The following is a 113,964-nucleotide window of genomic DNA, read 5'->3' on the forward strand; positions in this document are numbered from 1 at the left end:
GCGTTGCTCTGTGGATCCCGGCCAAAACCATGCCGGGACGACGACGGTGGGGCGACAACGCGGCTGGAAGTCTCTAATCGGTCGGGCGGACCAGCGTTGTCGTGCCGCCTGAAGATCCGGAGTTCTGGCGGGGTAGGCCGGTGCCGGGGGTGGTGGGCGCGCCGGGGTCGGTCGCGTCGGGGGCGACCGTGGTGCCCAGGAGGGGGCCGAGGATGCGGGGTAGGTCCGCGGGGAAGGGGATCTGGGATAGGCCCGGGTCGGGGCGCAGGGGTGGCTGCTGGACCGTGGTGCCGGTGGGGGATTGGATGCTGCCGGGGGTGGCGGGCTGGCCATTGCTGGTGGCCGGCGGGACGGTGCCCTGAGCGGGGCTGCGGCTGGGGACCGCGGGGGTGGTGATGCCGCCGCCGGAGGGCGGGACGGTGACCGGGGGCGGGGTGGTCATGGGCTGCTGGTTGGTGCTGGGGGAGTAGTTGGTGCCCTGCGGTTCGGGGACCAGCTCCTTGACGCCGTAGCCGATGATGAGGCCCACCACCACGATGGCTCCGGCGAGGGTGCCCGCCAGTTTGGTGAAGGTGCCGACGGGAGCGTCCGAGCCGAGGCTGATCACGGGGAACGCGGTGGTCGCCTGCGAATCGGCAACCAGGGCAGCGCCTTTCGCGATGGCGGCTTCGGGCTCGGGGACGGTGAGGACCGGCACGTCGAGCTGGCGTTCCAGGGCGGCCAGCACCATCGGGGTGTTGGCGCCGCCGCCGATCAGCGCGACGGCCTCCGGGAACTTGGGTGCGCGGGCGAACACGCCGCGCGCGAACACGGCCAGTTCGCGCACCAGATCCGAGACCAGCTCCTCGAAATCGACGCGGGTGAGCTTGATGGCCTGCCCGGCCACATGGTCGATGGTGACGGCCGGTGCGATGGACAGGTGTTCCTTCGCCGCGCGGCTGCGGTTGAGCAGCATGCCCCGGTTGGGGCGGGTGCCACGGCGGGCCATATGGCAGTCCAGCAGGTGCTGCAGGATGAGTTCGTCGATGGCGTTGCCGCTGATGGCCGTGGTGCGCTCCGAACGCAGCACGGTGTCGTCGGCGTGGTCGGCGACGGTGACGGTGGTGCCGGTGGCGCCGAGATCGAGCACGGCGACCGTGTCGTAGCGGTCCAGCAGGCCGGTGTGCCGCAGGAACGCGAGCGCCGCGGTGCTTTCCGGGATGAGTTGCACGGCTCGCCGTTGCCGCCCGATAGCGGAACGGATGATCTGGGCCTGTTCCCGGTCTCGATAGGCGACGGCGATGTCACCCGGCGCGGCGGCTTCGGTGTCCTGCTGGACGAGCGGCGTGATGTGGTGGCCGCCGTGCACGATGTCGCGGGGGATCTGGGTGGTCATCAACTCGATGGAGGAGGCCACCAGGTCGCCGAGATCGGAATGGGCCGTGTCGGCGGTGACGACACGGTAGTCGAAGTTCTGAGCTCCGTTGGGCGCGGTGGCGACAGTCGCCGAGCACACCACCTCGTTCCCGGCGGAGATGCCGAGGGATGTTCGCATGTTCACCTCCCTTCGAGCGGATGGTCCTGGTGTAACCGACCATCTCGAACGGACTGCGGAACCGACCTGTGGGTGCGGGACGATTCCGAGCTACGGATCAGGCCGGGCCCTCGTCCGATGGGGCGGCGGAACCAGCCAGCGATCACTTGCGGTCTTGCTCTCGTCTCTGCGCTGCGCGGCGAGCCGTGCAGTGGGGTGAAGCACTGTTCTTCGAAGCTCTGTGTAACTTTCGATGGCGCGCGTGATGGATCCGATGTGATGCCGTCGCGCGGCCGTCGTCAATGGTGTCACATTCCGTTATCCGAACGTTACAGATTTTCTTTTTTCTTTGGAAGCCCTCAGATTCTCCGGCCGTTCCTCTCGGCGAGTCGCACTGCGCATCGGTGTCACCGTCGCTGCCTGGACGTATGACAAGGACTGGACGGTTCGGATGGCAGAGCCCAGCCTTGAGCGCTGGCACTCCCGTGTATAGAGTGCTAGTTGGCACTGGATGTGTGCTCAGGTGCCAGCAAACGACTACTGGGCAGGAGTCCCGGCACCCGCGACGACGGGGCGACGCACAGTGGGCTGCACGACCGAAACCGTGAGCCCGGGGAACAGCCCCGGGCGCGAAGAATCCCCTGAAAGTGGAGGGCTCAACGTGGCGAGCGTGAACATCAAGCCGCTCGAGGACAAGATCCTCGTCCAGGCCAACGAGGCCGAGACGACGACCGCCTCCGGCCTGGTCATCCCCGACACGGCGAAGGAGAAGCCCCAGGAGGGCACCGTCATCGCCGTCGGCCCCGGCCGCTGGGACGAAGACGGCGAGAAGCGGATCCCGCTGGACGTCAAGGAAGGCGACGTCGTCATCTACAGCAAGTACGGCGGCACCGAGATCAAGTACGACGGCTCCGAGTACCTGATCCTCTCGGCCCGCGACCTGCTGGCTGTCGTCACCAAGTAAGGGACGCACCAACTCTCCGGGGCCTCGCAGGGGCTTCGCCCCCGAACCCCGGATCTCCGCCCCGGCGTCCGCTGGTCATACGGCCAACCGACCCGGGGCGGAGTGCGTTCTCCCCCAACTCGTTTCAGGAGTAGGTACACACACATGGCAAAGCAGATCGAGTTCGACGAGAAGGCTCGCCGGGCCATGGAGCGCGGCGTCGACAAGCTCGCCGACGCCGTCAAGGTCACCCTGGGCCCGCGCGGCCGGCACGTGGTGCTGGCCAAGGCATTCGGCGGCCCGACCGTCACCAACGACGGTGTCACCATCGCGCGCGACATCGACCTCGAGGACCCGTTCGAGAACCTGGGCGCGCAGCTGGTCAAGAGCGTCGCCACCAAGACCAACGACGTCGCGGGTGACGGCACCACCACCGCCACCGTGCTGGCGCAGGCCCTCATCAAGAACGGCCTGAAGAACATTGCCGCGGGCGCGAACCCGATGGTGCTGGGCAAGGGCATGGGCAAGGCCGCCGACGCGGTCGCCGCCGCCCTGGCCGCCGCCGCGACCCCGGTGTCCGGTGAGAAGTCCATCGCGCAGGTCGCCACCGTGTCCTCGCGTGACGAGGAGATCGGCGAGCTGGTCGGCAAGGCCCTCACCACCGTCGGCAAGGACGGCGTGGTCACCATCGAGGAGTCCTCCACGCTGCAGACCGAACTCGCGATCACCGAGGGTGTGCAGTTCGACAAGGGCTACCTGTCGCCGTACTTCGTCACCGATCCCGAGGCGCAGCAGGCCGTCCTGGAGGACGCCTACATCCTGCTGAACCGCGAGAAGATCAGCTCCCTGCCGGACCTGCTGCCGCTGCTGGAGAAGATCGCCGAGTCGGGCAAGCCGGTCGTCATCATCGCCGAGGACGTCGAGGGCGAGGCGCTGTCCACCCTCGTGGTCAACGCGATCCGCAAGACCCTCAAGGCCGTCGCCGTGAAGGCCCCGTTCTTCGGTGACCGCCGCAAGGCGTTCCTGGACGATCTGGCCATCGTCACCGGCGGCACCGTGGTCAACCCGGACCTGGGCATCACGCTGCGTGAGGCGGGCCTCGAGGTGCTGGGCAAGGCCCGTCGCGTCGTGGTCACCAAGGACGAGACCACCATCGTCGAGGGCGCTGGCACCCAGGACGCCATCGACGCGCGGGTTGCCCAGCTGCGCAAGGAGATCGAGAACACCGACTCCGACTGGGACCGCGAGAAGCTGGAAGAGCGGCTGGCCAAGCTGGCCGGCGGCGTCGCGGTGATCAAGGTCGGCGCGGCCACCGAGACCGAGCTCAAGGAGCGCAAGTACCGCGTCGAGGACGCGGTCTCCTCCGCCAAGGCCGCGGTCGCCGAGGGCATCGTCCCCGGCGGTGGCACCGCCCTGGTGCAGGCCGCCGCCAAGCTGGTCGAGCTGCGCGAGTCGCTGTCCGGCGACGAGGCGGTCGGCGTCGAGGTCGTGCGTCAGGCCCTGCTGGCCCCGCTGTTCTGGATCGCCACCAACGCCGGCGTCGACGGCGCCGTCGTGGTCTCCAAGGTCACCGAGGGCAAGGAAGGCTTCAACGCCGCCACCCTCACCTACGGCGACCTGGTCACCGAGGGCGTCATCGACCCCGTCAAGGTGACCCGCTCCGCGGTCGAGAACGCCACCTCCGTGGCCCGCATGGTCCTCACCACCGAGTCCGCCATCGTGGACAAGCCGGCCGAGGAAGCAGCCGACCACGGCCACCACGGGCACGCGCACTGAGTTGATTGTCGCGGGGGCCCAGGCCCCCGGACCCCCGGGTTGGGGCCCGCCCCACACCCCGGTCCACTGTGGGACGGGCTGCCCGGTTCTGGCCATGCGCTGAGACAGCGGGCGCGTCCCGCTGAGTGAACAAGGCCCCCGAACGGAATTCCGTTCGGGGGCCTTGACAGTTATCGGGGATCAGCGCGGTGGGGCGATGCGCGTGGGTGCGATCACCGTGGATCCCGGGGGCAGTGGCGCTACGTCGGGCGGGTTCGGTGTCGCAACTACGACTCCGGCCAGGATGAGCACCAGGGCGGCGAGTCCACCGAGCATCACGCGGACGACCGCGAAGGGGCGGATCATGCCGCAGACTCCGCGCGCCACACCCTGTCGATGTGTTTCGGCAGGTCCCGAATGTGCGATCGGGCCGGAGCGGGGAACCGGCGGGCCCGGCAGGATGGCGGCATGATGCCTCCGCGTTGCTTCGTCTGTGGGGTCGACTATCGGTCCATCGAGCAGAACCCCGAACTCGCAACAGGTTTCACGCTGATCTACTTCGGCCTGAATCGGCGGGAGGAAGCGGCGCAGGAGGAACTGAACCGGAAGGGATGGGTGGGGCATCCGGACAACGCGGTCTGGTTCTGCGATCGGCACGCCGAGTTGGGGGAGTCGCGCAAGCACCTGCATTGGCGAGCTGCCCGGGTAGCGATCAGGGCGGCGGCGACGTGGCGCAAATGAGCGAAAGATCTTGATAATCCGGGCGTTTGGCCCAATTGGGTCGGAACCAACTGGGCGGGCGCCCGGATTCGCGGAGCTGCGAAAGGCGCTCAGTCGTGAACGGGGAGACTGCGGCCGTTCGCGGGGCGGTAGTGGCTGTGGTGGATCGTGGTTGCCGGCGCCGGGTCGGTGGCAATGGCGGCGAGGAGGCGGTCGCGGAGCGCGGGTGGTGGCTCGGTGGCCACCACGGACGCTGCGAGGGCGAGAGCTTCTCGGGTTTGCTGCACTTCCTGGGTGAAGTCCGCGCGCAGTACCGGGTCGTCGGTATCCAGGATGTCCTGCACTGCGCGCTGATCTTCGTCGCCGATCGATCCGAGCGCGACAGTGTGCGCGAGATCGATCTGGCTTTCGTTCATCTCACGTCACTCCCAAACTTTTCTTGAGTCGTGTCAATCCGTCTCGTATACGAGACTTAACGGTAGGTAACCCTACGCCCAGATATGCCGCTACCTCGGCATATGTCCGCCCACCGAAGTAGGCGAGGGAGATGGCTTCCCGTTGCGTCTCGGTCAATGTTGCCAGGCCCTGCAGGACAGCCTGCTGTTCCAGCCGCCGTCCCACTTCTTCGGTCACTTCATCGAATTCGTTACCGAGTGTGCTTGTGCCATAAGCGACCTCACGCTGGGCATGTGCCTGTTCGGCGCGCACGCGATCGACCGCGCGCCGGTGCGCGAGCGTCATCAACCACGTGACCGCCGACCCCTTGGCGGGGTCGAAATTGGCTGCCGTGCGCCAGATCTGGAGATAGACCTCCTGCGTGGTCTCCTCCGCATAGCCTGGATCGTGTAGCACGCGTAGGACCAGGCCGAACACTCGCGCCGAGGTGCGGTCGTACAGCTCGGCGAATGCCTGCTGGTCGGCCTGCCCACAACGTTCGAGAAGTGCGGCGAGTTCGAGACTTTCGGCTGCGCGCGCCGTTACCGCAGAGTCCACGCTCGGTCTTCCGACCCGCTCGCCCCTCGAACTCTGGAACGAGTCGCCCTCTGCGGCCGGCGGACGCGTCGTCACAACGCTCCGTTCTGTGTCATCGGCCACGAGGGTAGCGTGCCGCTATAACCTCCTTTCCGGTGGGGGTATCGGCAAAGCGACTGTCGCGCAGTGGTTTTCCGATTTGTACCGAATCTCCGCAACGCGTCTTGTGAGACACGCCGTACGCCAGTCCATCGCAACCGGTTCCCGTCGGGCAGTGGCCGGTTGTTTGCTAGAGATTCGGCACGCCCCGCCACGCGGATGGGAAAATTTACGAACCCGGGCTCCCGGGCGTCTCAGCGTCCCCGCTGGTACACACCCGTCACGGAGGTACGGGAAGTCGATCTAGGCGACCACGCGCCGACGATTCCGGCGGGCGTGCATCTCCCGCTCGGTTTCCGACATACCGCCCCAAATGCCGTACGGCTCACTGACCTTCAGTGCGTGCGACCGGCACTGCAGCAGCACCGGGCAGGCCCGGCAGATCTCCTTGGCGCGCAACTCGCGCTGGGACCGCGCCCGGCCCCGCTCGCCATCCGGATGGAAAAAGACCGACGAGTCCTGTCCGCGGCAGGACCCGCGCATCTGCCAGTCCCAGACGTCGGCGTTGGGACCGGGGAGGTGGGTCGGCATAGGCATGGTGAACTCCTGGTGGTGCGAGCTCGTCGGCATTGTCGAGCGGTGCTGGTGGCAATCAGTGGGCCGCATCGCCTGTCGGCGATCGCACTTCGCCGCCGCCGAATTTCGATCAGCGCCGACGATGGCGATGTCGTACGTTAGGACGGACAACGAAATCGAGTCAATAGTTCGATCCGCTGCGATCGGAATAGCAGTGCATTTGAGAATTAACATTCTCGCTATTTACAAATCGGACAGTCTGTGGTGATACTGATCGGTTGCCCAGGAGCCTCGAGTCGTCGAGATCGCCGCTGTGACTTGTCAAAATTCCTGGTAGGAAAGCCTTTTCGTGGACGAATGTGTGCTATCCGAGCTATGCCCGACTGTCGATCGGCGTGATCTCAGCCATTGCGCCCGATGCGGTGAGTGCGGTAGAAGTGGCCGGATCAAGGCGTCCAGGTTAATAGCGCGAAACGCCATACGAATTTCTTACGGGCGTGCTGGGCGATAGCGAGGACAGATTTACCGAGTGGAAACACAAAGGCACTATCGAATGCTGAAAGATAGCTGCCGATCTATGCTATGGCGGCCGAAGTCGGCGCTCCCGAACCTGGTTAGAGTGCGTCGGTGCCTGTGCCCGTTGTGAACTCCGTACTCGCCGAGACAGCCTTCGGTGCCACGCCCGCCACCGCTGCTGCCGGATTGCCCGCAGCCACCTCCGCGCCCGAATCCTGGCTCCGCGCCGTCGCTCTGGCCGGTGTCGGGCACTACGCCGCCGGGCGCGCCGAACTCCGCCGCGCCGGACGCGCCACGACCGATCCGGTCCTCCGTTCGTTCATCTTCAGCACCGAAGGTTCACTGCTGCGCCAGCTCGGCTGGCACGCGCACGCCGCTGTCGCGGATGGGCGCGCCGCCGCCCTGGTGCTCCCACCCGATTCCGTGCCGGCCGATCCGCTCGCGCCGCCCGAGGAGGAAAGAGCGCGCGCCCGCGCCGTTTGCGATGCGTTGACCGGCCTCGCCGCGGACGCTCTCGGCACCGCCCGTCCAGCCCTCTCCGCCCGGCTGCTGACCCGTTGCCGAACTCATTTCGACACCCTGCTTTCCGAGGACTCGTCCGGCTGGCGTCAGCGCATCCGGCTGCACTGGGTTTCGGCCGAGACCGCGCTGTCCGCCCCCGGCGCCGGCCTCATCGCACCCCCCGCGCACCCGGCCGCCGAGCAGTCCCCCGAACCGCCCCTACGCGACCCCGCCCTCGCGCACGCCGAAGCCGCCCTCGCGCTGGCCGAGCAGTCCCCATCCGTCCGCCATCAGGTGAAATCCCGGCTTCTGGTGGCCGCCGCCGCAGCCGCGACCGGCGATCTCGACCGCTCCCGCATCCTCGCCGCCGAGGTCGCCGACCAGTGCCGCGAGCACGAGCTGCTGCCCCTGCGCTGGGCCTGCGCCATGCTGCGTTCCGGCGTCGATCCGGCTTCCGGAGGCGCCGCCGAGGCCGCCGAATGCGCCGGTTTGCTGGCCGCTCGCGGCGGGCGATTGCGTTCCGTCACCGACACTCTCGGCACCCCGTGACCACTTCCCAAAGGTGACCCCGTAAAGGGTGGCGTCGATGCGACAGCCGCTATTGTTGGACCGTTCCGCCCCTCCGCGGAAGCACCGGCCCGCCCGGCCGATGTGCCACTCGTAACGCCAGGAACAGCTCTGACGATGAACAACACGGGTGAGGAGTTGGACCCCGCAGTCGTCGCTGCCGCCGCGCAGGGCGACCGGGCTGCTCTAGCCCAGGTACTGGAGAGCATCCGCCCACTGGTGGTGCGGTATTGCCGCGCGCGCATCGGGTCGGCCGAAAGAGGCCAGCTCTCCGCGGACGACGTGGCGCAGGAGGTTTGTCTGGCCGTCATGACAGCCCTGCCGCGGTATCAGGATCAGGGCCGACCATTCATGGCCTTCGTCTACGGCATCGCCTCGCACAAAGTCGCCGACGCCCATAGAAATTCCGCCCGTAACAAGGCGGACGCCATGGCCGAAGTACCGGATGTCATATCCACCGACCAGGGGCCGGAGCAGCGAGCTCTCGAATCCGAAACCAGTCGCCAGATGAACGCATTGCTGGCGACGTTGCCGGAGAAGCATCGAGAAATCCTGATCCTCCGCCTGGTCATGGGTCTGTCAGCTGAAGAAACCGCAGTCGCCGTGGGCAGTACGGCGGGTGCTATACGAGTCGCCCAGCACCGGGCACTCGCGAAACTCAAGTCTCAAGTGGCGAGGGCAGGTGAAATGTATGGCTAGGGATGGCGAGCGCGGTCGGGGCGACTGGAAGGCGCGATCTGGATCGCACAACAGCGGTCCCTACGCCGAGGCGTCGGGTGACACCGGGCCGGTGGACATTACGGCGGTTCGTCGTGATGACGCTCTGATCGAGGCCATCTCCGGCGACGGTCCCGTGCAGACGGGCACAGCGGAGGAGTATCAGCTCGCGGCATTGCTGGCGAACTGGCGGGCGGAGATCCATGCCGAGCCGATGCCGGCCGGACCGGACCTGGATGCCGTTGTCGCAGCGGTCAATCAGGAGATCGGCGCCCGGCAGGCGCGGATCAGCAGTGCGCATTCGGGTGGGCGACTACGGCTCCTCCGTGCCGTTACCGGTGCGGCGGCCGCGATCGCACTGATCGTCGGCGGGCTGACGGCCTTCTCCTACGGCGCGGGCCCCGGCGATCCGCTGTGGGGGCTCAAGGAGGTCGTGTTCAGCGAGCAGGCCCAGAGCACCGTGGTGAAGCTGGCCGACGACGATCTGGCGCAGGCGCAGACCTACATCCAGCAGGGGCAGCCGGAGCTGGCCGCACCGTACATGGAGCGGGCCGCGAGCAATGTCGATCAGGTCAACGACAACGGCAAGCGCGATGATCTGCTGGACCGCTGGAAGGATTTGCTGGCGCAGTTGCCGCCGGCTGTCCAGGCGACGGTGACCAATCCGAGCCAGCCGGTCACCACCCCCGCTGCGACCACCGGCCCGAAGGACACCGCTGGTACGACCGTCCCGAATCAGGGTGGTGGCACCACGACCTCGGTCGATCCGCGCATCCTCGGCGATCCCACCGATCCGAACACCGACGGCACGACTCCGGGCGGAAGCACGGGCGGCGTGACCACGCTGCCGGTGACGCCGCCCGTGGTCACCACGCCGCCGGTCGAACCCTCCGATCCGGCCACTCCGCCTACCGGCGGGCCGATCTCGACCGCGCCGAACACCGGAGCGCAGACGGGGGCACCGGAAGTCACGGTGCCTCCGGGTGGCGTCGTCCCCACGGTGGACAAGCCCGTGACGATCGTGCCGACGCAGAACTCGCTTCCCACAGGCGGATTCGTGCCGCCGACCGTGCCGAATCTCGGTGGCACCCCGTGAGCCGGCGGAAACCGACCTAGACCGATCGCCCGACGGCGGTCGGCTTTCTTTGTGCAGCAACAGCATCGGGCCTGCGTTCCGGAAGGGAATGCGGGCCCGATGCTTTGAAGCTCAGTTCTCCGGACTCAGATGTCGAATCCGTCGAACCCGTCGCCGTGCAGCGCCTCGTTCATCGAAGCGTCCGCATAACCGCGGCAGTAGTCCCACGTGACGTAGGCCTCCGGGGTCGGATCGTAGGCGGGTTCGTGCGGGCGTACCGTGCCGTCCACCAGGAGTTGGAGGAGGTTGGCGCGCAACATATCCCAATCGTGGTAATGATCCTGTCGGCAGTCCTCGCAGCTGACCACGAGACCGCGGATGCCGCGGTGGGCCAGCAGTGCCTCGTACACCGCGAGGTCGGCGAGATCCTCCTCGACCGCTAGGCGCTCGTGAGGATCCAGCGGTTCCCCCGGCTCGATGGCATCGAGCGCGGCCGACGGGTCGGAGGGGTCTCCGGCGAATGGATCCGGCGGCAAGCCAGGTGGTAGATGGTCACGCACAGGTCCACGGTACGCAGAGATACCCCCTCCGCGCCAGCGCTGCGGCCCATTTGCCCTTGTTTCGCTGAAGTCTTGGCGCACGGCGCGTGTCGCGGGCGTCGCGCGGTGTGTCCAGGGGGACTGCACGGCCTCGTCGTTACCGGGAACACAGCGTCCGGGCGTGGCTGCGAGCTGGAATTGTGCGCCCGATACCATGGTTGACCAAAGGCCGGGTAGCAAATTCCGGTACTTGTCATTCCATCAGTCGTTCACCGGTTCCGGTCCGGTGGATGGTGCCGAGGTCCAGGAGGGGTCGTACCGATGAGCAGTCCCGTTACGGGCGAACGAAACGCCGGCCGCCCCCACACGGGTGGAGACGATCCGAACAAGATCGCAATGCTCGGCCTCACCTTCGACGATGTGCTGCTGCTGCCGGCCGCCTCGGATCTGATTCCGAGTTCGGTCGACACGTCCAGCCGTCTGACTCGTGACATCACGCTGCGCACCCCGCTGGTGAGCTCCGCGATGGACACCGTCACCGAGGCGCGCATGGCCATCGCCATGGCGCGCGCGGGCGGTATGGGTGTGCTGCATCGCAATCTGTCGGTGGCCGATCAGGCCGCGCAGGCCGAGACGGTGAAGCGGTCCGAGGCCGGGATGGTGACCGATCCGGTCACCTGTCGCCCGACCGACACGCTCGCCGAAGTCGACGCCATGTGCGCGCGCTACCGCATCTCCGGTCTGCCGGTGGTGGACGAGACCGGTGCGCTGGTGGGCATCATCACCAATCGCGATATGCGGTTCGAGGTCGACCAGAACCGTCCGGTCGCCGAGATCATGACCAAGGCTCCGCTGATCACCGCGCAGGAGGGCGTCACGGCCGAGGCCGCGCTCGGGCTGCTGCGCCGGCACAAGATCGAGAAGCTGCCGATCGTGGACGGCAGTGGCCGGCTGCGCGGGCTGATCACGGTCAAGGACTTCGTCAAGACCGAGCAGTACCCGAACGCCACCAAGGACCGTGACGGCCGCCTGCTGGTCGGCGCTGCCGTGGGTGTCGGCGAGGACGCCTGGGTGCGCGCCATGACCCTCGCGGATGTCGGCGTGGACGTGCTGATCGTGGATACCGCGCACGGGCATCAGGCCGGTGTGCTGCAGATGGTGTCGAAGATCAAGGCCGAGGTCGGCGACCGCGTGCAGATCGTGGGCGGCAATATCGCCACCCGTGCCGGTGCGGCCGCGCTCGTCGAGGCCGGTGCGGACGCGGTGAAGGTGGGTGTGGGCCCCGGCTCCATCTGCACCACCCGCGTGGTCGCCGGTGTCGGCGCGCCGCAGATCACCGCCATCCTCGAGGCCAATGCCGCCTGCGCGCCGCACGGCGTGCCGGTCATCGCCGACGGTGGCGTGCAGTACTCCGGTGATATCGCCAAGGCCATCGCGGCCGGCGCCTCCACCGTCATGCTGGGGTCGCTGCTGGCCGGCACCGCCGAGTCGCCGGGTGAGCTGATCCTGGTGGGCGGCAAGCAGTTCAAGAGCTACCGCGGCATGGGCTCGCTGGGCGCCATGCAGGGGCGCGGCGAGGCCAAGTCCTACTCCAAGGACCGCTACTTCCAGGACGACGTGCTGTCGGAGAAGAAGCTGGTGCCCGAGGGCATCGAGGGCCGGGTGCCGTTCCGCGGCCCGCTGGATCAGGTCATCCACCAGCTGGTGGGCGGTCTGCGCGCGGCCATGGGCTACACCGGTTCGCAGAACATTCCGCACCTGCAGCAGGCGCAGTTCACCCAGATCACGGCGGCGGGCCTGAAGGAGTCGCACCCGCACGACATCACCATGACCGTCGAGGCTCCCAACTACACCACCCGTTCGTAGCTCTGCCGAACCGGTTCGCGGGGGAAGTTGCCGCGGACCGGTTTGTCATGTGTGGCAACGGAACCCAGAGAGGAACTAGAAGCGATGCGCGACCTCGTCGAGATCGGCATGGGGCGGACCGCCCGGCGCACCTACGAACTGGACGATATCGACATCGTTCCGTCGCGGCGGACGCGTTCGTCGAAGCAGGTTTCGGTGGGCTGGCAGCTCGACGCGTACCGCTTCGAGATCCCGTTCCTGGCGCATCCGACCGACGCGCTGGTGTCGCCGCGCTTCGCCATCGAACTGGGCAAGGCCGGCGGTCTGGGTGTCATCAACGGTGAGGGGCTGTGGGCCCGGCACGCCGATGTCGACTCCAAGATCCAGCGGTTGATCGAGGTCGCGGAGAAGGAAGGCACCGAGGCCGCGGTCGCGCAGCTGCAGGAGTTGCACGCCGCGCCGATGCAGCCGGAGCTGCTGGCCGCCGCGGTCGGCGAGGTGCGCGCGGCCGGTGTCACCACCGCAGTGCGCGTGAGCCCGCAGAACGCGCGTGCGCTCACCCCGGCGCTGGTGCAGGCCGGGATCGACCTGCTGGTCGTGCACGGCACCATCATCTCCGCCGAGCATGTCGGTGACGGTGAGCCGTTGAACCTCAAGACCTTCATCGCCGAACTGGATGTGCCGGTGGTCGCGGGCGGCGTGAGCGATCACCGCACCGCGCTGCACCTCATGCGCACCGGTGCGGCCGGTGTCATCGTCGGCTACGGCTCCATGCAGGGCGCCACCACCACCGGTGAGGTGCTCGGCATCGGCGTGCCCATGGCCACCGCCATCGCCGACGCCGCCGCCGCGCGCCGCGACTACCTGGACGAGACCGGCGGCCGCTACGTGCACGTCATCGCCGACGGCGACATCCTGACCTCCGGTCACGTCGCCAAGGCCATCGCCTGCGGTGCGGACGCGGTGATGCTGGGCGTGCCGTTGACGCTGGCCACCGAGGCGCCGGGGCAGGGCTGGTACTGGCCGTCGGCCGCCGCGCATCCGTCGGTGCCGCGTGGCGCGGTGCTGCCGTTCGCCATCGACGAGGAGCGGGTGTCGCTGGACCAGGTGCTCAACGGCCCGTCCAACGATCCGTTCGGTTCGCTGAATCTGGTTGGCGGCCTGCGTCGTTCGATGGCCAAGACCGGCTACTGCGACCTCAAGGAATTCCAGAAGGTCGGCCTCAACGTTCGGGGCTGAGCATCCCGCCCCTTCGTCATCCCGGCGCGCTTTTTGGCCGGGATCCACACTGTCCGTAGATGATTCGCGGGTGTGGATCCCGGCCAAAAGCATGCCGGGATGACGATGGGGGCATGCCGGGATGGCCGGTGGGCTTGTCGCGATACGAGCGCTTGTTGTTTCGGCCCGTTGCTCGGTCAGTGGTCGGGGTTCACGGCGATTTCGCCCGTGCGCACCGGAATTTCGCCGGTGCGGAAGCGGGATGGGGTGAGGGAGCGCGAGATCGTGTGCTCGCGCAGGAATTCGCGGATAGCCGTGTTGACGGTGACGGGGTGGGTCATGTTCGCGGTCTGCCGTGCGCCTTCGATCTCCAGGTAGCGGGCGCTGGGCAGGCGGTCGGCCAGTTCGCGGGCGTGGGCGCGTGGGATGCCGCTGCGCGTGGGATGGATGACCAGTGTGGGACAGGTGATTTCGGCTAGTCGGTCGAGAATGGAGTCGCGGCCGAGCAGGCAGCCGGCGGCCACCTCGGTGGCGTGCGGGTCGCGGGCGAGCCAGCGTTTCACCCAGACGGCGCGATACCAGTCGTCTTCGCCGATGAGCCAGTGCGCGAGGTGTTCGGCGAGCGCCTGGCGCGGGCCCTTCTCGTGCCATTTGTCCAGGAAGCGACGGGCATTGGCGAGTTCCTGCCGCGTCGGGGAGTGCGCCTCGGTGCTGATGAGGATGAGCGCGGCGACGCGTTCGGGGGCCAGCAGCGCGGTGCGCAGCGCGATGTACCCGCCCTGCGAAATCCCGCCCACCACCGCCCGTTCCACGCCGAGCTGATCCAGCACGGTCAGGGCGTCGCGGGCGCAGGTCCAGTAGGTGAACGGGAGGCCCTTGTCGCGTGTGCGGCCGTGCCCGCGCGCGTCCCAGGACACGAACCGGAACTCCGGTGTCAGCGCCGCCGTCTGCGACGCGAACATCGTTCGGTCCATGAGGAATTCGTGCCCGAGCAGCACTACCGAACCGTTGCCCCCGCTGTCCTCGTAATGGATTTCGGCATCGATCGCGCGGGCGAATGGCACGGGTAGAGAATAGCCACGGCAACCGACAATTCGGCGGGCTTTTCCGGCCACCGCCACAACCTGTGCCGGGTGGCCTCCGGCGACAGGCCGAAGGGCCTCGCCGCAGCGGGCGACAGGCTCTATCGCCGTGTGCGTCCGTCCACTACGGTGTCGCCTGGGCTGTGCGCCGAACATGTGCCGCGCGAGCGGGTTTCGGACGGACCGAGCGGGCCCGCCGGTGCGTGATTCGCGCGGTGCGGCCTGGCTCCTCGCATGAGCCCGCCCGGCGGGCGCGATGCCCGCGGCCGCAGCGGAAGTGCACAGGTCACGCGTCTGCCGATGGTGGCACGCGAGGTCGGCCGGTGCAGTGGAAGCCCGGGGAATCCGCTCGGCTGGGGTGGGGCGCGTGCGGCAGGTGTTCCCCGGAGGCGCTGTGGTGTATGTCGCTCTTTAGACTGTTCAGGTGGCAGAAACCCAGCGACCAGTCCTTGTAGTCGACTTCGGTGCGCAGTATGCGCAGCTGATCGCGCGCCGGGTGCGCGAGGCCAGCGTCTACTCCGAGGTGGTCCCGCACACCATCACGGTCGAGGAGATCGCGGAGAAACAGCCGCTCGCGGTGATCCTTTCGGGTGGCCCGTCCAGCGTGTACGCCGAGGGCGCGCCGCAGTTGGACGCGCGGCTGTTCGATCTGGATCTGCCGGTCTTCGGCATCTGCTACGGCTTCCAGGCCATGGCGCAGGCACTCGGCGGCACCGTCTCGCACACCGGGACCCGCGAGTACGGCCGCACCGATCTGAGTGTGGACGGCGGTGTGCTGCACGGCGGTCTGCCGACCCGGCAGCCGGTGTGGATGAGCCACGGTGACGCGGTCACCGACGCGCCCGCCGGTTTCGAGGTCACCGCGACCTCCGCGGGCGCTCCGGTCGCCGCGTTCGAGGATCGCGCCCGCAAGCTCGCCGGCGTCCAGTACCACCCCGAGGTGCTGCATTCGCCGCACGGCCAGCAGGTGCTGAGCCGCTTCCTGCACGAGATGGCCGGCATTCCCGGGCAGTGGACGCCCGCCAATATCGCCGACGCCCTGATCAATCAGGTCAAGGAGCAAGTCGGCGACGGCCACGCGATTTGCGGTCTGTCCGGCGGTGTCGACTCCGCGGTGGCCGCGGCCCTGGTGCAGCGTGCCATCGGTGACCGTCTCACCTGTGTGTTCGTCGATCACGGTCTGCTGCGCGCGGGTGAGCGCGAGCAGGTGCAGCGCGATTTCGTCGCCTCGACCGGCGCCAAGCTGGTGACCGTGGACGCGGTCGACAAGTTCCTGGGCGAGCTGAAGGGCGTGACCGACCCCGAGGAGAAGCGCAAGATCATCGGCCGGGAGTTCATCCGCTCCTTCGAGGACGCGGTCGCTCAGGTCGTCGGTGAGCAGGGCGAGAGCAAGGTCGAATACCTGGTGCAGGGCACCCTGTACCCGGATGTCGTCGAATCCGGCGGCGGCGCGGGCACCGCCAATATCAAGTCGCACCACAATGTCGGCGGCCTCCCCGACGACCTCGAGTTCTCCCTCGTCGAACCGCTGCGCCTGCTCTTCAAGGACGAGGTCCGCGCGGTCGGCCGCGAGCTCGGCCTGCCCGAGGAAATCGTTGCGCGCCAGCCCTTCCCGGGCCCCGGCCTCGCCATCCGCATCATCGGCGAGGTCACCCACGACCGCCTCGAACTGCTCCGTCAGGCCGACGCCATCGCCCGCGAGGAGCTCACCGCCGCCGGCCTGGACAAGTCGATCTGGCAGTGCCCGGTGGTCCTGCTCGCGGACGTCCGCAGCGTCGGCGTCCAGGGCGACGGCCGCACCTACGGCCACCCCATCGTCCTGCGCCCGGTGTCCTCGGAGGACGCCATGACCGCGGACTGGACCCGCCTGCCCTACGAAGTCCTGGAACGCATTTCGACCCGCATCACCAACGAGGTGGCGGAGGTCAACCGCGTGGTCCTCGACGTGACGAGCAAGCCGCCGGGCACTATCGAATGGGAGTGAGCGCCGGCCGCTGACGCGTAAGACGAAGGGCCCCTGATCCATTCGGATCGGGGGCCCTTCGCGTCAGCCGCACGGTGACCCGTCCGCTGTCGCACCTGGAGGGGAGCGGACATGTGAAGGGCCCGGATCCGCTGGGATCCGGGCCCTTCCGTTCGGTCTCCCCGTGCCGGAGGCCGAACCGTTCTGGGGGACAGGGTTATTCGTCGTGGCGTTTGCGGGGCGAGAGGACCAGGATTACGCCGACCACGATGGCGGCGATCACCACCACCCAGCCGAGGGACAGGCCGCCGGAGACGGACCAGGAGTTGGGGCCGATGAAGGCCCAGACGCTCACCGCTACGGCCAGGACTCCGGCCAAGAGGAGCGAGAACGAGGGGCGGCGGGTCTTCTTGTCAGCCACGGGTCACCTCCACATCTCCCATTCGGACATTGATGATCAGGTTGAGGACGGGACCGGAGTCCGGGCCCGACATGCCGCTCTGGCAATTCGAATCACCCATGCGCACATTGCAGGTCGTGTTCACGCGCAGGTTCGGCGGCAGGATCACCTTGGCTTCGCCGGCGCCCACCGTGACGGTGGTGGTGCGGTCCTCGGTGAGCTTCAGCGCGCTCAGGTCGAGGGTGGCCGAACCCATGTTCACCTTGTAGGCGGGGCGCAGGTCGGCGGCGGTGGTGGCGGTCCAGGACTGGTCGCCCATGGTGGTCTCGTCCCATTCGATGGGCCCGATGAGCGAGGCCAGGATGACGAACCCGGCGAGGGGAGCCAGGAGCACCATCAGCCCGTGGCCGCGGCGCAGGAAGGCCCCGAGGACCAGGCCGATGCCGACCACCGCCAGCGCGGCGGCGGCGATGCGACCCGGGGTCATCCAGTCGGAGCCGGAGGCGGCCACCGAGCCGGCCGCCGCGGCCGCCAGCAGGGCCAGGCCGAGCACCACGGGGGTGAAGCGGGAGCGGGGTTTGCGCGGGGGAGCCTGCACCGGAAGTTGCGCTGTCGCAGTGGGATCGGGGAGATCCCAGGCGAGCGGGGCCACGCCGAGCGGATCCCAGCCGGGCGGGGTGGGGCCGAATTCGGGGGAGATCGGGGCGGGGGCGTAGCCGGTGTACGGGCGCTCCGCGACCGGAGGAATGGGATGCAGGACAGGCGATCTGCCGTCATCCCGCGGCTTCTTGAGCAGATCCGGCGCGGGGTTGCCGTCATCAGGGCCGGTGTCGTCCGAACCTTCGTCACCCGACGAGTCCTTGTGCAGGACTTCGGTTTCGGTGTTGTCGGCGGCCGGTTCCGCATCGGCCTTCCGGAGGACGACCGTCGCCGCGTCGGCATCCGGTCCCTCCGCCTTGTTCGGAACCGCCTCGACCGCAGTGGATTCCGTGCGCAGCACCGCGGTGCCGGGGCCCTGTGCATCATCGCCCTGCGTCTGCGTCTGCGCCTGCCGCCGATCCGGGTCCGGCTCATATTGGTCGGGCAGTTTCGTATACGGCCCATAGGTTTCGAACGGCGTAGTGCTCCCGGGGGCCATGGTCCCCGGATATCCGGTCCAGTAGGGCGAATTCGCGCTCGGGAACCCGCCGGCCAGCGCCGGATCATCGGCTATCCACTCCAGATATCCGACCGGCGGCCGCGGTTGCCGCTGGTGCAGCAGCCACCACCCCGCCAGCATGAGCGCGAAGCTGATCAGCCCCGATCCGCCCAGCCCGGCCCCCACCGGCCCGACCGTGGTGACCGCGATGCCCAGCGCGACGAGCAGCACCACGGTCTTCGACGACGACTGCGAACTCTGCCCCTTCCCGAACAGCGACTCGGCAGCGGACGTCTGATCCCCCGACTGCGGCAGCAACAGCCACCCCAGCAGGTACAGCACGATCCCGGCCCCACCGAACAGCGCCGACACCACGAACGCGACCCGCACCACCACCGGATCCACGTTGTACCGCCGCCCGAACCCGGCCGCCACCCCCGCGACCGGCCCGTGCTGCGGCAGTCGCACCGGCCGCGTCGCCCACAAATCATGAATCTGATCGCTGAAGCTGCCGCCCGGTTTGGCGCTGCTGGACCAGTCGCTCGCTGAATTCATGCATCCATCGTCCTGCCGCCCCGCCCCCGATCGCATCGGGGATCACCCTGAATCGCCACCTGAAACTCGAGGCGTGAGTGCGGCCCGAGACAGCCGTGAAGCCGAATTGCCGCGCAGGCGAGCAATTTCCAGCGAGTCAGTCGCAAGGCGGGTCGTAGTCCAGGTCCGGGAGGTAGCGCCGCCACAGTTCCGGCGTCCATGGGTTCCCAGTAGCGGTGCAGATGCGGTCGATCATGTGCTGTTCGTCCAGATCCCAGAACCGCAACGCGCCGTTCGAACCGTTCCCCACCACGAATCGGCCGTCTGGATGGAAGCGAGCGTCCCAGGGTTCTTTGCCGACATCCATCAGGGGTCCACCCATTCGGCGGGGATCGGCAGGATCGGTGTAATCCCACAGTTGTGGCGCGCCGTCGACGCTGGCGGTAAGCATGGTGCGGCCGTCGGGGGTGAAGTCGACCGTCCATGTGGTTGAGGTGTGGACGGCGAACGCATCGGCCAACGGCTGCGGCCGGGCTGGATCGCTGATATCCCAGCTTTGCAGTTTTTCGGCGGCCGTTATAACCATGACACGTTGGTCGGGGCTGAAGTGAGCAACGCCCTCATGATGCCGAAATGCTTCACCCAGCGCGGTGGGGTTGGCCGGGTTGCTGATATCCCACCTGGTGACGATGAGTTCACCATTACTGGCTAGATCGCGCTGCTGGGCGATCAATGTCTGGCCCGCTATGTCGATGGATACCCACGAGTAGCGGGGATCGACCGGCACAGTGGTGAGGAGTACCGGCCGCATCGGGTCCGCGAGACTCCAGATCTGCAGGGCCCCACTCTCGTCGATGCGCGCCATCGAACTCCAGTCGCCGATGGGATACGGCGGACTGGAATCCTGCGGCGGCAGCGACCAGTCGCCCCGGGACCGGATCCGGGTGGGGTCGGACAGATCCAATACCGATGTTTTGACGGTTCGAGCGGTCGACACAAGCAGGGTGCGCCCATCGGGGGCGAGCGACATCGAGTAGTAGTCCGCCGGCATCCGGTATTCGCCGACACGAGTGGGGCGTTGTCGAGTACTGATGTCCCACACGATGATCCGTCCGTCGGCCGATCCGGTCACCATCCGGTCTCCGGTGGCATCGAACTGCGGCGTCGTCAGGTAGCCGCTGTGTCCCGTCAAGACGGACGGTGGGAGCGACCAGACGACAAGCTTGCCGCTCGAGTCCCTGGCGTACAGGGTGCGCCCGTCCGGCGAAAAACCGAGGTCGCTCGCGGAGCTGGAACACAGATAGGTGCTGTTGTCGGGATATCGGCAACTCCCCGAGTCGAATACGAGCTGGTCGGTGACCAGGACCGGATCGGCGGGCTCGGTCACATTCCACAGCGCCGTGCGGGAACCGGACGAGACGACCAGGGTGGTGCCGTCCGGGCTGAACGTCAGTGCGGGAACATCGCCGTCCTCCGCTTTCAGAGGCGTGCCCAGGGGGCTCACATGTGCGCGATCGGCGACATCCCACAGTTCTACCGTGGCCCTGGAGCCGATGAACTGGCGCGAGATCTGGACTTCGTTGCTTATTGCCAGCAGGGTGCCGCTCGGATTGAAGACCATGTCACCGATGGCGGTCTGGTCCGCGACGAGGCGCTCGGTCAGTTTGATCGGTGCGGCACGATTGCGGATATCCCACAGCTGGATCGTTTTCACTGTCACATCGGTGCCCGGGCTGCTGATGATGGCCAGCAGACTACCGTCGGGGCTGGCTTCGAAGCGGCTGACGACCACCCCGGATTCATCCGGGCGGGTGTCGTCGAACAGCCGATGGGATGGTCCGCGCACCGGCACGGAGGGATTGCTCAGGTCCCACAGTGTGAATTGTGTGGTGCTCAAGACCGCCAGGTCGTTTCCGACGAACACCGGTTCGTTCATGGTCTTCGCGGACAATCCGGGTAGTCGTGCGGTTTCACGCGGTGCCGATGGATCTCGAACATCCCACAGCCTGATGTCCTCGCTGTATCCCGCTGTCACCATTCGGGATCCGTCCGCGCTGAAACCGGCCATCCGCACGCCATCGATCTGTGTGCCCAGCTGGCGAGGATGCCGAGCGTCTTGGACGTCCCACAGCCGAAGCGCGTCGTCGAAGCCGATGGCGGCGAGAACTCCGTCCGCCCGATAAGCCACGCCGGAAATGTCGGCGGGCTGCCCGAGTATCGGCTGCATGAGCGGCACATTCTGGGTTTGCAGGATTCGGGCCCGCACCTCGGAATCGTTCGGGCGCAGGCGTTCCGCTATCAGATACAGCTGCGCGGCCCGTGATTGGTCGGTGGCGGCCAACCGATCCGCCTCGGCCAGTACCGTGGTGAAATTCTTGTCGTCGCGGCGTTGCTGGGCCAGTTGGGTCTGGGTGTAAGTGGCGAAACCCAGGACCAGCAGCACCACACCGAGTGCCGCCAGCACCGCTCTGGTGCGGGAGGAGCGGCGGCGGATCCTGTTGCGCGCCAGGCCCGAAGCGGTGAGGAATTCGCGTGCCAGCGGACTGGCCGGCGGCGGATCCACATTGTCGAGGGCGTTCTGCAGGCGGGTGCCGTGGTACAGCAGGGATGAATCACGATCCTGCGCAGCCCATTCCGATGCATCGGCGTCCAGCCGCTGACGGACCAGATAGCCGACGCGGTCCTCGTCGATCCAGCCGTGCAGGCGGGGCCAGGCGCTCAGCACGATTTCGTGGGTGAGGCCGACGGTGTCCGCGTCTAGGGTGATCAGGCGGGTGCGGGAGAGCAATTCCAGTGCGGCGGCGGCGTCTTCGGGGTCCGGTGCGCGGTGGAGGAGTTCCCGGCGTGGGGCGGTGCGGCGGGTATCGCGGGAATCCTGGCCTACGGCAACGAGTCCCAGCAGGATCGCCTTGGCGGCATGCTGCTGGGCGGGAGCGAGTTCGTTCCAAGCCTGTTCGGCCGTCTCGGCGACCGAGCCGACCACGCCGCCCGCCTTGCGATATCCGGCGATGGTGAGGCGGCGGCCTTCCCGGTGCTGCCAGGTGGCGGCCATGACGTGGGAGAGCAGGGGCAGGGCGCCGGGGTCGTAGGTGCGGGAGGGGCGATCGCCGACACCGCACAGTTCGGTGACGACGAGTTCTTCCAAACCGGGCTCGAGTTCCAGCCCGGCGCTGCGGGCGGGGCCTGTGATCGCCTGGGCCAGTTCGTCTATGCGCATGGGGCCGAGCAGGAAGCTGCGGTGTTCCAAGGCTTCCTGAAGTGCGGGGTGGGCCAGGCAGTGGGCGTAGAAGTCGGCGCGGATCGCGATCACCACCGCGAGAGGGTCGACGGGGCGGGTGGCGCAGACGTGCAGGAGGTCGAGGACCTGCTCGCGTTCGGCCTCGTCGGCGCAGAGGGTGAACAGTTCTTCGAACTGGTCGATGACCAGCATGCGTCGGGGGCGGCCGGGCTCGGTCTCCGGCTCCGCCGGTGCGGGAGTTGCCGAGTCCGGTGGTGTCGCGGCATGTAGGAGGGCCGGCAGTGGATGCGGGCCGGGGGTCAGGGAGACGACCTCCCAATCCGGTAGAGCGGGAACGAGTCCGGCGGCCAGCAGCGAGGATTTTCCGGCTCCGGAGGCGCCCACCACGGCGATGATTCCGGTGGCCTCGCGAACCAGGGCGGTGAGATCGGCGGCGGCGCGGGTGCGGCCGAAGAACAGGTCGCGGTTCTCGCGTCGGTAGGAGTTCAAGCCCAGGTATGGGCAGGCCGCTTCGTCCTCTTCCTCGGGGTTCCACGTGGTGGCGGCGTGCCAGAGGCGTTGCCACTCTTTGGGTTCCGCCAGGTGGCGGGGGAGCGGGGTGTCTTGTTTGCGGGCCAGGTCGATGAGCGTCAGGACGACCGGGAGCAGGGATTCGAAGCGGGCGGGGACATTTCGGCCCGCCTTCCAGTCGCTGATGCGCTGGGCGGAGGCGCCGGTGGGGCGGTTGCCGGAGGCGGCGCGCATACGGGTTTCGGCCGCGGTGGCGACGCGGCGCAGGGTCGGATTGCCCGCCGCCGCATAGAGTTCTGTGAAGCGCTGGGCGAAAAGGCCCCGGGGCGAGCGGGACTGGCGATCGGCGGTTTCCCTCACCGACGACGGTTCGATATTCGGTTGGTCCCCCACGAGCATGAGGTCGAACTGTAGTCGTCTGGGACGCCGAATGCCGAAGTGGCGGCGCACTATTGCGCCGCCACCAGGCATCGAGGCTGCTCGCCGGTTACAGGACGAAGGGGTCGCCCATGACCCATTCGGCTGCGTCCGCCTCGGGGGAGGTGGCCTCGATGATCGTGTACGCCTGGACGGTGAGGGGGCCGGCGCAGTTGTTCACGGTCAGGCGGTAGTCGTTCTCGGTGATGTAGGCGGTGCCGCCGGCGGGGATGTCCTTGGTGCCGCGGGTCACCTGGGCGATTTCGCCGGGGGCCAGGCCCAGGGTCATGCCGATGCTCGCGCCGATCGACGGTGAGATGTCGACGCTGGCGGTCGGGGTGACCATGGTGGCTCCGGCGGAGACGCCGATGGTGGAGCCGAGATCGATGCCGGCATTGGCCGAGATGGTGAAGCTGACGTCCATATCCACGGCGCAGGCGAAGAAGTAGCCGGATTCGATGGTGCCGGTGCCATCGCCGTCGATCCGGCCGTAGGAGGTGTTGTCCAGGTACACCTCTCGGCTGGTGGGCATGAAGTTGAGCGGGGTCACCGCGCGGGCCGCGTTGTTGTAGTGGCCGACGGTGACCGACATGCCGTTGGGGGCGACAGTGGTCTTCTCGTGCGGGGCGAGCGGGCCGGCGAGCGACTGTGCGGCCAGTGGTCCCCCGAGGGCGAGTCCGACAGCGGTCATGGCGGCGGCGACGGCGGTCTTGATGTTCATGGTGGTTCCTCCCCGAACCTTGTTCCGACTGATCCGGATGCCGTGGTGGCTTCCGGGGGACCGTCTCCGGTGGGAGTCGATGTCCTGCTCAAAAGGTATGGAGCGGGGTGGGGTGCGGCCGAGCGCCTCGACCTCGAGCAGGCGGTGAAATCGCTGGTAGGGACGGGTGCGACCGGTTATCCGGTCCGGCCAGGACGGTTCGGCTCCGGCGGACGCGGCCATCCGGTCCGGCTGAGAACCTGGTCCCGCCGAAGCTGAGAATCGTCCGGCACCGAATCTGAGAGTCCGCCATCCGGCCTGGTGGCGGCCGGTTTTCCGTCCGGACCGGACAAGCCGGGCGCTCAGGGACGGAATGGGGGTCTTACCTGATGCCGACTGTCGGAGCGGCATGCCACTATCGAAGGCATGTACCCGTCCGTGCCCTCATTCGACTCCGGTCGCGGGGTGACCGCGCTGCCGCAGCCGCCGAAGTTGACGCGGCGTTCCGGCGGACGGGTCGTGGGCGGTGTGGCGGGCGGGCTCGCCGATCATCTCGGGGTCGATGTGCTGAAGGTGCGCATCGCGTTCGTGCTGCTGTCGGCGCTGTTCGGGGCGGGGACCGTCGCGTACGGGCTGCTGTGGATCTTCACGCCGGGCGGCGGGGACGCGGTGAAGCCGTCGGCGGCGGAGCGGCGGCAGGCCATCGGATTGGCTCTGCTGGGTCTGGCTTCCACGGTCGCCATGGCGTGGCTGTTCAACGGGACGGCCGCGCATGTGGTGGGTCCGATCATCGTGGTGGCCATCGGTGCGGCGCTGGTGTGGCGCGAATTCGACGCGGAGGGGCCGAAATCCGTCTTCGGGCTGCCCGCCAAACCGAATGTGGTCACCTGGGCGCGGATCGTCGGCGGTGTGACGCTGATCGTGTTCGGCCTGGGCGTGGTGGTGCTGGCGCGGATCGATCTGAGCTCGCTGGGGTCCTCGCTGCTGGCGGTGGCGGTGACCTTGATCGGCGCCGGGCTGCTCACCGTGCCGCTGTGGTTGCGCATGGTGCGGGCGCTGAATGCGGAGCGGGCGGCGGTGATTCGCAATGAGGAGCGCGAGGAGATCGCCTCGCACCTGCACGATTCCGTGCTCCAGACCCTCGCGTTGATCCAGCGGCAGGCGAACGATCCGCAAGAGGTGGTGCGGCTGGCGCGCAGTCAGGAGCGCGAGCTACGCAAGTGGCTGTTCGACGATGCCGGGCCCGCGCATTCGAGTCTGGCCGCGGCCCTGCGCACCATCGCCGGTGAGGTGGAGGATCAGCACGGGGTGAAGGTCACGCCGGTGACCGTCGGCGATGTGACCATGGATCTCAACGACAGCGGAACCGGCCTGCCGAAGGAACATTTCACCGCGCTGCTCGGCGCCACCCGCGAGGCGCTGGTGAATGCCGCCAAGCATGCGGGGGTGCCGTCCATCGATCTGTTCGCGGAGGTGGAGCCGCATCAGGTGAGCATCTTCGTGCGTGACCGCGGCAAGGGTTTCGATCCGGACGCGGTGGATTCGGATCGGCAGGGGCTGGCGAAATCCATTCACGCGCGCATCGAACGACGCGGCGGCACAGTGGAAATCAAGTCCGCGCCCGGCCGCGGCACCGAGGTGCGCATCTATCTGCCGCGCCAGGACGGGGCGGAGGACCGGCTGGTCGTGCAGCAGGATGTCACCGAACCTGCGGGGTCGGACACCGCGCAACTGTGAGACGGGTGCGGCAAGCTGTAGTCGGGGATGTCCGTGTCAGGTGAGGAGATTAGGTGAGCGTCCGGGTCTTTCTGGTCGACGATCATGCCGTGTTCCGGTCCGGGGTGCGGGCGGAGCTGAGCCGGGAAACCGATATGGAAGTGGTCGGCGAGGCGGGCGGCGTGGGGGAGGCCGTCGCCGGGATCAAGGCGACGCGACCGGATGTGGTGCTGCTCGACGTGCACATGCCCGATGGCGGCGGCGTCGCGGTGCTGCAGGGCATCGACGAGGGCCCGGTGTGCTTGGCGCTCAGCGTGTCCGACGCGGCCGAGGATGTGATCGCGGTGATTCGCGCGGGTGCGCGCGGCTATGTCACCAAGACCATTTCGGGACCCGAACTCGCGGACGGCATTCGGCGCGTCGCGTCCGGGGACGCCGTGTTCAGTCCGCGCCTGGCGGGTTTCGTGCTCGACTCCTTCACCGGCAAGTCGCAGGTTCCCGAACCTCCGCTGGACCCCGAACTCGACTCACTGACCCCGCGTGAGCTGGAAGTCCTGCGGCTGCTGGCGCGCGGCTACACCTACCGTGAGATCGCCGAAACCCTGTTCATCTCGGTGAAAACCGTGGAGACGCACTCGTCCAACGTGCTGCGTAAAACCCAGCAGTCCAATCGAAACGCCTTGACCCGCTGGGCACATCGCCGCCGCATCGACTGAAGTTCTTACAGCGCGACGAGCAGCACGATAATGATCAGCAGCCCGATGAGCAGGCCGATCGCCACCGCGATGGGCCCGGCATTGGGGCCCAGGTTCGCGAAATCGAATCCCTTCGACTTCGGTTGCGCCGCAGCCGGAGTCTGCGCGGCGGCCCGCTGCGGCCGGGGCAGGGGGCTGGAGTGCGGGCTGCGTAATCCGGCGGCGGAGTTGCGCGCCGCCCATGCCGGAATCGTCCCGTCCTCGGTGCGCACCGGCGCGCCGAGAATATAGGGCGCGGTCCCGGGACCGAATGCGGCGGTGAGGATCTCATTGCGCGCCTCGGTCATGGTGGGCCGGCGTTGCGGGGCCGGTTCCATCATGTGCAGCAGGGCGGCGGTGAGCGGCCCGGTGCGCTCCGGCGGAATGATCTGCGCCATGGCGGCCCGCTCGACGATCACATTGCTGTCCTCGTCGAAGCCGTACGGCGGCTGCCCCTCGATGGCGGTGTACAGGGTTGCGCCGAGCGAGAATACGTCGCTGGCGGCGGTCGGCCGCTGCCCGCGCGCCACCTCCGGCGGCAGGTAGGCGGGGGTGCCGGTGATGACGTCGCCGGGTTCGTCGGTGTCGCCGGCGCCGCTGGAGATGCCGAAGTCGCTGAGCTTCACCATGCCCACCTCGTCACCGCGATCGGCGACGAGGATATTGCCGGGCTTGATGTCGCGGTGCACGATGCCGGCGGCGTGCGCGGCGGCCAGCGCGTCGGCGACCTGCGCGCCGATCTGCGCGACCTCGATCGGCGAGAGCGTGTCGGTGAGCGAAAGCGCCTTGGCCACACTGCGGGACGGCAGGTACTCCATGACGAGCCAGGGTTCCCCGGCCTCGAGTTCGACGTCGTAGACGGCGATGGCGTGCTCGTGCGAGAGCTTGGCGGCGACGCGGCCCTCGTGCATGATGCGCCGTCGCACCTCGGTCGCTTCCTCCTCGCTCAGGTCGGCGAGGGAGAGCACCTGCTTGATGGCGACATCGCGGTTCAGCAGCCGGTCGTGCGCGAGCCACACCGCGCCCATGCCGCCGCCGCCGAGCTTGGACTGGAGACGGTAGCGGCCGGCGACCAGGTAATCGGGGCCGACGATGGGACGGGCGCGTTCGGTCACGTCGTGCAGGGTAGCGGAAAACCATCCTGACTGGCCTGGTTCGAAACCGGAGGTTTGCGGCCACCTTCCGGCAATCGACCGAATTGCCCTGTCGCCGAGCGGGATAGCGGGTTGTCGAAGGTTGCCGCGCCGATCTTGGTGTCTGTTGTGAATTGTCCGGACTTGTCGACTTCGCCCGGGTTTTCCGGAGCCCTGGAAATCCTGATCATGTGACGCACAGCGTGTCCGACCGTATGCCCTTGACGTGCGCCTGGGCTCGAGTTCTACTGAGCATGAATCGAACGTATATTCGATTCGGGTAGGTAGCTGAATCGGTGCTGAGTAGCCTCGGGCCGCTTCGGCGGAGTCCATCCATTGGTGGGAGAGGTGGTCGATAGATGGGTTCGGCAGCGGAAGAGAAGCAGCGAAAACTGACGGAACTGCGGCGGCGCATGGCCGCGGTGCCGGCGCGCGGTGGGGAAGCCGCGGCGCGGGTACCGGCGGCCGAAGAGTTTCACCGGGAGGCCCTGCCGGTGCCGCCCGCCCTGGCCGGCCTGCTGCCCGACGGCGGTTTGGCGAAAGGTTCGGTGGTCGCCTACAACGGCGCGCACTCCCTGCTCTCGGGTCTGCTGGCCGCGGTCACCGGCGCGGGCGGTCATGCCGCCGTGGTCGGGCTGCCGCGGCTGGGCTTGCTGGCCGCGGCCGAAATGGGTGCGCGACTGGACCGTCTGGCCGTTGTCTCGGACCCCGGCTCCGATCCCCTGGAGATAGCGTCGGTCCTGCTGGAAGGTCTCGACCTGGTGGTGCTCGGCCTGAACGGACTCTCCGTCCCGCAATCGCGCACCCGAGTTCTCGCCGCGCGGGCCCGCAGCAAGAATTCCACCCTCCTGGTCACCGGCGGGAACTGGTCAGGCCCCGCCCTGCACATCGACACCCGCGTCACGGGCTACAGCGGTCTGGGTCGCGGCTGCGGCCGCCTGCGCACGGTCCGCCTGGACGTCCGGGTCCGCGGCCGCTCCGCCCAGCCTCGCCTCGGCCACCTCGCCCTGAGCCCCCAGGACGGAAAGGTCGAGTGGGTCACCGCCGACCAGCCCGCGGCCGAGCCCCTGCGGCCCGTCCGCCATGCGGTCTCCTGATCTGGAGACATCCCCCGGGGCCGCGCTGACGGGCAGCCGGCCACCAGCAGGCGGCGACGGTCCCCGTCCTCGGCTGGCTGATGGACGGGACGCCCGCTGTCGCCCTGGCGAGCGAAGGCGCGGCTCCGCCGCGTCGTGTGATCGTTCGCCCGGCGACCACGGCACACGAATCATCCAGTGCCCCTCTGCTATCCGGCGGGCGGAGGTGCCTCTGTTCCGCTATGGACGGTGGCGCCTCCGCGGCCCGGCGGACGGATGATCTTCCGCGGTCCGGCAATCGGGGCGGGCGATGCAGGCGTAAGTAGTAGCGGCGTCGACGTCGCGCAATGTTCACCCCGACGTCGACATCGGTAGCGGCGCGAGCGGAGGCGGTTGTGGGTAACGGCACCGTGGGCGTGGACAACGGTGGCGCGGGCGAGACCGGCGCCGTGCTGCGATGGCCGCTGTGAACTGCGGCGCAAGGGTTTTCGGTGTCGGGTGGTGCGGGAGCGCCGTAGTGGTGAGGTGTGTGTGAAGGCGCGGTCGCGGGTGCTGGTGGTGTGGTGCCCGGATTGGCCCGCGGTGGCGGCGGCCATCGAGGCGGGGGTGGCGGTGACGCGGGCGGTGGCGGTGCTGGCGAACAATCGGGTGGTGGCGTGTTCGGCGGTGGCTCGGGCGGAGGGGATCCAGCGCGGGCTGCGGAAGCGGGAGGCGCAGGGGAGGTGCCCGGATCTGATTGTGGTGCAGGAGGATAAGGAGCGGGACGCACGGTTTTTCGAAGCCGTGGTGACGGCGGTGGATGCCACGGTGCCGGGGGTGGAGGTGTTGCGGCCGGGGTTGGTGGCGGTCGCGGCGCGCGGGGCGGCACGGTTCTTCGGGTCGGAAGAGGCTGCGGCGGAACAGCTTGTGGACGCGGTGGCGGCGGCCGGGGCGGAATGTCAGATCGGGATCGCCGACGAATTGTCGACGGCGGTGTTCGCGGCGCGGCGGGCCACCATTGTGCCGCCCGGGAAAGGGGCGGAATTTCTTGCGCCGCTGCCGGTTTCCGAGCTGGCGGTGGAACCGGCGCTGGCCGCTCCGGAGCGGGCGGACCTGGTGGATCTGCTGCGCCGCTTGGGATTGCGGCGGATCGGTGATTTCGCGGCGCTCACCCCGGCGGAGGTGTCCTCGCGGTTCGGGCAGGACGCCATCATCGCGCACCGATGTGCCCGCGCGCTGCCGGAGCGCCCGGCCTCCGCGCGCGTGCCCCCGGCCGAACTGGCGGTGGAGTACCGCTGCGATCCGCCGATCGACCGCGTGGACGCCGCCGCTTTCGCCGGACGCATGCTCGCCACCCGCCTGCACGCGACCCTGTCGGCGGCCTCGGTCGCCTGTACCCGCCTGGAAATCCACGCCGAAACCGAAGCGGGCGAACATTTCTCCCGAGTCTGGCGCTGCGCCGAACCCCTCACCCCGGACAGCACCGCCGACCGGATCCGCTGGCAACTCGACGGCTGGCTCACCCGCCGCGCCCTGAACCGCCGCGCGGCACAACGACCACCGGCGTCTCGAAACACCCGGCGCAGCAAGGACTTCGACACAGACCACCTGGACCCGGACCACTTCGGCGACGAGAACCCCGGCTCCCCGATCACCGTATTGCGTTTGGAGCCACTCGAGGTCGTCTCGGCCGGAGCCCTGCAACTGGGCCTCTGGGGCGGTGTCGGCGAGGAAGAGGAACGTGCCCGCCGCGTCCTGCTCCGGGTCCAGGGCCTGCTCGGCGGCGACGCCGTGCGCATGGGCGTCCTGAGCGGCGGCCGCGGCCCCGCCGAACGCGTCACCATGGTCCCGCTCGGCGACGAACCCGTCCCCGCCGCCGACCCCGCCCAGCCCTGGCCCGGCCGCCTCCCCGAACCCGCCCCCACGGTCCTGCTCCCGAACCGCCCCGACGTGCGACTCGAGGCCGCCGACGGCACCCCCGTCTGGATCGACGACCGCGGCCTGTTCACCGCCGACCCGGCCCACCTGCACTGGGGCAGCCGCAGCTGGAAACTGATCGGCTGGGCCGGTCCCTGGCTACTGGACGACGCCTGGTGGACCCCCCAATGCCGGCACGGTTTCCTCGCCCGCGCCCAGGTCCAGATCGACGAGGACGGCCGCGTCCTGCTCCTCCGCGGCCACAACCGGACCTGGCAGGTCGAGGGCCTCTACGAGTAGCCCGGGATTATGGCGATGCGCACATTCGCGGGCGGCGGGTTCGGGCGGGTCCGTACCCTGGTTGATCGTGGAGACGGTCACCCGGGTCGAGTTCGACGACGTGCTGATCGCCTATCGGGATTCGGGGGCGGCGGCCGGTCATGGTGGTCCGCCGGTGGTGCTCGTGCACGGGATGGGCGGGGACGGGCATACCTGGGATCGGTTCGCGGCGCAGTTGGTGCGGCGGGGCCGGCGGGTGATCGTTCCGGATCTGCGCGGTCACGGGCGCAGCGCGCATACCGATTCGTATCTTTTTTCCGAGTTCGGCGCGGACGTGCTGCGGTTGTGTGAGCGGCTCGGGTTGGAGTCGGTGGATCTGGTGGGGCATTCGCTGGGTGGGTATGCGGTGTCGTGGGTGGCCATGCAGCGGCCCGAGATCGTGCGGCGGCTGGTGATCGAGGAGCAGCCGTTGCCGCTGCGATCCGGCGACGAACAGGTGACATTGACCCGGCGTTTGCCGTCGGTCCCGGAGCTCTGGCACGCGACCACCAGCCTGCTGCGGCATCCGCGGGCGGTGCTGGCGTTCGATCGGTCCATGACGGGGACAGCGTTGGAACAGTTCCGCAAACCGTATCCGGAATGGTGGGAGGGGCTGGCCGAGATCACCGCGCCCACCCTGTTCCTGCGCGGCGGCCCCGGCGGCATGGTCGATCCCGGCAAACTGGATCAGATGCGGGCGACCATGTCCGACTGTTCGGTCCGCGCCTTCACCTGCGGGCACAGCATCCACCGTGATCGCTACCGCGAATTCGAGTCCGCGGTGCTGCCCTTCCTCGGGCACTGATTCCCCCGCAACCACCGGATCAAGGCCACGGATTCGAGGGTCTCATCGCAGGTATTTACAGTTGAGGGGTGTCCGGAGTCGAGCGTCCCACGCTGTTCTTTCCCGACGAGCAATCGTTCCGGGACTGGCTGGCGGCCAATCATGCGGCCGTGGACGGCATCTGGGTGAAATTCGCCAAGAAGGGCACCGGATACCTGTCGCTCGACTATGACGGCGCGCTCCGGCAGGCGCTGTGCTTCGGCTGGATCGACGGGCAGTCGCGGCGGCTGAACGAAGAGTTCTACCTCCAGGGCTTCACACCCCGGCGGCGGCGCAGCCCGTGGTCGCAGCGGAATGTGGGTCTGGTCGCGGAGCTCATCGCGCAGGGGCTCATGCATCCGGCCGGGCAGGCCGAGATCGACCGCGCCAAGGAGGACGGGCGCTGGGACAACGCCTACGGCCGGGACCTCCCGCAGGACTTCCTGGACGCGCTGGCCCGCAATCCCGAAGCGGCCGCGTTCTTCGAAACCCTTCCGGCGCAATCGCGTATCGCCGTCGGCTACCACCTGGGCAGCGCGGCCCGCCCCGAAACCCGAGAGCGACGCTTGCAACAGTTGATCCAGAAGCTCATCGACGGGCAGCCGCTGTGACCGATTTCGCGGGCCTGCTGTGTTCGGCTGCCTCCCAGGACATTCCACTACCCGGCAGTGCCACGCACATCACCGGCTGGCTGTGCGTGGAGCAGCCGGGCGCGTGGGGCCGCGATGTCATCGGCGACGAGGTGCTCGGCCCGGAGATCACCGCCGAACTGGCCGCCCGCACCAAGGCCGCGCACGTCCGCCCCACCCTCATCCGCCGCCCCGGCCGCAATGAATTCACCGGCGTCCGAACGGTTCTCCTCGCCCGCACCAGCGCCGAGGACACCTGGTGCGAACGCTTCGAGATCACCGACCTGAAGCAGCTGCTCGACCTCGACCTGCACCTGATCAACGGCCCGGCTCCGGGAATCGGTGCGCGCGTGACGGATCCGCTCACCCTGGTCTGCGCCCACGGCAAACGCGACCAGTGCTGCGCCCTGCTCGGCCGTCCCATCGCCGCCCGCCTGGCCGCCGCATACCCCGACCAGGTCTGGGAGTGCTCCCACACCGGCGGCCACCGCTTCGCCCCCGCCATGGTCCTGCTGCCGAGCGGCCTCACCTACGGCCGCGTGGACGCCGACGCCGCGCTCACCGCCGTCGCAGCCGCCCGCCGCGGCCACATCTCCCTCGACGGCCTGCGCGGCCACAGCTTCCACACCCCGGTGGAACAGGTCGCGGAACTCGCTGTCGCCCAACGCCTCATCGACGAGAACTACACGCTCCGGGACCAGCCCGAAGCCGACGCGCTACCCGGTGATACGGCCGGTCTGCCCGGCCAGGTCCGCACCGCCGACACCTGCGTGGCCCTCGGTGATCTCACCGTGGCGCCCGCCGAGGTGGATCCCGCGACCTCGCATGATCCAGCCATGTTCGCGGGCGCGGCCCTGGTGACCCATCGCGACGGCCGCCGCTGGCTGGTGACCACCCACACCGTCGCCCACGCGCCGCGCCAGGCCAGCTGTGGTGCGGGCCCCAAGCCCGCCACCGCGATCGTGGTCGGCGAAGTACGCCTGCTGCCTTGACTGTCCGATCCGCGCCGCTGCGGGTGTGGATCCCGGCCAAAAGCGCGCCGGGATGACGGGGTTGCGGCTTCACGCCTCGAACGTCAGTAATCGCCGGATTCGAGAGCCGCGAGCTTTCGTTCGAGGACCGCGCGCTCACGGGCATTGCCGCACAATTTCGCCGCCCGCTCGAATTCGGTGCGCGCCTCGATGTTTCGGCCGAGCCGAGCGAGCAGCTCGCCGCGCACACCCGGCAGCAGCTGCGATGTGGACAGGGTTCCCGCCGCCGCCAGTTCGTCGACGATCGGCAGTGCCGCCGCGGGCCCGCGGGCCATGGAAACCGCTACGGCACGGTTCAATTCGACGACCGGTGACGGCGCCAGTCGGCCCAAGGCCTCGTACAGCAGCACAATGCGCTCCCAGTCCGTCGCTTCGACAGATGCTGCGACGGCATGACATTCGGCGATCGCGGCCTGTAAACCGTAGGCGCCCAGCCCGCGTCCGACGCGTGCCGCATGCTCCAGCGCCGCCCGTCCCCGGCGAATGGCGGCGCGATCCCAGCGTCGCCGGTCCTGATCTTCCAGGAGTACGGGCTCCCCGTCCGGTCCGGTGCGGGCGGGGAATCGGGCTGCCGTGAGCTCCAATAACGCCAGCAGGCCGGATACTTCGGGTTCGTCGGGCACGAGTCGCGCCAGCACCCGCGCCAGCCGCACCGCCTCACCCGCCAGGTCGAATCGGATCAGGTCGGTGCCGGAGCTGGCCGTGGAGCCCTCGGTGAAGATCACGTAGATGACGCTGAGCACCGACCCCAGCCGCGCCGTGCGTTCTCCGGCGGGCGGCACCTCGAAGGAGACCCGCGCCGCCGCGAGGGTTTTCTTCGCCCGGGTGATCCGCGCCTGCACGGTCGCGGTCGGCGCCAGGAAGGCGCGGGCGATCTCGTCGCTGGTGAGGCCGCCGACCACGCGCAGGGTGAGCGCCACCCGCGCCTCACGCGCCAGCACGGGATGGCATGCGGTGAACATGAGCGCGAGGATGTCGTCGTCGATGCGGTCCGGATCCCACAGCAGCCCCGCGTCTTCCGATTCCTCGGGAACACCGCCCGCGGCCATGCCGCCCTCACCCAGCTCCCGGGCGAAGGCGGCATACCGTGCGTCGAGCGCGGACCGCCGCCGGAACAGGTCGATGGCCCGTCGTCGCGCGACCGTGAGCAGCCAGCCTGCCGGATGCCGCGGCACTCCGTCGCGTGGCCAGGTCACCAGCGCCTCGGCGAGTGCCTCCTGTGCGAGATCCTCGGCCAGCGCGAATTCCCCGGTATACCGCGCCAGCGCACCGACGATCCGCGCGGATTCGATGCGCCAGACGGCCGCCACGGCTTCGCGCCCGGTGGTGGGTACCGCATCGCCGGCGTCTGCCACCGCTGCCTGCTCGGCGTGCCCGGCGGCTGCCGCGTCATCGCCGACAGTTGCCTCACGGTCGGCCGCGCTCATTGCTCAGAGCTGCCCGGTGGCTTCGCGCCAGGCCCTCTCCATCTGAATCCATTTGTTGTCCTGTGGGAATTCGTCGATGGTGGGCACGCGCCGAATCTCGATCTTGAACCCTTTGCCGTCGCCGATGATGGGCATCCGCTTGGCCCACGCGACCGCCTCCTCCTGCGAGGCCACATTGAGCAGGTAGAAGCCGCCGAACAACTCCTTGGTCTCCCCGTACGGCCCGTCGGTGACCACCGGCGGCTCCGAGGAGTAGTCCACCACTACCCCTTCGGAGGCGTCGGCGAGTCCTTCGGCCGCGAGCAGCACGCCGGCGCGAATCAGTTCGTCGTTGAATTTGCCCATGGTGTTCAAGAGTTCGTCGAAGTCGACCTTCTCCATGTCCGCGTACGCCTCGTCGGTAGCACGCATGATCAGCATGTACTTCATGGTTCTCCTCCTGGGTCGACGGGTCCTGCTCTGGACCCTGCCACCCATAGGTCGAACGGGGAAGAGTCGATATCGACAGGGTTGCTGTGTGACCTGCCGGATGTAACGACCGCTTCTCGATCGACGACATTCCCACCGAATCACGGCCTGTCGGGGGGCCTGTCCGCCCACGCGACGAACAGGAATGGGGATCAGGACAATGGCTCTTCGCAATGTGCTGACGCGCGCCCGCCTCGGCTCACCCTTGGTTGCCGGTCCGGCAGCTCTGGGTGTGGTGGCGATCGTGGGCGCGACGCTCATATTGACGACCTCCGAGCAGAAGCCGCAGACCGCCGACCCGCTGCTGGTCTCGTCGGTGACCGAATGCCACGACATGGTGACCATCTCGATTGCCGGGCGCAATGACGCCCCGCAGCAGGGATCGGTGAAGATGCTCGTCGACGCGAACGGCAACGAACTGCCCGCCGCGCTGACCGACGACTATCAGAGCCGCTGGCTCGACCCGATCGCCAACGCACCCAAGGACGATGTCGCCGACGGCTCGTACTCCGCGGTCTACATCTCCTACCCGGCGAACATGAGCACCTACGAGGATGCGGTGAACACCGGCGTCACCAACACCAAAGAGGTGATGCGGCAGATCTCGCAGGCTTGCCCGGATACCCGGTTCTCGATTGTCGGCTACAGCGAGGGCGCGGATGTGGCGCGGCGTGTGGCCATGGGCATCGGCAACGACTCGGCCTCGGATGGTTACGAGGTGACCGATCCGAAGAACGTGGTCGGCGTCGTCATTCTCGCGGACGCGGGACGCGGTGCGGGCGAAGGCCCGTTCGTCGGCGCGACCGACCCCAATCACCCGGACGGTTACGGCTCCAACTATGGCGGCACGGGTGCTTCCGGTCAGGGCGCGCTGCCCGGCACCGGCGGCGACTTCGGTGCGCTGAACGGCAAGGTGGCGTCCTTCTGCTCCGACGGCGATCTGACCTGCAGTGCGCCCAAGAACATTTCGCTGCTGAACCTGGCGGCGAATGTGGGCCGGCAGATCAATGTCGACGCTCTGCAGAACGAAGGGCTCACTCCCGCAACGGGTCAGGATGTGGCGACCGTGCTCGCCAAGACCGGTTTCTCGGCCTTCGAATACATTTCGAACAACCCGGGCTGGTGGACCAGCAACGAGACATTCCTCGATGTGCTGCTGAAGGTTTCGGATCCCTCCTACAAGCCGGGGCAGCCGGCCAAGGAGGTCTCCAACGCGAGTTCCATTTCCACCAACGAGATGTCGCCGCTGGCCTACCTGCCGCAGAAGGTGTTCAACGAGATCGTGGGTCTGATCATGACCAATACCAACACGATTCCGGTGATCATGAGCGACCCGTACCAGCAGACCCTGGGTGAGGGCACCGGCCACCACTTCGACTACTGGAACGACGCGGATCCGGCCAGCGGCAAGAACCAGTCCTCGGCCGAATACGCCGCCGCCTGGCTGACCCACCTGGCCAAGCAGGCGCAGGCCGGCGAACCGGTCGACACCAAGGCGCAGCCGCAGCAGGCGGACTACGACACCGCCCGCAAGGTCGCCGAAACCCCGCGCGTCGAACGTCTTTCGGCCCCGGAGACCACCACGGTGAAGGCCACCGCCAAGACGACCGTGAAGGCCACCACCACAACCGGCGGCAAGACGACCACCACCACCGGTGGTTCGACGACGACGGCCCCGGGCACAACGACCACCGCGCCGAAGTCCGAGACCTCGACGACCACCACCACAACAGGTGGATCGACCACGGTCGCCCCGACCACCGCCCCCAAGACCGAGAACCCGGTGGCCGTGGCCCCGACGACGGTGGCTCCGACAACGGTTGCTCCGACGACCGACCCGCGTACCCAGGTCGCCGCACCCGAGGCGACGATCCCGGCGATCACCACCACACCGCCGACCACCACGACGACAACCACGACCCCCGCCAACTGACCCCGGGTAGATCGAACCCCCAGAAGCGCAATGCTTCTGGGGGTTCGGCGTATTCGGCCAGGGGTGCTCCCGCACGGGCCAGAGGGCACTCCTGCTCTCGGGGGGGCCGAGGCGTCGCCCTCGTGCTGCTGGGAGTTCGGGGGCGAAGCCCCTGAGAGCCCACCCGAGAGTGGGTCTACCAGTGCGTTCCGGGCACCAGTCGCGCCGCCCGGCGCAACACCGTGCCGGTGGCGCGCACGGCGGGCAGGGTCGGCCGCCGCCGACGCTGCGGCACAACGATTTCCAGGTCGGTGGTTGCCGGCTCGGTCACCTTCTCGCCCTTGGCGGCGGGTGAATCGCCGATGGCCCGGTAGTACCGGTGCAGCACCCGCTCCTTGATGCCGGGCGCGACGAGGTTGCCGTATTCGGCGAGAGTGCCCAGGGGAACGTCGATTCGGCGCGGCCGCTCACTGAGCGCGCGCACGATGAGCGCCGCCGCCCACTCCGCGGATTGGGTGGGCGTGCCCTGATCGCCGCTGGGCGTGATCATGGGCGTGCGCACCAGCGGCATGTGGATGGTGGTGAAAGTGATGTTGTCGGACCGCATTTCGGCCGCCGTCACCTCCGCGAACTTGTCCAGCGCCGCCTTGCTGGCCAGGTAGGCGGCGAAGCGCGGCGTCGCCACCTGCACGCCCGCGCTCGAAATGTTCACGATGTGACCGTCTTTGCGCTCACGCATCTGCGGCAGCAGCGCGAGTGTCATGCGCACCGCGCCGAAGTAGTTGACGGCCATGGTGCGTTCGAAGTCGTGCATGCGGTCGGTGGAGCGGTGCACGGCGCGGCGGATGGAGCGGCCGGCATTGTTGACCAGCATGTCCACGTGGCCGTGCTCGTCGAGAATGATGGTGATGGCGCGGTCCACGGATTCGGCGTCGGTGACATCGCACTGGTAGCCGAACGCCTTGCCGCCCTTGGCGGTGATCTCCTCGACCACCGCGTCGAGTTCGTCGCCGCGGCGGGCGAGCAGGATCACCGTGCCGCCCTTGTCGGCGACGGCCAGGGCGGCGGAGCGCCCGATGCCGGAGGACGCTCCGGTGATGACGATGTGCTTGCCGGTGAGGTCCCGGCGGGCACGTCGACGGGCCAGGTAGCCGTCGCCGTTGAGGGCGTTCTCGCTCATCGCTGCTCCTTGCGCAGATCGGGGATGCCTAGAACTTACTCCAAAGTAAGTTCCGGGGCCAGGATTTCCCTCCGCCGCATGGCCGAGGTCGAGTCAATACAAACCGTTCGGTACGAGCCCGTGTATCGTTCCACGCTATCGAATGTGTGTTCGATTCGTGTCGGTGCGAGGAGGTACGGTGGGCTGGGGCCAGGGTCCGCCCTCATGGGCGGAAATGGAGCGCGTGCTGTCCGGAAGGCCGGGCCGCGTCGAGCCCGAGCACCCCGGCGACGGCAGCGACAGCCCGGCATGGTCCCGCACCCGCGGCGAATATCGCGCGGCACCCGTCGAGCGGCCCGCCGGTCCGGTCGTGCCGTATGCCGAACTCCACGCCCACTCCGCCTACAGCTTCCTCGACGGCGCGAGCCAGCCGGAGGAGATGGTGGAGGAGGCCGTGCGACTCGGCCTCGAAGCCCTCGCCATCACCGATCACGACGGCTTCTACGGCGTCGTCCGCTTCGCCGAAGCCGCGCGCGAATGGGGAATGCCGACCATCTTCGGAGCCGAGCTGTCCCTCGGCACCGCCGCCCGCGCCGGAAAACATCTGGTGCGGCGCGGTGCGGCCCGACCCCCCGGCGGTTCCGGGACGCCGCCGGAGCGGCGCAATGGATCGCGACGCCAGGACGAGCCCGTACGCATGGCGGGACGCCGGGGAGCCGCGCCCATGGGCGGCGCGTGGCCCAGCGAACCCGATTCCGGGTGGGGCGATTCCGCCCCGCGCACCGGCGCACCGGATCCCGTCGGCCCGCATCTGCTGGTGCTGGCGCGCGGACAGGAGGGGTATCGACGGTTGTCGCGGGAGATGGCGGCGGCGCACATGGTGGCGGGCGAGAAGGGGATTCTGCGCTACGACCTGGACCGGCTCACCGAGGCGGCGGGCGGACACTGGCACATTCTCACCGGATGCCGGAAAGGGCATGTGCGGCAAGCACTTCAGCAGGGCGACGCGGCGGCGGAGGCAGCGCTGCGGGAGCTGGTGGAACGGTTCGGCAGGGACCATGTGAGTGTCGAGCTGACCCACCACGGCATTCCCGAGGACGATGAGCGCAATGCCCGGCTGGTGGCACTGGCCGATCGCCTCGGTTTGCCCGTACTCGCCACCACCGGAGCGCATTTCGCGGCCCCGCCGCAGCGGAGAAGGGCCATGGCGCTGGCGGCCATCCGGGCGCGCAGCAGCCTGGACGACATGGCGGGCTGGCTCGCTCCGACCGGCGGCGCGCACCTGCGCTCCGGGGCGGAGATGGCGCGACTGTTCGCCGCCTGCCCGGAGGCGGTGGCGAATGCCGTTGCGCTGGCCCGGGATTGCGCGTTCGATCTGCGTTTGATCGCACCGCGGCTGCCGCCGTTCGATGTGCCGGACGGGCATGACGAGAACTCGTGGCTGCGGGAACTCACCTATCAGGGCGCGGCGCGGCGTTACGGCCCGCGCGCCGGGAATCCGAAAGCCTACGACCAGCTCGAGCATGAGCTGCGGGTGATCGAGAAGCTCGGCTTTCCGGGCTACTTCCTGGTGGTGCACGACATCGTCAGCTTCTGCCGAGACAACGACATCCTCTGTCAGGGAAGGGGTTCCGCCGCCAATTCGGCGGTCTGCTACGCCATCGGCATCACCAATGTGGATCCGGTGGCAAACAAGCTGCTGTTCGAACGCTTCCTGTCGCCGGAGCGGGACGGGCCGCCCGATATCGACGTGGATATCGAATCGGATCGGCGCGAGGAGGCCATCCAGCACGTCTACGCCAAGTACGGCCGCCAGTACGCGGCGCAGGTGGCCAATGTGATCACCTATCGCGGTCGTTCCTCGGTGCGCGATGCCGCACGCGCGCTCGGTTTCTCGACCGGGCAGCAAGACGCCTGGAGCAAGCAGACGACCTCGTGGCATTTCACAGTGGGGGGCCCGAGGGACAATACCGGGGGTGGAAATGCCGGCATGGTGAGCCGCTGGACCGGCGTGACAGAGGAGAAGCACACCGACATCCCCCGCGAGGTCCTCGCGCTGGCCGGTGAATTGGAGGGCCTGCCAAGGCATCTCGGCATTCACTCCGGCGGCATGGTGATCTGCGATCGCCCCATCGCCGATGTGTGCCCGACGGAATGGGCGCGCATGCCGGGCCGCAGTGTCCTGCAATGGGACAAGGACGATTGCGCCTCAGCGGGTTTGGTGAAATTCGATCTGCTCGGCCTGGGCATGCTGTCCGCCCTGCACTACATGATCGATCTGGTGCGCGAGCACAAGGGTGAGACGGTGGAGCTGCACCAACTGGATCTGAGCGAGCAGGCCGTCTACGACATGCTGTGCCGCGCCGACTCGGTCGGCGTCTTCCAGGTGGAATCGCGCGCCCAGATGGCGACCCTGCCGCGCTTGAAACCGCGCAACTTCTACGACCTGGTGGTGGAGGTCGCACTCATTCGCCCCGGACCCATTCAGGGCGGTTCCGTGCACCCCTACATCCGTCGCCGCAATGGCAAGGAGAAGGCGGTGTACGACCATCCGGCACTGGAGAATTCGCTGGAGCGCACGCTCGGCGTGCCGCTGTTCCAGGAGCAGCTCATGCAGATGGCCGTGGACGTCGCGGGTTTCACCCCCGCCGAGGCCGATCAGCTGCGCCGCGCCATGGGTTCCAAACGCTCACCGGAGAAGATGAACCGGCTGCGCGAACGCTTCTACACCGGCATGCGGGAGCTGCACGGCATTACCGGCGAGGTGGCCGACCGCATCTACGAGAAGGTGTACGCCTTCGCGAATTTCGGCTTCCCGGAGAGTCATTCGCAGAGTTTCGCGTCCATCGTCTTCTACTCGTCCTGGTTCAAGCTGCATCATCCGGCGGCGTTCTGCGCGGGTCTGCTGCGCGCTCAGCCGATGGGTTTCTACTCGCCGCAGTCGCTGGTGGCCGATGCCCGGCGGCACGGGGTGGCGGTGCACGGGCCGGATATCAATCACTCGCTGGCCGAGGCGACCCTGGAGGCGCGCGGCACCCAGATCCGGCTGGGTCTGGCCTCCATCCGCCAGCTCGGCACCGACCTGGCCGAAAGGATCGTCGCCGCAAGGGAATCCGGTCCGTACACCTCGTTCGTGGACCTCACCGGCCGCGTGGAGCTCACCGTCCCGCAGGCCGAGGCCCTCGCCACGGCGGGCGCGCTCGGCAGTCTCGGCATCACCCGCCGCCAGGCGCTGTGGGCCGCCGGGGCCGCCGCGGCCGAACGCCACGACCGCATTCCCGGCACCGGCGCGGCCACCGCCGCACCCGCCCTGCCCGGCATGAGCGATCTGGAACTGGCTGCCGCCGACGTCTGGGCGACCGGCATCTCACCCGACAGCTACCCGACCGAATTCCTGCGCGACCGCCTCGACGCCCTGGGTGTCGTGCCCGCCTCCGGGCTGCTCGACATCCCTGACGGCACAAGGGTTCTGGTCGGCGGCGCGGTCACCCACCGGCAGCGCCCCGCTACCGCCGCGGGCGTCACCTTCCTGAATCTGGAGGACGAGACCGGCATGGTCAATGTGGTCTGCTCGGTGGGCCTGTGGGCGCGCTATCGCCGCCTGGCCCAATCCGCGCCCGCTCTGCTCATTCGCGGCAGGGTCCAGAACGCCGAGGGCGCGGTCACCGTGGTGGCCGATCACCTGCAGCGCCTGGATCTCCGGATCACCGCACGCTCCCGCGATTTCCGCTGACAGCGAACGCATGTCACGATCGCGCCCGCCATGTCGTCCTCCTGATGTCGCACATCCACGAGAGCGGAGCACAGCATGTCCATCGAACTGATCAACCCGGCCGAACTGCACGACCCGACCGGCTTCGGCTACAGCCACATTGCCCGCGTCCGCGGCGAATTGGTGTTCATTGCGGGCCAGTACGATTCCGACGAGAACGGCAACACCACCACCGGCGACTTCGCCGAACAGGTCGACCGCGCCTTCGCCAATCTCGGGAAGGCTTTGCGCACGGTGGGTCTGGACTACGCCGACGTGGCGCAGCTGCGCACCCACATCGTCGACCACAACCTGGACAAGCTCGCGATCCTCGGCAAGAAGATCGCCGAGATCTGGGGTGATCAGCCGCCGGCGCAAACCCTCTCCGGCGTAGCCGCCCTGGCCCTGCCCACCATGCTGTTCGAGGTGGACGCGGTAGCCGTGCAGTCCTGAATCAGTCGGCTATCTCGAACCGTTTGAAGCGGGAAGTGGCTCCCGCGGTGAGGGTTACGGCGGATTTCGGCACGCCGTAATGCTGGGCCAGCAGCTCACAGGCCGCCTTGTTGGCCTTGCCCTCCACCGCGGGCGCCCGCACATACAGCACCAGCGTGCCGTCGTCGCCGGTCTCCACCAGCGGCCCCTTCTTGCTACCGGGCTTGATCGTCGCCCGCACCACGCTCGCCATCAGACCGCCCCCGGAAAGCCCAACTGCCGCCAGGCTTCGTACACGGCGACAGCGGCGGCATTGGACAGGTTCATCGACCGCCGCCCCGGAATCATCGGAATCCGCACCTGCTCGGTGATCCGCGCATCCGCGAGCACTTCCTCGGGCAGCCCGGTGGGCTCGGGCCCGAACAGCAGCACATCCCCCTCGCGATAGGCGATCTCCGTGTTGTGCGTCGTCGCGGTGGCCGTGAACGCGAACACCCGCTCCGGTTGCAACGCCTTCCATGCCGCATCCAGGCTCTCGTGCACGGTCACCGAGGCAAGGTCGTGATAATCCAGCCCTGCCCGCTTGAGCTTGGGTTCGGACAGGTCGAACCCGAGCGGCTCGATCAGGTGCAAATGACATCCGGTCCCGGCCGCCAAGCGAATGGCGTTTCCCGTATTGGGCGGGATACGCGGCTCATAGAACATCAGCTGTAGCACAACAGGAAGTACCCTCTCATGAGCTTATAGTCGGTCACCGGTCTGCCGGTGAGTGTGAACGTACCCCGGCCTGTGTCGGTCATCGTGACCGACGAACATTCGATTTCCCCGATGTCGAGCAAGAGGCGGGGAATACCGATTGTTTCAGAGGATCTACAGCTTCCCCGGGTGGCGTCCTGGAAGCCAAGGACCACGGCGACTGCGACATCGGAGGGGACTACGCGGAGCCGCGGTTGGGAGCGCAGCGGTACGGAACCACCTCGCAGGCGAACCGGCTGGCGCCTGCCAGCTCAATCGAGCTCTACCTGCAAGTATGTCTCGCTGTTCGCGTTGAAGGTTGACAAGGCGAAACGCCTTGAGCCAAGCTGACTGCAGCGCCATAGCTGTGCCGCTCTCCCGCTCTATCGGGAAATCAACCTCCTACCAAGCGAATTCGTTCGCTGATTTCAGCGTCTGCGAAGTCGCTCGACCCCTCTTCTAAGGGCGGCGTACCAGAGGTAGCAAGGGGGTGCACCCGCGCTTGAACGCGGAACTGACCTGAGCGATACCAGAACTGCGGCAACCAAATCCCGCAGCTACGTGCACTCCTTCCCGGCCAAGGTGACCGCGCCGGTTTGTTCGACCCCGAGCCCAGCAGGGCCGGGGTCTTTTTCGTATCCGTTTACCTGAAGGCCCGATATCCCATGCCCGAGAAGGAAATCGACGAACCCGCCCACCTCGACAACCCGGTCTCCCGTCGCCCGCACGAAGTGGACCGGTCGTGACCTCACCCGCTCTCGATACCGCCTGGCAACCGAACTGGCTGGCCAGCTTGACCCCCGCCATTGCAGGTACCGCCCGCTCTACCCGCAACACCTCTGATCGAGCCACGCGAGTGATGACGATCAACGTGCGCAATGAGGACGAAGCGACTCGCACGTTCGCACGAATAAGGTCCGTCCAAGACATGACCTCGCGCACGAGCGCGCCGACATCGTCACTGCAAGAAGTATCCGCGCCCCTGCCACTCCATCCGCGAGACCCCGGGCCGAGGGCACAGGAGAGGATCGAACAGCTCGCCAACGATCCAGTGCCCCAACCGAAGTCGGATACCCCCGGCTCAGTGCAACCCGCAACACCGCCGCAGTCGACTCTTCCCGGCGGCCAGTCGGCGCCGACGAATCTGAACAACGCGGACAGGGTCGATCCCAGCATCGCGGTCAACTTCCCAGGCCTCATCAACCCTGATGGGACTGTCCGGACCCCCGAGCAGGGCTACACCGTCGACGTACCACCACCCCCTTTCCTGGGCACCGAGGACATCCAGCAATGGCCCGCCCCCGGGGAAAGCAAAACCCTTCCCTCCGGCGCGACCGTCACCGGCGACCAGGCCACCGGCACGGGCTCGATCGAGATCGACGGCACCACCTACCCCGGCAACGTAGTCGCCACGACAACGGTCGTCATCCTGCCGGGCCAACTGCAGCCATTCACCGCAGTCGACACCAAAATCACTGTCGCCCAGCCCCACCCCCGCCTCGGAGGCACGGGCTGGACAGCCACACTCGGCGACAACAACCAGCCGATCCGCATCGACATCGCCAACCCCACCACGGGCATGACCAGCGTCGCCATGACCAGCGCCGGACTGCGGATCACCAACACCTCCGGCATGACCATGACGGTCAACACCCAAGGCCAGCCCGATGGCCCGTTCGAGAACTACGCCACCGGCGAACGCGGCGTCGCCGAACCCCTACCCGGTGGCGGATACCGCGCCAAATTCCACAACGGCGCGGTCACCGAATACGACGCCGACGGCAACGTGCTCAGCCACACACCGGCACCCGACACCAGCTCGCCAGACGACGGATGGGTGTCGCGCCTGAACGATCTCCGCCTGGCCGCCGGTCAGAAGATCACCGACGGTATCGCCAGGGTGCTCGGCGGATTCGGGCACTCCTTCGGCCAGGGCGCCTACACCCTGGGGTCAGTCGGATACGGCGGTCCGAACACACCGCAGGGTATGGCTTTCGCGCAAGTTGCCGCCGCGGACGCCGCCAGAGACCCGAGCACAGAATGGAAGAACTGGCTCGGCAAACTCAGCATCAAAGGCACCACCAGCGCAGCAGGACACCTGCTGGTCGGCCTGTTCGCGATGACCGATATCGGCGCCGTCATCAACGCAGCCGGCGAGGTGCTCGGATTCCATCCCAACCTGCCCGACTTCGACAACACCATCGCCGAGTCGGCGTTTCAGAACGCTCAGGCCGCCAAAGCCGAGTTCGACAAAGGAAACCCGGTCGGCGGCTGGAACCACGTCGGCATGGCCACCGGGCTACTCCCCGACTTCCGTGACCCGAACTCCGTCCTGCTCTGGGGCGCGCTGTTCGGGACCCGCCTACCCGGCGGCAAGGGCGACCTCGGCACACCCGGCGCATCAGTTCCCGCACCCGTGAAGCCGGTCCCGAAACCGACCGAGGCATTCGGCCTCACGAAACCGAACAGCTCCCCTGCAACCTCGGTAATGCCGATCAAGGACGTGCTGGCCTCCCAACCGGGCCTGACCAAATTCGACCTCGGGAAAAGTACTGCACAGCAAGGCTTGGAACTGAGCCAGCTGCAACAACGCATGGCAGAAATCCGAGAAGCGGGGAAGAACGTAGTTGCGGGAGTTGAACAACACGTCCAACTACAAGCCGAGATCTCACGGCAAAACGCCATACCTGCCAGGGCGCATAGCGGCACCGGGGAAAGCTCACCGACCTTCGGTGGTGGGAGCCCTGATTCGCCGACAGGCTCTGGATCGTGGAACGCCGCTGACCGAACTTCTGGGCCTTCCGGTCACGCCGACACGTCCGCATCCAGTCGCGACACCAGCCACGGCCCCGGCGCTGCAGATCGCGATTCACGCTCACCCCTGAACCTGCCCGGAGTGCAGAAGGCATTCGAGGATCTGCCCGGCTTCCAAAGTACAGGCACTGGCGGTAAAACTATCGGGTTCGTGTTGGACGACGATGGTAACCGTATTCCATTACCATTCGAGAATCCCTATGAACCCTTGTGGAGCGGCGCGGAAGAGCCCTACAAGCAGGCTGCCGAAATGGTCAAGGGTACGCCGGCCTGGCCCTATGCGCATGGCAGCCCTGGATGGGCATACGACGTTGAAATGAAGGCAATTGTGATCGCGAGACAACTAGGAATCAAGAATCCAATTATTGTCATCAATCACAGCGGCGGGCCTTGTCCGGGATGCCTCAGGACGCTACCGTTTCTGCCAGACCCAAACGGTACGATCACTATCGTTTGGCCAGGCGGCAAGGCAACCTATAATGGTTCTGAAATACCCAAATTTTCAGAAGGGGAACGATGAAGATAGATATTGTAGCTCAGTATCTACCTGAGCACGGGATGAATCCCATCCGTCCTTCCTCCGGAGAGGATCTGGCCAAACTCGTAGACGAGATGGCAGACCTGGAGGATCCGAGCTACAGCTACCTATCAATATTTGCCAGCGGCCCAGATGGATACGATATCGCAAGTGTCGGCGTTGGAGTCCAGCCCGGTGGCACCACTTGTGGCATCAGCTTTGTAGGCCACAATGGCGCCTTCTTCAGCAAAGGATCGAACGAGGTCAACGAACCTATTGTTTACCTAAATTTCGGAAACGCAATACGCTTTCCGGACGATTCGAATATTACCAAATCGGATCTGAAGAACGCCCTAGTTCAGCTCTATGATCGCGATGGTGCGATGCCTGACAGTATAGAGTGGCAAGATTGGTATGAAATCGAACCCGAATAGAGTTCAACATCCAGCACCGTGACACTGACGCAGACCGGTCTCTCCTTGTCTGGGGACCGGGTCTGCGCTGGCACCAAGCATCAACATTCAATCGTGAGGATTCCACCCAGCACCAAGATTTCCCCAAACTCTCGGGACGCCACATGCGACTTTCCTTACGACCACGCGGGTCACGCACGGACATCGACTGCTCCTACTTGATCCCTGAACCAGGTCTCCGCGTTGAGATCTATGTCCCACCTGCGCATTGACTGGAGCTCTCGATCAGCGGGTTCGGGGTTCGAGTCCGATGGGGACGCAACGATGAAGCCATGGCCAGAAATTGCGTGGTAGCTAGGCTTCGTCGGCCGTGGCGGGTGGCACTTCCGGCAGCGGTGGCAAAGTGCGCCGTGCGTAGGTCTCTTCCGATTGGACCGTGATCACATCCATCTGTTCGACCAGCACACCGGGTATCCGGCCGTCTTCGAAGTGCTCGGGGCCGGGGACGATGACGGCATCGGCATCCAGTCGAGTGGCCTGCGCTCTCAGCCGGGCGAGCGGTGGTCGCCCGAACTTGGGGTCATAGATCACCATATCGGCGAAGTCGTACCCGAGACGCTCCGCGAGCCGCCGTATCCGACTCTGATCCCACAGCAACCCCAACCCCGAGACATCGGTGCGAACATACCCCAATGCCGTTGGCTTCCAACGCATATCCGCTCCTCGCCGTTCCTCGTCGTCCTGATCTCCAGGCATGAAGCACTCCAGATAGACCCCGCCGCCGTCGTCGTCTTCGTAGGCATCGGCCTCCAAAATGCCGCCGGGAAACTCCACAAGCCGTCTGCGCCAAGTCATCTCGACCCCTGCCTGTGTGGTGGGAGGGCGGCTCGGGGCCAGTACGACTGGCTGGCCACGAACGCCTGACCTGACGCTAAGAGTCGGGGCAAGCTGAACGCCACATGCTTGCAGCAATTTGCGAGTTCAGGTCGGTTCAGCGGTGGAACCGGGTAGACCAGAGGACCATCGGAGATAGAGGGCGCAAATTCCTGCATACTGCTGGACGAGAGGATTGATCATGTTGTTGCGATTGCTGGGCAAGAACGGTTCCCAGGGTGGCGGCTGCCCGTCGCTGTCGGTCTCCGACTGCGGTACCTACGTCGTGCAGGGATGGGTAACAGACATCCCTGGTGTGGTCGAAATACCTCACGTGCTGCTCGGATTCGCCGAGCCGGATACGTTCGTCGGCGCTCGGATGGAGGACACGGGCAGAGGAACGTTCACTTTGTCGGGCCGACCGATCACCGAGCCGGATACGTTGGCGCAGTTGGATCTAGCCGAGGACGAGACGGCTATCGAGGTTCCGAAGAACGAGAGGGCGTTTTACGGTGCTGCTCTTGCAGGGTGAGGAGTTCGACAACCTTCTTCGTGCTTGCCAGCGGGAAGCGTTTCACCTGGAGGTGCAGGACACTTACGAAACATCGGAAGAGTTCGAGCCGTTTGAGCGGTTCAAGGCAGGCGAACCTGACGACTACGCGTGGATGAAGCCGTGGACGGCTCTCATTCGTGAGGTCGCCGAGCGGGGTGTTCACGTTCGGCGTGCACGTGTGATCACGGTGCCGCATGCGCCTTATACAGACTGGGGGCTGATCGTCTCCCGTGTGAACATCGCGGCGGGAGAAGACATCCGGTACCTGCCACGGCATTTGATAGATCAGGGTCGGCTGACTGCTGACGACTGGTGGTTGTTCGATGGTGAGTCAGTAGCCTTCACGGTGTTCGAGCCCTCCGGCCAGTGGGCAGGCGGGGCTCTGACCAAAGATCGGAGAATCGTGGACTACTGCCGAGAAGTTAGAGATCGCGTGTGGTCGGCTGCCGTTCCACACGCCGATTACGTGGCGCTCGATACCAAGTGACCAGTGCCGCAAACGAACAAAGGGAAGCTCTCGGACTCAGACTCCGGGAGCTTCGCCGCGACGCAGGTCTGACTGGTCGCAAGCTGGCCGAGCTGGCGCGCTGGCACGAGTCGAAAGTCTCGCGAATCGAGTACGGCAAACAAACTCCCTCGGAGCTGGATCTCCGGGCGTGGTGCACGCACACCAACAGCGTTGATCAACTCCCGGATCTGATTGCGACGCTGCGGAACATCCAGGCTGCCTATCTGGAGTGGCGGCGGATTCTCGGCACCGGCACGCGGCGTAGACAGCGGGTCTCGGTCAAGCTGGAAGCGGAATCCAGCTCGATGCGCTGGTATGAGCCGGCAGTGGTTCCGGGGCTGCTCCAAACGCCCGAGTATGCAGAGGGCATTCTCCGGAAGGTCATTGGCTTCTACGGGATTCCGGATGATCTGGACGAAGGCGTTGCGTCCCGGATCGAACGCCAGCAGGTCTTGTATCGGGGAAACCATCGGTTCTCGTTCGTCATCGGTGAGCAAGTGTTGAGAACCACGGTTGGCGACAACTCGGTGATGCTGGGGCAGCTTGACCGCCTGCTGACGGCGATGACCTTGCCGCGGGTTCTGCTCGGGATCATTCCGGAGCGCACAGTGTACGAAGCTCCGTCCGCGAACGGGTTCATCATGTTCGACAATCGACTCGTTCATGTCGAGACACTCAGCGCCGAGCTGACAATCACCCAGCCGCGAGAGATCGTCCTGTACAGCAAAGCATTCGACCGACTAGCCGCCCAGGCTGTCCGTGGTGAGCCGGCACGTCGTCTGATCATGTCCGAACTCGACAAACGGCGATAAGCCACGAATGCGGGCATCTCATGCGGGTGACTGTGGTCGGGCTCGCTATGGCCGTTAAGCTCGGGATCGTGTCTGCCGCCCATGCCGCTCCCGAGAGTCGGAGCAGTCGTTTCGGTGCGTTCGTTCGCGACAATCTGCCGATCCTGTTGGTGGGGGCCGTGCTGGTGGTGGCGGTGGTGTTTTTGGCGTGGGATCGGTGGCGGCGGGGGACGTATGTGATCGGCGGGGCGACGTTGCTGGCGGCGGCGCTGCGCATGATGTTGCCGACCGAGCGGGCCGGGTTGCTGGCTGTGCGCAGCAAGCGGTTCGACGTGGCCTGGATGGCCGTGCTGGGCGGGGCGACCATTGCGGTGGCCGCCACCATCAGCACGCTGGGCGTCACCTAGCGCGCGGTGTCGTCACTTGGTGACGAGACGCCGTCCGAGTTCGCGGCGCAGCACCTCTTGTGAGGGGAGTCGGTCCAGTACCCGCAGGATGGCGGGGCGTAGTTCACGCTGTTCCTCGTCGGAGAGCAATTCGACGAGATCGCGGAGATCCATGTCATCGAAGGGCGCTGTCATGTATCACACTTTACGGCCGCAGCGGTTCTGCGTCTCGGAATCCGGGGGCAGGTAACCGAGGTGTCACTCGGGCGAAACCAACAGTGCGTCAGGATAATTCGTGTGAAACAGGTGCGACTCAGGCGACCGCTCGGTATCTACGGACCGAACGGCCGGCCGCGCCGCCGCGCCACGATGCGGTTGTCGCTCCGGTAACCCGGTTCAGCGCCGGGCCGCACGCGCGGTCCGGGCCAGATCCATGGTCTCCACCATCAGCTTGCCCACCGCCTCGGTCTCGGTGAGGAACCCGTCGTGCCCGTCCCGGGACCGCACGATCTCCAGCCCCTTACAGCCGGGCAGCAGATCCGCCAGCTCCTGCTGCGTGCGCAGCGGATACAGCCGATCCGAATCCACGCCGCCCACCACGCACGGCACCAGCGTCGAGGCCAGCGCGGCCTCGATGCCGCCGCGCCCGCGGCCCACGTCGTGCCGGTTCATGGCCTCGGTGAGCAGCACGTAGGTGGCCGGATCGAAGCGCGAGATGAGCTTGTCGGCCTGGTACTCCAGGTAGCTCTGCACCGCGTAACGCCCACCGTCCCAAGGGTTCTCATCCCCCTGGGCGTGGTTCTCGAAGCGATGGTCGAGCTCGCCCTCGGTGCGGTAGGTCAGGTGCGCGATGCGCCGCGCCAGGCCCATGCCGGTCATCGGGGCGCGATCACTGCCGTGATAGTTGCCGCCCTGCCAGTCCGGATCGGCCTTGATGACGGCGATCTGCGTTGTCTGCGTGCCGATCTGGTCGGCCGTGGCGCGCGCGCCGACGGCCAGCACGAGTGCCGCGCCGACCCGCTCGGGCGCGCCGACCATCCATTCGAGCACCCGCATGCCGCCCATGGACCCGCCGACCACCGCGGCCAGCCGGTCGATGCCGAGCAGGTCGAACAGCTTCTGCTCGGCGTGCACCTGATCCCGGATGGTGATCTCGGGAAACCGTGCGCCCCAAGGCTTTCCGTCTGCCGCCAGCGAGGACGGCCCGGTGCTGCCCTTGCAACCGCCGAGCACATTGGTGGCGATGACACACCATTCGCGGGTGTCGATCGCCGCACCCGGCCCGACCACGCCGTCCCACCAGCCGGCCTGCGCGTGATGCACGTCGGCGGGACCCACCACATGCGAGTCGCCGGTCAGCGCGTGCTCGATGAGCACCACGTTGTCCGCGTTCGCCGAGAGTTCGCCCCACCGCTGTACGGCCAGGGTGACGTCGGGGATGACCGACCCGTTCTCGAGCTCCACATCCCCGATAGCGATGCTGCCGAGCGTGCCGTCCGCCGGCGGAAGCAGGACTTCCGCCGCCGGCCGGGAGGTGCTCGATTCGATGCTCACGGTCAAGATGCCGCCGCCGTCAGTCCGGCGCGCAGATCCGCCAGGATGTCGTCGATGCCCTCGATACCCACGGCCAAACGCACGAGACCAGGCGTGACGCCGGAAGCGAGCTGCTCGGCGGGCGTCAGCTGCGCGTGCGTGGTGGAGGCCGGGTGGATGACGAGCGAGCGCACATCCCCGATGTTAGCGACATGGCTGTGCAGGACCAGCGCGTCCACGAACTTCTTGCCCGCGTCCACGCCGCCGGCCAGTTCGAAGGACACGATCGCGCCCACACCCTTGGGTGCCAGCTGTTTGCCGCGTGCGTGCCAGGGGGAGTCGGAAAGGCCCGCGTAGTAGACCTTCTCGACGCCGGGCTGCTGCGTCAGGAACTCCGCGACCGCCTGGGCATTGGCGACATGCCGCTCGACCCGCAGGCTCAGCGTCTCGATGCCCTGCGCGATCAGGAAGGCGTTGAACGGCGCGACGGCCGCGCCGAGGTCACGCAGCAACTGCACGCGCGCCTTCAGCGCGAATGCCGGCGCGCCGAGTTCGGCGAATACCACACCGTGGTAGCTGGGATCGGGCGTGGTGAAACCGGGGAAGCGGGAATTGCCCTCGGCGTCCTCGACCGTCCAGTCGAAGGTGCCGCCGTCCACGATCACTCCGGCCACGGCCGAACCGTGCCCGCCCAGGTACTTGGTGGCCGAGTGCACCACGATGTCGGCGCCGTGCTGCAGCGGCTGGATCAGATACGGCGTCGCGACCGTGTTGTCCACGATCAACGGCACGCCCGCCGCGTGCGCGACCTCGGCGATGCCCGGGATGTCCAGAATCGAGCTGCTCGGGTTCGCGACGGTCTCGCCGTAGAAAGCCTTGGTGTTCGGGCGCACCGCGGCCTTCCACTGCTCCAGATCGTCCGGATCCTCGACGAAGCTGACCTCGATGCCCAGTTTGGGCAGCGAGTAGTGCAGCAGGTTGTAGGTGCCGCCGTACAGGTGCGGGCTGGCCACGATGTGATCCCCGGCCTGCGCCAGGTTCAGGATCGCGTAGGTTTCCGCCGCCTGCCCGGAGGCCAGCAGCAGGGCCGCCACACCGCCTTCGAGGGCGGCGATGCGCTGTTCCACCACGTCCTGGGTCGGGTTCATGATGCGGGTGTAGATATTGCCCGGCTCGGCGAGCCCGAACAGCGCGGCGGCGTGGTCGGTGTCGCGGAAGGCATACGAGGTGGTCTGGTAGATCGGCAGTGCGCGGGCCCCGGTGGCCGCATCGGGCGCTTGCCCGGCGTGGATCTGCCTGGTCTCGAAGGACCAGTCGGCCGGATTCGTGGGCGCGGTCGAGTCACTCATGTGCTGCTCCAGGAAAACAAGGTCGCCGAATGGCGGAAGTCTGACGTTATCGGAAAGCGAATAGGCTTCGACAACAACACATTTCGGTGACCTCCTACGGTGCGCTTGCGCTCGGCCCTCGAGCGCCCGGTCCTCACCCGGAGCACCCCACCGCAGCTGGAGGGTTGCCGATCAGCTAGCCGGGGCTTGACGCTGATGCTCTTGACCTGTTGCGAGATTCTAACGGGCGGAAGGCCCGGATTCCGAAGTGGGGCCGGACACACTGGGCGCGGCGCAGGTCCGCACGAATTCGTGGTAGGCGTCGACCACGGCGTCGGCCATGCCGCGCGCCGAGGTGGTGAGGCATTCCGGGGTCTGGTCCTCGCATTCCGTGCCGACTCGCATGATGGTGTGCCAGGTGCTGACCACCAGGCGCACGGGCAGCGAGTCGACGGCCGCGCCCAGGCGTTCGGCCACGGCCGCGGTGACCTGTTCGGTCTTGTGCTCGGCGGCGTCGAGGCTGTACGCGCGCACGGCGGCGCTGCCGCGAATGATGCGCTGCATTTGCTGGAACCAGCGGAACGGCAGCGGTTCGTCGCGTTCGATGACGCCGTCGATGACGGCGAGGAAGGCGTTCATCAGCGCCTGGAGTTCATTCCCGGTGACGGGTTCGGCGCGCAAGTGGTCGGCAAGCGCGGTGCCCCATTCTGCGATGGGGGCGATGACGATGTCTTCCTTGCTCGCGAAGTAGCGATTGATCGTGCGGGGCGAGACATCGGCGGCGTCGGCGATCTGCTCGACGGTGGTGGCGTCGAAGCCGTGGGCGTCGCAGAGCTCCAGCGCCACATCGATGATGCGCGCGCGGGTCTGCTGCTTCTTGCGTTCGCGCAGCCCCGGCCTGGGGCGTTCCAGCAGATCGGCGTGCGTCGACTCGGGCATGGCCACAGTGTATCGACCAGCGGGTATTTCACGACGCCATCCGACAACTGTCGCAGTCGGACATTTTTCTCTTGACGCCATTTGTCGGGTGATGCCACGATGGTCGGGTTGTTCCAGGCATCCTGAGGAGACGGCATGACATCCGGGACGGTGACGCGCACACCCGACGAAATACCTACCGACACAAGCACTTCCAAGCGATGGTGGGCGCTGGGGGTGATCGCTCTGGCGCAGCTGATGGTGGTGCTGGACGCCACCATCGTCACGATCTCGCTGCCCTACGCCCAGGCCGATCTGAAGATCAGCGAAGGCGACAAGCAGTGGGTGCTGACCGCCTACACGCTGATCTTCGGCGGCCTGCTGCTGCTCGGCGGACGGCTCGCCGACTACCTCGGACGCCGCCGCATCTTCCTGATCGGGCTGATCGGCTTCGCCGCGGCCTCCGCGCTGGCCGGGCTCGCGCAGAACGCCGGGCAATTGTTCGCCGGGCGCGGACTGCAGGGCGCGTTCGGTGCGCTGCTGGCTCCGGCGGCGCTGTCGCTGGTGTCGGTGACGTTCACCGAGGCCAAGGAACGCGCCAAGGCGTTCGGCGTCTTCGCGGGCGTGTCCGCGGGCGGCGCGGCCATCGGGCTCATCGCGGGCGGCGCGCTCACCGAATACGCCGACTGGCGCTGGTGCCTGCTGGTGAACACGCCCGTCGCGCTGCTGGCCTTCGTGGGTGCGCTGGCCGTCGTCATCAAGGATGTGCCCGCGCCGCGCACCGGCGGCTACGACCTGCCCGGGGCGATCACCGCCACGCTCGGATTGGTATCCGTCGTCTACGGATTCAGCCGGGCGGCGGAGGCCGGCTGGGGTGCGGGCAGCACGCTGGCCCTGCTCATCGCCGGCGCCGCGCTGTTGATCGCCTTCGTGGTGATCGAGAGCCGGTCCTCGAATCCGCTACTGCCGCTGCGTATTCCGGGTGAGATCAATCGAGGCGGGTCGTTCCTGGTGGCCTTGCTGACGCCGATCGCCATGTTCGCCATGTTCCTGAACCTGACCTACTACCTGCAGGCCACGCTCGGATATTCGGCGCTGAAAGCGGGAGTCGCGTTCCTGCCCTTCCCGATCGGCATCGTGATCGCGGCCGGTGTCACCAGTGCGCTGCTGCCCAGGATCGGTCCGCGGCCGATCATGCTCACCGGTGCGGTCCTGGGCATGGCGGGGCTGCTCTACCTGGCACAACTCGAGTTCGGTGACACCTACGGGGTGAGCGTGCTGCCCGCCATGGTGCTCATCGCACTCGGCATGGGCGCGATCTTCGTGGCCATGCAGACCACCGCGCTGCACCAGGTCGACGACGAGGACTCCGGCGTGGCCAGCGCCCTGCTGAATGCCGCCCAGCAGGTCGGCGGCTCCATCGGCACGGCTCTGCTCACGACCATCTCGGTGCAGGTCGCGGAACGTTTCGCCACCGACAACGCGGGCATGGACAACCTCATGGCTCGCGCCGCCATCCACAGTTACGACGTGTCCTTCTACATCGGTGCGGGGTTCTTCCTGCTCGCGATTCCCATCATCGCCTTCATGATTCGCGACAAGCCGGCCAATCTGCTGGAAGGTCCTGTGCACGTGGGCGTCTGATCGTCCGCCCTGCCCGCGCACCGTCACCGGTGCGCGGGCGTCCGCGTGTCCGCAAGTGAACGGCAAGTCCGGGGCAATGGGCCGCGCCCATCGTGGTCCGGTGACAACGACTGCGACACCGCCGATTCCGTCTCTCCTCCGCGATCGAGTGCAACGCGGCTACCTGCTCGTGGCCGGTGGCGTGCTCTGGTCGATCGGCAATGCCCTGCACCCGCTGCGACATTCGGAGCAAGCCGAACAGGCGGCGACCTGGATCGCCGCCCACCTGACCTTCTCCATCGGGTCGGTGCTGATCGCGGCAGGGCTGCCCGCCGTATTCGCCGCGCTCCTCGACACAACCGGAACCGGTTGGGCGGCAAAGGCGCTCGTCTGGGCGAAGGCCATGCTGTTCCTGGGTTTCGCGGTGACCGTGCCGGTGGGGGCCTACCACGAGATGTTCGTCGCCCGGCAGCTCGGGCATCACGAGCAGCACGAGATCGAAGCGGCGGCCGCGCCGCTGGTGAACACGCTGGCCGCGTCCCTGCTGATCGGTCTGATCCTGCTGGCTGTCGTGTCGATCGCCCGCCCGCACGTGCTGCTGGGCAGGCTCGGGGGCGTGCTGATGCTGGCCGCCGTGATCGCCATGGGTGCGGCGCCGGGATTGCCCGGGGCGGAAGGCATCTGGATCATTCCCGGCACCATTGTGGTCGGCGCGGTGCTGGGCGTGGCGGGGTGGCGTGGCACCAGAGTCGGCCGGGGCGCGACGACGGTCGCCTGAGGGGGGACGCACGCTGGACGATCTCCGCCCCCGGATCGTTAGCGACGCCACCGTTTTTCGCGATGTACCACCCGTGGTGTCGATCGAAGTCCTCGGTGCGCTGCGGGTGCGCGTCAATGGCGACCCCGCGCCGCTGCGCGGCCCCATGCAGGGCGCGGTGCTGGCGCGCCTGGTCGTGGCCGCCGGTGAAGTGGTCTCCGCCGACCGCCTCATCGACGACCTCTGGCAGGGCGAACCGCCCCCCAAGGCCACCGCCGCTCTCCAGGCTCACATCTCCTACCTGCGCCGCGCCCTGGAACCGGACCGCCCGCCCCGAGCCCCCGCCCGCGTCCTCGTCTCCCGCACGCCCGGCTACACCCTCCACCTCCCCGTGACCGCCGTGGACGTGTGGCACTTCGAACACCTGCTGGCACAGGCCGCCGCCGAATCCGACCCGCGAACCCGCCACCGCGACCTCGGCGCGGCCCTCGCCCTCTGGCAGGGTGCCGCGTACACCCCCTACGCCGATGCGCCCTGGGCGGCCGCGGAATCCGACCGCCTCACCGATCTGCGCTGGACCGCACTGGAACACCAGGCCGCGGCCGCCCTGGATCTCGGCCGCCCCGACGAAGCCGCCACCCTCCTGCACCGCCTGGCCGACACCCACCCCGAACGCGAGGAAGCCGTCCGCCTCCTGGCCCTGGCCCGCTACCGCCAAGGCCGCCAACTGGCAGCCCTGGAAACCCTCCGCAAAGTCCGCACCCACCTCAACACCGAATACGGCGTAGACCCCAGCCCACCCCTGCGCGCCCTGGAATCCGCGATCCTCGCCCACGCACCGGAATTGGACTACACCCCACCCACCGCCCGCCCGTACGAAACAGTCGACAGTTCGGGTGGCGCCGGAACCGCCACCCCGGGCCCGACGGACCCCGCACCGGGATCGGTCTCCTCCTACGTCCGCGGTGCCGTCCGAAACTTGTCGCGGGAGTCGACGTCACCGGCACCGCTTGCGGACGAGGTCGGTGCCGGATATGTGGCGGAGCGGGCCGGGTTGCTCGCGGCGGCGGGGGAGGCTCGGGCGGGGCGGAGCCGGGTGGTGTGGGTGGAAGGGGAGGCCGGGGCCGGAAAGACCACGCTGGTAAGCGATGTCGCGAGGCTGCTCCAGGCGGAGGGGTGGGTTGTGGTGACGGGGCACTGTCCGGAGGTGGATGGTGCGCCTGCGGCCTGGGCGTGGATCGAGCTGTGCGGCGAGTTGGCGGGTGCCGGAGCTGCCGGGGCCGTGGGAAGCCGGGCTGCCGGGCTTGTGGCGAGCCACGGGGTTGCGCGAAGCGAGGCGGCCAGTGGTGTGGAAGGCATTGAGACTGTGGGGGTTTCGGGGGTAGATGCGACGCCGTTCGGGTTGGCTCGGGCGGTGGCGGACGGGTGTGGTGAGCGAGGGGTGGCGGGGCCGGTGGTGGTGGTGCTGGAGGACGCGCATCGGGCGGACAGCGCCACGTTGCAGATTTTGCGGCAGGTGGTGGCGTGGTCGGCGGGGGCGCCGGTGTTGTTCGTGGTGACATTGCGGGGGTCGGAGGCTGGGGAGGAGTTGCGGGCCACCTCGGCGGCGCTGGCGGCGGTGACCGCTGGGCGGTGGGAGTTGGGTGGGCTCGATGTGGAGGCTGTCCGGGACGTGATGGTGGCTGTGGGGTTGGCCGGAATCGATGAGGCGACAGCGGTTTTGGTGCGGGATCGCACGGGTGGGAATCCGATGTTCGTGCGGGAGCTGGCGAAACTGGCTGCGGCGGAAGGGGATCTGCTGGCAGTGCCTGCCGGAGTGCGGGATGTGTTGCAGCGCAGGATCGCCCGGCTGCCTGCGGAGGCGGCGCGGCTGCTGCGGTTCATCGCGGTGTGGGGCGGGGAGGTGGGATTCGACGAGTTGGTGGAGCTGGCCGGTGAATCCGAGGAGACGCTGGTCGATCTGGTGGATACGGCTGTGGTGGCGGGGCTGCTGCGGCTCGGGCACGGCGGGCGAATCCACTTCTGGCATGCGCTGACTCGTGACACCGTCTACGACGGCATTCCCGCCCTGCGACGTGGGCGCATGCACTGGGCGGCGCTGGGTGTGGCCGCGCGTTCGCCGCAGCCGGAGCTGGATGCGCTGGCCCATCACGCCATTGCGGGGGCGACGCCCGCGACCGCCGAACAGGCTCTCGTCCATGTGACCGCCGCGGCGCGGCACTGTGTGGAGCGGCGCGCCCACCCGGATGCTCGCGCCCTCTGGTCCGCCGCGCTCGACCTGCACCTGCTGGCCGGTCACGACCGGTCGACCGCCGAGCGCCGGCATCGCCTCGCGGTGCTGGAGACCCGCTGCGCGCTGGTGGCCGGTCTCGCCTACAGCGGCAACGACACCGCCGCCCGCACCCAGCGGCAATTCGCGCTGGACCTGGCGGAGACACTCGCGGCGGACATGCCACCGCTTGTCGACGCCGAAACCGGATGTGCTGAGCCGGATCCCGTCGCGTTCGCCTTGGCCAGCTGGCGTGCGCCGCTCATCTGGGGCACGCGGGACAAGCGGCTGACCGACACTCGGATCGTCGAGGCGCTCGGGGCGGCGCTGGCGCGTCCGCTGCCTGCTGCGACGCGGGTGCGGTTGCTGGTGGCAACGGTTTTCGAGGTGGAGGGCGACGATGATCCGCTGGCCTTCGCGGCCTCCGCGGAGGCCATTGCGCTGTCGCGGACCCTGGATGATCCTGAATTGCTTTGTGCCGCACTGAATGCGCGCGCGTTCCTGGCGCTCGGTCCGGATCTCTGGGAGGAGCGCGAGCCGTTGACCGCCGAGCTGCTCACGGTGTCCACCGAGTCGGGGCTCGTCGAGTTCCAGGCGGTCGCCCACTTCATGAGCTGTTTGATCGCCTGTGGCGCAAATGATCTGGTGGGTGCGCGGGCGGCGGTCGAGCGCGGGCTGGAGTGTGCGTCCGGTGGGCAGCTGCGGCAAATGCTGGTGGTGTTGTCGGCGTATTCCGCGGTACTGGCCTTGCTGCGCGGTGAGCTCGCGGAAGCGGAGCGGATCTACACCCGGTGCAGCGCCGAGATGGTGGCCTCCGGGACGGCCAATGGCGCGGAGTTGATGGTCGCGGCCGGCATGGCCTTGAACTGGGCGCGCGGCGACCTGTCCGGCCTGGTGGAGCCCATGGCGGCCATTCACGCGGAGGCGGCCGATGTCATGCCGTACCCCTACGCGCTGTCCCTGCTGCACGCCGGCGAACCCGAGCGCGCCCGGAAGGTGTTCCGCGCCGCGGGACCGCTCAAGCGCGATCACTACTGGTCCGTCATGACGGTGTTCCGCGCGCGGGCCGCGATCCATCTCGGCGAACCGCATGCCATCGCCGACTGCTACCGGGACATGCTCCCCAGGTCGGGCACGATGGCGGGCCTCGACACCGGTTCGGTGGTCTACGGTCCGATGGACACGATCCTGGCCGAATTGGCCCAAGCCCTGGGCGATTTCACGGCCGTGGCGGACCATCGCGCCCGAGCGGCGGAGGTCGAGCGGCGAATCCGGTTGCAGCTCGACGAACTCGACGGCTGAGCGAGGTCCGGTCTACGCCCTCATCGATCCAGGACTTCCGGTGTGAAATCCCTGGGCGGGGAGGTGATGCGGGCGTAGACCGGATTCGCGCCACCACCCGCCGGCGGTGGCACGCCATGTGGGCGGAACCCGTAAGTCAGCGCGGCGTACCCGCGATGGCTCGTTCACGTCGCCGGTAGCCGCGCCTGAACACGCGGAGCATGAGTCTCAGCATGATTCCGCCCTCGGCGGTGGCGCTCGCCCATTCCTCGGGAGTGCACATGCCGAACATGCGCGGCAGTTCGAAGCTCATCTTCGCGCCGTCGCGGGCGGCGGCTTCGACCCTGTTCCACTGCTCGGCGGTGAGATATCGGGTGATGACGGGGAAGACCGTGTTCTCCTCGTCGGCGATGTGTTCGGTGAGCAGGGCGTCGAGTTGCCGCAACCGGTCGGCGAGCCGGTCCGCGGAGCCGTGGGCCGCACGTGTGAAGGCTTGCGCGTCGCGGCGGATCTCTTCCAGCAGCGGGTCGAGCTGGGCGTGGTCGTCCTCGAGTTCGCGGAGGTCGACCGCGCCGTCGGCGGCCGTTCGCAGCAGTGGCCACAGCACCTCGTCCTCGATGCTGTGATGATGGTGGATGGAGTCACACAGCAGATGCAGGTAGACGCTGATGGCCTCCGCACGTGAGGCCGGGCAGTCCGTCTTGCCGCCGGCGATGTCGCGGGTGAGGGTGGCGAAGCGGGCGGCGTCGGCGATCATGGCCCGGTGGGCGAGCCGCATGCCCAGCAGGTTCGGCTCGGATGTCGTGGTAGGCATGGTTTCGACCGTGCCGTAGATCACTTGCACCCTACTTGCGGGTAACCGAGCGCAGGTCCCGCACAGCGGGGGCTGCCCGCGCGGTGAGGTTGATAGCAGCAGTACGCTTGTCTTGCTTGACGCCACAGCGTACGTGGACCTGGCACCACAGGCCCCGTGCCGCGCGCCATGCGTATACGTTGTCTGTTGAACAGCTGGGGTCCGCTACAAGCGGTGCTCACCGGCCGTGCAATGGGAGCACCACCTTCCTAGGAGGACACGAAGATCCATGTCCAAGATCAAGGTTGAAGGCACCGTCGTCGAACTCGACGGCGACGAGATGACCCGGATTATCTGGCAGTTCATCAAGGACAAGCTGATCATCCCGTATCTCGACGTGAACCTCGAGTACTACGACCTCGGCATCGAATACCGCGACAAGACCGACGACCAGGTCACGATCGACGCCGCCAACGCCATCAAGAAGCACGGCGTGGGCGTGAAGTGCGCGACGATCACCCCGGACGAGGCCCGTGTCGAGGAGTTCGACCTCAAGAAGATGTGGCGGTCGCCGAACGGCACCATCCGCAATATTCTGGGCGGCACCATCTTCCGCGCGCCGATCATCATCTCGAACGTTCCGCGTCTGGTTCCGGGTTGGACCAAGCCGATCATCATCGGCCGGCACGCGTTCGGCGACCAGTACCGCGCCACCGATTTCAAGGTGCATCAGGCCGGTACCGTCACCCTCACCTTCACCCCGGAGGACGGCTCCGAGCCGATCGTCCAGGAAGTGGTGAAGATGCCCGAGGACGGCGGCGTCGTCATGGGTATGTACAACTTCCAGGATTCGATCCGGGACTTCGCGCGCGCCTCGCTGAACTACGGCCTGCAGCAGAACTACCCGGTCTACATGTCCACCAAGAACACCATCCTCAAGGCCTACGATGGCATGTTCAAGGACACGTTCCAGGAGATCTACGAGACCGAGTTCAAGCAGGAGTTCGACGCTGCCGGTCTCACCTACGAGCACCGTCTGATCGACGACATGGTCGCTTCCGCGCTCAAGTGGGAGGGCGGCTACGTCTGGGCGTGCAAGAACTACGACGGCGACGTGCAGTCCGACACCGTGGCGCAGGGCTTCGGCTCGCTGGGTCTGATGACCTCCGTGCTGCTCACCCCGGACGGCCGCACCTGTGAGGCGGAGGCCGCGCACGGCACCGTGACGCGTCACTACCGTCAGCACCAGCAGGGCAAGCCCACCTCCACCAACCCGATCGCCTCGATCTTCGCGTGGACCCGTGGCCTGGCCCACCGCGGCAAGCTGGACAACACCCCCGAGGTCATCGGCTTCGCGCAGACCCTCGAGGACGTCGTCATCAAGACGGTCGAGTCCGGCCAGATGACCAAGGACCTCGCCCTGCTCGTGGGCGGCGACCAGGGCTACCTGACCACCGAGGAGTTCCTCGGCGTGCTGGACGCCAACCTGGCGCGCGAGATCCGCTAGAAATCCCCAGGGGGACAGGGCGTTAGGACGCCCACAGCTCTGCCGCCCGAGCACACGGCTCGGCAGCGAGCGCAGCGCTGACCGCACGTGAACAGCGCGCCGCGGCGAACGATGGCGGCCGGGACCACAGTCCCGGCCGGAACCATCGCCCGCCGGACACATTCCGGGCACCTGCCCTCACCGAATGGTGAGTGGGCGGGTGCCCGAACTGTTTTGCCGGGGCTGCCACCGGTGAACCCATCCGCCGAGTGTCCCCGGTCGGGGCGCGCCGCTGTCCGGATCGCCGTCGGCGGGCGGGTTGCCGAGTCGTCGGTTCGGCGTTAACGCGCGGTGTGCCGCCGCCGGATTACCAGGTGGCGTGCTCTCATGGCTTGCCCGGCATGCCGCGTGTGTGCCGACCGTAATAGCGTTGCCGCAGAGTCCGCCGATGCGATCGGCGCGGGGGCGGTGCACGAGGAGATGAGATGGGTATCGGTAAGGACCTGCGGCGTGTGGTGCGCGGGCGGGCGGTCGGGCCGGGGGAGGAAGGCTTCGATCATCTGCGACTCGCCTGGAATCGCGCTGTGGATCAAAGAGTTTCGGCGGTGGTGGAGGTCGCCGACGCCGCCGATGTGGCGGCGGTCGTGCAGTATGCGGCGCAGGCGGGTCTGGCGGTGAGCACGCAGGCCACCGGGCACGGCGCATCGGCCGCGGCGAACGACACGATTCTGCTGAAAACCCGTGGGCTGGACGGAGTCCGGGTCGATGCGCAGGCCAAGCGCGCGGTCGTCGGCGCGGGTGCGCCGTGGGCGGTCGTGCTGGAAGCAGCCGCGAAGCACGGATTGGCCGGAGCCGTAGGCAGTTCCGATGTGGTCGGCGTGGCCGGGTACACCCTCGGCGGCGGCGTCGGCTGGTTCTCGCGCAGCCAGGGTCTCGCCGCGAATTCGGTGCGCGCACTGGAAGCCGTCACCGCGGACGGCCGGCAGGTGCGGGTCACCGCCGATGCCGAACCGGACCTGTTCTGGGCGCTGCGCGGCGGCGGCGGTGGCGATTTCGCCGTGGTCACCGCCTTGGAATTCGACCTGTTCGAAGCGAATCGGCTCTACGGCGGCCGCATGCTGTGGCCCGCCACGAAGGCCGAAGCGGTGGTCGCGGCCTTCCGCCGCGCCACGGTCGAAGCCCCGGAAAGCCTGAGTCTGTGGCTGGCGGTCGTGCAGTTCCCGCCGTTCCCGCAGCTGCCGGAATTCCTGCGCGGACAGTCCATGGTGGTCGTCGACTGTGTCTCGGCCGACGGCGTCACCTCCCCGCTGCGCTGGTTCGACGAAATCCCGGGCCGTCTCCTGGACACCCGCCGCGAACTGGACGCCGCGCAACTGGGTGGCATCTGTATGGAACCCACCACCCCGACCCCCTCCCGTGCCCGCGGCGAACTCCTCACCGAGTTCTCCCCGGCGGTCAGCGAAGCCCTGCTGGCGGCGGCCATCCCCGGCGGCACCCCCGCACCGCTGGCCATGATGCAGGTCCGCCACCTGGGCGGGGCGCTCACCCGTCCCGCTGCCGATGCGGGCAGTGCGGGCGCCATCACCGAGCCGTACCTGCTGTCCCTGCTCGGCCCGGTGCTCACGCGTGAGATGGGTGCGGTGGTCGAGGCCCGTCAGCAGGCCGTGCTCGCGGCGGTGCGCCCGTACCTGTCCGGCCGCAAGCCGTACACGTATCTGGATGTGGGTGAATCCGCTTCTGCGGCTTTCGAACCCGCCGTTCTGGAGCGGCTGCGCGCGATCAAGAAGTCGTACGATCCGGCCGGTACATTGCGCGGCAGTTTCCCGATCGGGGGGGTGAACATCACGTAGGCCCCGAGTACCCGCCCCCTGCGCTCCAAGCGAATGCCGTGTCATCTGTCACGACCACCGCGCCGTGAGCGGCCGATCCGACCAGTCGTGAGCGAATTCACCCTGCTCAGGGGTGTACTGACAGTTGGCTGACATGTTGCGCTGGTTTGTGGCCGATTCCCTTTCCAGTTCTGCGCTCTCCACGACACCCTCCGACGCACCCGTCGAAGAGCGCCGGGACTGGCACGTGCCCGCGATGCTCGCGCTCGCGCTGGGCGGCTTCGGGATCGGGACCACAGAGTTCGTCACCATGGGTTTGCTGCCGGAGATTTCCCGCAGTCTCGGCATTTCGGAACCCACTGCCGGGCACGCTGTTTCGGCCTACGCGCTCGGCGTGGTCGTGGGCGCGCCGGTGATTGCCGCACTGTGCGCCCGGGTCCCGCGCAAGCGCCTGCTGATCGCTCTGATGGTGGCGTTCACCGTGGGTAACGCCGCCACGGTGTTCGCGCCCTCGTACGCCACCCTGGTGGCCGCCCGGTTCCTCGCCGGCCTCCCGCACGGCGCGTACTTCGGTGTCGCGTCCCTGGCGGCGGCAACGCTCGCGCCGGTAGGGCAACGAGCCAAGGCGGTAGCTGCGGTTATGCTGGGCTTGAGCGCCGCCAACGTTGTCGGCGTTCCCGCCGCCACCTGGCTGGGCCAGCACCTCGGCTGGCGGGACGCGTACGTGGTGGTCGCCGTCATCGGATTGGCCACGGTCGCCGCCATCGCCCGATTCGTCCCGGAGCTCACCGGGATTCGCCTCACCGACCCCCGCACCGAACTGGGTGCGCTGCGCCGTTCACAGGTCCTGCTGACCCTGCTGGTCGGCGCGATCGGCTTCGGCGGCATGTTCGCCGTCTACACCTACATCACCACCACCCTCACCGACGTGGCCGGCATGCGCTTGTGCCTGGTCCCGATCGTGTTGTCCCTCTTCGGACTCGGCATGGTCGCGGGCAACATCATCGGCGGCATCCTCGCCGACCGCGGCGTCGACCGCGCCATCTTCGCCGCCATGCTGGCCATGGTCGTCATCCTGGCCGCCTTCATCGCCATGGCCCACAACCCCTTCACCGCCGCCCTCGGCGCGTTCCTCGTGGGTGCGTCCGGTGCGGCCCTGGCCCCCGCGCTCCAGACCCGCCTCATGGATGTCGCCCACGACGCCCAAACCCTCGCCGCCGCTCTCAATCACGCCGCGCTGAACATGGCGAACGCGGCAGGCGCCTGGCTCGGCGGCCTCGTCATCGCCGCGGGCCTGGGCTACACCGCACCCGCCGCTGTCGGCACCGGCCTCGCCGTCCTCGGCGTCCTGTTGTTCACGGTGACCGTGGGCCTGGCCCGGCGCTCCGAATCCCATTGAGCGGGTGCGTCCCCGGGCGTCAGCAGCTTGATTTGCTTCTGGTCACCTTGTACTCGACGAGGATGATCGGGCAGCCGGATTTGTTCCGGCTCTTCGTGGCGTTGTCGTCGAGGGTCTGCAGCAGAATGTCCGCTCGGGTTCTGCCGATCACCGCTTCGGTGCTGAGGGTCGCGCTGAATTCGGAGCCCGCGCTTCTGAGGAAGGTGCAGGACAAGGTGGTGGTCCCGATGCGGGGCATTTCCGTGACTCCGGAGCAGTCCGGTGGAGTCGTGACGACTCCGTCGATCGTGAGGACTGTCCGATAGGACAGCGCGATGGTGTCGGCAGGGGACGGGGCTCCCGGAACGGTCTCCGCGAAGGGATTCGCCGTGCTGGTCACCGTGGAGGTGAGCGTGCAGGTCGGTGCGCAGGGGTTGCTCCAGGTGCCGTCGGAGCTCACCCAGCTTCCGCTGTCCCGGGCGACATCGAGTGCGGTGACCGTCGGCCGGAGATCGCGATAGAACTGCGTCACCTCCTCCGAACTCATTTGCCAGACCTGTACATCCAGGTACGGGTGGACAATTCGGTCGACGCGTCCCGCATTCACGTAGGTCGTCATCTCGCCGCTGACGAGTGGGATGGACCTGTGGCCGTCGACAGTGATCGGTGCGCCGGTTTCGACTGGTGTGTTGTCTTTCGCGTTGGGGTCCAGGAGGGAACCGAGTTTCGCGGGCGTCAGGGAAGCTGCGAAATCGATGCCCCTGAGTTTCGACGACTGGAGTAGCTGCTTTCCCTCGGCGTTGGCCGCATCGGTTTCGTTGAGTCCACCGGCGATCCAGGCGTCCGCACTGCCCTGAAGAAAGGCCATGTCGCCAATTCGCAGATATGACAGGGGTTTACCCGGCTCGAATTCGATCGTCCCCGACATGTCGCCGACATTCGTCACCCGCAGGTCGAAGGAGAGGTTCTCGTCGTTGGCCGCCGGGAATCGCCCGATGTAGTGCACTCCGGTCGCATTGATCAGAGCCAGTTGCGCTGCCTGGAGTTTCGTGCGTCCGGTCGCTTCAGGAGAACTGTGGACCGCCATCCAGACCGCGACCGACGCCACACCTGTCAGGGCCGCCGTCGACAGCACGGCCCATGGCCACCACCGCTTGCGTCGAATCGGCGCCGGCTCGTCGGTCACCGTTTCGTCGCTCGGCTCCGCCGCCGTTGCTTCGGTTGTCATTCCCCACCCTGTCGAGCACCAGATAACCCATATTCGAGCTCGTACTCTATGTTGTCTGCTTCGCAGCCGACGCGGAAGGTGGTGGGGGCGAGGGGAGTCCGGCTACCGCATGGTGGTTTCACCGGCGGGGGAGTAGAGGTATTTGCCGCGGTCGAGTTTGTGGATGTTGCTGTCGTTGCGCTGGGCCATGCGGCCGAGGGCCACCTTGACGTGGTGGCGGTAACCGGCGCCGACGGCGAGGCCGCGTTCCTGGAGGGCGGCGGCCACGCCGGAGGGGGTCCAGGTTTGGCCGGGGTTTTCGGCCAGGAGGTCGGCGACGGCCTGTGGCAGTGAGGCGGGCTGGCGAGGGGTGGAGTCCGGCGGGGGCGCGGCCTGTTCCTGGAGCTGCTCGTCGCGGGCGGTGTCGAGCCAGTCTGCGACGGTCAGCAGTTTGGCGCAGGCCGCGCGTAGCTCGGGGCCGGGTGAGCGGATGTCGCCGAGGTTGTACATGGCCTGGTAGTAGCGGCCGATTTTGGTGAGGAGTTCGGCCGCGTCCTGTTCGGTGTCGGCGACTATGGCTTCGCTGCTGCGATCGGAGTTCGACGTTCCCGCACCCACGCTGAATGTTCCCTCTCTTGTCACGGATCGGCACATTTGCGGCACATGGGAACACATGGCGGCACTCGAGAACTAGGCGGCACGCCGAGGGTTTGTGGGGAACACGCTGTTCAGTCTGGTAGGCCGACCAGTTTGGCGCTGTCGGTCCAGAGGGCTTGGGCGAGTTCCTCTTTCTGTGCCATCTCGGCCAGATCCGGCCAGGAGAGTTTCCCGCGCCGCAGCGTCGCGTAGAGGTGCCGGTCGGGCGGCGAGATGCGGCCGAGGGCCAAGTCGGCCAGGGTGTTTCCGGCTTCGGCGCGAGTGTTGAAGTTGCGGTTCACCGCGCGCACCGGGCGGCCGAGTGGGGTGCCGAGCAGTGACCAGACGGTGCGCAGCGGGCGGGAGAGGTTGCGCGCCAGGCCCGTACCGAACACCTGCCCCGGGCAGAAGGCGATGGCGGTGAGCAGCCGCGGATGCGTGTTGTACGGCTCGGACAGCGACCGCGCGGTGAGCACGGCACACAGTTTCGAGGCCGTGTAGGCGTGTTCACCCGCCTTGCGCGCTCGCGAGTCGACCTCCGGATCCTGGTCCGGGTACGCCAGCAACTGCGCGTCCGCGTGCCGGGGCGTGGCCAGGCTCGAACCGGTGGCGGGGTCGTGGGTGCCGCTGGTGGTGAGCACGACGATCGCCTGATCGGCCAGGCTCGGCAACAGCAGGCGGGCCAGCAGGTAATGCGCGAGATGGTTGACGGCGAAGGTGGTTTCGAAACCGTCGACCGTGCGGTCGGTGGCGGTGGGCCGGATGAGGCCGGCGTTGAGGACCAGGGCGTCGATCGGGGTCTCGCCGAGCAGGGTCGTGACCGTCGCCGCGAACCCGCGCACCGAGTCCAGACTGGCCAGATCCAGCGGAACCGATTCGCCGTCGGGTGTGTCCTGCGGGCCGGAGGCCGCGCCGCGGGCTCCCAGCATGAGCCGCACCCCGTCCGAGCTCCGCATGCGTTCCGCCGCTGTCGCGCCGAATCCTGAAGTGCCGCCGGTCATCACGATCACCGACATGATTGCCGCCTCGGGCCGTGGAATCGTCCTCCTTCGAATGTAGTCTCTCGACGGAGTTTCCGGCAGATCGGAGGCGGAGCCCCTGCAAAAACCCCCGCCCCGTAACGGGGGCCGGGGGCAGCGCCCCCGATACCGGGGGTCCGGGGGCGGAGCCCCTGGGAAAAGCAGAGCCCGGGGGCAGCGCCCCCGATACCGGGGGTCCGGGGGCGGAGCCCCTGGGGGGATACTGCTTACATGCAGATCTGCATGTAAGTGTAGAATCCGCGGCATGACCAGGTCCGAAGTCTCCAAGCCGCAGCGCCGCACCCAGGAGCAGCGCAGCAGCGAAATGCGGGTTCGGCTGCTCGACGCGACCATCGACTGCCTGGTCGAATACGGCTACACCGGCACCACCACGCCGCGGGTGGCCGAGCGTGCGGGCGTCACCCGGGGCGCGCAGGTGCATCATTTCGGATCCAAGACCGATCTGGTGGTGGCGGCCATCAACCATCTGGCGCAGCGCCGCACCGAGGCGGCCATCGCGGAGATGGGCAAGGTCAAGGTGAAGGCCGAGGACGATCCGGTCGGCGTGGTGCTCGACTACCTCTGGGAGCTGCACCAGGGCCCGCTGTTCATCGCGGTGGCGGAGCTGTGGATCGCCGGGCGCACCGATCCGGTGCTGGCCGCCGAGATGCAGAAGGTCGAGCCGTTCGTGAACAACGCCCTGCTGATGGCGCTGGTGCGTTTCGTTCCGGATGAGGTGCACCGCAAGGACGCTCGCGATTTCCTGTACACCGCCATGGACGTGCTGCGCGGAATCCTGGTGTCCAACTTCATCTATCCGGATCCCGAACGCGCCCACCGGCGCTGGTCGCGGGCCTCGGCACAATTGCGTGAGGTCGCCCAGGCCAAGCTGGGCGACCTCCGCATCTCCGATTGACCGCTACTTCTGTTGCGGCAGTAGGTGAATGCCCGCCTTGTCGGTGGACAGCGCCAGTGAGCTGATGTACTGGATCTCACCCTCCGGTCCCGGCACCGCGGAGGCGATCATGTCGGGCCGCTCGAACTCCATCCCGGTGACCACGCAGGGCAGCGTCTCGCCGGAGGGATTGCCGTGCTCGTCGAACAGCGGCAGTTCGATGCCGTCGTCGGTCCGCCGCAGGTAGTACTTGCCCTTGGTGAGTACGGCGGTCAGCGGCGTGGCGACGAACGAAACCACCACGGCCACAATGGGTGAGTACGGTTTCAGCAGTTCACCGAACAGCCCGAAGAAGGTCATGATCGACAGCACCGCCGACAGCCCGAAGCCGACCAGGCCGACCGGGTTGAAGTCGTAGAGCATGCCGCGCCGGAATTCGGGCACCTTGGGCGAGATCTTCAGCAGGTACTTGTTGACCGCGATATCCGTTGCGACGGTGACGATCCAGGCGATGCCGCAGTTGGCGTAGAAGCCGAGGATATTGTTCAGGAAGTCGAACATATTGGCTTCCATGAGAACCAGGGCGATCACCAGGTTCACGGCCAGGAAGATCAGCCGTCCCGGGTAGGTCTTGGTGACCCGGGTGTAGGAGTTGGTCCACGCCAGCGAGCCCGAGTAGGCATTGGTGACGTTGATCTTGATCTGCGAGATGACCACCAGCACGACCGCCAGTGTCATGGCCAGCCAGCCCGGCACCATGTCCTTGTAGATCTCCAGGAACTGGTGCACCGGCTGGTTCGCGATGCCCTGCGCCGCAGGCAGATTCGCGATCAGGTACACCGCCAGGAACAGGCCCACGACCTGCTTGGCCGCGCCGAACAGCACCCAGCCCGGTCCGGCCATGAGCATCCAGCCCCACCAGCGGCGCTTGTTCTCCGGCGTCTTGGGCGGCATGAAGCGCAGGTAGTCGATCTGCTCGGCGATCTGCGCGATGAGCGACAGGCACACGCCGGCGGCCAGCAGTGTGCCCGAAAGGCTCACGCCCGCACCGTTTTCCCCGCCGTAGGCGAAGAACGCGTCCACCGAGTCCGGGTGGCGCACCACCAGGAATCCGAACGGCAGCACCATCAGCAGCAACCACAGCGGCGTCGTCCACACCTGCAACTTGGCGAGGGTGTTCATGCCGTAGATGACCAGCGGGAAGATGATGAGCGTGGAGGCGAGATAGCCCAGCCACAGCGGGATTCCGAGGCCCAGTTCCAGGCCCTGCGCCATGATGGAACCCTCGAGCGCGAAGAAGATGAACGTGAACGATGCGAATACCACATTCGTCACGATGGACCCGTAATAACCGAATCCGCTGCCGCGCGTGATCAGGTCGAGATCGATGTTGTAGCGCGCCGCGTAGTAGGCCAGCGGGAAGCCCGTCAGCATGACCACGATCGCGAAAATACCAATCCCCAGCAGGGCGTTTCCGGTTCCGTGCGCAATGCCGATATTCGCGCCGATGGCGAAGTCGGCCAGGTACGCGATACCTCCCAGTGCGGAGACGCCGACCACGGCCGGACTCCACTTCCGGTAACTACGCGGGGCGAATCGGAGGGTGTAGTCCTCCAAAGTCTCTTTGGCGGCGGCTATTCCGTCCGAATCAGTCGAGCGGGTATCGACTTCGACCACGTGTAACTCCCGTCAAACCTCACAGCGTTCACAGCAACCGTTTGAACTTCGTATACGGATGTGCCCGTGCAATTGCCGATCGATTACGTGGCAGTTACGGCCTGCTCACCGGTGACGCAGCTCACACTGTCCAGCTATCGGCGAGCATGCTGCCCCGTTCGGCGGGTGCATGTGCGTACATGCACGCCTGGCTGTATGTAGCAAGGCAGCGGCGTCGGCCTGGTGATTTGACCAAATTCCGCCGGAATCAAGGAGACTCTCTTGCCGGGTTACATACAGCGCTGTATGTTTGTGCGCATTCGATCGATGTAAGGAGTTCGATGGCGAACAAGGTCTACGTCGTCGGTGTCGGCATGACGAAGTTCGAGAAGCCGGGCCGCCGCAAGAACGAGGACGGCAGCGACTGGGACTACCCCGACATGGCGCGGGAGTCCGGGACCAAGGCGCTCGCCGATGCCGGAATCGACTACCGCGCAGTGCAACAGGCGTACGTCGGCTATGTGTACGGCGAATCCACCTCCGGCCAGCGCGCCGTCTACGAGCTGGGCATGACCGGCATCCCGGTGGTGAACGTCAACAACAACTGCTCCACCGGATCCACTGCGCTCTACCTTGCGGCACAGGCGATTCGGGGCGGGCTCGCGGACTGCACCCTGGCGCTGGGCTTCGAGAAGATGAAGCCCGGCTCGCTGGAGGCCACCTGGGACGATCGCGAACAGCCCATGGGCAAGCACATTCTCGCGCTCGCCGAGATCTCCGAGGTGCTGTTCCCGGTGGCGCCGTGGATGTTCGGCGCGGCCGGCCGCGAGCACATGAAGCTCTACGGCACCACCGCCGAGCATTTCGCCAAGATCGGGTACAAGAACCACAAGCACTCGGTCAACAACCCGTATTCGCAGTTCCAGGACGCGTACACGCTCGACGACATCCTGGGCTCGCGCATGATCTACGACCCGCTGACCAAGCTGCAGTGCTCGCCGACCTCCGACGGTTCCGGCGCGGTCATTCTGGCCAGCGAGGCATTCGTCGACAAGCACAACCTGGCCGGGCAGGCCGTGGAGATCGTCGGTCAGGCCATGACCACCGACTTCGCCTCCACCTTCGACGGCACCGCCAAGAACCTCATCGGCTACGACATGAATGTCAAAGCCGCGCAGAGTGTTTACGAGCAGGCGGGGCTGGGCCCGGAGGACTTCCAGGTCATCGAGCTGCACGACTGCTTCTCGGCCAACGAGCTGCTCACCTACGAGGCGCTGGGCCTCTGCGGTGAGGGCGAGGCCGCCAAGCTCATCGACGAGAACCAGACCACCTACGGCGGCAAGTGGGTCGTGAACCCCTCCGGCGGCCTGATCTCCAAGGGGCATCCGCTGGGCGCAACGGGCTTGGCGCAGTGCAGTGAGCTCACCTGGCAGCTGCGCGGTACGGCCGACAAGCGTCAGGTCGACAACGTCACCGCCGCCCTCCAGCACAACATCGGCCTCGGCGGGGCCGCCGTCGTCACCGCCTACCAGCGCGCTGAGCGCTGAGATCCACCGGAACCAAAGGAGTTTCACCATGGGACACATCGAAGCCAGCAAGAACCTCGCCGCCACCCCCGACGCCCTGTGGGCGGTCGTCTCCGACCCGCAGACCTGGGACAAGTGGTTCACCATCCACGAGCGCTGGATGGAAGAGCCCCCGGCCACCCTCGCGCAGGGCTCCAAGCTGGTTGCCAAGATCGTCATGCTCGGTATGGCCAACAAGATGGAGTGGGTCGTCGAGAGCGTCGAAGCCCCCAGCCGCATGGTGCTCAGCGGCACCGGCATGGCGGGTGTGAAGGTGCAGTTCACCTTCGACATCACCCCCGAGGGCGACGGCAGCAAGTTCTCCGTATCCGGTGATTTCGAGGGCGCGCTGATCAAGGGCGCGCTCGGCAAGGCGGTGGAGAAGGATGGCCTCACTCAGCTGGACAAGACTCTCGCCGCGCTCGACACCCTCGCCACGGCCGCCTGACGGCGAAGGGACACCCGACATGTCCGGCAGCGCGGTCGAATTCGACCGGAACGGCCTCGGCGTCTGGAGCGACGAGGAGCGATTCGAAGTCACCCGGGAGCGGCTCGCCGAATACGCCGCCGCCACCAACGATCCCATCGAGGCGCACCTGAAAGGTGAAGTGGCGCCGCCGGTGTTCGCCATCGTGCCGGTGTTCGACGCCATGATGGTGCCCGTGCTCGACGTGGTGCCGATGGATATCTTCGGCCGAGTCGTGCACGGGGAGCAGGACTTCCACTTCCATCGCCCCATCCGGCCCGGCGACAGGCTGGTGTCGCGCGCCAAGGCCATCGGCTACGAGGGGAAGGACAATGGTTCGACCATCACCATTCTCATCGAATGCCGGGCCGAGGACGGAGAACTGGTCAACGAGCAGTACCTGACCGCGTTCTTCCGCAATGTGAACGCCGGTCCGCAGGTCGGCGAGGGCGCGCCCGCGCACCGCTTCGACCGGGCGCTGGCCGGAAACCCGCCGCTGGCAAAGGCTTCCGCGCATGTGGACGCCGACCAGACCTTCCGCTACGCCCCGGCTTCGGGTGACCCGGTGCCCTTGCACCTGGACGAGCAGGTCGCCAAGGATGCCGGCCTGCCCGGCATCATCGCGCACGGCCTGTGCACCATGGCGATGTCCTCGTGGGGTGTCCTCGCCGAAGTGGGCGGCTCGGATGTGCACCGGCTGAAGCGGTTCGCGGTGCGCTTCTCCAAGATGGTCTTCCCGAATGACGATCTGGAAACCCGCATCTGGAAGCAGGGCAGCGAGAACGGCTGCACCACCTACATGTTCGAGACCGCCCGCGGCGACGATCTCGTCCTCACCGACGGCCTCGCCGTGATCGCGGACTGACGCAATACTTTTCGACCTGTAAAGGAGCAAACCATGGGTGCACTGGCGGGACGGGTAGCCGTCATCACCGGCGCGGGCCGCGGAATCGGCCGGGAGCACGCGCTGCTGTTCGCGAGGGAGGGCGCGGCCGTCGTCGTGAACGATCTGGGCGGCAGCAACTCCGGTGAGGGCGCCGATGTCGGGCCCGCGCAGGAGGTCGTGGACGAGATCGTCGCCGCAGGGGGGCGCGCGGTCGCGAACACCGACAATGTCGCGGACTGGCAGGGTGCGAAGAACCTTGTCGATCAGGCGATCTCGGAGTTCGGGCGGCTCGATATCGTGGTCAACAATGCGGGCATCCTGCGCGACGCCTTCATTGCCGGCATGGACGAGGCGCAGTGGGACGCGGTGGTGGCCGTGCACCTCAAGGGGCACGCTGCCGTGCTGCGGCATGCCGCCGCCTATTGGAAGGACCAGTCCAAGGCGGGCAATCAGCCCAATGCGGCGGTCATCAATACGGCGTCGGCCTCGGGCACCACGGTCCCGAATGCCGGGCAGGCCAATTACGGTGCGGCCAAGGCCGGTATCGCCGCCCTCACCCTGGTGGCGGCCGACGAGCTGGCCCGCTACGGCGTGCGCGTGAACGCCATCGCGCCCATCGCCCGCACCCGGCTCACCCTGGCCACGCCGGGTATGGGCGCCATGATGGCGGCCGAGGCGGACGCGGTCGAAGAGGGCGGGTTCGACGCCTTCAGCCCGGCCAACATCTCCCCGCTGGTGGCCTATCTGGCCACCGAGAAGTGCCCGATCACCGGCAAGGTGTTCGCGGTGCAGGGCGGGGCCATCTCCGAGCTGGCGGGCTGGCACGACGTGAAGACCATCGAGACCGATGCCGCCTGGGACGTCGACGACATCGCCGCCCGACTGCCCTGACGATCGCATCGTCCGATCGACACCGAAAATCGCACAGCCAGAACGAGACTGGAGAACGACGATGTTCGAATGGTCCGAGACCGATGAGATGATCCGCGACGCGCTGCGCGGTTTTATCGAGAAGGAAGTCCGCCCGCACCTGGATGCGCTGGAGAGCGGCGAGATGACGCCGTACCCCATCATCCGGGAGATGTTCAGCCAGTTCGGCATCGACGCGCTCGGGGCGGACGCGGTCGGCAAGCTGCTGGCCAAGGAACGCCAGAAGGCGGAGGCGCTGGCGGCGGGGGAGCCGCTGCCGGAGAAGTCCGGAAAGCCCTCCGGCGGAAGCCCGTTCAGCGGTCAGGAATCGATGATGGCGGTGCTCATCAGCGAACTGTCCGGCGTCTGCATGGGTTTGGTCACCGCCATGGGCGTCTCCATCGGTCTCGGCGCCACCACCATCCTCTCGCGCGGCACGCTCGCGCAGAAGGAGCGGTGGATCCCCGGCATCGTGACCATGAAAAAGGTTGCGGCGTGGGCGATCACGGAACCGGACTCGGGTTCCGACGCCTTCGGCGGCATGAAGACCTACGTCAAACGCGACGGTGAGGACTACATCCTCAACGGGCAGAAGACCTTCATCACCAACGGCCCCTACGCCGATGTGATGGTGGTCTACGCCAAACTCGACGAGGGTGACGCGAGCATCGACAAGCGCGACCGCAAGGTGCTCACCTTCGTGCTCGACAAGGGCATGGAGGGCCTCACGCAGGGCAAACCCTTCAAGAAGATGGGCCTGCACGCCTCGCCCACCGGCGAGCTGTTCTTCGACAATGTGCGCGTGTCCAAGGACCGCCTGCTCGGCGAGACCGAGGAGCACCAGGGCGGCGACGGACGCGAAAGCGCCCGTTCGAGTTTCACCGCCGAACGCCTCGGGGTGGCCTTCATGGCGCTCGGCATCATCAACGAATGCCACCGGCTCTGTGTGGATTACGCCAAGAACCGCAAGCTGTGGGGTCAGGAGATCGGCCGCTTCCAGCTGGTGCAGCTCAAGCTCGCCAAGATGGAGATCGCCCGAATCAACGTGCAGAACATGGTCTTCAGCACCCTGGAACGCGGTCGCGTGGGCAAGCAGCCCAGCTTGGCCGAAGCCTCGGCCATGAAGCTGTACTGCTCGGAGGCCGCCACCGATGTGGCCATGGAGGCCGTGCAGCTGTTCGGCGGCAATGGCTACATGTCCGAGTACCGCGTCGAGCAACTGGCTCGCGACGCCAAATCCCTGATGATCTACGCGGGCTCCAACGAGATCCAGGTGACCCACGTGGCCAAGGGCTTGCTCGCCTGACGGGCGGTGTGTCACAAGTTTGCTACCCGGTGATTCTGCGATGATCCGGGCATGACATCCCTGGCCGATCTACTCCCTGAGGATGCGATCGACCTGGATGGCAGTGCGTCGGACTGGCGCGCTGCCATTCGGGTCGCGGGCGATTTGCTGGTTGCCACCGGAGTGACGACCAGCGAGTACACCGACGAGATGATCCGCAATGTCGAGGACAACGGGCCGTACATCGTCATCGCACCCGGATTCGCCTTCGCCCATGCCAGGCCGTCGCCCGCGGTGCGGCGCACCGGCATGTCATGGGTGCGTCTGCGGGAGCCGGTGACCTTCGGCAGCCCGAACGATCCGGTGGATCTGGTGGTGGCGCTGGCCGCGAAGGACTCCGGCGTGCACACCGACGCCATGGCCGAACTCGCCAAGGTGCTGCTGGAACCCGGTGCGGATCGGGTGCTGCGCGCGGTGGGGACGCCCCGGCAACTGCGCGCCCTGCTCAGCGACCCGGACGCCCCTGCCGACCGGGCCGAGCCCGCTGCGCGCACGCCCGCCGTCGCCGTGCCGGAAGCAGCGCCCGATGTGTGCGAAACAGCCACCACCGCAGTGGAATCCGGCTCCGGTCGGCGCTCAGGACCGGTCAAGATCCTCACCGTATGCGGCAACGGTGTCGGCACGAGTCTGTTTCTCAAGAGCACCCTCGAGAAGGTGCTGGCCCGCTGGCACTGGTCGCCGTACGTGAATGTGGAGGCCACCGACACCATTTCGGCCAGGGGCAAGGCCGGTGAGGCGGTCGCGGTGCTCACTTCGGGAGCCATCGCGAATGCCCTGGGCGAACTCGGGATTCCGGTGCATGTGATCGAGAACTTCACCAGCACAGCCGAAGTCGATCACGCCATGCGCGAGATCTTCGACGTTCAGGAGGGTGCGCGATGAATGTCGTCCTGAGCATCGCCAAGTTCATCGTCAATGAAATCCTCAGCCAGCCCGCGTATCTGATCGGCATCATCACCGCCGTCGGACTGATCGCGCTGCGCAAATCCACCGGGCAGGTGATCGGCGGCGCGATCAAGGCCACGCTGGGCTTCCTGCTCATCGGGGCAGGTGCGGGCCTGGTGGTGGCGTCACTGGATCCGCTCGGCGTGATGATTCAGGGCGCACTGGGTGCGCACGGCGTCATCCCCACCAATGAGGCCATTGTCGCCATCGCCCAGAAGCAGTACGGCGCGCAGGTCACCTGGCTGATGATCCTCGGGTTCGCGATCAGCCTGGCGCTGGCCCGGTTCACGCCGCTGCGGTACGTGTTCCTCACCGGTCACCACATGCTGTTCATGGCCACCCTGCTGACCATGGTGCTGGCGGTGGCGGGCATGTCCACACCGGTCGTGGTGACGCTCGGCGGCGTGCTGCTCGGCATCGTCATGGTGTCGCTGCCCGCGCTGTCGCAGGCGTGGACGCGGCGCGTCACCGGCGGAAACGATATCGCCATAGGGCATTTCGGCACCGCCGGGTACATCGCGGCCGGAGCCACCGGGCAGCTCGTCGGCAAGAAGAGCCGCAGCACCGAGGACATGGATCTACCGGAAGGTCTTCGCTTCCTGCGGGATTCGATGGTGGCGACCGCACTGTCGATGGTGCTGCTGTACCTGGTGCTGGCCGTCGTGTATCTGATCCGCGCAGGGCAGGACGTGGCATTCAAGGCTTTCGAGATTCCGGCCACCGATGTGGGGAACTACCTCATGAAGGCGGTCTCGCAGGGTCTGCAGTTCGGAATCGCCGTCGCGGTCATCCTTTTCGGTGTGCGCACCATCCTGGGCGAGCTGGTTCCGGCGTTCCAGGGCATCGGCGAACGTGTTGTGCCGGGAGCGATTCCGGCCCTCGACGCGCCGATCGTGTTCCCGTACGCGCAGAACGCCGTGCTCATCGGCTTCATCAGCAGTTTCACCGGCGGCCTGATCTCCCTCGGCCTGCTGGCCTGGATCTTCAACCCCGCCTTCGGGCTGGCGCTGGTGCTGCCCGGTCTGGTGCCGCACTTCTTCACCGGCGGTGCGGCCGGGGTCTACGGCAATGCCACCGGCGGCCGGCGCGGCGCTGTCGCGGGCGGATTCGTGAACGGTGTGCTCATCACCTTCCTGCCCGCCGTACTGCTGAAGGTGCTCGGCGCGTTCGGGGACGAGAACACCACCTTCGGTGACGCGGATTTCGGCTGGTTCGGCACCTCGATCGGCCTGGCCGCCGAGATCGGCGGGGCGGGCGCGATCCTGGTCTGCCTCGCGGTGGGCCTGGTGATCCTCGGCGCGGCGATCATCGTCCAGACCCGCGTGGTCTCGGCCGGTTGGGACCCGGGCGCCGCTCGCGACGCCGCACTCGGAATCGCCACGGAGCCGACGGGCTACCCGACCGAGCCCGCACCGGTCGTGCAGAGTTACCCGAAGATCCCACCGCCACACGGTGCGCCGCCGCCACCACCGCCGGAGTAAGAACCACGCCCGTGACGCTTTCCGCGTCGCGGGCGTATTATTGTGCGGCTCTATGGCTTCCGGGCCAATGCCGCCGCGATGAGCTCCTCCCACACCGAGATCTCCCGCGACTCCTCACCGATCCGGCTGGTGTCGTCCGGCGCGTCCGCCGACGGCCGCCACAGCGAGCACGGCACCAGCCCCGGCGCCAGCACGTCGAGATCCCCGAACAGCGACAGGATCTCCTCGTCATTGCGCCAGCGCCCGCGCCCGAACGTGGCCTGCAGCTTCTCCTCCGCCGATCGCGTCTCCTCATTGTGCCCGGAACGGAAATGCGAGATGTAGAACAGGCTTCCGGACGGCACCTGATCGACCCAGTACCGCACCACCTCGTCGGGCCCCTCGTCATTGTTGAGGTGGTGCAGGATGGCGCTGAAGATCACCGCGACCGGCTTCTCGAAATCGATGAGCCGCTGCACTTCCGGATGATTCCGAATGCCCTCCGGATCCCGCAGGTCGGCCTGGATGACCGTGGTGGCGGCGTCGGTGGCCAGCAGGGCGCGCCCGTGCGCCAGCACGATCGGATCGTTGTCGACGTACACCACGTGCGCGTCGGCCGAATACCGTTCGGCCACCTGATGCACATTGTCGGCGGTGGGCAGCCCGCTGCCGAGGTCCACGAATTGCCGTACGCCCATGGCGGATATCTCGCCGACGGCGCGAATCAGCGCCTGCCGGTTGGCGAATGCGATGGACACCGAGCCGGGCAGGTCGTTGATGAAGTAGTCGCCCACGGCCCGGTCGGCGGCGTAGTTGTCCTTGCCGCCGAGCAGATAGTCGTAGACGCGGGCGATGCTCGGTTTGCTCTGATCGACTTGCGCGGACGGTTCGCTCATCCTGCTCACCCCTGTCGGAAGGCCCGGTTGCCGGTTCAATCCTAGGAAAACGAACCGGTTCCGGCAGGGCTTCGGCGCAGGGTCTGCTCGGGCCGCGAATTCGCGGCGCGCGCAAGCAGATTCAGCGTGCGCGCACGAGAATTCAGACCGCGCGCAAACGGGTCCGGCTGGCGTAGACGTGCTCGGCGATGAGCGTGGCGATCCGGTCCGGCGCCTCCAGCATGGGCACGTGGCCCACATCGTGCACCAGAATGCGGTCCGCGGTGTCGGGCAGTTCCTGCAGGAAACGCCTGGCGTACAGCCGATTCGGAATGATCCGGTCGTTCTCGCACATGAGCAGGCGGACCGGGGTCTTCACCTCCGCCAGATCGGCGAGTCCGGGGCCGCGCAAGCCGCCCGCGAGCATGGGCAGCATGGCCGGGCAGTGCAGCGCCGACGTGATCGCCGCCTCGATACCGCGTCTGGACGCCGCGGCGGTGTTCTTGCTGAGCAGCAATGCCACCGCCTGCCGCACCGGCGCGCTGTAGATCAGGGCCTCGGGCAGCCGCTTGCCGATCTCCACCACCGGAACCAGCGACAGGAACTTGACCCCCACTCGAATCTGCAGCACCGACGGGGTTTGCCAGCCGCCTGCCGAAGCGATGGCGGTGAGTGTGCGGGCGCGCCCGCGGCGAGCCAGTTCGAAGCCGACCCAGCCGCCCAGCGAATTCCCCGCGATATGGCAGGTGCGCCAACCCAGTTCGTCGAGCTGGTTCTCCACGCGGTCGGCGAGAGCATTGATATCGAGGTACCAGCCGCTGAAATCGGGCCCGCCCCAATGTCCGGTGAAGGCGGGCGCGAACACTTCGCACTGGCCGGCCATGCGCTGCGCGACGCCCTCCCAGCAGTGCGGGGACATCATGAAACCGTGGAGCAGCAGCAGGGGATCGCCGGATCCCATGTGCAAGGCCTTCATCGGCGCGAGCGGGGCGTTGGGCGCGGTGGTGCCGGACGTCATCGTCGTCACCCCTTCCTGGACCTCGATGTCCTGAAGAAAGGTTCTATAGCCGCATTGTACGGTCGTAGCGTGGCAGCGATCATCTCAACGATCAACGTAAACGGAGTCCGTGCGGCGACCGGGAAGACGGGTAAGGGGATGCTCGAGTGGCTGCAGGTCACCGAGGCCGACATCATCTGCCTGCAGGAGACCCGCGCGACCGACGAGCAAACCAGAGCCGCGCTGGCCTCCGCGCTGGATGCCGGATGGTTCCTGGCGCACGCCGAACCCGGCGCCAAGGGGCGTGCGGGCGTGGCCATCCTGTCGCGGCGCGAACCGTCGGCCGTGCGGATCGGCCTAGGACTGGAGGTGGACGGAAACTGGGTTCCCAGTGCGGAATTCGCCGAAACCGGCCGCTACCTCGAGGCCGACTTCGACGACTTCACCGTGGCCAGCGTCTACGTCCACACCGGTGAAGCCGACACGCCCATGCAGGATCAGAAGTACCGCTTCCTCGACGAGGTCGGGGCGCGGATGACCCAGCAGACCCGCGACTTCGTCATCTGTGGCGACTGGAATATCGGCCACACCGAACTCGACATCAAGAACTGGAAGGGCAATATCAAGAACGCGGGCTTCCTCCCGCAGGAGCGCGCCTGGATCGACTCCATGATCGCCGCCGGTTACGTGGACGTGGTTCGTGAACTGCATCCCGGCGTGCCCGGCCCGTACAGCTGGTGGTCCTATCGCGGCCGCGCCTACGACACCGACGCCGGCTGGCGCATCGACTACCACCTGGCGCGCGGCGATATCGCGGGCCGGGCCAAGCAGGCGGTGGTGGAGCGCGCCGAGACCTACGCGCTGCGCTGGTCCGACCACGCGCCCGTGACGGTCCAGTACCGGTGAAAATCACTCCGCGGGTACGCGCTTGGCTCCTGCTCGGAGCCGCCGTGGCCATGCTCGTCGTCGCCGTGCTGGTTTCGCGCGGCGGCGGCGACACCGCCAAGGACACCACTTCGACGCGCGCGGCGGCCACCTCCACGGCCGCCGTCGCGACCACCGTGCCCAAACCCGGCACCCCCAACCCCGACAATCCCGGCCGCGCAGACCAATCCACCACGGCCGCCCCGTCCCGCGCTCCCGGCGTCCCCGACCGCGCCTACGCCACCCTCGCCGAAATCGACGCGGGCCGCTGGCCGGACTCCGCCGGCGCGCCCGGCACCCAGGGCGGCGAAACCTGGAACAACCGCGAACGCCGCCTCCCGTCCACCGACTCCGCGGGCAAACGCATCACCTACCAGGAATGGGACGTCAACCCGAAGAAGCGCGGCCAAACCCGCGACGCCGAGCGCATAGTCACCGGCAGCGACGGCACCGCCTGGTACACCGCCGACCACTACAAAACCTTCACGAGGATGCGCTGACATGCCGATGCCGCTCTCGCAGTTCCTCTCACCCCTCGCCAATTCCCGTGCGGCAGTGGACAAACCCGCCCCGGTGCTCGGCATGCTCCCCATCGGCGCGGCCGAATTCTCCAGCGTCCGAGGCCGCATCCCCTCCGCCTACATCTCGCGAGAACTCCGCGCCCGCAAGATGCGCACCGTCGAAGGCGTCTACGACGAGTTCGCCGCCGCCTTCCAATTCCCCTACTACTTCGGCGAAAACAAGGACGCATTCGACGAATGCCTCCGCGACCTGGACGAATTCGTAGGCCCCGCAAAGGGATACGTAGCCGTCATCCGCAACGCCGCCCTCCTCCTGGCCGACCAACCCGCCGAACGCCCCTGGTTCGCCGAAGCCATGACCGACTGCGCCACCCGCTGGTCGAAATCCGACGTCCTGTTCCGCGTCGTCCTCCAGGACGCCGCCCCGGCCGCCCTCGCGGCGACCACACTGAGCCTCGACCCCGACGAGACCTGAACCGCCACCCACCCCATCGGTAGGCTGGCCATCGGTTCGACGGTGGTGCTACGGGGCGGGGCTCCGCGAACAGGTGCGTATGTGCAAGTGAGGCAGGCCGATTCGGCTCGGGCTGCTGGCCGCGCTGCTGCCGTTATGTGCGCAGACGTTCCGCGAGGTCCTCGCCGAGCAGGACGAAAACGTCTGTGGTGTGGTCGATCAGCTCTTCGCGGGTCATGGGCAGGTCGCCTTGGAGCCAGGAGGTGAGGGTTTGGACCAGGCCGCCGACGAGGTAGGTGGCGCGGAAGGTGATGGTGGGGGAGGGGGTGGAGTCGGTGATGCCGTAGAAGTCGATGCCTTCGGCCGCAACGAGGTTGGCGAAGGCTCGGATGGTTTGCATTGTGCGGGTGCGGAGTTCGGGGGTGGCGGAGCTGACCAGGAGGGCCACGCGGGCCTTGCGGGGGTCGGCGGTGAGGACATCGATGCCGGCGGTGATGGCGGCGTGGGCCTTGGCGCGGGGGTCGGTGGGGGCGGTGTGGACGGCACTGATCAGGGCGGCGGCCAGTTCTTCGCCGAGGGTGTCGAAGAGGGCGGACAGGACGGCGTCGCGGCTGTCGAAGTTCTCGTAGTAGTAGCGCTCGTTGAGGCCGGCGCCGGTGCAGAGGGCGGCGACGGTGAGTTTGTCGATGCCCTGGGTGCCGAGGATTTCCAAGGCGGCGTCGAGGAGGGCGGTTCGGCGTTGGGCGCGGCGCTCTTCCGCTGAGACGCCGCCGTAGGTCCGCTGACCGGTCACAGCCCGATTCTGGCACGGTCGCGATTCTGGCAGTGACCCTTGCCAGAATCGTGATTCTGGAGGACTCTGATTCCAGATGCGCGTGGTTCGCGTCACAGCTGCTTCAGGAGGCAACGATGCCTGCACCGAAGGCCACAGAGCCCGGGTACTTTTCCGACGATTCGATGATCCGGCGAGTCATGAGCAAGCGGGCGGTGGGACTCACCTACGGCCAGCGGGCGCTCGTGATCGGGGCGGTGCATCCGCTGCTCTACGTCGGCACGGCCGAGAACTCCGAGCATCGGGCGACGCCGTACACGCGGCTCGCGCTCACCGGGAAGCTGTTCGAGGCGGTGTCACTGGGCAGCAAGGACGAGGCGGATCGGGCGCGGGCCTTCACGCGCAAGAAGCATGTGCGGGTCAGCGGTGCGCTGCCCGAGGATGCGGGGCAACACCACCCGGCCGGGACGCGGTACTCGGCGCTGGACCCGCATCTCATGTACATGACCATGGCGTTCACCTTCGACTCCGCCGAAGTCATGCACGACCTGCTGGTCCGGAAACTCAGCGCCACGGAACGTGAAGCGCTGTACCTGGATTACGTGCGCTGGGGTGAGCTGTTCGGCATGCCGCGCTCGGCCGCGCCCGCCACCTACGCGGACTTCCGCCGGGACTTCGACGGCTACCTCGCCTCCGACGAACTCTTCCTCACCGACGAAGCCAGACTGGTCGGCTCGTACCTCATGGGCCAGCGCGTCGCCTACCCCCTGCCCATGCCACTCCAGCAGGCCATGGGCAGCTTCTCCCTGCTCGTGCAGGGCACGCTGCCGACCCGCATCCGCGAGATGTACGAGGTGAAGTGGGGCATCCGAGAGGAGATCGCCTTCCGCGGCCTGGCCCAGGCGGTCCGCACCGCGCACCTCTCCCCGCCGCTGGTCCCCAAATTGCTGCGCGGCCCCCTGTCCGGCCCCAGCTACCCGCTGTATCGCCTGGCCACCCAGCGCGAAAAGCAGCTCGTGAACTCCGGCCGCCCCGCCATGCCCGGCGTCGACACCCGCAATTGGACGGACCGGAATTCGGCCTGACGCGGTGCCTCCCTCGGCCGGACGCGGCACGAGGGCGGCCACCGGGAACTGGGGCAGGGCGAGCATGGAAAGATCGGGGTCATGTCTAGCCCTGCCCCAGCCGAGCGCAAGCAGCGGGTCCTCTCCGGGATCCAGCCGACCAGCGATTCGTTCCACCTCGGGAACTACCTTGGCGCGGTGCAGTATTGGGCGGGTTTGCAGGACGACTACGACGCCTTCTACTTCATCCCCGACCTGCACGCCATCACCGTGCCGCAGGACCCCAAACAGCTGCGCCACCGCACCAAGGTGTCGGCCGCCCAGCTGCTGGCCGTCGGCGTCGATCCGAAGAAGTCGACGCTGTTCGTGCAGTCGCAGGTGCCCGAGCATGCCGAGCTGACCTGGGTGCTGAACTGCATCACCGGCTTCGGTGAGGCCAGCCGCATGACCCAGTTCAAGGACAAGTCGGTCAAGCAGGGCGCGGAGAACGCGACCGTCGGCCTGTTCACCTACCCGGTGCTCATGGCCGCCGACATCCTGCTCTACCGCCCGCAGCTGGTGCCGGTCGGCGAGGATCAGCGGCAGCATCTGGAGCTGACCCGAAATCTGGCGCAGCGCTTCAACACTCGCTACAAGAAGACCTTCGTGGTGCCCGAGGCGCACATTGTCACCGGCACCGCCAAGATCTACGACCTGCAGGATCCGACCTCGAAGATGAGCAAGTCGGCGGCCTCGGACGCCGGCCTGATCAACCTGCTCGACGACCCGAAGATCTCGGCCAAGAAGATCCGCTCGGCCGTCACCGACACCGAGCGCGAGATCCGCTACGACCCGGAGGCCAAGCCGGGCGTTTCCAATCTGCTGGTCATCCTGAGCTCGATCACCGGCACCCCGATCGTCACCCTGGAGCAGGACTACCAGGGCAAGGGCTACGGCGATCTCAAGGCCGACACCGCCGACGCGCTGATCGAATTTGTCACGCCTTTGCGCGCGAAGGTGGAAGAGTACATGGCCGACCAGGGCGAACTCGACCGCATCCTCGCCGCCGGCGCGGAGCGGGCGCGGGAGATCGCCGGCAAGACTCTCGCGCAGGTGTACGACCGGGTGGGCTTCCTGGCTCGCTGACCGGTGCCGCCGCGCGAGCAGCGTGGTGGAGGTGAGTGGGTGTTCGACGGGGTCCGCAAGCGCATCGAGAGCGAGATCCAGCGGCGGCATTGGCTGGATCATCTGGTGCGTGCCGCCGGGCGCTACCAGCGTCAGCGCGGTGACTACTACGCCGCGGGCATTACGTACTTCACGGTGCTGGCGCTGTTCCCGTTGCTGATGGTGGGTTTCGCGGTGGCCGGTTTCGTGCTGTCGCGAGATCCGGAGCTGCTCACCAAGATTCAGGACGAGATCATCAAGAATGTTCCCGGTGCGGCGGGGGAGCAGCTCAATCAGCTCATTCACGAGGCGGTCGAATCGCGCACCAGCGTCGGCGTGATCGGTCTGCTGACGGGTGCGTACGCCGGGCTCGGGTGGATCGCGAATCTGCGGGCCGCGCTCACCGAACAGTGGGAGCAGCGGTTCGAGCCCCGCAACTGGGTGCTCACCAAGCTGTCGGATCTGCTGGCGTTGATCGGGCTGTTCCTGGCCATCGGGGTGTCGATCGGGTTGACGGTGCTGGCCTCCAGCGGGCTCATCAGCGCGCTGCTGCGCAAGCTGGACATCGCGGAGAACGGCTGGATCACACTGGGTCTCACGCTCGTTTCGCTGGCCCTGGCGATCCTCGCGAACTGGGCGGTGCTGACCTACATCATCGCCCGCATGCCCCGGCATCCGGTGACCCTGCGCAGTGCGGCCAAGGCGGCGTTCGTCGCGGCCATCATCTTCGAAGCGTTCAAACAGCTCGCGTCGCTGATTCTGAAGTCGGTGACGAACGGCCCGGCAGGAGTGGCATTCGGGCCGATCATCGGGTTGATGGTGTTCAGCTACATCACCGCGCGGATCATTCTGTTCGCCACCGCCTGGGCGGCCACGGCGACGGAAAACGAAGTGCCGGAGGATATTCCGGCACCCGCACCGGCCATTATCGAGCCCCGGGTGATGGGCCCGGGACTCTCGGCCAGTGCGGGTGCGGCCTTGTTCGGCGCGGGAGCCTTTGCGGGAGCGCTGGTTTCGGCCTTCCGTAAACGGTGACCGTTCACCGGCGCGGGCGGCTCAACTGCCGGGCGCCAGCCAGTAGAACCAGCACCAGAATCGTGCCGCCCACCATCAGGGTGACGCGTAGCGACTTGTGCTCGCGGTCGGTGGGCGCGGCCTGATCGTCCTCGGAGTCGACGGGCGGACTGGCCAGCGCCACAGTTGAATTCGCCTGCTTCGCGGTATTGTCCGGCAGTGTTCCGACGCTCGCGCTCGACGGTAGTGCGAACCCGTAGTCGAGCAGTTTGGCCGCCTGCTCCCACGGTCGGAACGGCCGCACATCCGCCTTCAGCAGCGTTACCGCCAACCGGTGGCCATTGCGTTCGGCCGCCGCCACGAAGGTCTGCCGGGCGTCGTCGGTGAACCCGGTCTTGCCGCCGATCGCGCCCTCGTAGTTGAAGAGCAGGTGATTGTCATTGGCGATGGGGTATCCGGGCTTGTCCTCGTCGCCGGGAATCGCCGGATCCTTCGGGTAGCCCGGGAAATCCACCTGCTCGGTGTGAATGAGCTGTGCGAACAGCGGAATGGTCATGGCGTCGCGGAACAGCACCGACAGGTCGTAGGCCGAGGTGCTCTGGCCCGGCCCGTCCAGCCCGGAGGGCGTCGCGGCGCGCGTGTCGAGGGCCTGCAGGCGTTTCGCCAGATCGTTCATCTTGGCCACGGCGGCCTCGTCACCGCCGAGCTGGGCCGCGATGGCATGTGCGGCATCGTTTCCGGACGCCATGATGAGTGCCTGGAACAGTTGCAGGTTGGTGTACTTCCCACCCGGTCCGATGCCCACCCGGGTGCCGTCCACATTGGCGTCGTCCTGGGTGCCGGTGATCGTCTTGTTCTTGTCCAGGGTGCGCAGTGCCACGGCGGCCAGTAGCACCTTGATGGTGGAGGCCGGTCGGTATCGCCCGTGTGGGTCCTTGGCCGCCAGCACCTTCCCGGTATCCAGATCCGACACCATCCACGCCGTCGCCGAAATGCCCTCCGGCACGGTCGGTGCGCCGCTCGGCAGTACGAGACCGCAGCCGCCGAGCGCCTTTCCGCCGACCGGTGCGGCCGGGATCGGCAGCGCCGCGGGTGTCGTACTGCCCGGCTTCGGCACCTCGGAGTCGTCGACCGGGGGCGGCGGCGCGGTCTTCTGCGGGCAGCTGTCGGTGTTCGGCGTCGTGAACGGTGTTGTGGTGGTGGGAGGTTGCGCGAGCGCCGCACCGGGTAGCGGTGCGTACAGGATTCCCGCCAGTGCGGTGAGTACAGCCGCCGATCCGGCAGCCATGACCAGGGATGCGTGCCTGCGGATGATCATCGAGCACGAGCTTAGAGACCGCGCGTCCGCCGAGCGCGGGCCGACCCCCGATCCCGGGGCCGCGGGATCGGGGGCCGTGATGTCCGAAAGTCTTCCGCGGCGGCTTATTCCGCCGTCTTGCCGGTCACGGGGCAGCCGTGCGCCAGCGGGCCGAGCAGCTTGTTGTTGTCGTAGAAGTGCTCGAGTTCGACGATGCGCAGATCCTCGGAGACCTTGGCGATGGTGATGCCGGTCATCTCGATGGTCTCGCCGGTCGGCTGGTGGCCGTTGTACTCACCGTCGTACTTGCCCCAGTGCCGCCACTTGAAGGTGACGGTCGGCGGGCCGGAGAGGACCTCGAGGACCTCCCAGAAGAAGCCGCCCGGGAAGGCGGTGTGGAAGATGTGGTGCGAGGACTCGAAGGTCTCCTTGGCCACGTCGTAGTAGGGGTTCTCGCCGATCAGGATGTTGTAGGACCCGATGCGCGCGAACTCCTCGGCGTCCTGCCACGGGCCGCCGTTGACGCGGCCGCGGTAGTGCTCGGCCACCAGCGAGACCCACTTGGCGGGATCGTGCTTGTGCGAAACCTCCATCTCGAAGACCTTCACGAGCTCTTCGACGATGTGCTCCAGGGAATCCGGGGCGTGCTGCGTGGTGCGCTGCTGCGGCAGCACGGTGTGGCTCAGGTGGTAGTCGGGAGCACCTTCGCGCCAGTCTTCCGGTGCGGCAGCGGCGATTACGGCCTCACGCCCCTGGAGATGGAGCGGCGCTTCGGGAGTCTCGACGGGTTCTGTTGCTTCAACGGTCATTTCGCGCCTAACAAATTCAGAGCTGTTGGAACGTCCCATCTTTCGAAAGGACCGGATGACGTTAGCAGCCGACCGGTCCGCTGTCGCGGCGGCGTTGACACGACAAGTTTTGACAGAATCTCTCAAATGAGAGACGCTCTCATTATCGAGAAACTTTCACCAAGACTCCGCCGAGGGGAACCTGCCATGAAAGAACAAGGCGTACGCCGCTGGCTCGCGCTCGGCGCGCTGTCGGTGGCCATGCTGACCATCGGCCTCGACGTCACCGTGCTGACCGTCGCCCTGCCCACCCTCGCCGTCGACCTGAACGCCGACACCGCCGCGCTGCAGTGGTTCAGCAGCGCCTACACCCTCGCCCTGGCCGCGCTCATGCTCCCGGCCGGCGCGCTGGGTGACCGCTACGGGCGCAAGAAGATCCTGCTGGCCGCCCTGCTGCTGTTCGGCGCGGCCTCGCTCGCCTGCGCCTTCGCGGTGAACACCGGCCAGCTCATCGCCGCGCGCACCGTGCTCGGCGTCGCGGCGGCGGCCATGATGCCGCTGTCCATGGCGGTGCTGCCCGGACTGTTCCCCGAACCCGTGGAACGGCAACGCGCACTGACCATTTGGATCACCTCCACCGCCATCGGGCTGCCGCTCGGGCCCATCCTCGGCGGGTGGCTGCTGCAGCACTTCTGGTGGGGATCGGTGTTCCTGATCAATGTCCCCATGGTGATCATCGGCGCGACCGCGGTGGCGCTGCTGGTGCCGGAATCACGCAGCGAGAAGCTGTTCCGCGTCGACCTGCCCGGTGCGCTGCTGTCCTCGCTCGGAATGCTCGGCGTCACTTACGGATTCATCCGCTGCGGGCAGGAGGGCTGGGGTGACGGGCTCGCCTGGGGAGCCATTGCCGCCGGAGTCGCGGTGCTCGGCGTCTTCCTGCTGTGGCAGCGGCGGGCAGCGCAGCCGCTCATCGACCTCGGACTGTTCGCATCGAGCGGATTCCGCTGGGGCACCGTCTACCTCGTGCTGGTGAACTTCGCGCTGTTCGGCATGTTCTTCACCATGCCGCAGTACTTCCAGTCGGTGCTGGGCGCGGACACGCTCGGTTCCGGGCTGCGGCTGCTGCCGCTCATCGGCGGGCTCGTGGTCGGCAGCCGGATCGTGGACAAATTGCTGCCCAAGGCGGGCATGCGGATCGTGCTCACGCTCGGATTTGGTTTGCTCACAGCCGGACTCGCCGTGACGGCGCTGCTCACCGCGGACACCGGCTACGGGCTCGCGGCCGCCGCCATCACGCTGCTGGGCGTGGGGATGGGGCTGGTCATGCCGGCTTCGATGGGTCTGGCCACCGGCGATCTCTCGGCCGAACGCGCGGGGTCCGGATCGGCGCTGCTGCAGGCCCTGCGGCAGGCGGCCGGGACCATCGGGGTGGCCGTGCTCGGGACCGTGCTGTCCACGCGGTACCGGTCGAGCCTGGGGGAACTGGATCGGGAGCCGATCTCCGACGGCGTCAATGCCGGGGTCGGGGTGGCGCACCGGACCGGTGATCAGGGCCTGCTCGCCCACGTGCAAACCGCCTTCATGGACGGCATGAGCGTCATGATGTGGGTGTGCGCGGCCATCTGCCTGATCGCCGCGATCCTCGCCGCCGTGTTCACCCGCCCGCAGGCGCGGCCGTTCCGAGCGGAACCCGATGCTGCACAATCGGTTCATGTCGGCTGAGCCCACCTCGCTAACCTCCGAGAATCCCGTGCGCCGGTCCGGGTCGGCTCCGGCCGGACCGTCGCTGCGGGAGCGAAAGAAGGCTCGCACTCGGCGCACCATCCGCACCGAGGCGTTCCGTCTTTTCCGGCAGCAGGGCTACAGCCAGACCACGGTCGAGCAGATCGCGGAGGCCGCCGACGTCTCGCCGGCCACTTTCTTCCGTTACTTCCCGTCCAAGGAACAGGTCGTGCTTGCCGACGATCTGGATCCGATCATGATCGAACGCTTCGCCGAGCAGCCCGCCGAACTATCCGTGTTGGAGGCGCTGCGCCGGACCATGCTGGACACCTTCGAATCCCTGGAGAACGAACAGTTCGAGTTCGAGCGGGAGCGCGCCGCACTCGTGCGCACCGTCCCCGAACTGCGCGGCGTGCTCGCCCAGGAATTGGATCGCAATGTCGACATGATCTCGGCGATGTTCGCGCGGCGGCTGGGCCGCGACCCGGGCGACTTCGAAGTGCGGGCGCTGGCCGGCGCCCTGATCGGCGCCGCGCAGGCGGTGATCATGGAGCGCGAGGATCCGTTCGACCCGGAGATCATCACCCGGGTGCTGAACTTCCTGAGCTCCGGCATGCGGCTCTAAGCCGGTTGTGCGCCCGCCACTTCGGCGGCTGCCAGTTTCGTGACGGTGTCGTCGTCCACGGTGGCGAAGAACCCGCCCACCACGTCCTCGATCTCGTCGATGGACTTCGCGCAGTACAGCACCGGCTGATAGTGCGTGATGTCGTAGGCGCGGGTGCCCATCTCGCGAATGCTCAGCGGTCGCAGCTCCGCCTCACGGAACTCCTCGATCTCCCCGTATGAGGACAGCAATCCGGCTCCGTAGCACCGGATTTCCCCTTTCTCCCGGAGCACCCCGAACTCCATCGAGAACCAGAAGACATCGGCCAGGAACTTCAGTGCCGGTTCGGTAGTGAGCCGGGCCACCGCCGCGCCCGCCGTCGCGTAGAGGGCTGCGAAGCGGGGACTGGCCAATTGGTTGGCGTGCCCGAGGATTTCGTGCACGGCATCCGGCTCGGGAGTGTAGAGCGGCGCGGAGTGATGGCGAATGTACTGGGTGGAGTGGAAGATTCGATCTTCGAAGGAGCCGAAGAATTCGCGCAGCGGCACCAGCCCGGCGGCGGGAACGTAGCGGAAGCCGGTGAGCGGGGCCAGTCTCGACGAGACCTCGTCCAATTGCGGAATGTGATCCGACGGCAGCTCGAGCCGCCGCGCCGCCTCGATCACCTCCGCGCAGGCGTACCGTTCCCGTTTGCGTGCCAATTCGGCGGAGACGATCCGCCATACCTCTTGTTCCTCGCCGGTGTAATCGATCCGCGGCACCGGCTGTCCGGGCCGATAGGTCAGGGCCTGGGCGGCGATGGCATTGCGGCGGGCGCGATAGTCCGGATCGTGCACGCCCGGATGCTCGTCGCTCAAGTGCACCGTCACATCGCCGTCGGCGCTCTTGGTCACCGGCGAGTACAACTGAGCCTCGGTGAACATACCTCGATGCAAGCACCACCCGGGCAAACCGACAACAAACGACCGTTCAGCTAGGCAGATTGTCTAGTTGCGGGAAATCGCCCGACCGGCCGAAAACCCCGGCGTACCGGTGAAAAGCCCCTTGAGATCAAGGATTTCGTCTCGGCGACGATATCCCGGAACCCGCAGTTTCGTGATTCCTGCGGCAACATCCAGGGTAACTGCCTAGTGTGGGCAAAGTGAGTCGGCAGGACCCCCGGGTTCTCGAATCCGGTGTTTCACAGCTGCAGGTGAGTTGCCACGTCCAGGGTGACGCGGCCATGGTGCGGGTGGCGGGGGAAATCGATCTGTCGACCGCCGGTGCGTTCGACCACGGCCTGCGATTGGCATGCTCGGCCATCGGCCCGAGCGGCATGCTGGTCGTCGACCTACGCGAGGTGGAGTTCCTCGGGGCGGCGGGACTCCACGTACTGTGCCGGGCCCGGGAACGCTGCGCACGCCGCGGCGTGACCATGGCCTCGGTGGCCGCGCACGCGGCGGTCACCGCCCCGATCAGGCTGACCGGGCTGTCCGGCGTTGTGGGTCTGACGCCGCGATTCCCCGACGGCGACGGCGGCTGAACGACACAGCCTAATCACACGGTGGTGGTTGAATCATGCTGGGCGGCAAGGAAGTCGAGTGGCGCAAGACCGAACGCGACGACTGTTGCGTCCTGCGGCCACAGGGTGAGCTGAATATCGCCACCTACCGTGCCTTCAGCGACGACCTGGTCAAGTACACGGTGGACGAACCGCGCGCGGTGATCGTGGTGCTCGACGACCTGAGCATCGCCTCCGAACCGCTGCTCACCGCGTTCTCCAGCGTGTGGATGCGGGTGGGGGAGTGGCCGGGCGTGCCGATCATGCTGGTCTCGGGTCCGGCGGACCGGCGCGTGGCCCTGCACGCCAGCGCTATCCAGCGCTTCGTCCCCATCTTCGCCTCGGTCGACGCCGCCATCCTCGCCCTCGACGATCCACCGGCCCGCCGGCGCACGGTCCGCGACCTGCCGCCCACCGCGGACAGCGCGCAGCGCGCCCGCCGCTTCGTCGCCGAGGTGTGCCGGGACTGGAATGTCACCGAGGTCCGCGCCGACGCGCAGCTCATCGTCACCGAGCTGGTGGAGAACGCCTTCCTGCACAGCCGGGTGAGCACCGACATCAGCGTGCGCATGGAAATGCGCGCGAACCTGCTGACCGTCGCGGTCGCCGATCAGGATCCGCGCGAGGCCATCCTACGGGAGCCGGGGGTGGATCCGTTCCGGTACTACGGACTGCACGTGGTGGCCCGGCTGGCGCGCGCCTGGGGCTGCAATCCGCAGTGGCCGACGGGCAAGGTCGTGTGGGCGACCCTGCCCGTGGGCACGCGGCGGCACGTGCTGGGGCAGCGCGAGTTGTGAAGCGGCGCTGGGCTATTCGGCCTCGCCGAGGCCGTTGCCCTCGACGCTGCCATTGCCGTTGCCGAACGGCTCCATCACCAGGATCGCGCCCGTCGGCATGCCCGTGCGATCCCGCAGCGAGGTGCACACCACGCGCACCGTCACGGCCCGGCCGCGGCGGTTCACGCCCTCCAGCTTGATCTCCTGCCGGTAGTTCGAGTCATTGAGCGCGGGCCGCACGATCGGGCGCAGCTCGGCCACCGGCAGGCCGATATCGAGATTGAGCAGATGCTCGCCCTCGGCCTCGTCCGACCGCATGCCCCACAGGTTTTCCGCGCCGCTGTTCCACACCACGATGCGCATGGAGGTGTCCACCACCGCCACGCCCGCCGGCCACGAGCTCATCACCGCGGCGAAGAACTCGTTGACCTCGTCGAGTTCGTTGCTGCGCTCACGCAATTCGGTATTGATGGTCTGCAATTCGTCATTGGTGGACTGGAGTTCCTCGTTGGTGGTCTCCAGTTCCTCGTTGGTGGACTGGAGTTCCTCGTTCGTGGTCTCCAGTTCCTCCACCGTGGACTGGAGTTCCTCGTTGGTGGTCTCCAGTTCCTCGTTCGTGGATTGCAGTTCCTCGTACGCGGATTCGCGCTGCTGATTGGCGCGGCTCAGCTCGGACAGCAGGCGGCGGTTGGCGGTCACATCGTGGAAGACCACGGAGACGCCGATGGTGATCTCGTCCGCCAGCAGCGGGCTCACATGCACTTCCAGCGCCAGCACCTCACCGGGGCCGCGCTGCCATTCCACATCCTTGATGCGCAGCGCCCGCCGTTCGGTGCGCACCTGATCGATGTAGCCGCGCAATTCGACCGGGCGATACGACAGTTCCAGATCGCGCAGCGGACGGCCCACATCCTTGTCGCTCAGGCCGAACAGATGCTTCGCCTGCTGATTCGCCAGCGACACCACATCATTGGCGCCGAGCACCACCTGCGCCACCGGGCCGTTCGAAAAGGCCAGGCCGCGCAAAGTTTCCATCTGTTCCACATCACGCCGCTCCGCCACGTAGGAGCGGCCGAACACCGTGCCCACATCGATCCGCGTCGCCGGCACCTTCCGGAACACGCGGCGCTTGAGATCCACCGGGTCGAAGGTCCGGCTGTGCGACAACAGCATTTCCGCCTTGCCGAGGAACAGCATGCCGCGCGGGGCGAGCGCGAAATGGAACTTGTCGAGAATCTTGGTCTGCGTCTCGGCATTGAAGTACATGAGCGTATTGCGGCAGGCCAGCAGATCGATGCGGGAGATCGGCGCGTCCTGCACCAGATCATTGCGGCCGAAGATGACCGTGCGGCGCAGATCCTTCCGGAACGAGTAGCGGCCGCCGATCGGCTCGAAATAGCGCTGGATCAGCTCCTGGCCCAGCGGCTGCACTTCCTTCTCGCTGTACACCGCGTGCCGGGCGGTGCTGAGCGCTTCCTCGTCCACGTCGGTGGCGTAAATCTTCACCCGCTGCCGGAATTCGTCGACGCCCAGCACCTCGGCCAGCGCGATGGCCAGGCTGTAGGCCTCCTCGCCCGAGGCGCAGCCGGCGCACCACACGCGGATCGGCTCCTCCGGTCCGCGCTCGGCCAGGATGGTGGGCACCACGTCCTGCTGCATGAACTCCCAGGCATCCGGATCCCGGAAGAAGCCGGTCACATTGATCAGGATGGTGTTGAACAGTGCCACGAACTCATCCGAATTCGCCTGCAGCACATCGAGATACTCGACATAGTCGTCCAGGCTCAGCTGGGCCATGCGCCGATCCACCCGGCGCATCAGGCTGCTGCGTTTGTATCCGGTGAAGTCGAAACCGCGGGCTTCCTTGAGGTACTGCAGGATCTCTTCGAAGCCGTGCACGGCACTGGGCGTCCTGTCCTGTTCCACAGCCACAAATTACCGCCTGGCACCGGCCGATCAGCGCTCGACCAGCAGCTTGCGCAAAACTTCCGCCGCATGCGCGTGCTCGTGCCGCTGTTCGGAGTAGCGGGCCGCCAGGCGTTGATCACCGTGCCGCTGTGCGTCGGCGCACATCCGCTCGGCCAGCTGCTGTTTCTCCTGCAGGGCCCGCAGCGCCGTCCACAGGGCGCGCTCCACCTCCACGCTCTGCTCCGCCAACAGGGCTTGCGCGGTCCACGCGTGGCCGACCCGGCATCGATAGCGCTGGGGAGTGTCGGGCAGGGCGTACAGGACGCCATTGCAGTCAGGACAGCTCAGGCCGGACGGGTCTGTCATGGTCGCCACCCCGTTTCGCGTGATGCCCACGCCCGCGTCGAGGTGGGCTTCCAATCGGTTGATCTCCGAGAGCGGGGGCGGCTCCGGCAGATCGTCGCGCTTCAGAAACCGTTGCGCCAGTGTGGCGCCGATTTCGCGCACGGGCAGCACGTGATCCACCCGCACCTGGCTGATCGCGCTCTCCGGCATGCTCGGATACAGCGCTTCCTTCGGGTCCTGCGCCACGGTGATGCCGCCGCGCACGGCGATGAGGGCCAGGCCGGCGGTGCCGTCGTCGAGGGATCCGGACAGGACGACGCCCGCCACTCGCGGACCCCAGGCCACCGCCGCCGAACGGAACAGCGCGTCCACGCCCGGCCGGTAACCGTTCTCGGTCGGGCCGTGCGACAACACGATTCGCGAATCAGCCACCAGCAGGTGATGGTCCGGCACGGCGGTGTAGACGCGGCCCGCCTCCAACGGCATCCCGTCGACCGCCGCCACCGCGGGCAGCGGACCCACCCGCGACAGAATCGCGGGCAGCGCGCTCACCCCGTGCGGCGGCATGTGCAGAACGACCAGGACGGCGGACTGGGTATCGGCGGCCAAACCGGACACGAACTCCCGCAACGCCTCCACGCCGCCGGCCGAGGCGCCCACCACGATCAAATTCGTCGGCTCGGGCACGGGGGCCTCCTTCCGTCAGGCAGGCCCACACCTCGCCTACGGTAGATCGGGTTTCCGCCACCCGCCACCCGCAAACCCGATCGGGAGATCGGTTGTCAGCCCGGCTAGCCGAGCTTCTACCCGCGATGTCCCCCCGTCATCCCGGCATGCTTTTGGCCGGGATCCACAGAGCAACGCACGCTATCCGTGTCGATCCCGGCCAAAAGCGCGCCGGGATGACGAGGGTTGCGTTGACGACATCGCCACATGAACCTCAGTCACCGAGCGAGAGCGGGATCGCGGCGCTGCCCGCATCCACCGCCGAGGAGCTTCCGGCGTCGGTGCCCGCGCTGAGCGGCGTGATCGCGGAGCTGCCCGACGACAGCAGCCCGCCTACGCCCTTGCCGATCCCGGCGCCGAACGGCGCCGCCGCCGCACTGCCGGCTCCCACCGCGGCGCTGCCGGTGCCCAGCGGCACGGCCACCCCCGCGGAACCCGTTCCGGCGGCGGCCAATCCGGCGCTACCGGTGCCGAGAGCCGCACTGCCCGTGCCGAGAATGGCGAGCGGTGTACCGAGGCCGGCGGTCGCCGCGCTGCCCGACGCACCCACGGCCGCGCTGCCCGTCCCCAACGCCAGCGCACCCGCGCCCAGCGCATCGCCGAGTCCCGCCGCCGCCGCGCTACCGGTCCCCGCCGCCGCACTGCCGGTGCCGAGCCCGCCCGCCAACGGCCCGGCCAGCCCGCTCCCGGTCCCCAGCGCCGAACTCCCGGTCCCGAGCACCTTGCCCACCCCGGCCAGCCCGGTCCCGATGCCGAGTGAGCCCGCCACGTGGGCCGCCGGCCCGTTCGCCTGCGGCGTGCCGGGCGACCCGTCCGCCGGCTGCGGCGAATCACCCGAAGCTTCCGGCGAAATACTTTGCGCGAGTGGAATACCCGACGTTTCGGCCCCGAGAGTAGTGGCCGTCGGAAACGCGGACGGCGCGGCCACGGCGGCGGCGGACAGCAGCAGTGCGGCGGTCGCCGCTGATCGAGCGAGGAACATGTCGAGCGCCTTCCAAAGCGGAGATTTTCTGCGTTCCCAGCGGAACGAGCCTCACGCTAAGCCCCCGAAACCCCTCCCGCAGCCCAAGAATCCCGCTTCAGCAACAGCTCAGCGCATGCATAGCCAACCGCTATACGGACAAACGACCCGCAATGCTACGAACTCATTTCGCAAAAATTGCCTGGCAATTGGTGCAGAACCGCACCCATGTGAACACTGTTCCGACGCTCGCGCGATCTTGACGAAATCCATCCCAGCGAAAGGCAAACAGCTGGCGAACGCCCGTAACATGCTGCCGCACCCCGTTTCCCGGCCCTCGCGACCCGCCTGACCAGGCATGACTTCCGTCACCACGACGAAGGCCGCCCGCATCCGAAGATGCGGGCGGCCTCGTAATTCGGCTCAGGTTCCGGAATTACCGCGCGAAGAGCAGGGCGCGCTTGACTTCCTGGATGGCCTTGGTGACCTCGATGCCGCGGGGGCATGCGTCGGTGCAGTTGAAGGTGGTGCGGCAGCGCCAGACGCCCTCGACGTCGTTGAGGATGTCGAGGCGCTCGCGGGTGCCTTCGTCGCGGCTGTCGAAGATGAAGCGGTGGGCGTTCACGATCGCGGCCGGGCCGAAGTAGCTGCCGTCGCTCCAGTACACGGGGCAGGAGGTGGTGCAGCAGGCACACAGGATGCACTTGGTGGTGTCATCGAAGCGGGCGCGGTCGTGCTGGGACTGGATGCGCTCGCGGGTGGGCTCGTTGCCGTTCGTGATCAGGTACGGCTTCACCGCCTTGAAGGCGTCGAAGAACGGCTCCATGTTCACGACGAGGTCCTTCTCCACGGGCAGACCGCGGATGGGCTCGACGGTGACGGTGATTTCCTTGCCGTTCTTCGGGAGCATGTCCTTCATCAGGAGCTTGCACGCGAGACGGTTCACGCCGTTGATGCGCATCGCGTCCGAACCGCAGACGCCGTGGGCGCAGGAGCGGCGGAAGGTCAGGGTGCCGTCCAGGTAGGACTTGATGTACATCAGCACGTTCAGGAAGCGGTCGGTGGGGAGCACCGGGACCTTGAAGGAATCCCAGTGATTGCCCTTGCCGTCCTCCGGATTGAAGCGGGCGATCTTGACCGTGATGATGGTCGAGCCGTCCGGCACCGGGGCCGCCTTCTGCGGCGTTTCAGCGACTGCGGTCATCAGTACTTACGCTCCATCGGCTCGTAGCGGGTCTGCACGACCGGCTTGTAATCGAGACGGATCTCGGAGATGAGCTCCGGCGTCTGCTTGTAGGCCATGGTGTGGCGCATGAAGTTGACGTCGTCGCGATCCGGGTAGTCCTCACGGGCGTGGCCGCCACGAGATTCCTTGCGGTTCAACGCGCCCGCGACGGTGACGTCGGCCAGCTCCAGCAGGAAGCCCAGCTCGACGGCCTCCAGCAGGTCGCTGTTGTAGCGACGGCCCTTGTCCTGCACCACGATCCGGGTGTAGCGCTCCTTGAGCACCTGGATCTCCTCCAGCATGGACTTCAGCGACTCCTCGGTGCGGTACACACCGGCCTTGTCGTCCATGGAGTTCTGCAGATCGGTGCGGATGTCGGCGACCCGCTCGTTGCCGTGGTCCGAGAGCAGACCGGCCAGCCAGTCCTGCACCATCTGCGCCGGGTTCTCCGGCATCTCGACGAACTCGGCGCGCTGCGCGTACTCGGCGGCCGCGATGCCCGCGCGCCGGCCGAACACGTTGATGTCCAGCAGCGAGTTGGTGCCGAGGCGGTTCGCGCCGTGCACGGACACACACGCGCACTCGCCGGCGGCGTACAGGCCGGGCACGATGTCGGTGTTGTTGCGCAGCACCTCGCCACGGATGCGGGTCGGGATGCCGCCCATCACGTAGTGGCAGGTCGGCATGACCGGCACCGGCTCCTTCACCGGGTCCACACCCAGGTAGGTGCGGGAGAACTCGGTGATGTCGGGCAGCTTCTCCTCGAGCACGTCCTCACCGAGGTGGGTCACGTCGATGAGCACGTAGTCCTTGTTCGGACCGGCGCCGCGGCCCTCGCGGACCTCCTGGACCATGGAGCGCGCGACGATGTCACGCGGCGCGAGGTCCTTGATGGTGGGGGCGTACCGCTCCATGAAGCGCTCGCCGGAGGCGTTGCGCAGAATGCCGCCCTCGCCTCGGACCGCCTCGGAGATCAGGATGCCCAGGCCCGCCAGACCTGTCGGGTGGAACTGGTGGAACTCCATGTCCTCCAGCGGAAGTCCCTTGCGGAACACGATCGCCATGCCGTCACCGGTGAGGGTGTGGGCATTGGAGGTGGTCTTGTACATGCGACCCGAACCACCGGTGGCGAAGATGATCGACTTCGCGTGGAACACGTGCAGGTCACCGGTGGCCAGCTCGTAGGCGACCACGCCGGTGGCGATCGGGCCGTTGGGGCCCTCGGTGAGAACCAGGTCCAGCACGTAGAACTCGTTGAAGAACTCCACGTCGTGCTTGACGCAGTTCTGGTACAGCGTCTGGAGAATCATGTGCCCGGTGCGGTCGGCCGCGTAGCACGCGCGACGCACGGGCGCCTTGCCGTGGTCACGGGTGTGCCCGCCGAAGCGACGCTGGTCGATCTTGCCCTCGGGCGTCCGGTTGAACGGCAGACCCATCTTCTCCAGGTCGAGCACGGCATCGATGGCCTCCTTGGCCATGATCTCCGCCGCGTCCTGGTCGACGATGTAGTCACCACCCTTGACGGTGTCGAAGGTGTGCCACTCCCAGTTGTCCTCTTCCACGTTCGCCAGCGCGGCGCACATGCCGCCCTGCGCCGCGCCCGTGTGCGAGCGGGTCGGGTAGAGCTTGGTCAAGACGGCAGTCCGCACCCGGGGACCCGCCTCGATCGCGGCGCGCATACCCGCGCCACCGGCACCGACGATCACGACGTCGTAGCGGTGCTCCTGAATCGGTCGAGAGTCACTCATCGAGGTGGCCTGTTCCTAACTGATGTTGGGGTCGAAGGTGAAGATCACGTAGGTGCCGGTGGCCATGACCAGAATCATGGAGATCACCAGCGCGGTCTTCAGCCAGAAGCGGGTGGAGTCCTTGCGCGCGTAGTCGTCGATGACGGTCCGCAGGCCGTTGCCGCCGTGCAGCTGCGCGAGCCAGAGCATGGTCAGATCCCAGATCTGCCAGAACGGGGAGGCCCAGCGGCCGGCCACGAACGCGAAGTTCAGGCGCTGCACGCCGCCGTCGATCATCAGCATGATGAACATGTGGCCGATGACCAGGAAGACCAGCAGGATTCCGGAGAAGCGCATGAACAGCCACGCGTACTTCTCGAAGTTGTTGCCGGAGGTGCGGCGCGGCGCGCGCGGCGCGTCGAGACTGGCCGGGCGGTCGTAGCTCTTACCGAGAACAGGTGCGGTCATGTCAGTGCTCCGTCAGCAGGTAGAAGAACTGGCGGCCGATGCCGGCGCCCGCGATCAGGACCCAGAGGGTGAGCACGATCCAGAGCATCTGCTTCTGGAAACGCGGACCCTGCGACCAGAAATCGACGAGAATGACCCGGATGCCGTTGAACGCGTGGAACAGCACGCACACGACCAGGCCCATCTCCATGAGGGCGACGAGGGGGTTCTTGTAGGTCTCGATCGCACGGTCATAGGTGTCGGGGTCGACGCGCACCAGTGCGGTATCGAGGACGTGGACGAACAGGAAGAAGAAGATCGTCACGCCGGTGATTCGGTGCAGCGCCCAGGACCACATGCCGGGGTCGCCTCGGTAGAGAGTCCGCTTCGGCTTGGCCGGAGCTTCTAGCGTGGTCATAGAGTGCGGTGCCTCCAACGTCGTTGATGGACCCGGTCAGATCCGGCCGCGGAGCCGTTGGACTGTCGATAACACCTGCTCACACATGGAATCGACATCCAGTGGCAGTGCCGCAGGTCCGCTGTCGGGAACCTGAACCGATCTGATTGGGAACTCTAATCCCCGGAGTTTGGGGGAACTAATTCGGCGTGCCGCTCGTTGGCCCGAATTGTTGTGAGTTAGGTTTGCCTTTCCTGATTTTCCGGGCATGGTTCGATGGGTTCAGTGCGGGTCCCGTCACGGCCTCTGGAGGATGGTCCGATATGTCGGAAATCGACTGGAAAACCTTGCGGCACAAGGCTTCCGAAGTCATGCGAAATGCCTATGCGCCATACTCGCGATTCCCCGTGGGGGCCGCTGCTCTCACCTCCGCCGGTCGCGTTGTGAGCGGTTGCAATGTGGAAAATATCTCATACGGCCTGGGCCTCTGCGCCGAGTCTGTACTGGTCGGTAACTTGATTTCGAGTGGGGGAGGCCGGTTGCTGGCCGTCTCCGTCTGCGACTCGCGCGGCGAAATCCTCATGCCCTGCGGCCGCTGCCGGCAGGTGCTCTACGAGTTCGGCGGCGGCACACTGCTTGTCGACCACAAGGGCGCGCCCGTGAAGCTGAGCGAACTCCTCCCCGACGCCTTCGGACCCGACGACCTGGCCGCCGGACAGCAGTAAAGGCGCAGCTCAACAGGATTCGGCAGGCCGCGGTCGGCGATCTTCGATGCGCGCGACCCGGCGGCGTGCGAGGGTGGTCAGGGTGACGGTGCATTCGGCGGTGTCGGTGATCACGACCAAGCGCGACGGCGGGGAGCTGAGCGACGCCCAGATCGATTGGGTGGTCGACGCGTTCACTCGCGGCGAGGTGGCCGACGAACAGATGTCGGCCCTGGCCATGGCCATCGTGTGGCGCGGCATGACGCGCCGCGAGACCGCGCGGTGGACCGCCGCCATGCTCGCCTCCGGACAGCGGCTGGACTTCCGCGACCTGCCCCGGCCGACCGTGGACAAGCACTCCACCGGCGGCGTCGGCGACAAGATCACGCTGCCGCTCTCGCCGCTGGTTGCGGCCTGCGGGGCGGCGGTGCCGCAGCTGTCCGGCCGCGGATTGGGCCACACCGGCGGCACGCTCGACAAGCTGGAGGCGATTCCCGGCTGGCAGGCCGACATTCCGGTGCCGCGCATGCGTGAGCTGCTCGCGGATCCGGGCATCGGCGCGGTGGTGTGCGCGGCCGGCGCGGATCTGGCTCCCGCCGACAAACGGTTGTACGCCCTGCGTGATGTCACCGGAACCGTCGAATCCATCCCCCTGATCGCCAGCTCCATCATGAGCAAGAAGATCGCCGAGGGCACCGGCGCGCTGGTGCTCGACGTGAAGGTCGGGCGCGGCGCGTTCCTGAAGCAACTCGACCAGGCCCGCGAACTCGCCACGGCCATGGTCGAACTCGGCACCGACGCGGGCGTGCGCACCGTGGCCCTGCTCACCGCCATGGACACTCCGCTCGGCTGTACTGCCGGAAACGCCCTCGAAGTCGCCGAATCCCTGGATGTACTCGCGGGCGGCGGCCCCGCCGACGTGGTCGAGCTCACCCTCACCCTGGCCCGGGAAATGCTGACGCAGGCCGGAATCGACGACATCGACCCCGCCGACGCCCTCGCCGACGGCCGCGCCATGGACCACTGGCGCGCCATGGTCTCCGCTCAGGGCGGCGATCCGGACGCCGAACTCCCCAGCGCCAGGCACACCGAAACCCTGCGCGCCACCGCATCCGGCACCCTGACCCGCCTGGACGCCTACGACGTCGGCATAGCCGCCTGGCGTCTCGGCGCCGGCCGCGCCCGCCAAGGCGACCCGGTCCAACCCGGCGCGGGCATCGAAATGCACGCCAAACCAGGCGATTCCGTGCGCGCGGGCCAACCCCTGCTGACCCTGCACACCGACACCCCCGAAACCTTCCCCGCCGCCCTGGCCGCCCTGTCCGACGCCTTCACCATCGCCGACACCGAATTCACCCCGCCCCCACTGGTTCTGGGCCGCATCCAACCCTGACTCCCACTCGACGCTTGCTCATGGTCCCCATTCAGAGGGCCTGACCTGGACGCGTGCCGCGGGTGCGCGGGCGGCCTAGCCTGGGATGGATGAAGATTCGAACCAGCAGGAGGGTGGCGGGTTCGGGGGCGGCGGGGCTGGCGGGGGTCGCGATCGTCGCGGTGCTCGCGGCCGGGCCGCAGTCGGCGTATGCCGAGCCGGGCGACCATGTCCCGGTGCCGGTCACCACGAAATCGGAATCCCCCCGGCCGTACTACGCGAATTGCGTGGAGGTCCGGCAGCAGCTGGACCGGCCGCTGCTGCGCGGGCAGCCGGGCTATCGGGCGTCACTCGACCCGGACGGGAACGGTATCGCCTGCTGAGCTGGGACGCGATCCCTGACCGGTAGGTGAAGATCACGCGCGGGGCAGCAACGCGGGGGCAACGACATGCCGAACAGGTCGTAGTCGGAGTGTTAGTCGCCTGCCTGGGAGCGGGAATGCGGCTACCGTCGATACATGACTGGACCGACGCCTTTGACTCTCGCTTCGATCCGACAGGCGCCCAAGGCGGTTCTGCACGATCATCTCGACGGCGGGCTGCGGCCCGCGACCGTGCTCGAGCTGGCGCGTGACTGCGGATACGACCAACTACCGGCCGATGACGCCGAAACCCTGGGGCGGTGGTTCCGGGACGCGGCCAACAGCGGGTCGCTGGAGCGGTACCTGGAAACCTTCGCGCACACCGTCGCCGTCATGCAGACGCCCGAGGGCCTGCGCCGGGTGGCGCGCGAATGCGCGGAGGATCTCGCGGCCGACGGCGTGGTGTACGCGGAGGTCCGATTCGCTCCGGAACAGCATCTCGAGGCCGGACTCGACCTGGACGAGGTCGTGGAGCACACGCTCGCCGGATTCCGGGAGGGCGAGGCGCTGGCGGCCGCGGCCGGGACGCCGATTCGCATGACCTGTCTGCTCACCGCCATGCGGCACGCGGCACGCTCGCGGGAGATCGCGGAGTTGGCCGTGCGCTGGCGTGACAAGGGTGTCGGCGGGTTCGACATCGCCGGCGCGGAAGCCGGGTTCCCGCCCTCACGGCATCTGGACGCCTTCGAATACATGCGCGGCAACAGCGCGCACATCACGATTCACGCGGGAGAGGCGTTCGGGCTGCCGTCCATTCACGAGGCCATCGCCTTCTGCGGCTGTGACCGCCTCGGGCACGGGGTGCGGATCACCGACGACATCACCGACTCCGCCGACGGTCCGAAACTCGGCCGGGTCGCGAATTATGTTCGGGATCAGCGGATTCCGCTGGAACTGTGCCCGTCGTCGAATGTGCAGACCGGGGCGGTGCCGTCACTGGACAAGCATCCCTTCGACCTGCTGGCGCGGCTGCGGTTCCGGGTCACGGTGAACACCGACAACCGGTTGATGAGCGACACCAGCATGAGCGAGGAGATGCACAAGCTGGTGGAGACCTTCGGGTACGGATGGAGTGATCTGGAGCGGTTCACCATCAATGCGATGAAGTCGGCGTTCATTCCGTTCCCGGATCGGCTGCGCATCATCGACGAGGTGATCAAGCCGGGTTACGCGGTGCTCATCGGATAACTTCACGTGAAATAGTTCACGGAGCCCGCGGATTCGCGATTAGTTAGCGTGAGAACTATGACGACTCTGCGGATTCCGAGCCGATTCAACGGTCCACCCGGCTCGGGCAACGGCGGCTGGGTGGGCGGTCTGCTCGCCGAACAGCGCGACGACGCCGTGGTGCAGGTGATCCTCCGCAGCCCGCCGCCGCTGGAATCCCCGCTGCGCGTGGTGGGCGGGTACCTCTTCGACGGGGACACGCTGGTCGCCGAAGCCGCGGCGGGCGAGTTCACCGCTGCCGCGCCCGCGCCGGTCGAACGGTCCGTGGCGGTGACGGCAACCGTTGAACGGCAGGGTGATTCGCCGTTCCGCAAGTGCTTCGTGTGTGGTGACGAGCGCGAGGACGGGCTGGGCATCCAGGCCGGTGCGGTGGCCGACGGAGTGGTGGCCGCGCCGTGGTCGCCCGACGACACCCTCCCCATCGGCACGCCGCTGCTGTGGGCCGCCATGGATTGCCCCGGTGGCTTCACCGTCCCCGAAATCGCGACTCGCCCAGCGGTTCTCGGCTCCATGACGGCGACCGTGCACGCGCTCCCGGCTGTCGGGGAGCAGTGCGTGGTGGTCGGCGAGCTGCGTGGCGAACAGGGCCGTAAGGGCCTCACCGCCACCGCGATCTACGGCGAGGACGGCCGCCTGCTCGGGCGCTCCGAGCAGGTGTGGATCAGATTGTCCTGAACAGCGATTCCGTACAGCTCAGCCCTTCTGGAGCCGTGCCTCGAAGGCCTGCTCCAGCATCTTCCAGGCTTCCGCCTCCGCCGCGAACGGCGGGTTCGGGGCCATCCGGGTGGGGTCGGGGTTGAGCAGGTAGGAGACGTACCAGCCCAGCGGGGTGGAGACGGCGAGGGCGTTCTCTACCGCGTCGTCGTCGGCGTAATCGGCTGCGTCGGTGAACAATTCGACCGCCAGGTCGAGCTGGTCGGTGTCGACCGCCTGCGGGCCGTCGGCCAGGTCGTCGGCCAGGCCGGGCAGGACGTAGACGTTCTCGTCGTCCACCTCGACCTCGAGCGAACCGTCCACGGCGGCGGTCTGCACGTCGCCGTAGGTGACCACGCGCGCCAGGTCGTGTTCGTGGTCGTCGGCCAGGTAGCGGGCCAGGGCGCGCTCGGACGGGAACACCGTGATGCTGCCGTCGGCGCCGAGGAAGATCGGCTCGTCGTCCACGTAGCAGCGCAGCGTGTAGAACGTGCCCTCGGAGGTGATGATCTTGACGGGGTCGATGCCGACCTCGTGCCAGAACGTCTCCTCGTCGTCCTCGTCCTCGTCGTCGTCCTTGGACAGGTCGACCGGCTCGATGTCCTCGTCGATGTCGGCGGCGTCCTCCGCGTCGACCTCGTTCTCTTGTGCCGCAAGCAGTTCCGCCTCGGCGACCGACACCGCGTCGGCGTCCACCTCGGGAATGCTCACCACCGAGTCGATGGCGTCCAGGACGTCGTCCCAGTCCTTGCTGATGGCCGCGCCGATCTGATCCCAGAGTTCCTCGCCCTCACGCCCGGCGAAGGCGCTCACCCCGGCCGGGAGCGCGCCCAGCACCGGATGCGAGCCGAAGAACTTGGTGACCACGTCGAGTTCGCAGACGTCACCGATATTGCGGACCATGTCGAGGGTCTCCTCGAGCTCGGAGATCACCTCCGGGTCCGGGTCGTCGGCCGCCAGCTCCGGCACGCCCACGAGATCGAAGACGAACTGCTCCTCGGGCTCCAGTTCGGCCGCCGACAATCCGGCGATGATCTTCCACGCGGGATGATCCACCAGATCGTTCTCCGAGTTGGTGCGAATGAACGCGGCCAGCTCGGCGACGGACTCGAATCCGTACAGGTCTTCCTCGTGACCGAGGAACGCCTGCCACTCATCGTCACCGTCTCGCCAGCGCGGTGCCCACAGGGTGACGAGATCGCCTTTGGTCAGGCCGAGCGCGATCGGGACGATGTCTCCAGAAGCCATGACGGGAAGCCTATCTAGTGGCTGCCCCGGGCACTATCCGGGCCGCCCCCAACATTTCCCGTCGGCTGGATCAATGTTCCGCTCCGCGGAAGCGACTTGTTCAACTCGGCCATGACCTGCGCCCGCTGCGCGGTGGCGTCGGCGGCCGCCTGCTGGCACGCCCAGAGGATCAATTGCGAGACCTCCGAGGGCTGCTGGGCGGTCACCGATTCGGCCAGCCGCAGGCTCGTCACCGCGCCGTCGCCGTCCACCTCGACGGTGATCGAGCGGTCGGGTGAGGTGAAGGTGCCGCGCACCTGTTTGAAGCCGTACAGCGCCGCTTCCAGCGCTTCCAGGCTGTTGGCGACCCGTCCGACCAGGGCATCCATCTCCGCGCTCATATCTGCCTCATCCACGTCGCCTGGCCGGTGTCGGCCTCGTCCAGCCGATCCAGCTCGTCCACCGCGCCCTGCCGGGTGGGCAGGCCGAGCCGGTTCAGAATGTGGTCCGGCATCCCCAGCTCGGCCAGCATCTCCCGCCGCTGCGCCTTCGCCACAATGGCCGCCCGCTTGGTGAGCCGCAGGATCTCGTCGGCGAGAGCCTGTGCGCCGTAACGGTATTCACTGCGCTCGAAGGTGATCTCGACCGGCATCCCCTGATCGGTGGCGCGTACCGTCACCGTGCCGGCCCGATTGGTGTTGGCCGCCACCGTGACAGGCGGAACCTGCGGTGGCGTCATGCGGTTGGCCTGTAGAAGCCGAGGAACTGCATACCGATGTTCTCCGTTCGAATCGGACCGATTTGGACGGGATCCCCCGCCTCCACCAACAGACCGTTGCCGATCACCATGGCGACATGGCCATCCCACACGGCCAGATCGCCCGGCATCAAGTCCCCTGGACCGATTTGTGCATGGCCATGACCCTGCTCCTGTGCCAATCGCGGCAAAAACACCCCTGCCTCCGCATACGCCCACTGTGTCAGCCCACTGCAATCCAGTCCGGCACCGGGTGTGGTGCCGCCCCAGACATACGGCGTGCCGACCGCAGCGATCGCATTGCGGACCGCATCGGCCGCCTGCTGGTTGGGAGCCTCAACGGTACTGCCGTCGGGCAGAGTAAGTTTCACCCCGGTGGCCGTTGTCCGCATCTCGTCGGTGTCTCGGCCGTTCCCGGCTATCCCGCCACGCCCGTTCCCACTGGTCCCGCCACGCCCGCCGGATGAGCCGCGGTATGCGGTGCCGCCTCGGCCACCGGTGACTGCGGACGCAAGTCCTGTCGATGCCGGAATGGCCGTCATTCCGTACGAAGCCGCCGTCCCGTCATCGCCTGAACCGCCCGCCGGGCGGATCTGCCCCGCACCGCCTCCCTGTGCGCCGACGGCGGCCGAAACAACCTCAGCGCCAACACCACTCGCAGGGACCGCACCCGCGGCCTCGGGTATGGGCGGTGGCGTGGCCAACTCCTCCATTGCCGCCGTCTCCACCTCGAGTTCGGCCCGCACCCGCTCCACCACCCGCACCGCGCGCCCCAGATGCTCGATGGCTTCCGACACGATCACCTGTTTGCCCGCCGGACTCAGCCCCTCCGCCCCGAGTCCCGCCACCGTTTCCCCGAACGACCGCTCGATCTCCTTCAACTCCCGCTGCCCCTGCCCGATCACCCCCGCAGCCCGATCCACCGCCTGCGCCATGGCATTTCCCTGATCCGACAGGGTGGCAGCCGCGGTCTGTACCTCCAGTGCCATCCCCATGGCCGCATCCCCGGCCCCGCCCCGCCAGGCCGCGTACAACCCGTCGATCCCCTCCCGTCCCTCCGCGTGTACGCCGTCCACCGTGGCCGACGTCTGCCGCAAGGCATCGGCCACGCCCCCGGCCGACCCGTTCCCGAAAATCTCCGACAACTCGGCAATGGCCTGTGCCAGCCCCGCCACATCCACCGCGATCTCTTCGCTGAGTTCGGTTGTGGCGCTCATATGTTCGCCTCCGGCGTGAGGGTGCTCAGGGTGGTGGCGTTGGTGCGGTCGGTGGTGATGTAGGCGTCGGCCGAGCCATTGGTGGCGGTGCCGAGGCTGGCGAGGACGGTCGACAATGCGGCCAGGCTTCCGGTGTGGGTGGTGTGGGCTGCCGCGTAGGCCGCTAGAAAGTCGGCGCCTATGCGGCCCAGGGCGGGGGCCAGCGCGAGGGGGTCGGCGGTTGCGGCGAGGATGCTCGCGGTGGTGAGGGTGGCTGCCTGGTGGGTGGCCGCTGCGGTGTAGGCGGTCATGGCGGCTGGGTCGATCGAGATGCCGGGCATCGGAACCCCTGTCGTGCTGGTCGTGGAGTGATTACGTCCTGCAGGGGATTGGACGCGGGGGAGCGGGTTTCGGTTCCCGGGTTTCGGGGAATCTGGCCGCGCGGGACCGGGGAGAGCCGGGCTGACCTATCGTTTTCCTATGCGCACTCACATCGTGGACCATCCGCTCGCTGCCGCTTTGCTGACCACCATGAGAGATGCCCGCACCTCGAATCCGACATTCCGGGCGGCGCTGCGCGACCTCACCGGCATCCTGGTCTACGAGGCGCTGCGCGAGGCCCCCGTCGTCACCTTCCCCATCGCCACCCCCGTCGCCGCCGCCGAGGGCACCCGCCTGGCCCACCCGCCCCTGCTGGTCCCGGTCCTGCGCGCCGGCCTCGGCATGGTGGAGACCGCCGAGAACCTGGTCCCCGACGCCCGCATCGGCTTCGTCGGCCTGGCCCGCGACGAGAACACCCATCAGCCCACCCCCTACATGGAGTCCCTCCCCGACGACCTCTCCGAAACCCCGGTCATCGTCCTCGACCCCATGCTCGCCACGGGCGGCTCCATGGTCTACACCCTCGACCTGCTCGCCACCCGCAATGCCCGCGACATCACCGTCCTCTGCGTCGTCGCCGCCCCCGAAGGCATTGCCGCGCTGGAGAAGTCGGGCCACCCCATCCGCCTGGTCACCGCCTCGGTGGACCGCGGCCTCAACTCCGACGCCTTCATCGTCCCCGGCCTCGGCGACGCCGGCGACCGTCAATTCGGCCCCCGCTGACCGTCAGGACGGCCGGACGAACAGCTCCAGATGTGAGCACGCGGTGCAACGCCACGCATCGATGCCGAAGCGCCGCTTGCCCATTCGCCTGACGCCGCCGAAGGGGCCGAACTCCAGCGGCCCCGGTATCCAGCGTGCGTACCCTTTCGCGTACTCACCGGCATCCTCGATGAACCCGGGTTCCAGTCCGGTGCTCCCGCAGTGGGTGCAATGCGGCTGATTCACGGCTCGCTCCCCGCCTCGACGAATAAGAAGACCGCTTTCGAGGCTAAGCGCCTGGTCGAAAGTCCTCCGCATGGGGCGCACGTCGGACGAGTGGGACTTCTGCCGATGCGCGCTCAGAGCTTCTCGCAGAAGGCCCGCATTTCGGCGATGCGCTGGGTGGCGGCGGCCCTGGCGGCTTTCAAGTGGGCCGGGGCCGGGACCGGTTCGAAGGCTTCGAGGTAGCACTTGAGTTTGGGTTCGGTGCCGGAGGGGCGGACGACGATGCGCAGGGACGGGCCGTCGAAAATCAGTGCGTCGGTACGCATCTGCCCGCGGATCGTGGACATATCGGTGCAGGACACCGGAACTCCCGCGATCTCCGTCGGCGGGGTCTCGCGCAGTCGCGCCACCACGGCGGCGGCCTCGGTGACATCCGGCAGTCGCAAGGACACCTGATCGCCCGCGTGCACGCCGAATTCCACTGCGAAATCATCGAGTACGTCGAACAGGGTGCGACCGGCCGCCTTCAATTGCGCTACCAGATCCGCCGCGAGCACGGCCGCCGAAATCCCGTCCTTGTCACGCACGGCGGCCGGGTCCACGCAGTGACCGATGGCTTCCTCGTACGCGTAGACGAGGCCCTCACCCGCACGTGCCAGCCATTTGAAACCGGTGAGCGTCTCGGCATATCGCGCTCCCCGCGCCGGAGCCAGCTTGCTCAGCAGTCGTGACGACACGATGGTGGTGGCCACCAGCGAATCCGGCGCGGCGCTGCGCAGCACGAAATCGCCCAGCAGGACACCGGTTTCGTCGCCACGCAGCATGCGCCAGCCGTTCGGGCCGGGGACGCCCACCGCGCACCGATCCGCATCCGGATCCAGTGCGATGGCCACATCCGCCCCGACCTGCTCCGCGAGCTTCAGCAGCAGGTCCGATGCGCCCGGCTCCTCCGGGTTGGGGAAGGCGACCGTGGGAAAGTCCGGATCCGGGGCGAACTGCTCGCTGACGACGTGCACGTCGTCGAATCCGGCCGCCCGCAGGATCGATACCGCGAGCTCGCCTCCCACGCCGTGCATGGCGGTGAGGGCGATGCGAATCGGGCTGCGCTGCACGGGTTCTCGATTGCCGTCGCCGATCAGGTGGGGGAGCTCGGCTACCCGGGACGCGTAGCGGCGGACGATTGCCTCGCCCATCTCGGCGCCAGTGGTTCCGGCGGGGAGCGAAAGCCGTTCCGGGGCAGGGGATGTGGGGGTGGGGTCGGTGCGGGGGACGGGGGTGCGTACGGCGTCGATGCAGGCTTCGATTTCGGCGTCGGCCGGGGGGACGATCTGGGAGCCGCCGTCGAGGTAGAGCTTGTAGCCGTTGTCGGTGGCGGGGTTGTGGGATGCCGTGATTTGCACTCCCGCAACGGCTCCCAGGGCTTTCACCGCGTAGGCCACCACCGGGGTGGGCAGCGGGCGGGGGAGTTGCAGGACCGAGAAGCCCGCGGCGGCAAAGACTTCGGCGGTGGCCGCCGCGAAATCGGCTGAGCCGTGGCGGGCGTCGCGGCCGACGATCACCAGGCCGCCGCCGAGGCAGCGGTTGCGGAGCCAGTCGGCTATGCCGGCGGTGGCTCGGGTGACGGTGTCGATGTTCATGCCGTCGGGGCCGTCTTGCAGGGGGCCACGCAGGCCCGCCGTGCCGAAGCGCAGCATGGCCCGCCGCCTACAGGCGCTCGAGGACGCCGCGGAGGAGCTTGCCCAATCGTGGTGCGGCGGCGTGGCCTTCGGCGAGCACCTCGGCGTGCGAGAGCTGCGCGCCGGTGATGCCGGCGGCCAGGTTGGTGACCAGGGAGATGCCGAGCACGCGGGCTCCCGCCGCACGACAGGCGATGGCCTCCAGCACGGTGGACATGCCGACCAGGTCGGCGCCCAGGGTGCGGAGCATGCGGATCTCGGCGGGGGTCTCGTACTGCGGGCCGGTGAGCCCGGCGTACACGCCCTCGGTGAGCGTGTGGTCGACTTCCTTTGCGAGCTTGCGCAATTCGGGATCCCAGGCGTCGACCAGGTCCACGAAGTCCGCGCCCACCAGGGGGGTGCGGCCGGTGAGGTTCAGGTGGTCGCTGATCAATACCGGTTCGCCGACCGATAGCCCGTCGCGGATGCCGCCCGCCGCATTGGTGAGCAGAATCGTCTCCGCGCCCGCGGCCACAGCGGTGCGCACATTGTGGACGACCTGCGCGGGCTCCTTGCCCTCGTACAGATGCTGGCGTCCCATGAGCAGCAGCACCGGCCGATCGTTCACCAGCACCGAGTGGATCGTGCCCTGATGTCCCTGCGCCGTGGGCTCTCCGAACCCGGGCACCTCCGACATGGGTATCGAGGCACTGGGATCCCCGATCTCGAGGGCGGCCTCCTGCCAGCCCGACCCGAGCACCACCGCGACCCGGTGTTGCTGCACTCCAGTACGTTCGGCGATCGCCTCGGCGGCCTGCGCGGCTAGCATGTCGCCCACCCTAGTCGCCTGCGATCTCCGATGCCCGCCCGCGCCGCAGAGCTGTCCTGTTCGCACGCTTTTCGGCATGCCACCCGATCCGTGACACAAACGCTACCCGCCAGTAGGTCTGTCGGTGCACCCTCGCTACGCTGCACTCATGCCGTATTTGAACCGCGATGGGGATGTGTTCGTCCTGTACCTCGGCGTCGAGGGCCAGAACATCGACAGCGAGAACCGCTTCCACCCCGATTGGATCGACGCGGTCCACGCGCTGCTCGACGAGGTGGAGGCCAGCGAGGGTCCGGCCGCCCTGGTCGTGACCGCCAACGGCAAGTTCTTCTCCAATGGCCTCGACACCGACTGGCTGTTCAGCAATTTCGACAAGAACTGCTGGTACCTGGACCGTGTGCACTCGCTGTACAGCCGCCTGCTGACCTTCCCGCTGCCGACCATCGCGGCCGTGAACGGTCACGCCTTCGGCGCCGGCGCCATGCTGGCCACCTCCTGCGACTTCCGCATCATGCGCGCGGACCGCGGTTTCTGGTGCCTGCCCGAGGTGCACCTGGGCATGCCGTTCACCGTGGCGATGAACGCCCTGCTGACCGGCCGCCTCACCAATCAGGTGTGCGTGGAGGCCATGACCACCGGCCGTCGCTACGCCGCCGATGACGCCATCGCGGCCGGCATCGTGGACGGCAAAGCGGATGCCGACCAGTTGCTCGCGACCGCTATCGCGCGCGCCGAGATGCTGAAGGGCAACCGCAAGCCGAACCTTCCGGTCATCAAGCGCGCCCTGCACAAGGTCACCCTCGAGGGCCTCGCGGTGGAGACCACCCCCGAGAACCTGGCCTTCAGCCCGAGCTGACACCCGCTGACGCAGCGCGAAACCCGATAGGGGCCCGGCGGAATCCCGTCAGGGCCCCTATTCCTGTCTCGACGATGCCGCCGCGCGCGAGATTTCCGGCTCACCTGGTGCGACACCGCGCGCCGGGAGTGCGAGACTGTGGGGCATGCCACCATCGCGCAGCGGCGATGATCGGAGATCCTGCATACCGATCAGTCGGCACGAGACAGCCGTGCCGTCATCCGCCGCTGCCCGGAACAAGATCGAATCCCCGGCGTTCGCCGCCGCTGACCCCACCGTGCTCACCGCCGCCGATTCCGCCATCGCCGCCGGCCGCGATCAGCTCATCGCCCTCTCGCACGCCATTCACGCCGAACCCGAACTCGCCTTCGAGGAGTTCCGCAGCGTCGAGAAAACCATCGAGCCCCTGCGGGAACACGGCTTCCGCATCGACAAGGGCATCGCCGATCTGCCCACGGCTTTCTCCGCCGAATACGGCAGCGGAGACCTTGTGGTCGGTTTGTTCGCCGAGTACGACGCCCTCCCGGAAATCGGACATGCCTGCGGGCACAACATCATTGCCGCCGCCACGGTGGGTGCGGCGCTCGGTCTGGCCGCGGTGGCCGACGCGTGCGGCCTCACCGTGAAGGTCTTCGGCACCCCCGCCGAGGAGTCCGGCGGCGGCAAGGTCCTCATGCTCGACCGCGGCGTCTTCGACGATCTGGCCATGGCGCTCATGGTGCATCCCGGTCCCGAGGACATCGCGGGCGCGCGTTCCCTGGCCCTCGCGGACCTGTCCGTGACCTTCCAGGGCCGTGAGTCGCATGCCAGCGCCGCGCCGGAGTACGGGCGCAATGCACTCGATGCGGTCACGGTCGCGCAGGTTGCACTAGGTTTGCTACGCCAACATCTACTCCCCGGACAGCAACTGCACGGTATAGTCGGGTCGGGCGGCGTGGCCCCCAATATCGTGCCCGGACACGCGGAACTGCTGTATTACCTACGCGCAGGCGACTCCGCGACCCTCGACGATCTGATGCAACGAGCATCAGCCTGTTTCGAGGCTGGTGCCCTGGCGACCGGATGCACACATGACATCCGGAAGCTCGCGCCGACGTACACCGAGCTCACTCCCGACAGTGCGCTGCTGAGCGCCTATCGCGAGCAGATCCTCGAACTCGGACGCGCGCCGATCGCTCCGGAACTGGAAGCCGCACGGCCGCTGGGCAGCACGGATATGGGCAATGTCACCAACGTCATCGCCGGTATCCACCCGGTCATCGGCATCGATGCCGGGGGAGCGGTGACCCACCAGCCCGCGTTCGCGGCCGCGGCCGTGAACGCGTCGGCCGACCGCGCTGTCCTGGACGGGGCAACGGCATTGGCTCGCACCGCGATAACCATCGCAGGCGATCAATTTCATAGGGACAGGTTGTCGGAACGAGTTCTGCAACGGCAGTTTCAGCGACGACAGGAGGATATTCGGTGAGCACAACCGGCCGGTCCGCAGCTACCAGAGCGCTGGGGCACAAGGCGGGCACGTGTGTATCCATGCAGCCCGCCGGCGCGGCAATGGAGGCTATGGACATGGTTACCGGGCGTGACGCGGTCGAAGCGTGGCTTTCCGAGCACACGGACGATCTCATTTCGTGGCGCCGGCACATCCATGCGAATCCGGAGCTTTCCCGGACCGAA

General features: G+C 67.5%; 106 protein-coding genes and 1 riboswitch (1 of these 107 running past the window's edge). Of the genes, 58 read left to right on the forward strand and 48 right to left on the reverse strand.

The features are described 5' to 3' along the window. Positions 1-73 precede the first annotated feature (73 nt). Positions 74-1,534, reverse strand: coding sequence for a DUF7159 family protein (locus H0264_RS06420; protein ID WP_181583107.1), 1,461 nt, complete (start codon positions 1,532-1,534; stop codon positions 74-76). A gap of 640 nt (positions 1,535-2,174) precedes the next feature. Between H0264_RS06420 and groES the strand changes: the two genes are divergently transcribed. Together groES and groL are read left to right on the forward strand one after the other, a co-directional pair. Next, entirely contained in the window at positions 2,175-2,477 is a 303-nt protein-coding gene (gene groES, locus H0264_RS06425; protein ID WP_181583108.1) for a co-chaperone GroES, read from the forward strand. A 144-nt stretch (positions 2,478-2,621) separates the two neighbouring features. Continuing rightward, positions 2,622-4,232 (forward strand): chaperonin GroEL, encoded by a 1,611-nt coding sequence (gene groL / locus H0264_RS06430; RefSeq protein ID WP_181583109.1) that lies wholly within the window; start codon positions 2,622-2,624, stop codon positions 4,230-4,232. Positions 4,233-4,412: 180 nt separating this feature from the next. Here the strand turns inward: groL and H0264_RS06435 are convergent, their stop codons facing one another. After that, the gene (locus H0264_RS06435; protein WP_181583110.1) at positions 4,413-4,577 is read right to left on the reverse strand and encodes a hypothetical protein; all 165 of its coding nucleotides are present in this window, start codon (positions 4,575-4,577) and stop codon (positions 4,413-4,415) included. A 102-nt stretch (positions 4,578-4,679) separates the two neighbouring features. Here H0264_RS06435 and H0264_RS06440 point away from each other — a divergent pair, with 102 nt between their 5' ends. Next, complete coding sequence (locus H0264_RS06440) at positions 4,680-4,952, forward strand: hypothetical protein (protein WP_181583111.1); 273 nt, start codon at positions 4,680-4,682, stop codon at positions 4,950-4,952. Positions 4,953-5,041: 89 nt separating this feature from the next. Here H0264_RS06440 and H0264_RS06445 read toward each other — a convergent pair whose 3' ends face one another. The 3 genes from H0264_RS06445 to H0264_RS06455 form a co-directional block, all read right to left on the reverse strand. Next, positions 5,042-5,347 (reverse strand): RskA family anti-sigma factor, encoded by a 306-nt coding sequence (locus tag H0264_RS06445; protein WP_231084146.1) that lies wholly within the window; start codon positions 5,345-5,347, stop codon positions 5,042-5,044. A 1-nt stretch (position 5,348) separates the two neighbouring features. Next, positions 5,349-5,924, reverse strand: a complete 576-nt coding sequence (locus H0264_RS06450; RefSeq protein ID WP_181583112.1) for a sigma-70 family RNA polymerase sigma factor — start codon at positions 5,922-5,924, stop codon at positions 5,349-5,351. Between the two features lie 381 nt (positions 5,925-6,305). Then, entirely contained in the window at positions 6,306-6,599 is a 294-nt protein-coding gene (locus H0264_RS06455; protein ID WP_181583113.1) for a WhiB family transcriptional regulator, read from the reverse strand. A 606-nt stretch (positions 6,600-7,205) separates the two neighbouring features. On the opposite strand from H0264_RS06455, the gene H0264_RS06460 reads away from it, so the two are divergent. The 3 genes from H0264_RS06460 to H0264_RS06470 all read left to right on the forward strand — a co-directional run bounded on the left by H0264_RS06460 (position 7,206) and on the right by H0264_RS06470 (position 9,975). After that, positions 7,206-8,144, forward strand: coding sequence for a hypothetical protein (locus H0264_RS06460; RefSeq protein ID WP_181583114.1), 939 nt, complete (start codon positions 7,206-7,208; stop codon positions 8,142-8,144). A 135-nt stretch (positions 8,145-8,279) separates the two neighbouring features. Next, on the forward strand, positions 8,280-8,861 hold the full coding sequence (locus H0264_RS06465) for a sigma-70 family RNA polymerase sigma factor (protein WP_181583115.1): 582 nt from the start codon (positions 8,280-8,282) through the stop codon (positions 8,859-8,861). Beyond that, a complete protein-coding gene (locus tag H0264_RS06470; RefSeq protein WP_181583116.1) occupies positions 8,854-9,975 on the forward strand; it encodes an anti-sigma-D factor RsdA in 1,122 nt (373 codons plus the stop codon). Before H0264_RS06465 ends, H0264_RS06470 begins: the two co-directional genes overlap by 8 nt. A gap of 125 nt (positions 9,976-10,100) precedes the next feature. Here H0264_RS06470 and H0264_RS06475 read toward each other — a convergent pair whose 3' ends face one another. Continuing rightward, positions 10,101-10,514 carry a DUF5319 domain-containing protein gene (locus H0264_RS06475; protein WP_067561879.1) on the reverse strand — a complete coding sequence of 138 codons (414 nt, stop codon included), beginning with the start codon at positions 10,512-10,514 and terminating at the stop codon, positions 10,101-10,103. A gap of 300 nt (positions 10,515-10,814) precedes the next feature. Between H0264_RS06475 and guaB the strand changes: the two genes are divergently transcribed. After that, positions 10,815-12,359, forward strand: a complete 1,545-nt coding sequence (guaB, locus tag H0264_RS06480; RefSeq protein ID WP_181583117.1) for an IMP dehydrogenase — start codon at positions 10,815-10,817, stop codon at positions 12,357-12,359. A gap of 84 nt (positions 12,360-12,443) precedes the next feature. Further along, entirely contained in the window at positions 12,444-13,577 is a 1,134-nt protein-coding gene (locus tag H0264_RS06485; RefSeq protein ID WP_181583118.1) for a GuaB3 family IMP dehydrogenase-related protein, read from the forward strand. 176 nt (positions 13,578-13,753) lie between these two features. Here the strand turns inward: H0264_RS06485 and H0264_RS06490 are convergent, their stop codons facing one another. Then, complete coding sequence (locus H0264_RS06490) at positions 13,754-14,620, reverse strand: alpha/beta fold hydrolase (protein ID WP_181583119.1); 867 nt, start codon at positions 14,618-14,620, stop codon at positions 13,754-13,756. A gap of 442 nt (positions 14,621-15,062) precedes the next feature. On the opposite strand from H0264_RS06490, the gene guaA reads away from it, so the two are divergent. Then, on the forward strand, positions 15,063-16,622 hold the full coding sequence (gene guaA / locus H0264_RS06495; protein WP_181583120.1) for a glutamine-hydrolyzing GMP synthase: 1,560 nt from the start codon (positions 15,063-15,065) through the stop codon (positions 16,620-16,622). 196 nt (positions 16,623-16,818) lie between these two features. Here the strand turns inward: guaA and H0264_RS06500 are convergent, their stop codons facing one another. The 4 genes from H0264_RS06500 to H0264_RS06515 form a co-directional block, all read right to left on the reverse strand. Continuing rightward, the gene (locus H0264_RS06500) at positions 16,819-17,022 is read right to left on the reverse strand and encodes a hypothetical protein (protein WP_181583121.1); all 204 of its coding nucleotides are present in this window, start codon (positions 17,020-17,022) and stop codon (positions 16,819-16,821) included. Beyond that, positions 17,015-18,694, reverse strand: a complete 1,680-nt coding sequence (locus tag H0264_RS06505) for a PspC domain-containing protein (RefSeq protein ID WP_244976118.1) — start codon at positions 18,692-18,694, stop codon at positions 17,015-17,017. The genes H0264_RS06500 and H0264_RS06505 overlap by 8 nt, the downstream gene beginning before the upstream one ends. Before the next feature lie 136 nt (positions 18,695-18,830). After that, positions 18,831-22,820, reverse strand: coding sequence for a WD40 repeat domain-containing protein (locus H0264_RS06510; protein ID WP_181583123.1), 3,990 nt, complete (start codon positions 22,818-22,820; stop codon positions 18,831-18,833). A gap of 88 nt (positions 22,821-22,908) precedes the next feature. Continuing rightward, positions 22,909-23,559: an MspA family porin gene (locus H0264_RS06515; protein ID WP_181583124.1), complete on the reverse strand. Its 651-nt coding sequence runs from the start codon at positions 23,557-23,559 to the stop codon at positions 22,909-22,911. A gap of 405 nt (positions 23,560-23,964) precedes the next feature. Between H0264_RS06515 and H0264_RS06520 the strand changes: the two genes are divergently transcribed. Together H0264_RS06520 and H0264_RS06525 are read left to right on the forward strand one after the other, a co-directional pair. Then, a complete protein-coding gene (locus H0264_RS06520) occupies positions 23,965-25,275 on the forward strand; it encodes an ATP-binding protein (RefSeq protein WP_181583125.1) in 1,311 nt (436 codons plus the stop codon). 53 nt (positions 25,276-25,328) lie between these two features. Next, positions 25,329-25,970 carry a response regulator gene (locus tag H0264_RS06525; protein ID WP_181583126.1) on the forward strand — a complete coding sequence of 214 codons (642 nt, stop codon included), beginning with the start codon at positions 25,329-25,331 and terminating at the stop codon, positions 25,968-25,970. Positions 25,971-25,975: 5 nt separating this feature from the next. Here H0264_RS06525 and H0264_RS06530 read toward each other — a convergent pair whose 3' ends face one another. Beyond that, the gene (locus H0264_RS06530; protein ID WP_181583127.1) at positions 25,976-27,103 is read right to left on the reverse strand and encodes a serine/threonine-protein kinase; all 1,128 of its coding nucleotides are present in this window, start codon (positions 27,101-27,103) and stop codon (positions 25,976-25,978) included. 377 nt (positions 27,104-27,480) lie between these two features. On the opposite strand from H0264_RS06530, the gene H0264_RS06535 reads away from it, so the two are divergent. From H0264_RS06535 to H0264_RS06555, 5 genes are all read left to right on the forward strand, one after another. Continuing rightward, positions 27,481-28,218, forward strand: a complete 738-nt coding sequence (locus tag H0264_RS06535; protein WP_181583128.1) for a hypothetical protein — start codon at positions 27,481-27,483, stop codon at positions 28,216-28,218. Positions 28,219-28,728: 510 nt separating this feature from the next. Next, positions 28,729-30,393 (forward strand): DNA polymerase Y family protein, encoded by a 1,665-nt coding sequence (locus H0264_RS06540; protein ID WP_244976119.1) that lies wholly within the window; start codon positions 28,729-28,731, stop codon positions 30,391-30,393. Positions 30,394-30,460: 67 nt separating this feature from the next. Then, positions 30,461-31,216, forward strand: coding sequence for an alpha/beta fold hydrolase (locus H0264_RS06545; RefSeq protein ID WP_244976120.1), 756 nt, complete (start codon positions 30,461-30,463; stop codon positions 31,214-31,216). A 68-nt stretch (positions 31,217-31,284) separates the two neighbouring features. Continuing rightward, positions 31,285-31,845, forward strand: a complete 561-nt coding sequence (locus tag H0264_RS06550; protein WP_181583129.1) for a YdeI/OmpD-associated family protein — start codon at positions 31,285-31,287, stop codon at positions 31,843-31,845. Then, positions 31,842-32,855 (forward strand): sucrase ferredoxin, encoded by a 1,014-nt coding sequence (locus H0264_RS06555; RefSeq protein ID WP_231084157.1) that lies wholly within the window; start codon positions 31,842-31,844, stop codon positions 32,853-32,855. Before H0264_RS06550 ends, H0264_RS06555 begins: the two co-directional genes overlap by 4 nt. 83 nt (positions 32,856-32,938) lie before the next feature. On the opposite strand, the gene H0264_RS06560 is transcribed toward H0264_RS06555, so the two are convergent. Both H0264_RS06560 and H0264_RS06565 read right to left on the reverse strand, forming a co-directional pair. Next, positions 32,939-34,321, reverse strand: coding sequence for an RNA polymerase sigma factor (locus H0264_RS06560; protein ID WP_181583130.1), 1,383 nt, complete (start codon positions 34,319-34,321; stop codon positions 32,939-32,941). Positions 34,322-34,324: 3 nt separating this feature from the next. Beyond that, positions 34,325-34,750, reverse strand: a complete 426-nt coding sequence (locus tag H0264_RS06565) for a YciI family protein (RefSeq protein ID WP_181583131.1) — start codon at positions 34,748-34,750, stop codon at positions 34,325-34,327. A 199-nt stretch (positions 34,751-34,949) separates the two neighbouring features. Between H0264_RS06565 and H0264_RS06570 the strand changes: the two genes are divergently transcribed. Next, positions 34,950-36,722, forward strand: a complete 1,773-nt coding sequence (locus H0264_RS06570; protein ID WP_181583132.1) for a cutinase family protein — start codon at positions 34,950-34,952, stop codon at positions 36,720-36,722. A gap of 175 nt (positions 36,723-36,897) precedes the next feature. Here the strand turns inward: H0264_RS06570 and H0264_RS06575 are convergent, their stop codons facing one another. Further along, positions 36,898-37,881 (reverse strand): SDR family NAD(P)-dependent oxidoreductase, encoded by a 984-nt coding sequence (locus H0264_RS06575; protein ID WP_181583133.1) that lies wholly within the window; start codon positions 37,879-37,881, stop codon positions 36,898-36,900. Between the two features lie 178 nt (positions 37,882-38,059). Here H0264_RS06575 and H0264_RS06580 point away from each other — a divergent pair, with 178 nt between their 5' ends. Both H0264_RS06580 and H0264_RS06585 read left to right on the forward strand, forming a co-directional pair. Further along, complete coding sequence (locus H0264_RS06580; protein ID WP_244976121.1) at positions 38,060-41,593, forward strand: error-prone DNA polymerase; 3,534 nt, start codon at positions 38,060-38,062, stop codon at positions 41,591-41,593. A 75-nt stretch (positions 41,594-41,668) separates the two neighbouring features. After that, complete coding sequence (locus H0264_RS06585; RefSeq protein ID WP_181583134.1) at positions 41,669-42,064, forward strand: RidA family protein; 396 nt, start codon at positions 41,669-41,671, stop codon at positions 42,062-42,064. A gap of 1 nt (position 42,065) precedes the next feature. Here the strand turns inward: H0264_RS06585 and H0264_RS06590 are convergent, their stop codons facing one another. Beyond that, positions 42,066-42,296 carry a DUF167 domain-containing protein gene (locus tag H0264_RS06590; protein WP_181583135.1) on the reverse strand — a complete coding sequence of 77 codons (231 nt, stop codon included), beginning with the start codon at positions 42,294-42,296 and terminating at the stop codon, positions 42,066-42,068. Then, entirely contained in the window at positions 42,296-42,748 is a 453-nt protein-coding gene (locus H0264_RS06595; RefSeq protein WP_420832040.1) for a tRNA (cytidine(34)-2'-O)-methyltransferase, read from the reverse strand. The genes H0264_RS06590 and H0264_RS06595 overlap by 1 nt, the downstream gene beginning before the upstream one ends. A gap of 889 nt (positions 42,749-43,637) precedes the next feature. Here H0264_RS06595 and H0264_RS06600 point away from each other — a divergent pair. Continuing rightward, a complete protein-coding gene (locus H0264_RS06600; protein ID WP_181583137.1) occupies positions 43,638-46,112 on the forward strand; it encodes a DddA-like double-stranded DNA deaminase toxin in 2,475 nt (824 codons plus the stop codon). Then, positions 46,109-46,543: an Imm1 family immunity protein gene (locus H0264_RS06605; protein WP_181583138.1), complete on the forward strand. Its 435-nt coding sequence runs from the start codon at positions 46,109-46,111 to the stop codon at positions 46,541-46,543. Before H0264_RS06600 ends, H0264_RS06605 begins: the two co-directional genes overlap by 4 nt. A 333-nt stretch (positions 46,544-46,876) precedes the next feature. Here H0264_RS06605 and H0264_RS06610 read toward each other — a convergent pair whose 3' ends face one another. Continuing rightward, on the reverse strand, positions 46,877-47,356 hold the full coding sequence (locus H0264_RS06610) for a hypothetical protein (protein WP_244976122.1): 480 nt from the start codon (positions 47,354-47,356) through the stop codon (positions 46,877-46,879). Between the two features lie 241 nt (positions 47,357-47,597). On the opposite strand from H0264_RS06610, the gene H0264_RS06615 reads away from it, so the two are divergent. The 4 genes from H0264_RS06615 (at position 47,598) to H0264_RS06630 (ending at position 49,654) form a co-directional block, all read left to right on the forward strand. Then, on the forward strand, positions 47,598-47,927 hold the full coding sequence (locus H0264_RS06615; RefSeq protein ID WP_181583139.1) for a hypothetical protein: 330 nt from the start codon (positions 47,598-47,600) through the stop codon (positions 47,925-47,927). Beyond that, a complete protein-coding gene (locus H0264_RS06620) occupies positions 47,908-48,435 on the forward strand; it encodes a DUF6879 family protein (protein WP_181583140.1) in 528 nt (175 codons plus the stop codon). The genes H0264_RS06615 and H0264_RS06620 overlap by 20 nt, the downstream gene beginning before the upstream one ends. After that, a complete protein-coding gene (locus tag H0264_RS06625; protein WP_181583141.1) occupies positions 48,432-49,268 on the forward strand; it encodes a helix-turn-helix domain-containing protein in 837 nt (278 codons plus the stop codon). Before H0264_RS06620 ends, H0264_RS06625 begins: the two co-directional genes overlap by 4 nt. Positions 49,269-49,336: 68 nt before the next feature. Continuing rightward, the gene (locus tag H0264_RS06630) at positions 49,337-49,654 is read left to right on the forward strand and encodes a DUF3017 domain-containing protein (protein WP_231084167.1); all 318 of its coding nucleotides are present in this window, start codon (positions 49,337-49,339) and stop codon (positions 49,652-49,654) included. 12 nt (positions 49,655-49,666) lie between these two features. Here H0264_RS06630 and H0264_RS06635 read toward each other — a convergent pair whose 3' ends face one another. From H0264_RS06635 to H0264_RS06650, 4 genes are all read right to left on the reverse strand, one after another. Then, complete coding sequence (locus H0264_RS06635; protein ID WP_181583143.1) at positions 49,667-49,828, reverse strand: hypothetical protein; 162 nt, start codon at positions 49,826-49,828, stop codon at positions 49,667-49,669. Between the two features lie 201 nt (positions 49,829-50,029). After that, complete coding sequence (gene metX / locus H0264_RS06640) at positions 50,030-51,193, reverse strand: homoserine O-acetyltransferase MetX (RefSeq protein WP_181583144.1); 1,164 nt, start codon at positions 51,191-51,193, stop codon at positions 50,030-50,032. After that, positions 51,190-52,515, reverse strand: a complete 1,326-nt coding sequence (locus tag H0264_RS06645; RefSeq protein WP_181583145.1) for a bifunctional o-acetylhomoserine/o-acetylserine sulfhydrylase — start codon at positions 52,513-52,515, stop codon at positions 51,190-51,192. Before H0264_RS06645 ends, metX begins: the two co-directional genes overlap by 4 nt. 96 nt (positions 52,516-52,611) lie before the next feature. Next, positions 52,612-52,722, reverse strand: a riboswitch (SAM riboswitch). A 12-nt stretch (positions 52,723-52,734) separates the two neighbouring features. Beyond that, positions 52,735-53,433, reverse strand: coding sequence for a TetR/AcrR family transcriptional regulator (locus H0264_RS06650; RefSeq protein ID WP_181583146.1), 699 nt, complete (start codon positions 53,431-53,433; stop codon positions 52,735-52,737). Between the two features lie 135 nt (positions 53,434-53,568). On the opposite strand from H0264_RS06650, the gene H0264_RS06655 reads away from it, so the two are divergent. From H0264_RS06655 to H0264_RS38970, 3 genes are all read left to right on the forward strand, one after another. Then, positions 53,569-55,056, forward strand: a complete 1,488-nt coding sequence (locus H0264_RS06655; protein WP_181583147.1) for an MFS transporter — start codon at positions 53,569-53,571, stop codon at positions 55,054-55,056. Positions 55,057-55,156: 100 nt separating this feature from the next. Continuing rightward, entirely contained in the window at positions 55,157-55,813 is a 657-nt protein-coding gene (locus H0264_RS06660) for a hypothetical protein (RefSeq protein ID WP_181583148.1), read from the forward strand. Positions 55,814-55,886: 73 nt separating this feature from the next. Beyond that, complete coding sequence (locus H0264_RS38970; protein WP_181583149.1) at positions 55,887-59,363, forward strand: ATP-binding protein; 3,477 nt, start codon at positions 55,887-55,889, stop codon at positions 59,361-59,363. 136 nt (positions 59,364-59,499) lie between these two features. Here the strand turns inward: H0264_RS38970 and H0264_RS06670 are convergent, their stop codons facing one another. Then, positions 59,500-60,156: a hemerythrin domain-containing protein gene (locus H0264_RS06670; protein WP_181583150.1), complete on the reverse strand. Its 657-nt coding sequence runs from the start codon at positions 60,154-60,156 to the stop codon at positions 59,500-59,502. A gap of 268 nt (positions 60,157-60,424) precedes the next feature. Between H0264_RS06670 and H0264_RS06675 the strand changes: the two genes are divergently transcribed. From H0264_RS06675 to H0264_RS06685, 3 genes are all read left to right on the forward strand, one after another. Next, positions 60,425-61,642: an NADP-dependent isocitrate dehydrogenase gene (locus H0264_RS06675; protein WP_181583151.1), complete on the forward strand. Its 1,218-nt coding sequence runs from the start codon at positions 60,425-60,427 to the stop codon at positions 61,640-61,642. Between the two features lie 464 nt (positions 61,643-62,106). Then, positions 62,107-63,471, forward strand: coding sequence for an FAD-binding oxidoreductase (locus H0264_RS06680; RefSeq protein WP_181583152.1), 1,365 nt, complete (start codon positions 62,107-62,109; stop codon positions 63,469-63,471). Between the two features lie 133 nt (positions 63,472-63,604). Next, positions 63,605-64,849 carry an MFS transporter gene (locus H0264_RS06685; protein ID WP_420832041.1) on the forward strand — a complete coding sequence of 415 codons (1,245 nt, stop codon included), beginning with the start codon at positions 63,605-63,607 and terminating at the stop codon, positions 64,847-64,849. Between the two features lie 19 nt (positions 64,850-64,868). Here H0264_RS06685 and H0264_RS06690 read toward each other — a convergent pair whose 3' ends face one another. From H0264_RS06690 to H0264_RS06700, 3 genes are all read right to left on the reverse strand, one after another. Beyond that, entirely contained in the window at positions 64,869-66,056 is a 1,188-nt protein-coding gene (locus tag H0264_RS06690) for a hypothetical protein (protein WP_181583153.1), read from the reverse strand. A gap of 102 nt (positions 66,057-66,158) precedes the next feature. After that, positions 66,159-66,653: a hypothetical protein gene (locus H0264_RS06695; protein WP_181583154.1), complete on the reverse strand. Its 495-nt coding sequence runs from the start codon at positions 66,651-66,653 to the stop codon at positions 66,159-66,161. 110 nt (positions 66,654-66,763) lie between these two features. Beyond that, positions 66,764-67,687: an SDR family NAD(P)-dependent oxidoreductase gene (locus tag H0264_RS06700; RefSeq protein WP_181583155.1), complete on the reverse strand. Its 924-nt coding sequence runs from the start codon at positions 67,685-67,687 to the stop codon at positions 66,764-66,766. Positions 67,688-67,955: 268 nt separating this feature from the next. Between H0264_RS06700 and H0264_RS06705 the strand changes: the two genes are divergently transcribed. Continuing rightward, positions 67,956-68,606 (forward strand): TetR/AcrR family transcriptional regulator, encoded by a 651-nt coding sequence (locus H0264_RS06705; RefSeq protein ID WP_181583156.1) that lies wholly within the window; start codon positions 67,956-67,958, stop codon positions 68,604-68,606. A gap of 3 nt (positions 68,607-68,609) precedes the next feature. Here H0264_RS06705 and H0264_RS06710 read toward each other — a convergent pair whose 3' ends face one another. Continuing rightward, the gene (locus H0264_RS06710; protein ID WP_181583157.1) at positions 68,610-70,262 is read right to left on the reverse strand and encodes a purine-cytosine permease family protein; all 1,653 of its coding nucleotides are present in this window, start codon (positions 70,260-70,262) and stop codon (positions 68,610-68,612) included. Positions 70,263-70,582: 320 nt separating this feature from the next. Here H0264_RS06710 and H0264_RS06715 point away from each other — a divergent pair, with 320 nt between their 5' ends. From H0264_RS06715 to H0264_RS06745, 7 genes are all read left to right on the forward strand, one after another. Then, on the forward strand, positions 70,583-71,788 hold the full coding sequence (locus H0264_RS06715; RefSeq protein ID WP_181583158.1) for a lipid-transfer protein: 1,206 nt from the start codon (positions 70,583-70,585) through the stop codon (positions 71,786-71,788). 28 nt (positions 71,789-71,816) lie between these two features. After that, positions 71,817-72,254, forward strand: a complete 438-nt coding sequence (locus H0264_RS06720; RefSeq protein ID WP_181583159.1) for a type II toxin-antitoxin system Rv0910 family toxin — start codon at positions 71,817-71,819, stop codon at positions 72,252-72,254. 19 nt (positions 72,255-72,273) lie between these two features. After that, on the forward strand, positions 72,274-73,137 hold the full coding sequence (locus H0264_RS06725) for a MaoC/PaaZ C-terminal domain-containing protein (RefSeq protein ID WP_181583160.1): 864 nt from the start codon (positions 72,274-72,276) through the stop codon (positions 73,135-73,137). A gap of 33 nt (positions 73,138-73,170) precedes the next feature. After that, positions 73,171-74,049, forward strand: coding sequence for an SDR family oxidoreductase (locus H0264_RS06730; RefSeq protein WP_181583161.1), 879 nt, complete (start codon positions 73,171-73,173; stop codon positions 74,047-74,049). Positions 74,050-74,110: 61 nt separating this feature from the next. Then, positions 74,111-75,373, forward strand: a complete 1,263-nt coding sequence (locus tag H0264_RS06735; protein WP_181583162.1) for an acyl-CoA dehydrogenase family protein — start codon at positions 74,111-74,113, stop codon at positions 75,371-75,373. A 51-nt stretch (positions 75,374-75,424) separates the two neighbouring features. Continuing rightward, the gene (locus H0264_RS06740; RefSeq protein ID WP_181583163.1) at positions 75,425-76,294 is read left to right on the forward strand and encodes a PTS sugar transporter subunit IIAB; all 870 of its coding nucleotides are present in this window, start codon (positions 75,425-75,427) and stop codon (positions 76,292-76,294) included. After that, positions 76,291-77,838 carry a PTS ascorbate transporter subunit IIC gene (locus tag H0264_RS06745; RefSeq protein ID WP_181583164.1) on the forward strand — a complete coding sequence of 516 codons (1,548 nt, stop codon included), beginning with the start codon at positions 76,291-76,293 and terminating at the stop codon, positions 77,836-77,838. The genes H0264_RS06740 and H0264_RS06745 overlap by 4 nt, the downstream gene beginning before the upstream one ends. Positions 77,839-77,888: 50 nt before the next feature. Here H0264_RS06745 and H0264_RS06750 read toward each other — a convergent pair whose 3' ends face one another. Together H0264_RS06750 and H0264_RS06755 are read right to left on the reverse strand one after the other, a co-directional pair. After that, a complete protein-coding gene (locus tag H0264_RS06750) occupies positions 77,889-78,713 on the reverse strand; it encodes an SAM-dependent methyltransferase (RefSeq protein ID WP_181583165.1) in 825 nt (274 codons plus the stop codon). A gap of 142 nt (positions 78,714-78,855) precedes the next feature. Next, complete coding sequence (locus H0264_RS06755) at positions 78,856-79,710, reverse strand: alpha/beta fold hydrolase (protein ID WP_181583166.1); 855 nt, start codon at positions 79,708-79,710, stop codon at positions 78,856-78,858. 69 nt (positions 79,711-79,779) lie between these two features. On the opposite strand from H0264_RS06755, the gene H0264_RS06760 reads away from it, so the two are divergent. Genes H0264_RS06760 through H0264_RS06770 form a run of 3 tightly spaced genes read left to right on the forward strand, consistent with a single transcriptional unit; the run spans position 79,780 to position 81,609 of the window. Further along, the gene (locus H0264_RS06760) at positions 79,780-80,595 is read left to right on the forward strand and encodes an exodeoxyribonuclease III (RefSeq protein ID WP_181583167.1); all 816 of its coding nucleotides are present in this window, start codon (positions 79,780-79,782) and stop codon (positions 80,593-80,595) included. Continuing rightward, the gene (locus tag H0264_RS06765) at positions 80,592-81,113 is read left to right on the forward strand and encodes a guanyl-specific ribonuclease (protein WP_231084178.1); all 522 of its coding nucleotides are present in this window, start codon (positions 80,592-80,594) and stop codon (positions 81,111-81,113) included. Before H0264_RS06760 ends, H0264_RS06765 begins: the two co-directional genes overlap by 4 nt. A gap of 1 nt (position 81,114) precedes the next feature. After that, complete coding sequence (locus H0264_RS06770; protein ID WP_181583168.1) at positions 81,115-81,609, forward strand: barstar family protein; 495 nt, start codon at positions 81,115-81,117, stop codon at positions 81,607-81,609. 133 nt (positions 81,610-81,742) lie between these two features. Here H0264_RS06770 and H0264_RS06775 read toward each other — a convergent pair whose 3' ends face one another. Then, a complete protein-coding gene (locus H0264_RS06775; RefSeq protein ID WP_181583169.1) occupies positions 81,743-82,381 on the reverse strand; it encodes a TetR/AcrR family transcriptional regulator in 639 nt (212 codons plus the stop codon). Between the two features lie 116 nt (positions 82,382-82,497). Here H0264_RS06775 and H0264_RS06780 point away from each other — a divergent pair, with 116 nt between their 5' ends. The 3 genes from H0264_RS06780 to yhjD all read left to right on the forward strand — a co-directional run bounded on the left by H0264_RS06780 (position 82,498) and on the right by yhjD (position 85,602). Further along, positions 82,498-83,445: an oxygenase MpaB family protein gene (locus H0264_RS06780; RefSeq protein ID WP_181583170.1), complete on the forward strand. Its 948-nt coding sequence runs from the start codon at positions 82,498-82,500 to the stop codon at positions 83,443-83,445. A gap of 81 nt (positions 83,446-83,526) precedes the next feature. Next, the gene (trpS, locus tag H0264_RS06785) at positions 83,527-84,549 is read left to right on the forward strand and encodes a tryptophan--tRNA ligase (RefSeq protein ID WP_181583171.1); all 1,023 of its coding nucleotides are present in this window, start codon (positions 83,527-83,529) and stop codon (positions 84,547-84,549) included. A 39-nt stretch (positions 84,550-84,588) separates the two neighbouring features. Next, complete coding sequence (yhjD, locus tag H0264_RS06790) at positions 84,589-85,602, forward strand: inner membrane protein YhjD (RefSeq protein ID WP_181583172.1); 1,014 nt, start codon at positions 84,589-84,591, stop codon at positions 85,600-85,602. A 4-nt stretch (positions 85,603-85,606) separates the two neighbouring features. Here the strand turns inward: yhjD and H0264_RS06795 are convergent, their stop codons facing one another. Then, on the reverse strand, positions 85,607-86,899 hold the full coding sequence (locus tag H0264_RS06795) for a D-alanyl-D-alanine carboxypeptidase family protein (RefSeq protein ID WP_181583173.1): 1,293 nt from the start codon (positions 86,897-86,899) through the stop codon (positions 85,607-85,609). A gap of 104 nt (positions 86,900-87,003) precedes the next feature. Then, complete coding sequence (locus tag H0264_RS06800; RefSeq protein ID WP_181583174.1) at positions 87,004-87,687, reverse strand: nuclear transport factor 2 family protein; 684 nt, start codon at positions 87,685-87,687, stop codon at positions 87,004-87,006. Between the two features lie 186 nt (positions 87,688-87,873). On the opposite strand from H0264_RS06800, the gene H0264_RS06805 reads away from it, so the two are divergent. Further along, positions 87,874-89,388 carry an MFS transporter gene (locus H0264_RS06805; protein WP_181583175.1) on the forward strand — a complete coding sequence of 505 codons (1,515 nt, stop codon included), beginning with the start codon at positions 87,874-87,876 and terminating at the stop codon, positions 89,386-89,388. After that, positions 89,378-90,013: an acyl-CoA-like ligand-binding transcription factor gene (locus H0264_RS06810; protein ID WP_181583176.1), complete on the forward strand. Its 636-nt coding sequence runs from the start codon at positions 89,378-89,380 to the stop codon at positions 90,011-90,013. Before H0264_RS06805 ends, H0264_RS06810 begins: the two co-directional genes overlap by 11 nt. On the opposite strand, the gene H0264_RS06815 is transcribed toward H0264_RS06810, so the two are convergent. Beyond that, positions 90,010-90,915, reverse strand: a complete 906-nt coding sequence (locus H0264_RS06815; RefSeq protein WP_181583177.1) for a phenylalanine 4-monooxygenase — start codon at positions 90,913-90,915, stop codon at positions 90,010-90,012. The genes H0264_RS06810 and H0264_RS06815 overlap by 4 nt on opposite strands. Before the next feature lie 218 nt (positions 90,916-91,133). On the opposite strand from H0264_RS06815, the gene H0264_RS06820 reads away from it, so the two are divergent. After that, on the forward strand, positions 91,134-91,514 hold the full coding sequence (locus H0264_RS06820; protein WP_181583178.1) for an STAS domain-containing protein: 381 nt from the start codon (positions 91,134-91,136) through the stop codon (positions 91,512-91,514). 35 nt (positions 91,515-91,549) lie between these two features. Continuing rightward, positions 91,550-92,329 (forward strand): ATP-binding protein, encoded by a 780-nt coding sequence (locus H0264_RS06825; RefSeq protein WP_181583179.1) that lies wholly within the window; start codon positions 91,550-91,552, stop codon positions 92,327-92,329. Positions 92,330-92,341: 12 nt separating this feature from the next. Here the strand turns inward: H0264_RS06825 and H0264_RS06830 are convergent, their stop codons facing one another. The 7 genes from H0264_RS06830 to sdhC form a co-directional block, all read right to left on the reverse strand. Further along, positions 92,342-94,234, reverse strand: a complete 1,893-nt coding sequence (locus H0264_RS06830; RefSeq protein ID WP_231084181.1) for a CheR family methyltransferase — start codon at positions 94,232-94,234, stop codon at positions 92,342-92,344. Positions 94,235-94,264: 30 nt separating this feature from the next. Then, positions 94,265-95,248 (reverse strand): chemotaxis protein CheB, encoded by a 984-nt coding sequence (locus H0264_RS06835; protein WP_181583180.1) that lies wholly within the window; start codon positions 95,246-95,248, stop codon positions 94,265-94,267. Between the two features lie 253 nt (positions 95,249-95,501). Next, positions 95,502-96,269 (reverse strand): hypothetical protein, encoded by a 768-nt coding sequence (locus H0264_RS06840; protein ID WP_181583181.1) that lies wholly within the window; start codon positions 96,267-96,269, stop codon positions 95,502-95,504. Between the two features lie 415 nt (positions 96,270-96,684). Then, positions 96,685-97,452 (reverse strand): succinate dehydrogenase iron-sulfur subunit, encoded by a 768-nt coding sequence (locus tag H0264_RS06845; RefSeq protein WP_181583182.1) that lies wholly within the window; start codon positions 97,450-97,452, stop codon positions 96,685-96,687. Beyond that, positions 97,452-99,203 carry a succinate dehydrogenase flavoprotein subunit gene (sdhA, locus tag H0264_RS06850; RefSeq protein WP_181585337.1) on the reverse strand — a complete coding sequence of 584 codons (1,752 nt, stop codon included), beginning with the start codon at positions 99,201-99,203 and terminating at the stop codon, positions 97,452-97,454. The genes H0264_RS06845 and sdhA overlap by 1 nt, the downstream gene beginning before the upstream one ends. Positions 99,204-99,236: 33 nt before the next feature. Beyond that, the gene (locus H0264_RS06855; RefSeq protein ID WP_181583183.1) at positions 99,237-99,668 is read right to left on the reverse strand and encodes a succinate dehydrogenase hydrophobic membrane anchor subunit; all 432 of its coding nucleotides are present in this window, start codon (positions 99,666-99,668) and stop codon (positions 99,237-99,239) included. A gap of 1 nt (position 99,669) precedes the next feature. Continuing rightward, positions 99,670-100,065 (reverse strand): succinate dehydrogenase, cytochrome b556 subunit, encoded by a 396-nt coding sequence (gene sdhC, locus H0264_RS06860; RefSeq protein ID WP_181583184.1) that lies wholly within the window; start codon positions 100,063-100,065, stop codon positions 99,670-99,672. Between the two features lie 302 nt (positions 100,066-100,367). Between sdhC and H0264_RS06865 the strand changes: the two genes are divergently transcribed. The 5 genes from H0264_RS06865 to H0264_RS06885 all read left to right on the forward strand — a co-directional run bounded on the left by H0264_RS06865 (position 100,368) and on the right by H0264_RS06885 (position 104,444). Beyond that, positions 100,368-100,769 carry a cytidine deaminase gene (locus H0264_RS06865; RefSeq protein WP_181583185.1) on the forward strand — a complete coding sequence of 134 codons (402 nt, stop codon included), beginning with the start codon at positions 100,368-100,370 and terminating at the stop codon, positions 100,767-100,769. Positions 100,770-100,857: 88 nt separating this feature from the next. Further along, positions 100,858-102,141, forward strand: a complete 1,284-nt coding sequence (locus H0264_RS06870; protein ID WP_220140024.1) for a thymidine phosphorylase — start codon at positions 100,858-100,860, stop codon at positions 102,139-102,141. Positions 102,142-102,230: 89 nt separating this feature from the next. Further along, a complete protein-coding gene (locus H0264_RS06875) occupies positions 102,231-102,503 on the forward strand; it encodes an excalibur calcium-binding domain-containing protein (protein ID WP_181583187.1) in 273 nt (90 codons plus the stop codon). Positions 102,504-102,638: 135 nt separating this feature from the next. Then, complete coding sequence (locus tag H0264_RS06880; protein ID WP_181583188.1) at positions 102,639-103,730, forward strand: adenosine deaminase; 1,092 nt, start codon at positions 102,639-102,641, stop codon at positions 103,728-103,730. A gap of 57 nt (positions 103,731-103,787) precedes the next feature. Next, a complete protein-coding gene (locus tag H0264_RS06885) occupies positions 103,788-104,444 on the forward strand; it encodes a hypothetical protein (RefSeq protein ID WP_181583189.1) in 657 nt (218 codons plus the stop codon). An 18-nt stretch (positions 104,445-104,462) separates the two neighbouring features. Here H0264_RS06885 and H0264_RS06890 read toward each other — a convergent pair whose 3' ends face one another. The 5 genes from H0264_RS06890 to H0264_RS06910 are packed head-to-tail and all read right to left on the reverse strand — an operon-like array spanning position 104,463 to position 107,983. Continuing rightward, positions 104,463-105,710, reverse strand: a complete 1,248-nt coding sequence (locus tag H0264_RS06890) for a primosomal protein (RefSeq protein ID WP_181583190.1) — start codon at positions 105,708-105,710, stop codon at positions 104,463-104,465. Between the two features lie 14 nt (positions 105,711-105,724). Further along, positions 105,725-106,090 carry a YbaB/EbfC family nucleoid-associated protein gene (locus H0264_RS06895; RefSeq protein WP_181583191.1) on the reverse strand — a complete coding sequence of 122 codons (366 nt, stop codon included), beginning with the start codon at positions 106,088-106,090 and terminating at the stop codon, positions 105,725-105,727. Continuing rightward, complete coding sequence (locus tag H0264_RS06900) at positions 106,087-106,428, reverse strand: hypothetical protein (protein WP_181583192.1); 342 nt, start codon at positions 106,426-106,428, stop codon at positions 106,087-106,089. Before H0264_RS06900 ends, H0264_RS06895 begins: the two co-directional genes overlap by 4 nt. After that, positions 106,425-107,663 (reverse strand): C40 family peptidase, encoded by a 1,239-nt coding sequence (locus H0264_RS06905; protein WP_181583193.1) that lies wholly within the window; start codon positions 107,661-107,663, stop codon positions 106,425-106,427. The genes H0264_RS06900 and H0264_RS06905 overlap by 4 nt, the downstream gene beginning before the upstream one ends. Beyond that, on the reverse strand, positions 107,660-107,983 hold the full coding sequence (locus H0264_RS06910) for a type VII secretion target (protein WP_181583194.1): 324 nt from the start codon (positions 107,981-107,983) through the stop codon (positions 107,660-107,662). The genes H0264_RS06905 and H0264_RS06910 overlap by 4 nt, the downstream gene beginning before the upstream one ends. 139 nt (positions 107,984-108,122) lie before the next feature. On the opposite strand from H0264_RS06910, the gene upp reads away from it, so the two are divergent. Beyond that, positions 108,123-108,746 (forward strand): uracil phosphoribosyltransferase, encoded by a 624-nt coding sequence (gene upp / locus H0264_RS06915; RefSeq protein WP_181583195.1) that lies wholly within the window; start codon positions 108,123-108,125, stop codon positions 108,744-108,746. A 3-nt stretch (positions 108,747-108,749) separates the two neighbouring features. On the opposite strand, the gene H0264_RS06920 is transcribed toward upp, so the two are convergent. The 3 genes from H0264_RS06920 to H0264_RS06930 all read right to left on the reverse strand — a co-directional run bounded on the left by H0264_RS06920 (position 108,750) and on the right by H0264_RS06930 (position 111,434). After that, positions 108,750-108,971 (reverse strand): hypothetical protein, encoded by a 222-nt coding sequence (locus H0264_RS06920; RefSeq protein ID WP_181583196.1) that lies wholly within the window; start codon positions 108,969-108,971, stop codon positions 108,750-108,752. A gap of 113 nt (positions 108,972-109,084) precedes the next feature. After that, the gene (locus tag H0264_RS06925) at positions 109,085-110,644 is read right to left on the reverse strand and encodes a phospho-sugar mutase (protein ID WP_181583197.1); all 1,560 of its coding nucleotides are present in this window, start codon (positions 110,642-110,644) and stop codon (positions 109,085-109,087) included. Between the two features lie 10 nt (positions 110,645-110,654). After that, on the reverse strand, positions 110,655-111,434 hold the full coding sequence (locus tag H0264_RS06930) for a purine-nucleoside phosphorylase (protein ID WP_181583198.1): 780 nt from the start codon (positions 111,432-111,434) through the stop codon (positions 110,655-110,657). 148 nt (positions 111,435-111,582) lie between these two features. On the opposite strand from H0264_RS06930, the gene H0264_RS06935 reads away from it, so the two are divergent. The 3 genes from H0264_RS06935 to H0264_RS06945 all read left to right on the forward strand — a co-directional run. Beyond that, positions 111,583-112,290, forward strand: coding sequence for an enoyl-CoA hydratase/isomerase family protein (locus H0264_RS06935; RefSeq protein ID WP_181583199.1), 708 nt, complete (start codon positions 111,583-111,585; stop codon positions 112,288-112,290). A 277-nt stretch (positions 112,291-112,567) separates the two neighbouring features. After that, on the forward strand, positions 112,568-113,758 hold the full coding sequence (locus H0264_RS06940; RefSeq protein WP_244976241.1) for a M20 family metallopeptidase: 1,191 nt from the start codon (positions 112,568-112,570) through the stop codon (positions 113,756-113,758). A gap of 98 nt (positions 113,759-113,856) precedes the next feature. Further along, a protein-coding gene (locus H0264_RS06945) for a M20 family metallopeptidase (protein WP_181583201.1) crosses the window boundary here: on the forward strand, positions 113,857-113,964 show its 5' portion. 1,056 nt of this gene lie beyond the right edge of the window; only the first 108 of its 1,164 coding nucleotides appear in the window; it begins with the start codon at positions 113,857-113,859; its stop codon lies beyond the right edge, outside the window.

The sequence above is a fragment of the Nocardia huaxiensis genome (assembly GCF_013744875.1).
Taxonomy (GTDB): domain Bacteria; phylum Actinomycetota; class Actinomycetes; order Mycobacteriales; family Mycobacteriaceae; genus Nocardia; species Nocardia huaxiensis.

What these genes read in the sequence shown, in the direction of transcription:
- H0264_RS06420 (WP_181583107.1), bottom strand. Translation starts at nt 1,534, where the DNA reads ATGCGAACATCCCTCGGCATCTCCGCCGGGAACGAGGTGGTGTGCTCG.
- groL (WP_181583109.1), top strand. Translation starts at nt 2,622, where the DNA reads ATGGCAAAGCAGATCGAGTTCGACGAGAAGGCTCGCCGGGCCATGGAG.
- H0264_RS06435 (WP_181583110.1), bottom strand. Translation starts at nt 4,577, where the DNA reads ATGATCCGCCCCTTCGCGGTCGTCCGCGTGATGCTCGGTGGACTCGCC.
- H0264_RS06440 (WP_181583111.1), top strand. Translation starts at nt 4,680, where the DNA reads ATGATGCCTCCGCGTTGCTTCGTCTGTGGGGTCGACTATCGGTCCATC.
- H0264_RS06445 (WP_231084146.1), bottom strand. Translation starts at nt 5,347, where the DNA reads ATGAACGAAAGCCAGATCGATCTCGCGCACACTGTCGCGCTCGGATCG.
- H0264_RS06455 (WP_181583113.1), bottom strand. Translation starts at nt 6,599, where the DNA reads ATGCCTATGCCGACCCACCTCCCCGGTCCCAACGCCGACGTCTGGGAC.
- H0264_RS06465 (WP_181583115.1), top strand. Translation starts at nt 8,280, where the DNA reads ATGAACAACACGGGTGAGGAGTTGGACCCCGCAGTCGTCGCTGCCGCC.
- H0264_RS06470 (WP_181583116.1), top strand. Translation starts at nt 8,854, where the DNA reads ATGGCTAGGGATGGCGAGCGCGGTCGGGGCGACTGGAAGGCGCGATCT.
- guaB (WP_181583117.1), top strand. Translation starts at nt 10,815, where the DNA reads ATGAGCAGTCCCGTTACGGGCGAACGAAACGCCGGCCGCCCCCACACG.
- H0264_RS06485 (WP_181583118.1), top strand. Translation starts at nt 12,444, where the DNA reads ATGCGCGACCTCGTCGAGATCGGCATGGGGCGGACCGCCCGGCGCACC.
- H0264_RS06505 (WP_244976118.1), bottom strand. Translation starts at nt 18,694, where the DNA reads ATGAATTCAGCGAGCGACTGGTCCAGCAGCGCCAAACCGGGCGGCAGC.
- H0264_RS06510 (WP_181583123.1), bottom strand. Translation starts at nt 22,820, where the DNA reads ATGCTCGTGGGGGACCAACCGAATATCGAACCGTCGTCGGTGAGGGAA.
- H0264_RS06515 (WP_181583124.1), bottom strand. Translation starts at nt 23,559, where the DNA reads ATGAACATCAAGACCGCCGTCGCCGCCGCCATGACCGCTGTCGGACTC.
- H0264_RS06520 (WP_181583125.1), top strand. Translation starts at nt 23,965, where the DNA reads ATGTACCCGTCCGTGCCCTCATTCGACTCCGGTCGCGGGGTGACCGCG.
- H0264_RS06535 (WP_181583128.1), top strand. Translation starts at nt 27,481, where the DNA reads ATGGGTTCGGCAGCGGAAGAGAAGCAGCGAAAACTGACGGAACTGCGG.
- H0264_RS06560 (WP_181583130.1), bottom strand. Translation starts at nt 34,321, where the DNA reads ATGAGCGCGGCCGACCGTGAGGCAACTGTCGGCGATGACGCGGCAGCC.
- H0264_RS06565 (WP_181583131.1), bottom strand. Translation starts at nt 34,750, where the DNA reads ATGAAGTACATGCTGATCATGCGTGCTACCGACGAGGCGTACGCGGAC.
- H0264_RS06570 (WP_181583132.1), top strand. Translation starts at nt 34,950, where the DNA reads ATGGCTCTTCGCAATGTGCTGACGCGCGCCCGCCTCGGCTCACCCTTG.
- H0264_RS06575 (WP_181583133.1), bottom strand. Translation starts at nt 37,881, where the DNA reads ATGAGCGAGAACGCCCTCAACGGCGACGGCTACCTGGCCCGTCGACGT.
- H0264_RS06585 (WP_181583134.1), top strand. Translation starts at nt 41,669, where the DNA reads ATGTCCATCGAACTGATCAACCCGGCCGAACTGCACGACCCGACCGGC.
- H0264_RS06590 (WP_181583135.1), bottom strand. Translation starts at nt 42,296, where the DNA reads ATGGCGAGCGTGGTGCGGGCGACGATCAAGCCCGGTAGCAAGAAGGGG.
- H0264_RS06595 (WP_420832040.1), bottom strand. Translation starts at nt 42,748, where the DNA reads ATGTTCTATGAGCCGCGTATCCCGCCCAATACGGGAAACGCCATTCGC.
- H0264_RS06600 (WP_181583137.1), top strand. Translation starts at nt 43,638, where the DNA reads ATGACGATCAACGTGCGCAATGAGGACGAAGCGACTCGCACGTTCGCA.
- H0264_RS06605 (WP_181583138.1), top strand. Translation starts at nt 46,109, where the DNA reads ATGAAGATAGATATTGTAGCTCAGTATCTACCTGAGCACGGGATGAAT.
- H0264_RS06615 (WP_181583139.1), top strand. Translation starts at nt 47,598, where the DNA reads ATGTTGTTGCGATTGCTGGGCAAGAACGGTTCCCAGGGTGGCGGCTGC.
- H0264_RS06635 (WP_181583143.1), bottom strand. Translation starts at nt 49,828, where the DNA reads ATGACAGCGCCCTTCGATGACATGGATCTCCGCGATCTCGTCGAATTG.
- H0264_RS06645 (WP_181583145.1), bottom strand. Translation starts at nt 52,515, where the DNA reads ATGAGTGACTCGACCGCGCCCACGAATCCGGCCGACTGGTCCTTCGAG.
- H0264_RS06650 (WP_181583146.1), bottom strand. Translation starts at nt 53,433, where the DNA reads ATGCCCGAGTCGACGCACGCCGATCTGCTGGAACGCCCCAGGCCGGGG.
- H0264_RS06655 (WP_181583147.1), top strand. Translation starts at nt 53,569, where the DNA reads ATGACATCCGGGACGGTGACGCGCACACCCGACGAAATACCTACCGAC.
- H0264_RS06670 (WP_181583150.1), bottom strand. Translation starts at nt 60,156, where the DNA reads ATGCCTACCACGACATCCGAGCCGAACCTGCTGGGCATGCGGCTCGCC.
- H0264_RS06675 (WP_181583151.1), top strand. Translation starts at nt 60,425, where the DNA reads ATGTCCAAGATCAAGGTTGAAGGCACCGTCGTCGAACTCGACGGCGAC.
- H0264_RS06680 (WP_181583152.1), top strand. Translation starts at nt 62,107, where the DNA reads ATGGGTATCGGTAAGGACCTGCGGCGTGTGGTGCGCGGGCGGGCGGTC.
- H0264_RS06685 (WP_420832041.1), top strand. Translation starts at nt 63,605, where the DNA reads ATGTTGCGCTGGTTTGTGGCCGATTCCCTTTCCAGTTCTGCGCTCTCC.
- H0264_RS06690 (WP_181583153.1), bottom strand. Translation starts at nt 66,056, where the DNA reads ATGACAACCGAAGCAACGGCGGCGGAGCCGAGCGACGAAACGGTGACC.
- H0264_RS06700 (WP_181583155.1), bottom strand. Translation starts at nt 67,687, where the DNA reads ATGTCGGTGATCGTGATGACCGGCGGCACTTCAGGATTCGGCGCGACA.
- H0264_RS06705 (WP_181583156.1), top strand. Translation starts at nt 67,956, where the DNA reads ATGACCAGGTCCGAAGTCTCCAAGCCGCAGCGCCGCACCCAGGAGCAG.
- H0264_RS06715 (WP_181583158.1), top strand. Translation starts at nt 70,583, where the DNA reads ATGGCGAACAAGGTCTACGTCGTCGGTGTCGGCATGACGAAGTTCGAG.
- H0264_RS06720 (WP_181583159.1), top strand. Translation starts at nt 71,817, where the DNA reads ATGGGACACATCGAAGCCAGCAAGAACCTCGCCGCCACCCCCGACGCC.
- H0264_RS06725 (WP_181583160.1), top strand. Translation starts at nt 72,274, where the DNA reads ATGTCCGGCAGCGCGGTCGAATTCGACCGGAACGGCCTCGGCGTCTGG.
- H0264_RS06730 (WP_181583161.1), top strand. Translation starts at nt 73,171, where the DNA reads ATGGGTGCACTGGCGGGACGGGTAGCCGTCATCACCGGCGCGGGCCGC.
- H0264_RS06735 (WP_181583162.1), top strand. Translation starts at nt 74,111, where the DNA reads ATGTTCGAATGGTCCGAGACCGATGAGATGATCCGCGACGCGCTGCGC.
- H0264_RS06740 (WP_181583163.1), top strand. Translation starts at nt 75,425, where the DNA reads ATGACATCCCTGGCCGATCTACTCCCTGAGGATGCGATCGACCTGGAT.
- H0264_RS06745 (WP_181583164.1), top strand. Translation starts at nt 76,291, where the DNA reads ATGAATGTCGTCCTGAGCATCGCCAAGTTCATCGTCAATGAAATCCTC.
- H0264_RS06750 (WP_181583165.1), bottom strand. Translation starts at nt 78,713, where the DNA reads ATGAGCGAACCGTCCGCGCAAGTCGATCAGAGCAAACCGAGCATCGCC.
- H0264_RS06755 (WP_181583166.1), bottom strand. Translation starts at nt 79,710, where the DNA reads ATGACGTCCGGCACCACCGCGCCCAACGCCCCGCTCGCGCCGATGAAG.
- H0264_RS06770 (WP_181583168.1), top strand. Translation starts at nt 81,115, where the DNA reads ATGCCGATGCCGCTCTCGCAGTTCCTCTCACCCCTCGCCAATTCCCGT.
- H0264_RS06780 (WP_181583170.1), top strand. Translation starts at nt 82,498, where the DNA reads ATGCCTGCACCGAAGGCCACAGAGCCCGGGTACTTTTCCGACGATTCG.
- trpS (WP_181583171.1), top strand. Translation starts at nt 83,527, where the DNA reads ATGTCTAGCCCTGCCCCAGCCGAGCGCAAGCAGCGGGTCCTCTCCGGG.
- H0264_RS06795 (WP_181583173.1), bottom strand. Translation starts at nt 86,899, where the DNA reads ATGATCATCCGCAGGCACGCATCCCTGGTCATGGCTGCCGGATCGGCG.
- H0264_RS06800 (WP_181583174.1), bottom strand. Translation starts at nt 87,687, where the DNA reads ATGACCGTTGAAGCAACAGAACCCGTCGAGACTCCCGAAGCGCCGCTC.
- H0264_RS06805 (WP_181583175.1), top strand. Translation starts at nt 87,874, where the DNA reads ATGAAAGAACAAGGCGTACGCCGCTGGCTCGCGCTCGGCGCGCTGTCG.
- H0264_RS06810 (WP_181583176.1), top strand. Translation starts at nt 89,378, where the DNA reads ATGTCGGCTGAGCCCACCTCGCTAACCTCCGAGAATCCCGTGCGCCGG.
- H0264_RS06815 (WP_181583177.1), bottom strand. Translation starts at nt 90,915, where the DNA reads ATGTTCACCGAGGCTCAGTTGTACTCGCCGGTGACCAAGAGCGCCGAC.
- H0264_RS06825 (WP_181583179.1), top strand. Translation starts at nt 91,550, where the DNA reads ATGCTGGGCGGCAAGGAAGTCGAGTGGCGCAAGACCGAACGCGACGAC.
- H0264_RS06840 (WP_181583181.1), bottom strand. Translation starts at nt 96,269, where the DNA reads ATGTTCCTCGCTCGATCAGCGGCGACCGCCGCACTGCTGCTGTCCGCC.
- H0264_RS06845 (WP_181583182.1), bottom strand. Translation starts at nt 97,452, where the DNA reads ATGACCGCAGTCGCTGAAACGCCGCAGAAGGCGGCCCCGGTGCCGGAC.
- H0264_RS06855 (WP_181583183.1), bottom strand. Translation starts at nt 99,668, where the DNA reads ATGACCGCACCTGTTCTCGGTAAGAGCTACGACCGCCCGGCCAGTCTC.
- sdhC (WP_181583184.1), bottom strand. Translation starts at nt 100,065, where the DNA reads ATGACCACGCTAGAAGCTCCGGCCAAGCCGAAGCGGACTCTCTACCGA.
- H0264_RS06865 (WP_181583185.1), top strand. Translation starts at nt 100,368, where the DNA reads ATGTCGGAAATCGACTGGAAAACCTTGCGGCACAAGGCTTCCGAAGTC.
- H0264_RS06875 (WP_181583187.1), top strand. Translation starts at nt 102,231, where the DNA reads ATGAAGATTCGAACCAGCAGGAGGGTGGCGGGTTCGGGGGCGGCGGGG.
- H0264_RS06880 (WP_181583188.1), top strand. Translation starts at nt 102,639, where the DNA reads ATGACTGGACCGACGCCTTTGACTCTCGCTTCGATCCGACAGGCGCCC.
- H0264_RS06885 (WP_181583189.1), top strand. Translation starts at nt 103,788, where the DNA reads ATGACGACTCTGCGGATTCCGAGCCGATTCAACGGTCCACCCGGCTCG.
- H0264_RS06890 (WP_181583190.1), bottom strand. Translation starts at nt 105,710, where the DNA reads ATGGCTTCTGGAGACATCGTCCCGATCGCGCTCGGCCTGACCAAAGGC.
- H0264_RS06895 (WP_181583191.1), bottom strand. Translation starts at nt 106,090, where the DNA reads ATGAGCGCGGAGATGGATGCCCTGGTCGGACGGGTCGCCAACAGCCTG.
- H0264_RS06900 (WP_181583192.1), bottom strand. Translation starts at nt 106,428, where the DNA reads ATGACGCCACCGCAGGTTCCGCCTGTCACGGTGGCGGCCAACACCAAT.
- H0264_RS06905 (WP_181583193.1), bottom strand. Translation starts at nt 107,663, where the DNA reads ATGAGCGCCACAACCGAACTCAGCGAAGAGATCGCGGTGGATGTGGCG.
- H0264_RS06910 (WP_181583194.1), bottom strand. Translation starts at nt 107,983, where the DNA reads ATGCCCGGCATCTCGATCGACCCAGCCGCCATGACCGCCTACACCGCA.
- upp (WP_181583195.1), top strand. Translation starts at nt 108,123, where the DNA reads ATGCGCACTCACATCGTGGACCATCCGCTCGCTGCCGCTTTGCTGACC.
- H0264_RS06925 (WP_181583197.1), bottom strand. Translation starts at nt 110,644, where the DNA reads ATGCTGCGCTTCGGCACGGCGGGCCTGCGTGGCCCCCTGCAAGACGGC.
- H0264_RS06930 (WP_181583198.1), bottom strand. Translation starts at nt 111,434, where the DNA reads ATGCTAGCCGCGCAGGCCGCCGAGGCGATCGCCGAACGTACTGGAGTG.
- H0264_RS06935 (WP_181583199.1), top strand. Translation starts at nt 111,583, where the DNA reads ATGCCGTATTTGAACCGCGATGGGGATGTGTTCGTCCTGTACCTCGGC.